The sequence below is a fragment of the Serratia sp. Nf2 genome, from assembly GCF_003028435.1.
In the GTDB taxonomy this organism is placed as follows: Bacteria; Pseudomonadota; Gammaproteobacteria; order Enterobacterales; family Enterobacteriaceae; genus Serratia; species Serratia marcescens_L.
On record NZ_PYTW01000003.1, the window covers coordinates 168932 to 282587 of the forward strand.

The 113656-nt window shown below is 60.0% G+C and carries 110 protein-coding genes and 1 other annotated feature (2 of these 111 cut by a window edge); of the genes, 51 read left to right on the plus strand and 59 right to left on the minus strand.

Annotated features, from left to right (window positions below):
- Nucleotides 1-2119 carry the 5' portion of a phosphoenolpyruvate synthase gene (ppsA, locus tag C9411_RS08595; RefSeq protein ID WP_107226875.1) on the minus strand. 260 nt of this gene lie to the left of the window's left edge, so the window shows 2119 of its 2379 coding nt (coding positions 1-2119); it begins with the start codon at nt 2117-2119; its stop codon lies off the left edge, out of view.
- A gap of 459 nt (nt 2120-2578) precedes the next feature.
- Here ppsA and C9411_RS08605 point away from each other — a divergent pair, with 459 nt between their 5' ends.
- The 9 genes from C9411_RS08605 (at nt 2579) to C9411_RS08645 (ending at nt 11517) form a co-directional block, all read left to right on the plus strand.
- Nucleotides 2579-3439, plus strand: a complete 861-nt coding sequence (locus C9411_RS08605; RefSeq protein ID WP_049239973.1) for a pyruvate, water dikinase regulatory protein — start codon at nt 2579-2581, stop codon at nt 3437-3439.
- Nucleotides 3440-3636: 197 nt separating this feature from the next.
- Nucleotides 3637-4683 carry a 3-deoxy-7-phosphoheptulonate synthase gene (locus C9411_RS08610; protein WP_107226876.1) on the plus strand — a complete coding sequence of 349 codons (1047 nt, stop codon included), beginning with the start codon at nt 3637-3639 and terminating at the stop codon, nt 4681-4683.
- A gap of 105 nt (nt 4684-4788) precedes the next feature.
- Nucleotides 4789-5274 (plus strand): glutathione peroxidase, encoded by a 486-nt coding sequence (locus tag C9411_RS08615; RefSeq protein WP_063989700.1) that lies wholly within the window; start codon nt 4789-4791, stop codon nt 5272-5274.
- A 171-nt stretch (nt 5275-5445) separates the two neighbouring features.
- On the plus strand, nt 5446-5628 hold the full coding sequence (gene hemP / locus C9411_RS08620) for a hemin uptake protein HemP (RefSeq protein WP_016927944.1): 183 nt from the start codon (nt 5446-5448) through the stop codon (nt 5626-5628).
- Between the two features lie 94 nt (nt 5629-5722).
- Nucleotides 5723-7804, plus strand: coding sequence for a TonB-dependent hemoglobin/transferrin/lactoferrin family receptor (locus tag C9411_RS08625; RefSeq protein ID WP_107226877.1), 2082 nt, complete (start codon nt 5723-5725; stop codon nt 7802-7804).
- Between the two features lie 66 nt (nt 7805-7870).
- The gene (locus C9411_RS08630; RefSeq protein ID WP_049271968.1) at nt 7871-8908 is read left to right on the plus strand and encodes a hemin-degrading factor; all 1038 of its coding nucleotides are present in this window, start codon (nt 7871-7873) and stop codon (nt 8906-8908) included.
- Nucleotides 8905-9735, plus strand: a complete 831-nt coding sequence (locus C9411_RS08635) for a hemin ABC transporter substrate-binding protein (protein WP_060429961.1) — start codon at nt 8905-8907, stop codon at nt 9733-9735. Before C9411_RS08630 ends, C9411_RS08635 begins: the two co-directional genes overlap by 4 nt.
- Complete coding sequence (locus C9411_RS08640) at nt 9735-10739, plus strand: iron ABC transporter permease (protein ID WP_033638351.1); 1005 nt, start codon at nt 9735-9737, stop codon at nt 10737-10739. The genes C9411_RS08635 and C9411_RS08640 overlap by 1 nt, the downstream gene beginning before the upstream one ends.
- Complete coding sequence (locus tag C9411_RS08645; RefSeq protein ID WP_063989697.1) at nt 10732-11517, plus strand: heme ABC transporter ATP-binding protein; 786 nt, start codon at nt 10732-10734, stop codon at nt 11515-11517. The genes C9411_RS08640 and C9411_RS08645 overlap by 8 nt, the downstream gene beginning before the upstream one ends.
- 34 nt (nt 11518-11551) lie before the next feature.
- On the opposite strand, the gene C9411_RS08650 is transcribed toward C9411_RS08645, so the two are convergent.
- From C9411_RS08650 to C9411_RS08720, 15 genes are all read right to left on the minus strand, one after another.
- A complete protein-coding gene (locus tag C9411_RS08650) occupies nt 11552-12994 on the minus strand; it encodes a YdiU family protein (RefSeq protein ID WP_107226878.1) in 1443 nt (480 codons plus the stop codon).
- Nucleotides 12995-13251: 257 nt separating this feature from the next.
- Nucleotides 13252-13983: an EAL domain-containing protein gene (locus tag C9411_RS08655; RefSeq protein WP_063989695.1), complete on the minus strand. Its 732-nt coding sequence runs from the start codon at nt 13981-13983 to the stop codon at nt 13252-13254.
- 510 nt (nt 13984-14493) lie between these two features.
- Nucleotides 14494-15507: a lipoate--protein ligase A gene (locus tag C9411_RS08660; protein ID WP_063989694.1), complete on the minus strand. Its 1014-nt coding sequence runs from the start codon at nt 15505-15507 to the stop codon at nt 14494-14496.
- 59 nt (nt 15508-15566) lie between these two features.
- The gene (locus tag C9411_RS08665) at nt 15567-16031 is read right to left on the minus strand and encodes an NlpC/P60 family protein (RefSeq protein WP_016927954.1); all 465 of its coding nucleotides are present in this window, start codon (nt 16029-16031) and stop codon (nt 15567-15569) included.
- Nucleotides 16032-16207: 176 nt separating this feature from the next.
- A complete protein-coding gene (gene arnF / locus C9411_RS08670) occupies nt 16208-16600 on the minus strand; it encodes a 4-amino-4-deoxy-L-arabinose-phosphoundecaprenol flippase subunit ArnF (RefSeq protein WP_107226879.1) in 393 nt (130 codons plus the stop codon).
- A complete protein-coding gene (arnE, locus tag C9411_RS08675) occupies nt 16597-16941 on the minus strand; it encodes a 4-amino-4-deoxy-L-arabinose-phosphoundecaprenol flippase subunit ArnE (RefSeq protein ID WP_033642887.1) in 345 nt (114 codons plus the stop codon). Before arnE ends, arnF begins: the two co-directional genes overlap by 4 nt.
- Nucleotides 16938-18602 (minus strand): lipid IV(A) 4-amino-4-deoxy-L-arabinosyltransferase, encoded by a 1665-nt coding sequence (arnT, locus tag C9411_RS08680; RefSeq protein ID WP_107226880.1) that lies wholly within the window; start codon nt 18600-18602, stop codon nt 16938-16940. Before arnT ends, arnE begins: the two co-directional genes overlap by 4 nt.
- A complete protein-coding gene (arnD, locus tag C9411_RS08685) occupies nt 18599-19504 on the minus strand; it encodes a 4-deoxy-4-formamido-L-arabinose-phosphoundecaprenol deformylase (RefSeq protein ID WP_107226881.1) in 906 nt (301 codons plus the stop codon). Before arnD ends, arnT begins: the two co-directional genes overlap by 4 nt.
- Nucleotides 19501-21483: a bifunctional UDP-4-amino-4-deoxy-L-arabinose formyltransferase/UDP-glucuronic acid oxidase ArnA gene (gene arnA / locus C9411_RS08690; RefSeq protein WP_063990339.1), complete on the minus strand. Its 1983-nt coding sequence runs from the start codon at nt 21481-21483 to the stop codon at nt 19501-19503. The genes arnD and arnA overlap by 4 nt, the downstream gene beginning before the upstream one ends.
- The gene (gene arnC, locus C9411_RS08695; RefSeq protein WP_063989690.1) at nt 21483-22463 is read right to left on the minus strand and encodes an undecaprenyl-phosphate 4-deoxy-4-formamido-L-arabinose transferase; all 981 of its coding nucleotides are present in this window, start codon (nt 22461-22463) and stop codon (nt 21483-21485) included. Before arnC ends, arnA begins: the two co-directional genes overlap by 1 nt.
- Nucleotides 22450-23604, minus strand: coding sequence for a UDP-4-amino-4-deoxy-L-arabinose aminotransferase (gene arnB / locus C9411_RS08700; RefSeq protein ID WP_107226882.1), 1155 nt, complete (start codon nt 23602-23604; stop codon nt 22450-22452). The genes arnC and arnB overlap by 14 nt, the downstream gene beginning before the upstream one ends.
- Nucleotides 23605-24001: 397 nt before the next feature.
- The gene (gene btuD / locus C9411_RS08705) at nt 24002-24757 is read right to left on the minus strand and encodes a vitamin B12 ABC transporter ATP-binding protein BtuD (protein ID WP_107226883.1); all 756 of its coding nucleotides are present in this window, start codon (nt 24755-24757) and stop codon (nt 24002-24004) included.
- A 5-nt stretch (nt 24758-24762) separates the two neighbouring features.
- Complete coding sequence (locus tag C9411_RS08710; protein ID WP_063989687.1) at nt 24763-25314, minus strand: glutathione peroxidase; 552 nt, start codon at nt 25312-25314, stop codon at nt 24763-24765.
- Nucleotides 25315-25359: 45 nt separating this feature from the next.
- Nucleotides 25360-26367: a vitamin B12 ABC transporter permease BtuC gene (btuC, locus tag C9411_RS08715; protein WP_107226884.1), complete on the minus strand. Its 1008-nt coding sequence runs from the start codon at nt 26365-26367 to the stop codon at nt 25360-25362.
- A 179-nt stretch (nt 26368-26546) separates the two neighbouring features.
- Nucleotides 26547-26963 carry a DUF2502 domain-containing protein gene (locus C9411_RS08720; protein WP_063989685.1) on the minus strand — a complete coding sequence of 139 codons (417 nt, stop codon included), beginning with the start codon at nt 26961-26963 and terminating at the stop codon, nt 26547-26549.
- Between the two features lie 232 nt (nt 26964-27195).
- Between C9411_RS08720 and C9411_RS26120 the strand changes: the two genes are divergently transcribed.
- Nucleotides 27196-27327, plus strand: a complete 132-nt coding sequence (locus C9411_RS26120) for a hypothetical protein (protein ID WP_255413738.1) — start codon at nt 27196-27198, stop codon at nt 27325-27327.
- A gap of 190 nt (nt 27328-27517) precedes the next feature.
- Here C9411_RS26120 and ihfA read toward each other — a convergent pair whose 3' ends face one another.
- From ihfA to C9411_RS08770, 10 genes are all read right to left on the minus strand, one after another.
- Complete coding sequence (gene ihfA, locus C9411_RS08725) at nt 27518-27814, minus strand: integration host factor subunit alpha (protein WP_004931414.1); 297 nt, start codon at nt 27812-27814, stop codon at nt 27518-27520.
- 4 nt (nt 27815-27818) lie between these two features.
- A complete protein-coding gene (gene pheT / locus C9411_RS08730; protein ID WP_063989684.1) occupies nt 27819-30206 on the minus strand; it encodes a phenylalanine--tRNA ligase subunit beta in 2388 nt (795 codons plus the stop codon).
- Nucleotides 30207-30220: 14 nt separating this feature from the next.
- Nucleotides 30221-31204, minus strand: a complete 984-nt coding sequence (gene pheS / locus C9411_RS08735; RefSeq protein WP_004931416.1) for a phenylalanine--tRNA ligase subunit alpha — start codon at nt 31202-31204, stop codon at nt 30221-30223.
- A gap of 187 nt (nt 31205-31391) precedes the next feature.
- Nucleotides 31392-31514 (minus strand) — a sequence feature (Phe leader region).
- Nucleotides 31466-31510 (minus strand): pheST operon leader peptide PheM, encoded by a 45-nt coding sequence (gene pheM / locus C9411_RS25810; RefSeq protein ID WP_121626058.1) that lies wholly within the window; start codon nt 31508-31510, stop codon nt 31466-31468. It overlaps the preceding feature by 45 nt.
- A gap of 113 nt (nt 31515-31627) precedes the next feature.
- Entirely contained in the window at nt 31628-31984 is a 357-nt protein-coding gene (gene rplT, locus C9411_RS08745; protein ID WP_004931417.1) for a 50S ribosomal protein L20, read from the minus strand.
- A gap of 43 nt (nt 31985-32027) precedes the next feature.
- On the minus strand, nt 32028-32225 hold the full coding sequence (rpmI, locus tag C9411_RS08750; protein WP_004931418.1) for a 50S ribosomal protein L35: 198 nt from the start codon (nt 32223-32225) through the stop codon (nt 32028-32030).
- A gap of 98 nt (nt 32226-32323) precedes the next feature.
- On the minus strand, nt 32324-32875 hold the full coding sequence (gene infC / locus C9411_RS08755) for a translation initiation factor IF-3 (RefSeq protein WP_048233542.1): 552 nt from the start codon (nt 32873-32875) through the stop codon (nt 32324-32326).
- Nucleotides 32876-32878: 3 nt separating this feature from the next.
- Nucleotides 32879-34807, minus strand: a complete 1929-nt coding sequence (gene thrS / locus C9411_RS08760; protein WP_025159696.1) for a threonine--tRNA ligase — start codon at nt 34805-34807, stop codon at nt 32879-32881.
- 218 nt (nt 34808-35025) lie between these two features.
- Nucleotides 35026-35649, minus strand: coding sequence for a hypothetical protein (locus C9411_RS08765; protein ID WP_107226886.1), 624 nt, complete (start codon nt 35647-35649; stop codon nt 35026-35028).
- 240 nt (nt 35650-35889) lie between these two features.
- Entirely contained in the window at nt 35890-36939 is a 1050-nt protein-coding gene (locus C9411_RS08770; protein ID WP_039566428.1) for a hypothetical protein, read from the minus strand.
- Between the two features lie 224 nt (nt 36940-37163).
- On the opposite strand from C9411_RS08770, the gene C9411_RS08775 reads away from it, so the two are divergent.
- Both C9411_RS08775 and C9411_RS08780 read left to right on the plus strand, forming a co-directional pair.
- Nucleotides 37164-37352, plus strand: coding sequence for a hypothetical protein (locus tag C9411_RS08775; protein WP_063989682.1), 189 nt, complete (start codon nt 37164-37166; stop codon nt 37350-37352).
- A 105-nt stretch (nt 37353-37457) separates the two neighbouring features.
- Nucleotides 37458-38147 (plus strand): MarC family NAAT transporter, encoded by a 690-nt coding sequence (locus C9411_RS08780; protein WP_063989681.1) that lies wholly within the window; start codon nt 37458-37460, stop codon nt 38145-38147.
- A gap of 36 nt (nt 38148-38183) precedes the next feature.
- Here C9411_RS08780 and C9411_RS08785 read toward each other — a convergent pair whose 3' ends face one another.
- The 6 genes from C9411_RS08785 to C9411_RS08810 form a co-directional block, all read right to left on the minus strand.
- Nucleotides 38184-39317, minus strand: coding sequence for an ABC transporter substrate-binding protein (locus C9411_RS08785; protein ID WP_063989680.1), 1134 nt, complete (start codon nt 39315-39317; stop codon nt 38184-38186).
- A 150-nt stretch (nt 39318-39467) separates the two neighbouring features.
- Complete coding sequence (locus tag C9411_RS08790; protein ID WP_063989679.1) at nt 39468-40751, minus strand: hypothetical protein; 1284 nt, start codon at nt 40749-40751, stop codon at nt 39468-39470.
- A 257-nt stretch (nt 40752-41008) separates the two neighbouring features.
- On the minus strand, nt 41009-42346 hold the full coding sequence (locus tag C9411_RS08795; protein WP_107226887.1) for a cytochrome c: 1338 nt from the start codon (nt 42344-42346) through the stop codon (nt 41009-41011).
- Between the two features lie 12 nt (nt 42347-42358).
- Nucleotides 42359-44140, minus strand: a complete 1782-nt coding sequence (locus tag C9411_RS08800) for a GMC family oxidoreductase (protein WP_025302609.1) — start codon at nt 44138-44140, stop codon at nt 42359-42361.
- A 2-nt stretch (nt 44141-44142) separates the two neighbouring features.
- Entirely contained in the window at nt 44143-44868 is a 726-nt protein-coding gene (locus C9411_RS08805; protein WP_049198584.1) for a gluconate 2-dehydrogenase subunit 3 family protein, read from the minus strand.
- Nucleotides 44869-45175: 307 nt separating this feature from the next.
- On the minus strand, nt 45176-45841 hold the full coding sequence (locus tag C9411_RS08810) for a transglycosylase SLT domain-containing protein (RefSeq protein ID WP_107226888.1): 666 nt from the start codon (nt 45839-45841) through the stop codon (nt 45176-45178).
- 109 nt (nt 45842-45950) lie between these two features.
- Between C9411_RS08810 and ghoS the strand changes: the two genes are divergently transcribed.
- The 6 genes from ghoS (at nt 45951) to C9411_RS08840 (ending at nt 51035) form a co-directional block, all read left to right on the plus strand.
- Nucleotides 45951-46250: a type V toxin-antitoxin system endoribonuclease antitoxin GhoS gene (gene ghoS, locus C9411_RS08815; protein ID WP_107226889.1), complete on the plus strand. Its 300-nt coding sequence runs from the start codon at nt 45951-45953 to the stop codon at nt 46248-46250.
- Nucleotides 46251-46381: 131 nt separating this feature from the next.
- Entirely contained in the window at nt 46382-47326 is a 945-nt protein-coding gene (locus C9411_RS08820) for a metal ABC transporter substrate-binding protein (protein WP_063989676.1), read from the plus strand.
- The gene (locus tag C9411_RS08825; protein ID WP_063989675.1) at nt 47323-48213 is read left to right on the plus strand and encodes a manganese/iron ABC transporter ATP-binding protein; all 891 of its coding nucleotides are present in this window, start codon (nt 47323-47325) and stop codon (nt 48211-48213) included. The genes C9411_RS08820 and C9411_RS08825 overlap by 4 nt, the downstream gene beginning before the upstream one ends.
- Nucleotides 48213-49073, plus strand: a complete 861-nt coding sequence (gene yfeC / locus C9411_RS08830; protein ID WP_063989674.1) for an iron/manganese ABC transporter permease subunit YfeC — start codon at nt 48213-48215, stop codon at nt 49071-49073. Before C9411_RS08825 ends, yfeC begins: the two co-directional genes overlap by 1 nt.
- The gene (locus tag C9411_RS08835) at nt 49073-49927 is read left to right on the plus strand and encodes a metal ABC transporter permease (protein WP_107226890.1); all 855 of its coding nucleotides are present in this window, start codon (nt 49073-49075) and stop codon (nt 49925-49927) included. The genes yfeC and C9411_RS08835 overlap by 1 nt, the downstream gene beginning before the upstream one ends.
- Nucleotides 49928-50165: 238 nt before the next feature.
- A complete protein-coding gene (locus C9411_RS08840; protein WP_004931452.1) occupies nt 50166-51035 on the plus strand; it encodes a fructosamine kinase family protein in 870 nt (289 codons plus the stop codon).
- Between the two features lie 35 nt (nt 51036-51070).
- On the opposite strand, the gene C9411_RS08845 is transcribed toward C9411_RS08840, so the two are convergent.
- The gene (locus tag C9411_RS08845; RefSeq protein WP_063989672.1) at nt 51071-51631 is read right to left on the minus strand and encodes a YniB family protein; all 561 of its coding nucleotides are present in this window, start codon (nt 51629-51631) and stop codon (nt 51071-51073) included.
- Nucleotides 51632-51816: 185 nt separating this feature from the next.
- Here C9411_RS08845 and C9411_RS08850 point away from each other — a divergent pair, with 185 nt between their 5' ends.
- The 4 genes from C9411_RS08850 to C9411_RS08865 all read left to right on the plus strand — a co-directional run bounded on the left by C9411_RS08850 (nt 51817) and on the right by C9411_RS08865 (nt 56374).
- Nucleotides 51817-53097, plus strand: a complete 1281-nt coding sequence (locus C9411_RS08850) for an HdeD family acid-resistance protein (protein WP_107226891.1) — start codon at nt 51817-51819, stop codon at nt 53095-53097.
- A 64-nt stretch (nt 53098-53161) separates the two neighbouring features.
- Nucleotides 53162-53827, plus strand: coding sequence for a hexitol phosphatase HxpB (hxpB, locus tag C9411_RS08855; protein ID WP_049198577.1), 666 nt, complete (start codon nt 53162-53164; stop codon nt 53825-53827).
- Between the two features lie 425 nt (nt 53828-54252).
- A complete protein-coding gene (locus C9411_RS08860; RefSeq protein ID WP_107226892.1) occupies nt 54253-54801 on the plus strand; it encodes a metal-dependent hydrolase in 549 nt (182 codons plus the stop codon).
- A gap of 181 nt (nt 54802-54982) precedes the next feature.
- On the plus strand, nt 54983-56374 hold the full coding sequence (locus C9411_RS08865; protein ID WP_063989670.1) for an L-cystine transporter: 1392 nt from the start codon (nt 54983-54985) through the stop codon (nt 56372-56374).
- Nucleotides 56375-56436: 62 nt separating this feature from the next.
- On the opposite strand, the gene phnX is transcribed toward C9411_RS08865, so the two are convergent.
- A complete protein-coding gene (phnX, locus tag C9411_RS08870) occupies nt 56437-57246 on the minus strand; it encodes a phosphonoacetaldehyde hydrolase (RefSeq protein WP_063989669.1) in 810 nt (269 codons plus the stop codon).
- A 9-nt stretch (nt 57247-57255) separates the two neighbouring features.
- Complete coding sequence (phnW, locus tag C9411_RS08875) at nt 57256-58359, minus strand: 2-aminoethylphosphonate--pyruvate transaminase (protein ID WP_063989668.1); 1104 nt, start codon at nt 58357-58359, stop codon at nt 57256-57258.
- 155 nt (nt 58360-58514) lie between these two features.
- On the opposite strand from phnW, the gene phnR reads away from it, so the two are divergent.
- From phnR to C9411_RS08900, 5 genes are all read left to right on the plus strand, one after another.
- On the plus strand, nt 58515-59234 hold the full coding sequence (gene phnR, locus C9411_RS08880) for a phosphonate utilization transcriptional regulator PhnR (protein WP_049198574.1): 720 nt from the start codon (nt 58515-58517) through the stop codon (nt 59232-59234).
- Between the two features lie 174 nt (nt 59235-59408).
- Nucleotides 59409-60419 carry a 2-aminoethylphosphonate ABC transporter substrate-binding protein gene (locus C9411_RS08885; RefSeq protein ID WP_107226894.1) on the plus strand — a complete coding sequence of 337 codons (1011 nt, stop codon included), beginning with the start codon at nt 59409-59411 and terminating at the stop codon, nt 60417-60419.
- Between the two features lie 8 nt (nt 60420-60427).
- Nucleotides 60428-61552 (plus strand): 2-aminoethylphosphonate ABC transport system ATP-binding subunit PhnT, encoded by a 1125-nt coding sequence (gene phnT, locus C9411_RS08890; protein ID WP_233221896.1) that lies wholly within the window; start codon nt 60428-60430, stop codon nt 61550-61552.
- A 1-nt stretch (nt 61553) separates the two neighbouring features.
- Nucleotides 61554-62417: a 2-aminoethylphosphonate ABC transporter permease subunit gene (gene phnU / locus C9411_RS08895; RefSeq protein ID WP_107226896.1), complete on the plus strand. Its 864-nt coding sequence runs from the start codon at nt 61554-61556 to the stop codon at nt 62415-62417.
- 2 nt (nt 62418-62419) lie between these two features.
- Complete coding sequence (locus tag C9411_RS08900; RefSeq protein WP_063989665.1) at nt 62420-63223, plus strand: ABC transporter permease; 804 nt, start codon at nt 62420-62422, stop codon at nt 63221-63223.
- Nucleotides 63224-63269: 46 nt separating this feature from the next.
- On the opposite strand, the gene kdgR is transcribed toward C9411_RS08900, so the two are convergent.
- Nucleotides 63270-64061: a DNA-binding transcriptional regulator KdgR gene (gene kdgR, locus C9411_RS08905; RefSeq protein WP_107226897.1), complete on the minus strand. Its 792-nt coding sequence runs from the start codon at nt 64059-64061 to the stop codon at nt 63270-63272.
- 231 nt (nt 64062-64292) lie between these two features.
- Here kdgR and C9411_RS08910 point away from each other — a divergent pair, with 231 nt between their 5' ends.
- Nucleotides 64293-65687: an MFS transporter gene (locus tag C9411_RS08910; RefSeq protein ID WP_107226898.1), complete on the plus strand. Its 1395-nt coding sequence runs from the start codon at nt 64293-64295 to the stop codon at nt 65685-65687.
- Between the two features lie 100 nt (nt 65688-65787).
- On the opposite strand, the gene C9411_RS08915 is transcribed toward C9411_RS08910, so the two are convergent.
- The 5 genes from C9411_RS08915 to C9411_RS08935 form a co-directional block, all read right to left on the minus strand.
- The gene (locus C9411_RS08915) at nt 65788-66495 is read right to left on the minus strand and encodes a hypothetical protein (RefSeq protein ID WP_063989662.1); all 708 of its coding nucleotides are present in this window, start codon (nt 66493-66495) and stop codon (nt 65788-65790) included.
- 237 nt (nt 66496-66732) lie between these two features.
- Nucleotides 66733-67611, minus strand: a complete 879-nt coding sequence (htpX, locus tag C9411_RS08920) for a protease HtpX (protein WP_033638291.1) — start codon at nt 67609-67611, stop codon at nt 66733-66735.
- 310 nt (nt 67612-67921) lie between these two features.
- Nucleotides 67922-69970 carry a carboxy terminal-processing peptidase gene (gene prc / locus C9411_RS08925; RefSeq protein WP_033642845.1) on the minus strand — a complete coding sequence of 683 codons (2049 nt, stop codon included), beginning with the start codon at nt 69968-69970 and terminating at the stop codon, nt 67922-67924.
- 19 nt (nt 69971-69989) lie between these two features.
- Nucleotides 69990-70700, minus strand: coding sequence for an RNA chaperone ProQ (proQ, locus tag C9411_RS08930; RefSeq protein ID WP_063989661.1), 711 nt, complete (start codon nt 70698-70700; stop codon nt 69990-69992).
- A 96-nt stretch (nt 70701-70796) separates the two neighbouring features.
- Nucleotides 70797-71294 (minus strand): GAF domain-containing protein, encoded by a 498-nt coding sequence (locus C9411_RS08935; protein ID WP_019454877.1) that lies wholly within the window; start codon nt 71292-71294, stop codon nt 70797-70799.
- A 255-nt stretch (nt 71295-71549) separates the two neighbouring features.
- On the opposite strand from C9411_RS08935, the gene yebS reads away from it, so the two are divergent.
- The 10 genes from yebS to C9411_RS08985 all read left to right on the plus strand — a co-directional run bounded on the left by yebS (nt 71550) and on the right by C9411_RS08985 (nt 83414).
- The gene (gene yebS / locus C9411_RS08940; RefSeq protein WP_063990337.1) at nt 71550-72797 is read left to right on the plus strand and encodes a membrane integrity lipid transport subunit YebS; all 1248 of its coding nucleotides are present in this window, start codon (nt 71550-71552) and stop codon (nt 72795-72797) included.
- The gene (locus C9411_RS08945; RefSeq protein ID WP_063989660.1) at nt 72766-75396 is read left to right on the plus strand and encodes a PqiB family protein; all 2631 of its coding nucleotides are present in this window, start codon (nt 72766-72768) and stop codon (nt 75394-75396) included. The genes yebS and C9411_RS08945 overlap by 32 nt, the downstream gene beginning before the upstream one ends.
- 102 nt (nt 75397-75498) lie before the next feature.
- Complete coding sequence (gene rsmF / locus C9411_RS08950; RefSeq protein WP_107226899.1) at nt 75499-76935, plus strand: 16S rRNA (cytosine(1407)-C(5))-methyltransferase RsmF; 1437 nt, start codon at nt 75499-75501, stop codon at nt 76933-76935.
- A 274-nt stretch (nt 76936-77209) separates the two neighbouring features.
- On the plus strand, nt 77210-77749 hold the full coding sequence (locus tag C9411_RS08955; protein WP_063989658.1) for a spore coat U domain-containing protein: 540 nt from the start codon (nt 77210-77212) through the stop codon (nt 77747-77749).
- Nucleotides 77750-77751: 2 nt separating this feature from the next.
- Nucleotides 77752-78255 carry a spore coat U domain-containing protein gene (locus C9411_RS08960; RefSeq protein WP_025302583.1) on the plus strand — a complete coding sequence of 168 codons (504 nt, stop codon included), beginning with the start codon at nt 77752-77754 and terminating at the stop codon, nt 78253-78255.
- On the plus strand, nt 78255-78809 hold the full coding sequence (locus C9411_RS08965; RefSeq protein ID WP_063989657.1) for a spore coat U domain-containing protein: 555 nt from the start codon (nt 78255-78257) through the stop codon (nt 78807-78809). The genes C9411_RS08960 and C9411_RS08965 overlap by 1 nt, the downstream gene beginning before the upstream one ends.
- 24 nt (nt 78810-78833) lie before the next feature.
- On the plus strand, nt 78834-79598 hold the full coding sequence (locus C9411_RS08970) for a molecular chaperone (protein ID WP_107226900.1): 765 nt from the start codon (nt 78834-78836) through the stop codon (nt 79596-79598).
- A gap of 67 nt (nt 79599-79665) precedes the next feature.
- Complete coding sequence (locus C9411_RS08975) at nt 79666-82086, plus strand: fimbria/pilus outer membrane usher protein (protein ID WP_199200122.1); 2421 nt, start codon at nt 79666-79668, stop codon at nt 82084-82086.
- A gap of 20 nt (nt 82087-82106) precedes the next feature.
- Nucleotides 82107-83039 (plus strand): spore coat protein U domain-containing protein, encoded by a 933-nt coding sequence (locus tag C9411_RS08980; RefSeq protein WP_063989655.1) that lies wholly within the window; start codon nt 82107-82109, stop codon nt 83037-83039.
- A 135-nt stretch (nt 83040-83174) separates the two neighbouring features.
- The gene (locus C9411_RS08985) at nt 83175-83414 is read left to right on the plus strand and encodes a DUF1480 family protein (RefSeq protein ID WP_063989654.1); all 240 of its coding nucleotides are present in this window, start codon (nt 83175-83177) and stop codon (nt 83412-83414) included.
- Nucleotides 83415-83469: 55 nt separating this feature from the next.
- Here the strand turns inward: C9411_RS08985 and C9411_RS08990 are convergent, their stop codons facing one another.
- Both C9411_RS08990 and C9411_RS08995 read right to left on the minus strand, forming a co-directional pair.
- Complete coding sequence (locus C9411_RS08990) at nt 83470-84069, minus strand: C39 family peptidase (RefSeq protein ID WP_107226901.1); 600 nt, start codon at nt 84067-84069, stop codon at nt 83470-83472.
- A 4-nt stretch (nt 84070-84073) separates the two neighbouring features.
- Nucleotides 84074-84466 carry an ASCH domain-containing protein gene (locus C9411_RS08995; protein WP_049295454.1) on the minus strand — a complete coding sequence of 131 codons (393 nt, stop codon included), beginning with the start codon at nt 84464-84466 and terminating at the stop codon, nt 84074-84076.
- Between the two features lie 335 nt (nt 84467-84801).
- Here C9411_RS08995 and yniD point away from each other — a divergent pair, with 335 nt between their 5' ends.
- Nucleotides 84802-84894 carry a small membrane protein YniD gene (gene yniD / locus C9411_RS25980; protein WP_016928013.1) on the plus strand — a complete coding sequence of 31 codons (93 nt, stop codon included), beginning with the start codon at nt 84802-84804 and terminating at the stop codon, nt 84892-84894.
- 38 nt (nt 84895-84932) lie between these two features.
- Here yniD and C9411_RS25815 read toward each other — a convergent pair whose 3' ends face one another.
- Entirely contained in the window at nt 84933-85085 is a 153-nt protein-coding gene (locus tag C9411_RS25815; RefSeq protein ID WP_164070495.1) for a hypothetical protein, read from the minus strand.
- A gap of 157 nt (nt 85086-85242) precedes the next feature.
- On the opposite strand from C9411_RS25815, the gene C9411_RS09000 reads away from it, so the two are divergent.
- The gene (locus tag C9411_RS09000; RefSeq protein WP_004931526.1) at nt 85243-85452 is read left to right on the plus strand and encodes a hypothetical protein; all 210 of its coding nucleotides are present in this window, start codon (nt 85243-85245) and stop codon (nt 85450-85452) included.
- Nucleotides 85453-85598: 146 nt separating this feature from the next.
- Here the strand turns inward: C9411_RS09000 and C9411_RS09005 are convergent, their stop codons facing one another.
- Both C9411_RS09005 and C9411_RS09015 read right to left on the minus strand, forming a co-directional pair.
- On the minus strand, nt 85599-87017 hold the full coding sequence (locus C9411_RS09005; protein WP_107226902.1) for a serralysin family metalloprotease: 1419 nt from the start codon (nt 87015-87017) through the stop codon (nt 85599-85601).
- 332 nt (nt 87018-87349) lie between these two features.
- Nucleotides 87350-88693, minus strand: a complete 1344-nt coding sequence (locus tag C9411_RS09015) for a 2-hydroxycarboxylate transporter family protein (RefSeq protein ID WP_107226904.1) — start codon at nt 88691-88693, stop codon at nt 87350-87352.
- Between the two features lie 432 nt (nt 88694-89125).
- Here C9411_RS09015 and pckA point away from each other — a divergent pair, with 432 nt between their 5' ends.
- Nucleotides 89126-90745: a phosphoenolpyruvate carboxykinase (ATP) gene (gene pckA, locus C9411_RS09020; RefSeq protein WP_107226905.1), complete on the plus strand. Its 1620-nt coding sequence runs from the start codon at nt 89126-89128 to the stop codon at nt 90743-90745.
- A 64-nt stretch (nt 90746-90809) separates the two neighbouring features.
- Here pckA and C9411_RS09025 read toward each other — a convergent pair whose 3' ends face one another.
- The 3 genes from C9411_RS09025 to C9411_RS09035 form a co-directional block, all read right to left on the minus strand.
- Complete coding sequence (locus C9411_RS09025; RefSeq protein ID WP_107226999.1) at nt 90810-91832, minus strand: alcohol dehydrogenase catalytic domain-containing protein; 1023 nt, start codon at nt 91830-91832, stop codon at nt 90810-90812.
- A gap of 167 nt (nt 91833-91999) precedes the next feature.
- On the minus strand, nt 92000-92911 hold the full coding sequence (locus tag C9411_RS09030; RefSeq protein ID WP_107226906.1) for a LysR family transcriptional regulator: 912 nt from the start codon (nt 92909-92911) through the stop codon (nt 92000-92002).
- A 60-nt stretch (nt 92912-92971) separates the two neighbouring features.
- Entirely contained in the window at nt 92972-93637 is a 666-nt protein-coding gene (locus C9411_RS09035; RefSeq protein ID WP_107226907.1) for a TetR/AcrR family transcriptional regulator, read from the minus strand.
- Between the two features lie 93 nt (nt 93638-93730).
- On the opposite strand from C9411_RS09035, the gene C9411_RS09040 reads away from it, so the two are divergent.
- From C9411_RS09040 to C9411_RS09060, 5 genes are all read left to right on the plus strand, one after another.
- Nucleotides 93731-94429, plus strand: coding sequence for a DAPG hydrolase family protein (locus tag C9411_RS09040; protein WP_063989646.1), 699 nt, complete (start codon nt 93731-93733; stop codon nt 94427-94429).
- Between the two features lie 82 nt (nt 94430-94511).
- The gene (locus C9411_RS09045) at nt 94512-94898 is read left to right on the plus strand and encodes a GFA family protein (protein ID WP_063989645.1); all 387 of its coding nucleotides are present in this window, start codon (nt 94512-94514) and stop codon (nt 94896-94898) included.
- Nucleotides 94899-94988: 90 nt separating this feature from the next.
- Nucleotides 94989-96293, plus strand: coding sequence for an MFS transporter (locus tag C9411_RS09050; RefSeq protein WP_063989644.1), 1305 nt, complete (start codon nt 94989-94991; stop codon nt 96291-96293).
- 168 nt (nt 96294-96461) lie between these two features.
- Nucleotides 96462-97721, plus strand: a complete 1260-nt coding sequence (locus tag C9411_RS09055; RefSeq protein ID WP_055312294.1) for an MFS transporter — start codon at nt 96462-96464, stop codon at nt 97719-97721.
- Nucleotides 97718-99160, plus strand: a complete 1443-nt coding sequence (locus C9411_RS09060; protein WP_107226908.1) for a glycoside hydrolase family 32 protein — start codon at nt 97718-97720, stop codon at nt 99158-99160. The genes C9411_RS09055 and C9411_RS09060 overlap by 4 nt, the downstream gene beginning before the upstream one ends.
- A 41-nt stretch (nt 99161-99201) precedes the next feature.
- Here the strand turns inward: C9411_RS09060 and C9411_RS09065 are convergent, their stop codons facing one another.
- The 3 genes from C9411_RS09065 to C9411_RS09075 form a co-directional block, all read right to left on the minus strand.
- The gene (locus C9411_RS09065) at nt 99202-100203 is read right to left on the minus strand and encodes a LacI family DNA-binding transcriptional regulator (protein WP_063989642.1); all 1002 of its coding nucleotides are present in this window, start codon (nt 100201-100203) and stop codon (nt 99202-99204) included.
- A gap of 69 nt (nt 100204-100272) precedes the next feature.
- Nucleotides 100273-100836: a HutD family protein gene (locus tag C9411_RS09070; RefSeq protein WP_107226909.1), complete on the minus strand. Its 564-nt coding sequence runs from the start codon at nt 100834-100836 to the stop codon at nt 100273-100275.
- On the minus strand, nt 100836-102206 hold the full coding sequence (locus tag C9411_RS09075) for a formimidoylglutamate deiminase (protein WP_063989640.1): 1371 nt from the start codon (nt 102204-102206) through the stop codon (nt 100836-100838). Before C9411_RS09075 ends, C9411_RS09070 begins: the two co-directional genes overlap by 1 nt.
- A 180-nt stretch (nt 102207-102386) precedes the next feature.
- Between C9411_RS09075 and hutC the strand changes: the two genes are divergently transcribed.
- The 4 genes from hutC (at nt 102387) to C9411_RS09095 (ending at nt 107104) form a co-directional block, all read left to right on the plus strand.
- Entirely contained in the window at nt 102387-103142 is a 756-nt protein-coding gene (gene hutC, locus C9411_RS09080; protein WP_063989639.1) for a histidine utilization repressor, read from the plus strand.
- A 157-nt stretch (nt 103143-103299) separates the two neighbouring features.
- Nucleotides 103300-104523 (plus strand): imidazolonepropionase, encoded by a 1224-nt coding sequence (gene hutI / locus C9411_RS09085; protein WP_107226910.1) that lies wholly within the window; start codon nt 103300-103302, stop codon nt 104521-104523.
- Entirely contained in the window at nt 104520-105323 is an 804-nt protein-coding gene (gene hutG, locus C9411_RS09090) for an N-formylglutamate deformylase (RefSeq protein WP_063989637.1), read from the plus strand. Before hutI ends, hutG begins: the two co-directional genes overlap by 4 nt.
- 245 nt (nt 105324-105568) lie before the next feature.
- Nucleotides 105569-107104 (plus strand): serine hydrolase, encoded by a 1536-nt coding sequence (locus C9411_RS09095; protein ID WP_107226911.1) that lies wholly within the window; start codon nt 105569-105571, stop codon nt 107102-107104.
- Nucleotides 107105-107107: 3 nt separating this feature from the next.
- Here the strand turns inward: C9411_RS09095 and C9411_RS09100 are convergent, their stop codons facing one another.
- Both C9411_RS09100 and C9411_RS09105 read right to left on the minus strand, forming a co-directional pair.
- The gene (locus C9411_RS09100) at nt 107108-107638 is read right to left on the minus strand and encodes a chorismate mutase (RefSeq protein ID WP_107226912.1); all 531 of its coding nucleotides are present in this window, start codon (nt 107636-107638) and stop codon (nt 107108-107110) included.
- A 114-nt stretch (nt 107639-107752) separates the two neighbouring features.
- Nucleotides 107753-108226, minus strand: a complete 474-nt coding sequence (locus tag C9411_RS09105; protein WP_107226913.1) for an anti-virulence regulator CigR family protein — start codon at nt 108224-108226, stop codon at nt 107753-107755.
- Nucleotides 108227-108667: 441 nt separating this feature from the next.
- On the opposite strand from C9411_RS09105, the gene C9411_RS09110 reads away from it, so the two are divergent.
- Nucleotides 108668-108847: a hypothetical protein gene (locus C9411_RS09110; RefSeq protein ID WP_025160261.1), complete on the plus strand. Its 180-nt coding sequence runs from the start codon at nt 108668-108670 to the stop codon at nt 108845-108847.
- Nucleotides 108848-108901: 54 nt separating this feature from the next.
- Here the strand turns inward: C9411_RS09110 and C9411_RS09115 are convergent, their stop codons facing one another.
- The 5 genes from C9411_RS09115 to C9411_RS09140 form a co-directional block, all read right to left on the minus strand.
- Complete coding sequence (locus tag C9411_RS09115; RefSeq protein WP_049272741.1) at nt 108902-109783, minus strand: nucleoside-specific channel-forming protein Tsx; 882 nt, start codon at nt 109781-109783, stop codon at nt 108902-108904.
- A gap of 373 nt (nt 109784-110156) precedes the next feature.
- Nucleotides 110157-110429 carry a hypothetical protein gene (locus tag C9411_RS09120; protein WP_004941292.1) on the minus strand — a complete coding sequence of 91 codons (273 nt, stop codon included), beginning with the start codon at nt 110427-110429 and terminating at the stop codon, nt 110157-110159.
- Nucleotides 110430-110502: 73 nt separating this feature from the next.
- A complete protein-coding gene (gene yddG, locus C9411_RS09125; protein ID WP_107226914.1) occupies nt 110503-111396 on the minus strand; it encodes an aromatic amino acid DMT transporter YddG in 894 nt (297 codons plus the stop codon).
- Between the two features lie 91 nt (nt 111397-111487).
- Nucleotides 111488-112858 (minus strand): APC family permease, encoded by a 1371-nt coding sequence (locus tag C9411_RS09130; protein ID WP_063989632.1) that lies wholly within the window; start codon nt 112856-112858, stop codon nt 111488-111490.
- 308 nt (nt 112859-113166) lie between these two features.
- On the minus strand, nt 113167-113656 hold the 3' portion of the coding sequence (locus tag C9411_RS09140; RefSeq protein WP_063989631.1) for a glutamine synthetase family protein. It continues 929 nt past the right edge of the window; the window shows 490 of its 1419 coding nt (coding positions 930-1419); its start codon lies off the right edge, out of view; it ends in the stop codon at nt 113167-113169.

Sequence of the window (113656 nt, forward strand, 5' to 3'; positions counted from 1 at the left end):
TCATGTCGTTGGAACCGATGGAGAAGCCGTCGAAGTGCTCGAGGAACTGATCCGCCAACAGCGCATTAGACGGGATCTCGCACATCATGATTACTTTCAGCCCATTTTCGCCGCGCTTCAGCCCCTGACGCGCCAGCTCGGCCACCACCGCTTCCGCCTGCGCCACGGTGCGCACGAACGGCACCATGATTTCGACGTTGGTCAGCCCCATTTCGTTACGCACGCGTTTCACCGCCTCGCACTCCAGCGCGAAGCAATCGCGGAAGCTGTCGGCCACGTAACGGCCGGCGCCGCGGAAGCCCAGCATCGGGTTCTCTTCGTGCGGTTCATACTTGTCACCGCCCACCAGGTTGGCGTACTCGTTGGATTTAAAGTCGGACAGGCGCACGATCACGCGCTTCGGCCAGAAGGCGGCGCCCAGCGTCGCGATACCCTCGGTCAGACGGCCGACGTAGAACTCGACCGGGTGATCGTAACCCTGCATCAACGCGCGAATTTCGTTTTGCAGCGCCGGCGTCTGCTGGTCGAACTCCAGCAGCGCGCGCGGGTGCACGCCGATCATGCGGTTAATGATAAATTCCAGCCGCGCCAGGCCCACGCCTTCGTTCGGCAAGCGTGCGAAGTCGAAGGCGCGATCCGGGTTGCCGACGTTCATCATGATCTTCAGCGGTAGATCCGGCAGCTCGGTCACTTCGGAGCTCTGCACGCTGAAGTCCAGCATATCGCTGTAAACGAAGCCGGTATCGCCTTCCGCGCAGGAGACGGTGACTTTCTGGCCATCTTTCAGCACGTCGGTGGCGTGGCCGCAGCCCACCACCGCCGGAATGCCCAGCTCACGGGCAATGATCGCCGCGTGACAGGTGCGCCCGCCGCGGTTGGTGACGATCGCGGCGGCTTTCTTCATGATCGGTTCCCAATCCGGGTCGGTCATGTCGGTCACCAGCACGTCGCCCGGCAGGATGCGATCCATTTCGCTGATGTCGTGGATCACTTTCACCGGACCGGCGCCGATACGGTGGCCGATGGCACGGCCTTCCACCAGCACCGGGCTGGTGCCGTTCAGCTGGTAGCGCTCCATGGTCTGCTCGTTGGAGCGCACGGTTTCCGGGCGCGCCTGCACGATCAGCAGCTTGCCGGTATGGCCGTCTTTCGCCCACTCGATATCCATCGGGCGGCCGTAATGTTTTTCGATCAGGATCGCCTGCTGCGCCAGCGCCTGCACTTCGTCATCCGTCAGCGAGAAACGGCTGCGCTGCGCTTCCGGCACGTCTTCGATGCGCACCTGCTTGCCGTGATCCTGCGACGGTGCGTACACCATGCGGATCTTTTTCGAGCCCAGGTTACGGCGCACGATCGCCGGCTTGCCGTTTTGCAGCGTCGGTTTGTGCACGTAGAACTCATCCGGGTTCACCGCGCCTTGCACCACCATTTCACCCAGGCCGAAGGCGGAGGTGATGAATACCACCTGATCAAAGCCGGACTCGGTGTCGATGGTGAACATCACGCCCGAGGAGGCCAGATCGGAGCGCACCATACGCTGTACGCCCGCCGACAGCGCCACGCCGCGGTGGTCGTAACCCTGGTGCACGCGATAAGAGATGGCGCGGTCGTTGAACAACGACGCGAACACGTGCTTGATCGCCACCATCACGGCGTCGATGCCCTGCACATTGAGGAAGGTTTCCTGCTGGCCGGCAAAGGACGCGTCCGGCATGTCTTCCGCCGTGGCGGAGGAGCGCACCGCAAAAGAGGCTTCCGGTTCGCCGTCGGCGAGCTGTTGGTAAGCCTGATGAATTTCACGTTCGAACTCGGCGTGGAACGGCGTGTCGATCACCCATTGGCGGATCTGGGCGCCGGCCTTGGCCAGTTGTGCAACGTCGTCAACGTCGGTCTGATCCAGTAGCTGATAGATGCGCTGGTTAACACCGCTTTGTTCGAGGAAATCGTTAAACGCCTGTGCGGTGGTGGCAAAACCGTTTGGCACGGCCACGCCCAAATCGGAAAGATTGGTGATCATTTCACCGAGGGAGGCGTTTTTGCCGCCGACACGGTCAACGTCGTGCATGCCAAGCTGGTTGTACCAAAGCACATTACGCAAGTCTGGGCCATTGTTGGACATCGAGACAATCCTTATTGCTATCAGTAGGGTAAAGACGGATTTAATTCGCTTGCTTTACGGCGCCGCTAACACGGAACCGAATCAGACTAGCACACTGATCTGGGGAAAATGGAAAGGTGAATCGATCAACCCACTGAAGAAAGTGGTTTTTAAGAGAATGTCCTAACCGGCTGATTTGCATGGGAACCGTTCCCAATCGCACGAAAAGCTTAGTTCTCAACAAATTACGTTCTTTTTAAACTTCTGTTTCAATGACCACGCAAACGCTACCGTTTTTGGTGAAAATAGCGGCAAGTTTGCGTTTCAGTTCGAAAAGCGTCGCTGCGCCACGATTTTTATCGCCGGCAAAGCGCGCTTTTCTTCACGCGCCGCCGCAACGCGCTTTACCGCCTCGCCGTCACAATTTTTCCCCTCGCCCCTTTACCGACGGATCGTCCGCGGCCCATGATATTGACAGTGATGACAGCAGGAACACCGTTTTCAGGTAAGGAGCCTCGGGTGGAAAGAAGCGTTTTTTATATTTCGGATGGTACGGCGATCACCGCCGAAGTGTTGGGGCACGCGGTGCTGTCGCAGTTCCCGGTCACGGCGACCACGTACACCTTGCCATTTGTCGAAACCGAGGCGCGCGCTCGCGCAGTACGCCAACAAATCGATGATATCTATAATGAAACAGGCGTGCGTCCGCTGGTGTTTTACTCCATCATCTCGCCGGAAGTGCGCGATGTGATCGTGCAGAGCCAGGGCTTCTGTCAGGATATCGTGCAGGCGCTGGTCGGCCCGCTGCAGGGTGAGCTGGAAGTGGAGCCGACGCCGGTGCCGAACCGTACCCACGGTCTGACCGCCAGCAACCTCGGCAAGTACGACGCGCGCATTGCCGCCATCGACTATACCCTGGCGCATGACGACGGCATTTCACTGCGCAACCTCGATCAGGCGCAGGTGATCCTGCTCGGCGTGTCGCGCTGCGGCAAAACCCCCACCAGCCTTTATTTGGCGATGCAGTTTGGCATCCGCGCCGCCAACTACCCGTTTATCGCCGACGATATGGACAATTTGCACCTGCCGGCCTCGCTGAAACCGTTTCAGCATAAATTATTCGGCCTGACCATCGATCCGGAGCGCCTGGCGGCGATCCGCGAAGAACGGCGTGAAAACAGCCGTTACGCTTCACTGCGCCAGTGCCGCATGGAGATCGCCGAGGTTGAGGCGCTGTTCCGCAAAAATCAGATCCGCTACCTCAATACCACCAACTATTCGGTCGAAGAAATCTCCACCAAAATCCTCGACATCCTCGGCATGAGCCGCCGCATGTTCTGATCCTTTCCTCGCGGGGCCGCCGTGCCCCGCCGCCTGCCGTTTATTTCAGCAACAGCTGATTTTTTTGTGCTTTTTTTCGCGGCTTTGATCAACAGAACACAATCTCTACGGTTGAATTCAGCGCTTTTTGCGTTATTGTGATCGCCATCACTTCCCGGCACTCCTGCCGCAGAGAAGAACAGTTTCCAGGGAACAACATGTACAAAACAGATGAACTGCGGACCGCGCGCATCGACAGCCTCGTCACGCCGCAAGCGTTGGCGGACACGCTGCCGATCTCGGCGGCCATCGCCGATAACGTGACGGCGTCACGTAAACGCATTGAAAAAATTCTCACCGGTGAAGACCGCCGCCTGCTGGTGGTGATCGGCCCTTGCTCCATCCACGATCTCGACGCCGCCGTCGATTACGCCGGCCGGCTGAACGCCCTGCGCGAACGCTACCAGGATCGCCTGGAGATCGTGATGCGCACCTATTTCGAAAAACCGCGTACCGTCGTCGGCTGGAAAGGCCTGATCTCCGATCCAGCGTTGGACGGCACCTTCCAGGTCAACCGCGGCATCGAAATGGCGCGCCGCCTGCTGCTGGAAGTGAACCAGCTCGGCCTGCCGACCGCCACCGAATTCCTGGACATGGTGGTCGGCCAATACATCGCCGATCTGATCAGCTGGGGCGCCATCGGCGCGCGCACCACCGAAAGCCAGATCCACCGTGAAATGGCCTCGGCGCTGTCCTGCCCGGTCGGATTCAAAAACGGCACCGACGGCAACACCCGCATCGCCATCGACGCCATTCGCGCGGCGCGCGCCGGGCACATGTTCCTGTCTCCGGACAAACATGGCCAGATGACCATCTACCAGACCAGCGGCAACCCGTACGGCCACATCATCATGCGCGGCGGCAAAACGCCGAACTACCACGCCAGCGACATCGCCGCCGCTTGCGACAGCCTGCGCGAGTTCGATCTGCCGGAGCACCTGGTGATCGACTTCAGCCACGGCAACTGCCAGAAGATGCACCGCCGACAGCTGGAAGTGGCCGACAACGTCTGCCAACAGATCCGCGCCGGCTCCACCGCCATCACCGGCGTGATGGCGGAAAGCTTCCTGGTGGAAGGCACGCAGAAAATCGTCGCCGGCCAGCCGCTGACCTATGGCCAGTCGATCACCGATCCTTGCCTGAGTTGGTCCGACAGTGAGCAGCTGCTGGCGATGCTGGCGGATGCGGTCGATAGCCGTTTCTGACGCACTAGAGGCCGGGGCCACGCCCCGGCTTTATCCCTCCCGCCCCGCTCATCTATACTGATTGCAACGTTTTAACACCCGCCGAAACGCACCTGGAGCCCCGGCATGATTCACTCTCTGTTATCCATTCCCTGCGTCACGCTGCAGGGCGAGCAAAAAACGCTGGGCGATTTCCCGGCGCGCGCTTATCTGGTGGTCAACACCGCCAGCAAGTGCGGCTTTACCCCGCAGTACCGCGGGCTGGAAAATTTGTGGCAATACTATCGCGAACGCGGCCTGGTGGTGCTCGGCTTCCCCTGCAACCAGTTCGGTTCTCAGGAGCCGGGCAGCCCGCTGGAGATCGCCAACTTTTGCAGCCTCAACTACGGCGTCAGTTTCCCGCTGTTCAGCAAGATAGACGTTAATGGCCCCGGCGCACACCCGCTATTCAATGAGCTGAAACACCTGGCACCCGGCATTCTGGGCAGCCGCCGCATCAAATGGAATTTCACCAAGTTCCTGCTCACCGCCGACGGCCAGCGCGTCACGCGCTTTGCGCCGATCACCAAACCCGAACGTCTGTTTGACCGCATCGAAACCCTGCTGAAGTAACGCCCCTTTTTTACGGGCCGAGTGCGCTCGGCCCGCCGCCGGATGTCCGTTCGACAAAAAGGTTCCATCGGTAAGAAAATTTTCCTTGATGTAACCTTTCCTTCACATGATAATGATTCTCAGTTTGATATTAATTACCATTTAATGGTCTGTTTTATAAGCACAATGATGATGGATACTGCCAACACGCCTACCCCCGCCGCCGCGGCCCCGACCGAGCACAGCGCAAACGCGCCGCCCAGCTACGACAGCGCACAGCTGCTCGGCGCCGACGGCATCGCGTTCATTACCCATCAGGGCCAGCGCTATCAGCTGCGGCAGACCAAAGCCGGGAAATTGATCCTGACCAAATAAACACAGAACCCTCAAACGCCAGCCACCCCGATCTTTTGATCCAGGCAGCCAGCAAATCTATTGATATGTTTTATTACATACGGAGAGTTGCACCATGCCTCTGACATTTTCCACCCGGCTGCGTTTTTCCGCTTTGAGTCTGGCGATTGCCTGCGCTCTGCCTACGGTGGCCTTGGCACAAAACACCAGCACAACATCCTCTTCCAACGCGGCGCCGGCTAAAAAAGCCAAAGCCGCCGACGAGACCATGACCGTGGTCGCCACCGGCAACCAGCGCAGCAGCTTTGAAGCGCCGATGATGGTCACGGTCATCGAAGGCAACTCGCCGGAAAGCCAAACTGCAGGCACCGCCGCCGATATGCTGCGCCGCGTGCCGGGCATTACCGTCACGGGTTCCGGGCGCAGCAATGGGCAGGATCTCATGATGCGCGGTTACGACCGACGCGGCGTGCTGACGCTGGTCGACGGCATCCGCCAGGGGACCGATACCGGCCATATTAACGGCACATTTTTGGATCCTGCGTTAGTGAAACGCATTGAAGTCGTGCGCGGCCCCTCCGCGTTGCTGTACGGGAGCGGCGCGTTGGGTGGTGTAGTGTCTTATGAGACCGTCGATGCCGCCGATCTGCTGCTGCCGGGCCACGATCGCGGGTTCCGCGTCTACGGCACCGCCGGCAGCGGCGATCACAGCCTGGGCATGGGCGCCAGCGCCTATGGCAAGACCGATAACCTCGACGGCCTGCTGTCTTTCGGCACCCGCGACGTCGGCAATCTGCGTCAGGGCAACGGCTTCGATGCGCCAAACGACGAAACCATCAGCAACGTGCTGGCCAAAGGCACCTGGAAAATCGACGACAATCAGTCGCTGAGTGGCAATCTTCGTTACTACAATAACAACGCGCAGGAGCCGAAAAACCCGCAAACGCCAGCCAGCTCCAGTGGAAACTTAATGACCGATCGTTCGACGATTCAACGCGACGCGGCACTGAGTTACAAACTGAAACCAGCCGGCCAAGATTGGCTGGATGCGGAAGCGAAAGTGTATTATTCAGACGTGAAAATTAACGCTCACGCCAATGGCAGTGAAGATGAAGCACGCAAACAAACCACGAAAGGCGCCAAACTCGAAAACCGAACGCGCCTGTTTGCGGATACTTTCGCCTCGCACCTACTGACCTACGGCACCGAGGCCTACAAACAGGAACAAACACCGGGCGGCGCTACCGAAAGTTTCCCACAAGCAAAAATCAATTTCGCTTCAGGCTGGCTGCAGGATGAAATCACGCTGCGCGATCTGCCTGTCACTCTGCTCGCCGGCACCCGGTATGACAATTACAAAGGCTCAAGCGACGGCTATGCCGATGTGGATGCGGACAAATGGTCCTCTCGCGGTGCGGTCAGTATTACGCCTACCGACTGGCTGATGCTGTTCGGCTCCTATTCTCAGGCGTTCCGCGCACCGACGATGGGTGAGATGTACAACGACGCCAAGCACTTCTCAATTCCAATGGGACCAACCACCATCACCAACTATTGGGTGCCTAACCCGAATTTGAAACCGGAAACCAACGAAACCCAAGAGTACGGGTTTGGTCTGCGTTTCGATGATTTGATGCTGGCCGATGATAGCCTGCAGTTCAAAGCCAGCTATTTCGATACCAAAGCCAAGGACTACATCACCACCGATGTCACTATGGAACTGGGTCGCGGTCCGCGGGGTCCTTATTGCATCAGTTGCACCACATTCTCGACCAATATCGATCGCGCCAAAATCTGGGGATGGGACGCTACGCTCAGCTATAAAACACCATGGTTCGGCTGGGATTTGGCTTATAACCGTACCCGTGGCAAAAATGAAGCGACCGGTGACTGGTTAAGCAGCATCAATCCAGACACCGTCACCAGCTCGCTGGACGTGCCGCTGGGCGAAACCGGTCTGTCTGCCGGCTGGGTCGCCACCTTTACCGAACGCGCGACGCGCGTAGAGACCGGCACGGCCGAACAAGCCGGCTATGGCGTCAACGACTTCTATCTGAGCTACAAGGGCCGCGATCGGCTGCAGGGCATGACCACCACCGTGGTGCTGGGCAACGCCTTCGACAAAGAATATTACTCGCCGCAGGGCGTCCCGCAGGATGGCCGCAACGCCAAACTGCTGGTCAGCTACCAGTGGTAATCATTTGACTATCTGGCGGACAACCCGGTTGTCCGCCGTTCGCATTACAGCGCAGGAGAATCCCGCATGAGCAATACCCTATACGAACGCTACCAACAGGCTAAAATCGATCACCCCGGCAAATACGCCCGCGATCTGGCGGCGATCCTCGGCGTCAGCGAAGCGGAGCTGACGCACGCCCGCGTCGGCCACGACACTCGCCGCCTGCAGGCCGACGCGCGCACCCTGCTGACCGAGCTTGAGCAGGTCGGCGTCACCAAGTCCATCACCCGCAACAGCTATGCGGTGCATGAGCAGATGGGCCGCTACCGCAACCAGCACCTCAACGGCCACGCCGGGCTGATCCTCAACCCGCGCGAGCTGGATCTGCGCCTGTTCCTCAACCACTGGACCAGCGTTTTCGCCATGAGCGAAACCAACAAGCGCGGCGTGCGCCACAGCATCCAGTTCTTCGACCAACAGGGCGATGCGCTGCACAAGGTCTACACCACCGAAGAAACCGATCTGCCGGCCTGGATGGCACTGGTGGAGCGCCACCTGAGCGAAGAAAACCCGGCGCTGGCGCTGCAGCCCGCCGAGGCGAGCACCGCGGATGAAACGACGCAGGATCATGCCAAAATCGACGGTGAGTGGCGCGCGATGACCGACGTTCACCAGTTCTTCCAGCTGCTGAGCCGCAACAAGCTGACCCGCCAGCAGGCCTTCCGCGCCGTCGGCGACGATCTGGCCTACCAGGTGGACAACAGCGCGCTGTCACAGCTGCTGGAAGCGGCGCAGCAGCAGCAAAACGAGATCATGATCTTCGTCGGCAACCGCGGTTGCGTGCAGATCTTCACCGGCCAGATCGAACGTTTGATGCCGCAGGAAGGCTGGATCAACGTGTTCAACCGTCGCTTCACGCTGCACCTGATCGAAGACGCCATCGCCGAAAGCTGGATCACCCGCAAACCGACCAAGGACGGCATCGTCACCAGCCTGGAGCTGTTCGCCGCCGACGGCACGCAGATCGCGCAGCTGTATGGCCAGCGTACCGAAGGCCAGCCGGAACAAACCCAGTGGCGCGAGCAGGTTGCCGCGCTCGCCGCCAAGGACATCGCCGCATGAAATCTTCCTTGATCCGCCGCCTGGCGTTGATGATGTCGCTGGCGCTGCCGCTCACCGCGGCGGCGGCGCAGCGCATCGTCTCGATCGGCGGCGACGTGACGGAAATCGCCTTCGCGCTCGGCGCCGGCGACGAGGTGATCGCCCGCGACAGCACCAGTCTGCATCCGGAAGCGGTGAAAAAGCTGCCGGACGTCGGCTATATGCGCCAGCTGAATGCCGAAGGCATTTTGGCGCTGAAGCCGACGCTGGTGCTGACGACCGAGCTGGCACAACCGGCGCTGGTGCTCAAACAGCTGGCGGACAGCGGCGTCAAAGTGGTCAGCGTGCCGGGTGACACCACCCTGCAGGCGGTGCCGCAGAAAATCGCTACGATCGCCGCCGCGTTGCAACGCGTTGAGCAAGGCAAACAGCTGAGCGAACGCTATCAACAACAGCTGGCGGCGGTCGATACCTCCCCGCTGCCGGTCAAGGTGTTGTTCGTGATGAGCCACGGCGGCATTACGCCGATGGCCGCCGGCCAACACACCGCCGCCGACGCAGTGATCGCCGCCGCCGGCCTGAAAAACGCCATGCAGGGCTTTGACCGCTACCGCCCGCTGTCGCAGGAAGGCGTCATCGCCAGCGCGCCGGATCTGTTGCTGGTCACCACCGACGGCGTACGCACCCTCGGCGGCGAACAGCAGCTGTGGACGCTGCCGGGCCTGGCGTTGACGCCGGCGGGCAAGCAGCGCCGCGTGCTGATCGTCGATGACATGGCGCTGCTGGGCTTCGGTCTGGAAACGCCGGCGGCGCTGGCCAAACTGCGCCACGCGGCGGAGCAAAAGTAATGCGCTGTCGCACCTCGCCTCAGTTGGCCATCATCGGTCTGCTGGTGCTGCTGACGCTGCTGGCGCTGGTCGCCGCCAACCTGGGCGCGCTGACGCTGTCGTTTCGCACCCTGTGGCGCGAACCTTTCAGCGACGCCGCCTGGCACATCTGGTTGAACATCCGCCTACCGCGCGTGCTGCTGGCGGTGGTGATCGGCTGCGCGCTGGCGGTGTCCGGCGCCGTGATGCAGGGGCTGTTCCGCAACCCGCTGGCGGATCCGAGCCTGCTGGGCATCAGCAGCGGCGGCGCGCTGTTTGTCGCGCTGTTCATCGTGATGCCGCTGGCGTTGCCGGTGACGATCGCGCTGTACGGCCATATGCTGGCGGCGTTCCTCGGCAGCCTGCTGGTGTCGCTATTGATCTACGGCATCAGCCGCAGCGGGCACGGCAATCTGTCGCGGCTGCTGCTGGCGGGCATCGCCATCAACGCCCTGTGCATGGCGGCCATCGGCGTGCTCTCCTACGTCAGCAGCGATCAACAGCTGCGCCAGTTCTCGCTGTGGATGATGGGCAGCCTCAGCCAGTCGCAGTGGCCGACGCTGGCGGTTTCCGCCTCGCTGATCCTGCCTGCGGCGCTGCTGACGCTGCTGCAGGCGCGCCGGCTGAACCTGTTGCAGCTGGGGGACGAAGAGGCCCACTACCTCGGGGTTAACGTCCAGCGCGCCAAACTGCAGCTGCTGTTGCTGAGTGCCCTGCTGATCGGTGCGGCGGTAGCGATGAGTGGCGTGATCGGCTTCGTCGGTCTGGTGGTGCCACATCTGGTGCGCATGCGTCTCGGCGGCGATCACCGCTGGCTGCTGCCCTGCTCCGCGCTGGGCGGCGCCTGCCTGTTGCTGGTCAGCGATACGCTGGCGCGCACGCTGGTGGCGCCGGCCGAAATGCCGGTGGGGTTGATGACCAGCCTGATCGGCGGTCCCTATTTCTTGTGGCTGGTGATGCGCCAGCGGGAGCGAGCCGGTGGATAACGCCGCCTGCCTGACAGCCCGGGAGCTGCGTTACAGCCTCGGTACGCGCCGGTTGATCAACGACGTTTCGCTCAGCCTTGCCGGCGGTGAAATGGTGGCGATTATCGGCCCTAACGGCGCCGGAAAATCGACGCTGCTGCGCTTGCTGACCGGCTATTTAACGCCGGACTGCGGCGAATGTCGGCTGCTGGACCGCCCGCTGGAACACTGGGCGCCGCAGCAGTTGGCCAAAGTCCGGGCCGTGATGCGTCAATACAGCGATCTGGCGTTTCCTTTCAGCGTGGAAGAAGTGGTCAGCATGGGGCGATCGCCGCACGGCAAACGCGACGAGCATCAGGCAATCCAACAGGTGATGGCGCAAACCGACTGCCTGGCGCTGGCGCAGCGCGACTACCGCCAACTGTCCGGCGGCGAACAGCAGCGGGTGCAGCTGGCGCGGGTGTTGGCGCAGCTGTGGCAACCGCAACCGTCTCCCGCCTGGCTGTTCCTCGATGAACCGACCTCGGCGCTGGATCTGTATCACCAGCAGCATACCCTGCGCCTGCTGCGCTCGCTGACGCGCCAACAGCCGCTGGGCGTCTGCTGCGTGTTGCACGACCTCAATCTGGCCGCGCTGTACGCCGATAGGATCCTGCTGCTGCATCAGGGGCGCCTGGTGGCGAGCGGCACGCCGCAGGACGTGTTGCAAACGGAGATCCTCACCCGCTGGTATCAGGCCGATCTCGGCGTGGTGCATCATCCCGAAGTGTCGCTGCCGCAGGTCTACCTGCGGCAATAACGTCAAGGGCGCCATTAAGCGCCCTTTTTTCATCTCAGCTGGAGCAGGAAATCTCCAGATGTTTGCCCCAGTCCGGCGGCAGCGCGGCGAGATCGTCATACTCCGGCGCCTCGTCGAACGGCCGCAGCAGGGCCTGATGCAACCGCTGCAAACGGCCCACGTCGTCTTTCTCCGCGTCCTCAATCGCCTGCTGCGCCAGATAGTTGCGCAGGATCAGCCGCGGGTTCACCGCCTTCATCGCCCGTTGCCGCTCCGCATCGCTCACCTGCTCCTGCTGCAAACGCTGACGATACTGCTGATACCAGGCGTCGAACGCCGCGCGGTCGATAAACTCGTCGCGCAGCGGCGACTGCGCCTGTTGCTGTTCGGTTTCGCTCAACAGGCGGAACGTGCGGGTATAGTCCCGCCCTTCCTGCGCCATCAGGCTCAACAGACCGGTGAGCACGTCATTATCCTGCGCCGTCGGCGTGAAGAAGCCGAGTTTGGCGCGCATCTGTTCGCCGTAGGCGCGCATCAGCGCCGGCTCATACGCCGCCAGCGCCTGCTGCAGCTGTTCGGTGGTCATCAGCCCAGACAGGGTTTGTGCCAGGCGATGCAGGTTCCACAGCGCCACCGCCGGCTGATTGTAAAAGGCGTAACGCCCCTGATGGTCGGAGTGGTTGCAGATATAGCCGGGCTGGTAGTCGTCAAGGAAGCCATAAGGGCCGTAATCGATGGTCACACCGAGAATCGACATGTTGTCGGTGTTCATCACGCCGTGGGCGAAACCGACGGTTTGCCAATGGGCGATCAGGCGCGCCGTGCGTTCGACCACGTCGGTAAACCACAACAGGTAGCGCTCGGTCTGATCCTGCAGTTGCGGCCAGTGACGGGCGATGACGAAATCCGCCAGTTGCCGCACCTGCTCCGGCTGTTTACGGTAATAAAAGTGTTCGAAGTGGCCGAAGCGCACATGGCTTTCCGCCACCCGCATCAGCATGGCGCCGCGCTCCGGCTGCTCGCGATATACCGGTTGTTGGCTAGTGACGATGGTCAACGCTCGGGTGGTGGGGATCCCCAGATGGTGCAGCGCCTCGGAGGCCAGAAACTCGCGGATCACCGAACGCAGCACCGCGCGGCCATCCCCCATGCGTGAATATGGCGTCAGCCCGGCGCCCTTCAGGTGCCAATCGCGGTGGCTGCCATCCGCCATGACCTGTTCGCCCAGTAAAATGCCGCGGCCATCGCCCAGTTGCCCTGCCCACACGCCAAACTGATGGCCACTGTACACTTGTGCCAGCGGCTGCATGCCCGGCAGCAGCGTTTCTCCCGCCCAAATCGGGGTCTTATCCTCGGTAAACCAGCTTTCGTCCAGCCCCAGTTCGCGCGCCAGCGGCTCGCTGTGGTACAGCAGGCGCGCATCCTTGAGCGGCGTCGGGTTCAAGGCGGTGTAGAAACCGGGTAATTGTTGGTAGTAAGCGTTATCGAATTGCGGCATAGGCCCTCCGTTTCAGCGTAGTGTAGAGCGTGCACGGGCGGATTAACACCGAAGGAATGCAGGGAGAACGCATCCGCCTGTCGTCAGGACGGATGCAGGGAGTTTGGCGTTTCCGCCTGGCGGTAGAAACGCGGTTTAACGTCGGCTGACAAACGCAGTTATCAGCATAAAACGATGGCGAATAACGGCGACGGAATCACGGTAACCTCACCCCGCGCATTATTTACCTCATTGTGTGTAGTTTTTTATATCACTTCTTAATTATTGAACTCGCTGGGCATCGTCAGCAAAGCTTGCAGATTATCCACACCAACGCTGGGCCATAAAAAACCTTGCAGGCCTAAAACACCGGCGTATCTGAGTTTATTAAAGTACTCTTTTTTCTCTATTCCTCCGACGATCACGCCTTTACATAACAGGTTGATATTCTTTAACAACGAGTCTATGACCACGTCATACCCCTGATGGGTAAACAGCTGCCAGTAAAAACGCTTGTCTATCTTTACGTAGTCAAACAAACCATCGTACAGCGCGGTCAACGTAGCCTTACCGGAACCGAAATCATCGAGCCACAGCGTAAACATTTCGCTTAATCGCCGCACGCTCGGGTTGTTCTTCCCGGCCGAAAGATTCGGAAAACTCTCACTCATTTCAAATGCAATAAAAGGATATTGCCCGATCCGTTGGCACAACGCCGAATCGGAAAGAATAAGCTCAACGATGGTTTCTTCGATATTGATGGTCAACTGCACGTTGTTACCGGTAAACCAAGCCGCATGCTGCTCCGCAAGTTTCAATTGCTCATTAAATAACTCAATCCTTTGTTCAGGCGTCAATAAATTAATCCCAATTTCGGCCGGCATGGCCAAATCACCATCGAGACTGTTGAAACGGCTCAACATTTCCACCGCCAGCAGCCCGCCCTCCATTGAGTAAACAGGTTGAAAAACATAGCTACTAATAAAGTCAGCTTCGAGTTGGATGTTCATTTTAATGCCACAGGATGAATGGCTAGCGTATCATCGTATATCAATATATTTTATCGATCAATCCCTCTGGGATTAATCGGAAATATCAATGTAAATACCCATGAAATATCATTTAATTGATAGATTAAAGCTATACGACAATCGTGAAAGGCGCAAAGAAAAGCAGCCTGACTTATGCCATAGCGGCCGCCAAACGCGTTATGTGAAAAGGTATTTGGCTTAAGTGGAATGGATTGGCCGCTAAATTTGACTTATCTCCTTTGTTTTATTTAAGAAAAATCTTAAATAAAGTAAAATAATCTTTCCTTCTTAACGCCGATTTTTCCCGCCGTTAACGACGACTGATTAAATTTAATAACGCATCAATTCCGCCCGTTATTCTCGGCATTGAAAACGTAAAAAAGTGCCCATCTTGATTTTCAGAAAATCTGCGCTACGCCCCTGCTAAACGCCGATTTCAGTGATAAAAAAAGGGATGAGCACGCTCATCCCTTCATCACCAGGCCTCCGCTAACGGATCGTTTCGCTCAGCCATTGCCGCAACTCGGCTAATTCGGCCGCCTGCTGAGGATACTCTTCCATCAGTCGGTCACAGCAGGCGGCGACGGGCTCACTGCGGTACGCGCAGCCCACCAGCATGTCCGCCAACCGCTGCAGCGGAGCGGGATTAAGGCTATCGGTGAACACCTGCGCGCGAACAATCGCCCCCTTCTCCACATCGAAGAACAGGTCTACGCCGCCCCAGACGAAACGCTCGTTAAGCAAGTGGCTGAACGCCGGCGCCTTGCCAAAATTCCATTCCCAACTGCTCTGTTTGGCAAACTGCGCGGCAAAATCGGGCAGATCGGGGAACACGTCCGGCGAAATGATCTCCGGCTCAGCCGTCTCGCCATAGTGGGCGAAGAAGGCCTGCACGATGGCATCGCATACCTGTTCATGGCTGATGCCTGGCAAAAACTCCGCCAGATTGGCGACGCGCGAACGCACTGAGGTAATCCCCTTGGCCTGCAGCTTTTTGGGATCCGGATTGAGGTAGTCCGCCAACCGTTCCAGATCGGCGTTCAGCAGCAGCGTGCCGTGATGGAAGCCGCGATCCTGCGTTTCTCGATAGGCCGAACCGGATATTTTGCGCGGCCCGTCGGCGGTTTCCATCACCAGATCGTTGCGCCCCGACGCGCCGGCCGTCACGCCCAGCTGGCGCAGCGCCTGCAGAATGATGTCGGTCGAGACGCTTTTGTCGTAACCCGGTTTGCCGGCCATAAAGGTGAAGCAGGTATTGCCCAGGTCGTGAAATACCGCCCCGCCGCCGCTGCTGCGCCGCGCCAGCCGAATGCCGTCCTGCTCCATGCGCCGGGTATTGCACTCTTTCCAGGGGTTCTGCGACTGGCCAATCACCACCGTTTCGGCATTGCGCCACAGGAAGAGAATTTTTTGCGTGGTCATTTCGCGGAAGATGCACTCTTCCACCGCCAGGTTGAACCAGGGATCGTAGGAGTCGGAGATCAGTAAACGCAGGCTGTTCATGGCAGGCACCGTTCAAAACACGAGATGCCGCCATGATACACCAAATCAACGGGTTAAGGCTAAATGCGTCGCGCCTGCCAGTACACCCGCTTCCAATAGACGTTATCGAGCGAGGAGCGGATCACCCCGCGGCTGGTCGACGCGTGGATAAATTGGTCGTTGGTGTCGTAAATGCCGACGTGCAGGCCGTTCTCACCGCCGCCGGTTTTGAAAAACACCAGATCGCCCGGCATCAGCTCATCGCGCGATACCTTGGTACCCAGTGAGGTTTGTTCTTCGGTCGAACGCGGCAGTTGCATGTCGAAGCGATCGCGGAACGTGCGGTAAACAAAGCCGGAGCAATCTACACCGCCGCGATCCAGGCCGCCGTAACGGTATGGCGTGCCGTACCACTGGCGCAGTTGTTCATTGAGTTGGGCCACCACCACGATAGAATCCGCCAGGCGGCCGCTGGGCGGCGGCGCATGGCTGCTGCAACCGGCGAGGATCAAACTGGCTAATAAAAACCACACACGCATCCGCATAATATCCCTTCATTGAACACGTTGCCGCATTATGCCATCCGGTACACCACCACACCGCCTGCGAGGCAAAGCCGGCACCACGTAAGGAGAGCGCTATTTGGCGTTAATTTATCTCCCGCACGGGGAAAAAGGCAAGCGCCATGAGGGAGATAATAGCAGGATCGCCGGTTTTGACCCTATTCCGGCGATTTTGTCTCGGATTTGCTGTTAATCAGCCACACGCCGAACAGAATAAACAGCGTGCCCAACGTTTTCAGCAGCGTAGCGGACTCGTTAAACCACGGCAGGATCACCGCCGCCAGATAGACCAGCGCGTAGCTGACGCTCAGCAGAGGATAAGCGCGGTTTAACGGCAGGTGGCGCAGCGCAAAGAACCAACACAGCATCGACAGCGCATAGCCAAAGATGCCGCCGCCCACCGCCAGCAGCGGTAGCCAGTCATTGCCGATCAACGTCAACGAGACATCGGCGAACGACATCAGCGGGATCTGCACCATGCCCCACTTCATCAGCAACTGCGCCAGCGTCACCAACAGGACGCTGGCGGCGCCCCAGGCATAGCCCTTCATGAATGCACGCTCATCAGCAGGATCCCCAGCATAATCGACGCCACGCCGCACCAGTGGCGAGCGGTCGTCGGCTCATGAAACAGCCAGCGCGCCGCCAGCGTCACCATCACGAAGTTCAGGCTGAGCATCGGGTAAGCCAGGCTGAGCGGCAGGCGTTGCAGCACATTGAGCCACACCGCCATGCCCAGCCCCAGCAGCAGCACCGCCAGCGCCAGCCAGCGCAGCGTCTGTTTCAGCCGCGCCTCGTCCGCCCGTTCCCAACAGTGCGCCGCCTGTTTCTGGCACAGCTGCCCACCACAGGTGAGCAGGCTGACCACTATCACCAACAGAAAACCGATCATGGTTGCTGTTTATACCACATCAGCACCAGGCGGTTCATGCGATCCACCTTGTCTGCGGCAGGTAGTTCCTGCGGCAGCGCTTCGCCACGGGACAGCTGCAGCACCAGCGACACGTTCCCCTGCTTGCGTGCCTGCGCCAGCCACTGCGGGAAGTCGGCGTCGCTGATCAGGTGGCCCTTGGCGTCCGGATACTCCAGACCATAGGCCACCTCGCCTTTCTGGCTGTACATCAGCACGTCGCTGCGCTTCAGCTCCCAGGCCAGGCCGGCCGCGAGCCCGACGCTGTCGCTCAACACATAGCGGCTGTCGCTCAGTTCGGCCATCGTGGCGCGGGCGAAGTTTTGCGGCAGCTTGGAATCGGTCACCTGTTGCGGGATGGCGTAACCGATCACCAGGCACAGCAGCACCGGACAAGCCGCCGCCCAGCGCCATTGGCGGCCGTTATCGCGCACGGAAACCAGTGCGAACAGCAGCCAGCCGCCGAAGGCGATCAGGCCGAGCACCACCTTCGGCCACTCCTGCGGAGTAAACAGATGCGCTTTCGGCAGCAGACCGGAGCTCAACACCACCAGCGCTACGATACCGATCCCCCCGAACAGGCCGTTCAGCCAGGCGTTGGCCTTGAACAGCCGAGCGCGCAGCGTGGCCGCGTAATCTTCCGCATAGGCGGTCATCAGCAGCGCCAACGGCGCCATGCACGGCAGAATGTAAGTCGGTAGCTTGCCTTTGGCGATGCTGAAGAAGATCAGCGGCATCAGCGCCCAGCTCAGCAGGAAGAACAGCTCCGGGCGCTGCACGCGTTCGCGCCAACCTTTAAGCAGCGCACCGGGCAGCAGCGCCAGCCACGGCAGCACCGCCGCCAGCAGGACCGGCAGGTAATACCAGAACGGTTCCTTGTGCTGGGCATTATCTTCGGCGAAACGCTGAATATGCTCGACCCAGAAGAAATAATTCCAGAAGTCGGGTTCTCGTTGCGCGATCGCCAGCGCCCACGGCAGGCTGAGCAGCGTAGCGGTCACGATCGCCACCGGGCCATAGCACAGCAGATCCTTGATGCGGCGTTGCTGAATGACGATCGGGATCACCGCGATCACCGGCACCGCCAGCGCCAGGAAGCCCTTGGTCATAAAGCCCATGCCGCAGGCCAGGCCCAGCAGCGCGTAGGCGCCCAGCTTGCCTTTGACCGAGGTGGCTTTCAGCGTCAGGTAGTAGCTGACCATCGCCGCCGCCAGCCACAGCGAGATCATCGGATCCAGCACGCTGTAGGTGCCGATGCTGAACACCAGCACCATCGACAGGAATATCAGCGCCGCCAGGCTGGCGCGGCGCGCATTGCGCCACATCAGCATCGCCAGCGCAAACACCAGCAGTGCGGTCATGCCGGTGCTGAACACCGAGCCGAAGCGCACCGCAAAGTTGTTTTCGCCGAACAGCCACTGGCTGATGTTATTGAACCAGTAACCCGCCACCGGCTTTTCGAAGTAGCGCAGCCCCAGCAGGTGCGGCACAACCCAATCGCCGCGCTGCAGCATTTCACGGCTGATCTCGGCATAACGCGTCTCATCCGGCTGCCACAGCAGGCGGCCGTTAAGCGGGATCAGGTAAACCAGAGCAAAAAAAACGGCCAGCAGAATGGCCCAGGATCCTTTTAGTGCCTTCATGTAACGTCCTTCACATCGGTTTGACAGCCCAGCCAACCTTCGCGGCCGGGGAAAGGAGCGCGCTTGATGCGGCCCAACGGCAGTGACGCCAAATCTTGCGGTAACAGCGCGCTCAGCGGACAGAATTCGATGCCCTGCCGCTGTGCGCGTTGCAATAACTGTTCGAACATCGCCGCCTGCGACATGCCTTCCACTTCGGTGTGAATGGTGTACACCGGCACGCCGCGATCGTTCTCGATGGCGCGCAGAATGTAGTCGTTGAAGTCGGCCATACTGACTTCGCTACCAATCACTTCGTCGAAGGTCGGCAACGTCACCGGGATCTGCACCGTACCGTGACGCCCGTCGCTCAGCACCGGACGGAACGGATGGGTGCCGCGGCAATCGCTGTTGTAATGGAAGCCGAAGCGTTGCTTGACCTCAAGCACGCGCGTATCGGCACGCCAGCCCGCCACGGCGGAGCATTTCACCGGCTGGCCGGTGCTGGCGCTCAGGGCGTCGACGCCCAGCTGTACCTGTTCGGTCAGCTGGGCGTCGCTCCACTTGCCGACCTTGGCCTGCCACCCCTGGTGATCCCAGGCGTGCAGCCCGACTTCATGGCCGGCTTCGGCGGTGCGCTTCATCAGCGGCCCCAACGCGCGTGAAATGTTGCGCCCCGGCCAGGCGGTGCCGGCCAGCAGAATATCCAGGCCGTACAGCGAAGCGGCGTTCGAACGCAGCATTTTCCACAGAAATTTCGGACGCAAAAGGCGCCAAAGATGGCGCCCCATGTTGTCCGGTCCCACGCTGAAGAAGAAGCTGGCCTGAATGTCGTACTTTTCGAACAGGTCCAGCAACTGCGGCACCCCTTCACGGGTGCCGCTGAAGGTATCTACATCAACCCGCAGACCGACTTTCTTCATGCACCGTTCCCTTCCTGAACGGTAGTGCGCAGGAAGTAGTCCAGCGTATCGGCGACGGTTTGCTTCATCTCGATGGTCGGCTGCCAGCCCAGCAGGCGATGAGCGTTCTTGATGCTCGGCGTGCGGTGCTCAACGTCCTGGTAACCTTTACCGTAGTAGCTGCTGCTCTCCACGTCCTTGAAACCGGCAAACGGCGGGAAGCGGTCGCGCAACGGGTGGTTGTTGAAGCTTTCCAGCAGCATTTCCGCCAGCTCGCGAATGCTCGCTTCGTTGGTCGGGTTGCCGATGTTGACGATCTGGCCATCGCACAGGCCGTCGCGGTTCTCGATGATGCGGAACAGCGCTTCGATGCCGTCGTTGATGTCGGTGAAGCAACGTTTCTGCGCGCCGCCGTCCATCAGTTTGATCGGTGAACCCTCCACCAGGTTGAGGATCAGCTGGGTGATGGCACGGGAAGAGCCGATACGCGCAGCGTCCAGGTTATCCAGGCGCGGCCCCATCCAGTTGAACGGACGGAACAGCGTGAACTTCAGGCCTTCTTTGGCGCCGTAAGCCCAGATCACCCGATCCAGCAGCTGTTTGGAGACCGAGTAGATCCAGCGCTGTTTGTTGATTGGCCCGACGATCAGGCGCGAATGGTCTTCGTCGAACTCTTTGTCGTCGCACATGCCGTACACTTCGGAAGTGGACGGGAAGATGATGCGCTTGTTGTATTTCACGCAGTCGCGAACGATCTTCAGGTTCTCTTCGAAGTCCAGCTCGAACACGCGCAGCGGGTTACGGGTGTATTCGATCGGCGTCGCGATCGCCACCAGCGGCAGCACCACATCGCATTTCTTGATGTGATACTCGATCCACTCGGAGTGGATGCTGATGTCACCTTCCACGAAGTGGAAACGCGGGTTATCGAGGAAGCGGCTGATGGCGTCGGAACCAATATCCAGGCCGTAGATGTCGTAGCGATCGTCGCGCAGCAGGCGTTCGGTCAGGTGGTTGCCGATGAAGCCGTTGACCCCGAGGATCAGCACGCGGGTGCGGCGCTTCATCACGGCATTCGGCTTGGCGGCCAGACGCACGTCGGTGACGATGCCCATTTCCTGCGCCAAGCGGCTGCCCTGCACGTACAGGCCGCTGTCGTTCTGACCGGCAACGATCTCCAGTGCGCCTTCGCCGCAGGCGATAACCAGCGGCGAGGTGCTCAGTACGGTGCCCGGCTGCTTATCGTGTTGGGTATCCAGCACGCGAGAGCGCCAGACGATCAGCTTGCGCTGGCCGAGGTAGCTGAAGGCACCCGGGTACGGCTCGGTGACGGCGCGCACCAGGTTGTTGATCTCTTTGGCGGATTTGTGCCACAGGATCTCGCCGTCCGCCGGGGTGCGGCGACCGAAGTAGCTGGCCTGAGACTCATCTTGCTTGGTGAAGGTGGCGGTGCCGTTTTTCAGCTTCGGCAGCTGCTCTTTCAACACGACCTGCGCGGCTTCCAACACTTTTTTGTGCAGCGTCAGCGCGGTGTCGTTGTCTGCGATGGTCACTTTCTGCTGACCCACGATGTCGCCGGCGTCCGGGCGTTTCACCATCTTGTGCAGCGTGGCGCCGGTTTCGGTTTCGCCGTTCACCAGCGCCCAGTTCACCGGGGCGCGGCCACGGTAGTGCGGCAGCAGCGAACCGTGCAGGTTGAAACCGCCCTGCGGCGCCAGCGACAGGATCTCGTCGCTCAGCATGTGACGGTAGTAGAACGAGAAGATCACGTCCGGCTGCAGTGCGCGGATGCGGTCAACCCACAGCGGGTGATTTACGTCTTCCGGCGCATAGACCGGCAGATCCAATTCGGCGCCCAAACGGGCCACGGAGGAGAAGAAGTTGTTCTCACCAGGGTCGTCGGTGTGCGTGAATACGGCCTGCACGTCATAACCCGCCTCAGTCAGCGCTTTCAGACCTGCGCAGCCAATATCATGGTAAGCAAATACAATAGCTTTCATCATTCTTCTTCCTGAGTATTGTGGTCCTGCTGTGCACCGACCACTTTCTGAACAAAATAGCGAGGACGCGCACGCACGTCGGTATAGATGCGGCCGATGTATTCACCCAGCAGCCCCATGCCGACAAACTGGGCGCCGATAAAGGTGAACAGGACGGCAAAAAGGGTGAACACGCCGCCGGCGGCCCATTCAGGGCCGAGCAGCAGACGTAGCGCAATCAGCACCAGCGCCAGCACAAACCCGGACAGCGCCACGATGCTGCCGACCACGCTGAGCAAACGCAGCGGCGTGGTGGTCAGGCAGGTGATCAAGTCGTACATCAGGTTGATCAGCTTCATCAGACTGTACTTGGAGTCGCCAAACTCGCGCTCGGCGTGACGCACGTCGATCTCAGTCGTGCGACGGGCGAAGGTGTTCGCCAGAATCGGGATAAAGGTGCTGCGCTCATGACAGTGCAGCATCGCTTCAACGATATGACGGCGGTAGGCGCGCAGCATGCAGCCGTAGTCCCCCATCGACTTGCCGGTGGCGCGTTGAATCATCATGTTGATCACGCGCGAGGCACTTTTGCGGAACCAGGAATCCTGACGGTTGGCGCGCACGGTGCCCACCACGTCATAACCCTCTTCCGCGACGCTGACCAACCGTGGGATCTCCTCCGGCGGGTTCTGCAGATCGGCGTCCAGCGTAATCACCAGATCGCCGGTCACCTGATTGAAACCGGCCATAATGGCCGAATGCTGGCCATAGTTGCGGTTCAGCAAGACGGCGATCACGTGGCTGCCCGGCTTTTCCGCCGCCGCGGTCAGCATGTCGGCGGAGTTGTCGCTGCTGCCATCGTCGACGAGGATGATTTCATAAGGTTGAGATAACTGCTTACAGGCGGCAGTAGTCCGCTCCAGCAACGCCGGCAGGCTTTCCTGCTCGTTGTATACCGGGATAACTACCGACACTTTTTTAATCGGTTCAACGCGAGACACGTAAAGACTCCACAACAGAAGACAAGGTATTGACCACGCGATCCACGTCGGCGTCGGTCATGTCAGGGAATAGCGGTAAGGTGCACAGCCGCGCCGAGTTCCATTCGGTATTCGGCAAAGAAAGCTGCGGATAACGCTCACGATAGAATTTCTGGGTGTGCGCGGCGCGGAAATGCAACCCGGTGCCGACGCCAACTTCTTTCAGGCGCTCCATCAGCTGGTCGCGATCGATGCCGCAACGCTCAGGATCGACACGGACCATAAACAGGTGCCAGGCGTGGTCATGCGGGTAATCCGGCACGCCCAACGGTTGGAACGGCGAGCCTTCCAACGCGTTCAGGTAGCGCTGTGCCAGTACCTTACGGCGCGCGTTCAGCTCAGCGAAGCGCGACAGCTGCACCACGGCGATCGCAGCGTGAATGTCGGACAGGTTGTACTTGTAACCCGGCTCCACCACTTCAGCCTGCGGTTTGCGGCCAAGCTGCTGGCGATCGAAGGCATCGACGGCCAGGCCGTGGAACTTCAGGCAACGCAGGCGATCCGCCAGCGCATCGTCGTCGGTGGCGATCAGGCCGCCTTCGGCGCAGGTCACGTTTTTAATCGCATGGAAAGAGAAAATCGCCGTGCCGCGTGCGCCGACCCATTCGCCGTTGTAGCGCGTGCCGACCGCGTGGGCGGCGTCTTCGATCAAAGGCAGACCATGGCTTTCGGCCACGGCGCGCAGCGCATCCATCTGCAGGGGAGCACCGGCGTAATGCACCGGAACAATCGCTTTGGTATTCGGGGTGATGGCAGCCTCGACATCGGCGGCGCTGACCATCAGCGTATCACGGTCAACGTCGATCATCACCGGCGTGGCGCCCAGCAGCTCGATCATGTTGAGGGTGGAGACCCAGGTTTGCGAAGGGGTGATGACTTCATCGCCGGGGCCGATGCCGAGCGCCATCAACGTGATGTGCATGCCCGCGGTGGCGGAACTGACGGCGATGGCGTGCTTGCAGCCGAAGGTGGAACAGAAGTCACTTTCCAGTTGCTGGTTTTGCGGCCCGGTGGTGATCCAACCGGAGCGCAACACTTTCTCTACCGCGGCGATTTCTTCATCGCCGATGGCCGGACGAGAGAAAGGCAAAAATTGATCCATAGTTAACCCCAAACGTATCGAGCTGCTTTTGATGACACTGTAAATCCCTTTCGTTTAACGAATATTAAACGCCAGAGAAGAATCATTTCCGTGGATTAACTAACAATGTAAGGCGGCAAGCTTAACTAAACCTTAAGACGAGACTTGCCATCAGTAGGAGAACTGATAGGTAGGTGCCGTCATCATCAATTTAAATTTATTATTAAAATCAAATAGTTATATTTATTAATAATTATTTACTTATTTTATTTTTTCCGAATCAAGCGTAGCACGCCATTGACGTTTTTCAAGAAAATCCACGAGAAAATGGGAGGCAGCACAATAATAGCCGATGATTACCCGGCTATTTATATTCACTACGTTTAGTTTTCGTTTACATTTATGCCGTCAGGGCGAATTAAGCCGTGCGGGTCATGATCCAACGCTGGTTCCCCACCCATTGCAGGTGGAAATCCACTTCATAGATCTGCGACAACAGCGCGGGCGCCATCACCTCACGGGTGATGCCCTGCGCGACCAGCTGCCCAGCATGCAGCAACCAAACCCGATCGGCCTGCTGCAGGGTATGATTCAGATCGTGCGCGCACACCAGCGCGCTACGTCCACTTTGGCAGAATTCGCGCAGCAGGCGATCCAGCGCGACCTTTTGCGCCACGTCCAGGCTATTGGTCGGTTCATCCAGCAACAACAATCGGCTGTGCGGATTGACGCTGGGCCACACCTGCAGCAATACCGCCGCCAGCCGCACCCGTTGCCATTCTCCACCGGAGAGCTGCGTCAGCATGCGTGACAGTTTATCCACCAACTTCAACCGCTGGCACAAATAGAGGATGGCGTGCTCCACCTCGGTTTGCGCCGCTGCCGCAGGCCGGTGCAACGCCAAATACTGAAACACCGGCATCAGCGACACCGGCGGCTGTTGCTGACTGAGATAACCGCGGCGGCGCGACAGCTCGTTCCCCGGATAATCGGCCAACGCGCGCCCGTCCAGGCGAACCTCGCCCAGCCCCGGCAGCATGCCCGCCGCCCGCGCCAGCAAGGTACTCTTCCCTGCGCCATTTGGGCCGATCAGGTGAACCTGCAACCCGCCGTCAATCTGTGCCGAAAAAGGCGCCAAGCGCCCCGCCACCCCAACCTCAACGAGTTGCAGCATCCGTATTAACCTGCCAGCGCTTGTTTCACCGCCGCCACCAGCGCCGGATCCTCTGGCGTGGTGTCAGGCGAGAAGCGCTGGATCACCGTACCGTCGCGCGCGACAAGGAATTTCTCGAAGTTCCACAGAATATCGCCGGGGTGCTTCGGTGCGCGCCCTTTGCTGGTCATCCGCGCCAGGAACTCGCTGCCTTCCGGTGCGACAGCTTCCGGCTGTGCGGCAATCAACGCCTGATACAGCGGATGACGGTGCTCGCCGTTCACCTCAATCTTGGCGAACATCGGGAATTGCACGCCGAAGGTGCCGCGGCAAAACGCCAGGATCTCTTCGTTGCTGCCCGGCTCCTGGCCCAGAAACTCATTGGACGGGAACCCCAGAACTTCCAGCCCACGTTCGCGATAGGTTTCGTACAGCGCTTCCAGCCCTTCGTACTGCTTGGTCAGGCCGCACTCCGAGGCCACGTTGACCACCAGCAGCACCTTGCCCTGATAGGCGCCCAGCGTGGTCGGCTGATTTTCAATGGTTTGTAACGGCAGGTTGTCGATTGGCTTGCTCATCGGTTGTCATCCTTTGGTTTTTTAATCGCGGGTGAATGAAGAAAACTACCTTACGCCTTTTGTCCGGGTCAGTAACCAGATAAATAGCGGCGCCCCCAGCGTGGCGGTCACCACGCCGATCGGCAGCTCGGCCGCCAGCAGCGCAGTGCGGGCGATCACATCGGCCACCAGCAACACTGCGGCCCCCGCCAGCGCGCAGGCCGGCAGCAGATAGCGCTGGTCGGTCAGACCGGTGAGCCGCAAAATATGCGGGATCACCAGCCCGACGAAGCCGATCACCCCGGCGAGCGCCACACTGACACCGACCAGCCAACCGATCGCCAGCACCAGCAGATTGCGCCACAGATGCAGCGACAGCCCAAGTTGGCGCGCCTGCACTTCGCCCAGCGCCATCAGGTTGAGCGCCCGCCCCTGGCCACACAGCCACAGCAGCACCGGCAGCAGCGCCAGCACCAGCCATTTTTGGCGCCAGTCGACGCCGCCGAAACCGCCCATCATCCAGTACATCAGCTGCCGCAGATCGAGACTGGTGCTGAAATAGACCGCCCAGGTCATCAGCGCGCTGCACACGATGCCCAGCGCCACACCGACCAGCAACAGTCGCGCATTGGTCAGACGTCGCCGGCGAGCGAAGCCCAACAACAAGAAAGTCATCGCCAGCGCACCGGCTATCGCGGCGGCGCTCATCAGCGCCACCGGCAACAAACCGTGCCCCAACAGCACCGTCAGCACCAGCGCAACGCCGGCGCCGTTAGCGACGCCCAGCAGACCGGGCTCCGCCAGCGGGTTTTCAAACAGCGCCTGCATCACTGCGCCCGCTACCGCCAGGGCGGCGCCGACCAGCATCACCGCCAGCGCGCGCGGCAAACGCAGTTGCCAAACGAACAGTTGTGCCCGATCGCTGAACCACTCTGACGGCCATATCCATTGATCGCCGGCGCAAAGGCTGAACAGCAACGCCACAACCACGCCCAGCGCCAACAGACTGAGCTGGCGTTTATCGCGGTAGCGTTGATGTTGCAACAGTAAGGTGAAGGTACGGCTGGTTGGCATGGCGCGGCGGTTCCCTGCCGGCCGCTGTCGTGGCCGGATAATTGACGTTTGAGTCGAATATTAGGGGGTTAACGCCGCAAGGGGAAGCCTTGCGTGGATGATGGCGCAGGAAAGCAGCGGCTGGCCTTGCCCGTCATCGCAACGGTGATGGCAAAACCAGCCGCCGATAAACTCAGGAATTAACGATGCGGGCCAGCGTTACCCGGTGGATAAGGCTGACCGCGGCCGTCATCACGGCGATCAGGGCCACCTCGATCGTCATGACGGTGGTCGTGGTCGCGATTATCGCGATCGCCGTGGAACGGATTGCCGCTGCGTTCCGACTCGCGATGCTCATAGCCACGCGGCGGCGAAGGTTGCCAACGTCCGCCGTCCCAGTACATGCCGCGCGCATTGCGCTCGCCCAGACCGCGGCCCTGGTGCGCATGCCACCACTGCGGTGGACGCCAGTCGTAGCCATCCCAGTAGTAGCCGCGACGGTCCTGATCCCCCAGATGCAGGGAAACACCCGGCACGTTGATATCGACGGACACATCGGCCTGCGCCGCCAGCGGCAGCAACAGCGGGAAACACACCAGCAATAGGATCTTTTTCATTTTACCTTCTCACTCTATTTTTCTTGCTGCAGTGGTTATATCAGCGTGCTTATTTAACGACTATCTCACCGATGCCTATTTTCAGATTGTTTTCGACGGCCTTACATAATCCATACACTGCTTACCGCCGCCTTTAATTATCATAACCACTGACAAGGTTTAACGAATAACTGACGTCACTCAAGCCGCATGACAATTATAATTAAATGGATTTCCACCGGAGGATAATAAGATGATTAAACGTATAGGTATGTTGCTGGCCGTTGTGGCCCTGACCTCGAGCCTCAGCGCCTGCTGCTGGGGCCCACACTGGGGCGGCGGCCATCGCGGCGACGGCCCTGGCCATTATTACGGCCGTTATTGAAATAGCAAATAAGACTACCCATCAAATAAAATAAGATATGAGAATATTCTGCAAATGAGATTAAATAAATTTTCGCCGTAGTACTTTAATGATTAATTTTAATTCTCATATTGCCCATTAGGAATAAACTGAATTTTCCAAAAAAAAAAGAAAAAGGCCGCACAAGCGGCCTTTTTTGATGTCACGTCACTCACCCTTTCGGGCTGGCGTTTTCTACCCGGCTTTTCAGCTTCTGCCCCGGACGGAAGGTCACCACGCGGCGCGCCGTAATCGGAATGTCTTCGCCGGTCTTCGGGTTACGCCCCGGACGTTGGTTCTTGTCACGCAGATCAAAGTTGCCAAAACCCGACAGTTTTACCTGTTCGCCATTCTCAAGGGCCCGACGGACCTCTTCAAAGAACAGTTCCACCAGGTCTTTGGCGTCCCGTTTGCTAAGCCCAAGCTTCTCAAACAGGTGTTCTGACATTTCAGCTTTAGTAAGCGCCATAGGTTCAATCCCTCAAGGATGCTTGGAATCGCTGTTTTAGAGCCTCTACGCATTTTGCAACGGTAGCGGCTATCTCCTCTTCTTCCAGTGTACGAGCGGTATCCTGCAATACCAGACTGATAGCCAGGCTCTTGTCACCTTCTGCCACGCCCTTGCCACGGTACACGTCAAACAAGTTTACGCCAACTACCTGATTTGCGCCAACTTTCTTACACTCGGCCAAAATATCTTCTGCGGGGACGTTTTCAGCCACCACAACGGCGATATCACGGCGGTTTGCCGGGAAGCGCGAAATCTCCCGCGCCTGAGGCACGGCGCGGCTCGCAAGCTTGTTCCACTCCAGTTCAAACACCACAGTGCGGCCGTTAAGATCCAGTTTACGTTCAAGTTCCGGGTGAACCACACCGATGAAACCTACGCGTTCGCCATGCAAATAAATCGCCGCACTTTGCCCTGGATGCAGGGCTGGATTGGCTTCCGCCCGGAACTGAATTTCGGATAATTTACCGGTCAGCTCGAGGACCGACTCCAGATCCCCTTTTAAATCATAGAAGTCGACAGGCTTGCGCGCCAGATCCCAATGCTCATCGTGCGTATGGCCGGCGATCACGCCTGCCAGCATGACGTCCTGACGAATACCCAGATCTGCCGCACTATCAGGCACAAAGCGCAAGCCGCTTTCGAACAGGCGCAGACGCGTCTGCTGACGGTTCTGGTTATACACCACCGCAGACAGCAAACCGGTCCACAGCGACAAACGCATCGCCGACATTTCGACCGAAATCGGGCTCGGCAGAATCAGCGCTTCTTCATTCGGGTGCAGCAGTGCCTGCACTTTCGGATCGACGAAGCTGTAAGTGATCGCTTCCTGATAACCGTGATCGACCAGCATGGTCTTCACGCGTTTCAGCGTCAGATCGGCTTCGCGATGCTGGGTCATCACCAGATCGGCACGAACCGGCACATCCGGGATATTGTCGTAGCCGTAAACGCGCGCCACTTCTTCCACCAGGTCCTCTTCGATCTCCATATCGAAACGCCAGCTCGGCGCGACCGCTTGCCAGTTGTCGCCCTGTTCGGTCACCTGGCAGCCCAGGCGGCGCAGAATGTCGCTAACCTGCTCGCTCGGCACCACGTGGCCGATCAGGCGATCCAGCTTCTCGCGGCGCAGCGTGATGGTAGCGCGCTTCGGCAGTTCGTTTTCATGGGTCACGTCAATAATCGGGCCGGCCTGACCGCCGCAGATATCGAGCAACAGACGCGTGGCGCGCTCCATCGCTTTGTACTGCAACGCCGGATCGACGCCGCGCTCATAGCGATGAGAAGCATCGGTGTGCAGGCCGTGACGGCGTGCGCGGCCGGTGATAGACAGCGGGCTGAAGAAGGCGCACTCCAGCAGCACGTCCTGAGTTTCCCCGTTGACGCCGGAATGCTCGCCGCCGAAGATACCGCCCATCGCCAATGCTTTTTGATGATCGGCGATCACTAAGGTGTCGGCGCTCAGTTTGGCTTCGTTGCCGTCCAGCAGCGTCAGGGTTTCCCCTTCTTCCGCCATACGTACCACGATGCCGCCGTCGATGCGGCTCAGATCGAAGGCGTGCATCGGCTGGCCAAGTTCCAACAGCACATAGTTGGTGACGTCTACCACGGCATCGATAGAACGGATACCGCAACGACGCAGTTTTTCACGCATCCACAGCGGGCTTGGTGCCTTGACGTTGATGCCTTTCACCACGCGGCCCAGATAACGCGGGCACGCCTGCGGCGCGTCAACGCGGATCGGCAGCGTAGCGTCGATGGTGGCGGCCACCGGGCTCATGTCCGGCTCGGTCAGCGCAACCTGGTTCAGTACGCCCACGTCTCGCGCAACGCCGATGATGCCCAGGCAGTCGGCGCGGTTCGGCGTGACGCTGATCTCGATGGTGTTGTCGTTCAGTTTCAGATAGTCGCGGATGTCGGTGCCGATCGGCGCATCCAGCGGCAGCTCAATGATACCGTCATGATCGTCGGAAATGCCCAGCTCGGAGAACGAGCACAGCATGCCTTCCGAAGGTTCGCCGCGTAGCTTGGCGGCCTTGATTTTGAAATCGCCTGGCAGCACCGCGCCCACGGTGGCGACCGCCACTTTCAGGCCGGTACGGCAGTTTGGCGCGCCACAGACGATGTCGAGCAGGCGTTCGCCGCCTACGTTAACCTTGGTGACGCGCAGTTTGTCGGCGTTCGGGTGCTGGCCGCACTCGACCACCTCGCCCACGACGACGCCGTTAAACGCGCCGGCAACCGGATCCACGCCGTCCACTTCCAGGCCAGCCATGGTGATTTGATCGGATAATGCTTCGCTGCTGATGGCCGGGTTTACCCACTCGCGCAACCAGAGTTCACTGAATTTCATGTGATATTCCCGCCTTACTTAAACTGTTTGAGGAAACGCAGATCGTTTTCGAAGAATGCGCGCAGGTCAGTGACGCCGTAACGCAGCATAGTCAGGCGCTCCATGCCCATACCGAAGGCGAAGCCGGAGTAAACTTCCGGATCGATGCCCACGTTGCGCAGCACGTTCGGATGCACCATGCCGCAGCCCAGCACTTCCAGCCACTTGCCGTTCTTGCCCATCACGTCCACTTCAGCGGACGGCTCGGTGAACGGGAAGTAGGACGGACGGAAACGAACCTGCAGGTCTTCTTCAAAGAAGTTGTTCAGGAAATCGTGCAGCGTGCCCTTCAGGTTGGTGAAGCTGATGTCTTTATCGACGATCAACCCTTCCATCTGGTGGAACATCGGGGTGTGAGTCTGATCGTAGTCGTTACGATAAACACGGCCCGGCGCAATGATGCGGATCGGCGGCTGCTGGTTCTTCATGGTGCGGATCTGCACGCCGGAAGTCTGGGTGCGCAGCAGGCGCGTGGCGTCGAACCAGAAAGTATCGTGGTCGGCGCGCGCCGGGTGATGCCCTGGAATGTTCAGCGCGTCGAAGTTATGGTAATCGTCTTCAATCTCCGGGCCGGTGGCAACGGAGAAGCCCAACTCGCCGAAGAAGGTTTCGATACGGTCGATGGTGCGGGTCACCGGGTGCAGGCCGCCGTTCTCCATGCGACGGCCCGGCAGGGACACGTCGATGGTTTCAGCCGCCAGGCGCGCGTTCAGCGCAGCGCTTTCCAGCGCGTTCTTACGCGCGTTCAGGGCGTCTTGCACCTCTTGCTTGGCCTGGTTGATCACCGCGCCGGCCGCCGGACGGTCTTCCGCCGGTACGTCACGCAGAGACTGCATCTGCAAGGTGAAATGACCTTTCTTGCCAAAATATTCGACGCGCACCAAATCTAACGCGGCAACATCCTGGGCATCTTCTACGGCTGCCTTGGCATTGGCAACCAGCTCTGCGAGATGTGGCATTGCTTTCCTCTTCCTCTGGCCGGGATGGCCCTAAGTAATTGTTATCTATTATTCGAACACGCCTTTGAGCAATCTTCAAAGACTTTTCAATGCGTTGTCGGCCAGGTGACTCACCTGCGCGGCACAGGGCCGGCTGAGCGTCTGCCACCCTCGCCGCAGCAATGTGCAAGGCGATACGATGGCCAAAAACAAAAAAGCCTCCACGAGGGAGGCTTAGGCGCTACTTTTCGTTTCTTTTCTTACGCGCAAAGCCTCCTGATATCAGGCGCTAAAGTAAAAAAAGAAACGAAAAATAGCTGCGTGCATGATTGCGGTACCTTGTCGATGATTGTCCACCAGTGATATAGCGGCGGGCAATGAAAGTCAATATTTGTCGCTGAAAACAAAGATTAAAAGAGGGAGCAAGCTCCCTCTTCTACTGACTTACGCCAGAGCTGCTTTCGCTTTCTCAACCAGTGCGCCGAAGGCCACTTTGTCGAAGACTGCGATGTCAGCCAGGATCTTACGGTCAATTTCGATCGACGCTTTTTTCAAGCCGTTGATGAACTTGCTGTAAGACAGACCGTTCTGACGAGCAGCTGCGTTGATACGTGCAATCCACAGCTGACGGAACTGACGCTTACGTTGACGACGGTCACGGTAAGCGTACTGGCCTGCTTTGATTACTGCCTGGAAGGCAACACGATATACGCGCGAACGGGCACCGTAGTAGCCTTTCGCCTGCTTCATAATTTTCTTGTGACGTGCGCGTGCAATTACACCACGTTTTACGCGAGCCATATGCTCTCTCCTAAAGTCTTATTCTAAATTCAAAAAAAATGGCTTATGCGTACGGCAGGCACGCGGTAACCAGGACCAGATCGTTTTTAGACACCATGCCTTTCGGACGCAGGTGACGTTTACGCTTGGTTGCTTTTTTGGTCAGAATATGACGCAGGTTGGCATGTTTACGCTTAAAACCACCGCTGCCGGTTTTTTTGAAGCGCTTGGCTGCACCGCGTACAGTTTTAATCTTTGGCATTTTAATTAAATCCACTTCGCATTGTTAAACAACGAATCAGTTGGGCGAATAAAACCCACACAGCGCAAGCGCCGCGCGGGTTCCATTACTTGTAAGCCTTACTGTTTCTTCTTAGGAGCGAGCACCATAATCATCTGGCGGCCTTCGATCTTCGTAGGGAAGGACTCGACCACTGCCAGATCCATATCTTCACACAGGTCTTTACGGACGCGGTTAAGCACTTCCATACCGATCTGCTGGTGCGCCATCTCACGCCCGCGGAAACGCAGGGTGATTTTGGCTTTATCGCCATCTTCCAGAAAGCGAATCAGGTTGCGTAGTTTGACCTGATAGTCGCCATCATCGGTGCCAGGACGGAATTTGATTTCCTTAACCTGGATAACTTTTTGCTTCTTCTTCTGTTCTTTCGTCGACTTGCTCTTCTCGTAGAGGAATTTGCCGTAATCCATGATTCGGCAAACTGGCGGTTCGGCATTTGGGCTGATTTCTACTAAATCAACGCCCGCTTCCTCAGCTTTTTCAAGAGCTTCATTCAGACTGACAATACCAATCTGCTCGCCATCGACGCCGGTTAGGCGAACTTCTTGCGCGCGAATTTCTCTGTTAATGCGATTAGGACGCGCCGGTTGAACTCGTTTTCCGCCTTTAATACTTTATTCCTCCAGTTGATGAAGACTACGGCTGCGAATCTCTTTCAGCAGCTTGTCTACGACTTCGTTTACGTCCAGGCTTCCCAGGTCTTTGCCACGGCGGGTACGAACGGCAACTTTGCCTGCTTCGACCTCTTTGTCGCCGCACACCAACATGTAAGGGACTCGACGTAAAGTATGTTCGCGAATTTTAAAGCCAATCTTCTCATTTCTCAAGTCCGCTTTCACGCGAATGCCTGCATCCTGCAGTTTTTTGGTCAATTGCTGGACATAATCAGACTGGCTGTCGGTGATATTCATCACCACCACCTGCACCGGAGCGATCCAGGTCGGGTAGAACCCGGCGTATTCTTCGGTAAGGATACCGATGAAACGTTCCATGGAGCCCAAAATGGCGCGGTGAATCATTACCGGCACGACGCGATCGTTGTTTTCGCCAACATACGAAGCGCCCAAACGGCCCGGCAAGAAGAAATCGAGCTGCACGGTACCACATTGCCATGCGCGATCCAAACAATCATGCAGGGTAAATTCAATTTTCGGTCCGTAGAAGGCGCCCTCACCCGGCTGATATTCAAACGGAATGCCGTTCTCGGTCAGCGCGGCGGCCAGGTCCTCTTCCGCACGGGTCCACATGTCGTCGGTGCCGATGCGTTTTTCCGGACGAGTCGACAACTTGACGGCAATCTTGTCGAAACCGAAAGTGCCGTACACGTCATACACCATGCGGATGCATTCGTTCACTTCGGCGCGCACCTGCTCTTCGGTACAGAAGATGTGGGCGTCATCTTGCGTGAAGCCGCGCACGCGCATCAGGCCATGCAGGGAACCCGATGGCTCGTTGCGGTGGCAGCTGCCGAATTCGCCCATGCGCAGCGGCAAATCGCGGTACGACTTCAGGCCCTGGTTGAAGATCTGCACGTGGCCCGGGCAGTTCATCGGCTTGATGCAGTATTCGCGGTTTTCCGACGCGGTGGTGAACATGGCGTCTTTGTAATTTTCCCAGTGGCCGGTTTTTTCCCACAGCACGCGGTCCATCATGAACGGACCTTTCACTTCCTGGTACTGATACTCTTTGAGCTTCATGCGCACGAAGGCTTCCAGCTCGCGGAAGATAGTCCAACCGTCGTTGTGCCAGAACACCATGCCCGGCGCTTCTTCCTGCATGTGATACAGGTCGAGCTGTTTGCCGATCTTGCGGTGATCGCGCTTGGCCGCTTCTTCCAGACGTTGCAGGTAGGCGTTCAACTGCTTCTTGTCTGCCCAGGCGGTACCGTAGATACGCTGCAGCATTTTGTTTTTGCTGTCGCCGCGCCAGTAAGCGCCGGAAGTTTTCTGCAGCTTGAAATGGTGGCAGAAACGCATGTTCGGCACGTGCGGACCGCGGCACATGTCGACGTATTCTTCGTGGTGATACAGGCCAGGACGATCGTCATGGCTGATGTTCTCATCCAGGATCGCCACTTTGTAGATTTCGCCGCGCTCAGCGAAGGTGTCGCGGGCTTCTTGCCAGCTGACCTTCTTCTTGATGACGTCGTAATCCTTATCGGCCAACTCGTGCATCCGCTTTTCCAGCAGATCCAGGTCTTCCTGCGTCAGGGTGCGGTCGATATCCACGTCATAATAGAAACCGTTGTCGATCACCGGACCGATCGCCATTTTGGTATCCGGCCACAGCTGCTTGATCGCATGACCCAGCAGGTGAGCGCAGGAGTGGCGCATGATTTCCAGACCGTCTTCATCTTTGATAGTGATGATGGCCAGCTGCGCATCCGATTCGATCAGATCGCCGGCATCAACCAGCTCGCCGTTGACGCGGCCGGCGATACAGGCTTTCGCCAGGCCAGGGCCGATATCGCGCGCGACATCCATCGGGGAAACGGGGTGGTCGAAATGACGCTGACTACCGTCAGGAAGAGTAATAACAGGCATTAATAATTCCTTATCTACAGTGGTGACCCACACGACAGATCACATGCAGTACGAAAATTGGATTTTGGGTTTGGTCAGCCAGGTTTCAGATCTCGCCCACAATTGCCAGATTGAAACCTCACTGGGTATACAGAATGGAACGCATACCTTCTCAGCCGCATTCGGCTAAGCGAATAGTATCACTAAAATTGTTCCGGATAAATAAAGTGCCGCCGCCCTCACACTTTCGCCTCATTCGGCGCAAAAACGGTTTTCATGTAGCTGAGGGTGGCCAGCAGGCACAGGCCGTAGCCCAGCAGTTCGCAGCCCTCTTCCACCATGTTTTTCACTACCCGGTTATAGCCGTCCAACATCAGCGTTTGCCACAACGCGCTCATGCCGAACAGGCGTGAAAACACCAGAATGCACAGCAGGCCCGCGCACATCATGCCGTAGCCGGGATGCGTCACGAAATCGGCCAGGCCGCGCACCGTCCCCGCAATGTGCCTGGCGGCATGCCACAGGCAGGCCAAGGCGACCGCCAGCGCGAACCACACCCAGGCGCCGTGCCACAGCGCATCGAAGGCGAAGTCCATCTCGCGGATCAACATGCAGAGAAAGAAGCCACCGACCAGCATCCAGGCGGAGCGGCGTTCGGCCTGTCGCCAGGCCGCGGCGAAAAAACCGCCGGCGATGGCGAGCAGCAACAGTTCCTGCGCCGCTTCGGTCAGCGAGGTTTCATGCACAAAATTATGCAGCCAGTGTACGTCGATAAACACCAGGCCGACCAAAGCCGCCAAAAAAGCGCCGTAGAACAGAAAGGCAACGGCCTTCCCCAGCAAAATATGCAGTTCTTGTTTCATAATCACACTCATTATTATTTACAGCGCATCTATGTTATCCACCTGTTCTCAGGGATCGTGGCAATTGATGCCTAATACCGTATACAGCGATAAAGGTGGTCATTAATCACGCCGCAAACAATAAAAACCCCGGCACATGGCCGGGGGGAAGCGCCAGTCTTTCCTGGCTGTCATTTCATCACCGTCAGTATTTCAGGCTCTCATCCCTCTATCATCGAGACGCGCAAACGAGCCTGGAAATTACGCCTGCGGAGATGATACGGTTACACGCCGGGCGTTGGTGTTAACGCCCCACAAGCCTGCCAATGCACTGACCACTGCGCCAATCAACAATGCAAAGAATGACCACAGGGCAGCCCGAGACAATTCGTCCGCAGCCGCGGCAGCCTGTTCGCGCGCCTTCTGTTTCAGCTCAGCATACTCCTGTTTTGCCTGATTGATTTTTGCTTCGGCTTCATCCAAACGCTGATTAACCAGCTGCGCAGTTTTATTTTTGGCGTCGACCAAATTCTTCACAGTCTGGTCTACTTCCTGCGGCGTCATATTGGTATTTTCAACCAGCGCTTTTTTCAGTGTGTCTTGATCCACATCTTGCGAGATGGCCTCACCATGTTTTTTAAGCTTGTCGACCAGTTGCTTAATAATTGCATCGCTATTGTCAGGCTGAAGTGCCAGGGCTTTTACTGCGTCTGCCAAATCAGTCTTGGCCGCATTCAACTGTTGCTGCATGAATTCAGGCTGCAATGACGGAATACCACTTTTTTTAAGCGCCGTAACCACATCACCATGCAGCTGTTCAGGTTCCAACGTGGTGTCTATACCCAACTTGTCAAACACCTTGCCACCCACGTCCGCTAACCCGGTTGCCCCTTTGCCAATCGCTGAACCGGCACCGGAGAGCAAGCTGCCAGAGGTCGAAGCGATAGCACCCAGCGCATTGCCGGTGGCCTTCACTGCAGACCCGACCAGCATCCCGCCCAGCACCGCCGCCACAATCAGTGACGTAGCCCATACCAGGAAGCCATGAATAAGGCCGTCATTAGCAGCCAAACGTCCGGCAATAAAAGCGCCGGCAGCCAAGCTAATAATGATTGAAACAGCGGACCAAATCACTACGGTGGTACCGGCTCCATTGATTGGATCGTCTGACGTCGGATCCACGATGGAAAATCCAAGGCTGGTGCCCAACGTCGACAGCAACAGTGAAACAGCCAATACGGTGATAACACCACCAATGACGCTGCCCCAGGAGATTTTTTTCGCCGCTACCCATTCTTTTGCCACTTCCATAGTAAAACTCCTTTTAAGCTTTTCGATTATAAAGAAATGCCACAAAGCCTTACCAGTATAGAAGTGTTTAATCTCTTAAGCGGTTAAATGGTAAAAACAGTTAAAAATAATTAATCATAATTGCAGCACGGGCGTGCCTACTCTCGGCGACAACACGCTGACAGAGCGTCTTGGCATCACTATCCTTACGTTATTCACGGGTGAACAGGTCTTGAGCTCATAATATGAACCGGTTACTCGCAGTCCTCGTCGTGCTATGCGCGGTATTAGCGACGCTGTATGGGCGGGTGCATTTTGGCGCGCGTTCAGTGCCGCGGGCGATTGCGGTCAATGAAGCGCCGCTGGGGTGTGAGGATGAACCGGAGCTCGCCGGCGAGTGCAACGGCGAAGATGAAACGCCGGCCGACGGTTAATTAACCTTACGAGCTATGCCCATTGCCGCCAGGCACGCGGCAGGCTAGGCTGTTCAGCTCATGGGCCGCCGCGTGGCGGCTTGAACGTTGCACAGGGAGTTTTTTATGACGGGTATTTTGCAGTTATTCCAGGCCATCGGACTGGGTTTGGTGCTGCTGTTGCCGCTGGCCAACCCGCTGACCACGGTGGCGTTGCTGCTCGGGTTGTCCGGTAATATGACGCGCGAAGAGCGCAACCAGCAGTCGCTGATGGCCTCGGTTTATGTGTTCTGCATCATGACGGTGGCGTTTTACGCCGGGCAGGTGGTGATGAACACCTTCGGCATTTCGATCCCCGGCCTGCGCATCGCCGGCGGCCTGATCGTCGCCTTCATCGGTTTCCGCATGTTATTCCCTCAGCAGAGCCCTGAAGAGGCGCCGGAGGTGGAGAGCAAGTCGCACGAGCTGCGGCACAAGACGTCGGCCAACATTGCCTTCGTGCCGCTGGCCATGCCGAGCACAGCCGGGCCGGGCACCATCGCGATGATCATCAGTTCGGCGTCGAGCGTCAAGGCGAACTCGCTGGGTTTTGAACCCTGGGTACTGGCGGTGGCACCGGTCGCCATCTTCCTGACGGTCGCGGTGATCCTGTGGGGCTGCCTGCTCAGTTCCGGCGCTATCATGCGGTTGGTGGGGAAAAGCGGCATCGAGGCGATCTCGCGCCTGATGGGCTTCCTGCTGGTGTGCATGGGCGTGCAGTTCATCATCAACGGCGTACTGGAGATCATCTCCACCTATACGCCGGCCGCCGCCTAAAGATCAAAAACGGGCGCGTCGTCGCGCCCGTTGCCGTTATTTCCCCGTCGGCGCCTGCGCGCCCAAAATGCCCTTGCCTTCCGGCACTTCGGTAAAACGGCTGAGGATCTCGCTGTAGGTCCTGGCCGGATCCAGATCCGGGAACTGTGCCGGATAGATAAACTTCGCCAGATACTCCAGCCCGACAATGTTGTACGGATGGTTGTAGAAGTTATGGTAGATGCCGTAGAAGCGCCCTTCTTTCACCGCCGACACCTGCGCGAAGCCCGGACGCTGTTTCATGCGGTTGAAAGCCTCATCCACCTGCTGCTGCGTGACGCCATAGCCAAACGGCACCGCGGCGTTGGTCTTGCTGGCCCACTGCGAGCCGGAAACGATGTAGGCATCCGGTTTCATGGCGATCACTTTTTCCAGCGCCACGTCGCCGGTCGCGCCCGGTAACAGCGCAGAGCCGATGTTGCGCGCGCCGACCGCCTCTACCAGAGCCCCCCAACCGACGTGAGCATGGGTGAAGCAGCAAGATTCCAGCCCGTTCAGGCCGGCCTTGGCTTCGAAGAATACCAGCGGCTTGGGTTCCACCGCCTGCGTCTTGGCCAGAATGGCCTGATAGTGCTGCTGATAATAATCGGTATATTGTTTGGCTTCACTTTCGCGGTTGAGGGTTTCCCCCAGCAGCGTCACGCTTTTCGGCGTGTTTTCCACCGGCTTGAGCATGGTGTCGATAAACAGCACCGGCACGTTCAACGCCTTCAGCTTATCCAGCACGCCGGTTTGGCTCAGGGAAGGTTTGGAGCGCAGCTGGGCGATCATCAGATCGGGCCGCTTGGCGATCACGCTCTCCAGATTCACTTCACCTTTGTCGCTAAAGCCCATATCGATGATATTTTTCGCCGCCGGCCATTTGCTCTGCAAGATAGTCCAGGTCGCCGCGTCACTTTTCTTCAGCAGGTTGTTCCAGGCTACCAGCCGGCCGAACGGGTTGGCACGATCGAGCAGCGCCAGCGTGAGAATGTCGCGCCCGTCCTGCACCACGATGCGTTTCGGTTCTTGCTGGAGGGTGAGCGTCTGGCCGGAGGTGTCGGTCAGGGTCAACGGATAGGTGGTGGCCATCGCCGGAGAGGCTAACACGGCGGCGCAAACCAGCGCCGGCAAAGTGATTCGACGGTGCACGAAAGACTCCTTAGTCATGAACACAATCAGGAAATACTAATGAGAATGGCTTGCATTATCAAAGATAACGCCCAGCAACCCGGCGATTAATTGCAAAGGGATGTGTAGAGAGAGGTTGAGAGGCGCGCCGGAAGCGGCGCGCCCAAGGGATCATACCAGGCCGTAGATCAGCGCCGACAGCGCAATCAGGCCCATCACCAGCACGAAGACGTTGCTCGCCGCGCGGTATTTACGCATCGCCGGCACCGCGCGCACCGCGTACATCGGCAGAATGAACAGGATGGCGGCAATCAGCGGGCCGCTGATGGTTTCGATGATGTGCAGCGCGCTGGGGTTCCACACCGTTGCCGCCCAGGTGAGCAGGAACAGCGCCACCGCCGAAATGCGGTGCGTCATACGCGAACTGAGCGGTTTGCCGACCGCGCGCGTGACGCCGTCGATCAGGCTGGTCGCCCCTTCCGTTACCCCCAGCGAGGTGCCGAGATAGGATTTAGCCATTGCCAGCATCGCCATCACCGGGCCGAGATAGGCAATCAGCGGGTTGGAAAACTTGTTGGCCAGGGTGGTCAGCACCGTGATGTTCTGATCTTTCGCCTGCTGCATGTCTTCATGGGACAGGCTCAGCACACAGCTGAACACGAAAAACAGCACGGTGACGCAGATCAGCACATAGCTGTAGCGCATAATGCGCGCGCAGCGGCGTTCCGCCTTATCGCCATACAGGCTCTTCTGGGTCGAGGCGAAGGAAGAGATGATCGGCGCATGGCTGAAGGAGAACACCATCACCGGCACCGCCAGCCACAGCGAATGCCACAGCCCCGGCGTGTCGAAGCGGGTGGCGGCCAGGCCATGAACGAAGTTGGCGGTATTCCAGCTCGGCATCAGGTACAGCGAAATGCCCATCAGGAACACCAGCAGCGGGAACACCAGCATGCCCATCGCCGCCACGATGCTGTCTTTGCCGCGCAGCAGCACCAGATTCAGCACCACCACCACCGCCAGGCTCAGCCAGATGCGCGGCAGCGGCGCCACGTGGAACTGGTGGATCAGGAAGCTGTCCAGCGCGTTGGTGATCGAAATGCTGTACACCAGCACGATCGGGAAGAACGCCATCAGATACAGCATCATGATGATTTTGCCGGCCAGCACGCCGAAGTGTTCCACCACCACATCGTGAATATTGCCGTCGCGGCTGGAGCCGGAAAGCACGAAGCGGCTGAGCGCACGGTGCGGCAAATAGGTCAGCGGAAAAGCGAACAGCGCCATCAACAGCAGTACCAGCGGGCCGTTCAAACCGGCGTTGATCGGCAAGAACAGCGTGCCGGCGCCCACCGCGGTGGCATAGAGACCGAACATCCAGACGGTGTCGGTTTTGTTCCATTTGGCAGGCTGAGCGGCCGTCAGCGTGCCTGAATCGGGAGAAATCGTACTCATGAGACAGTCTACCTTAATCTGCGGCGCCAACGATTGCGCCTAACGGGATATCCTTCTCCGCGAACTTTTTAATAGTAATCAGTGAATTAAAGCGATATTTCATACTTACGCCTGATGGAAGGACGGCAAAGGATAATGAAAAATACCCTGCGGGTCTATGTTTTATCGGCCGAACGGACGATTTGCGAACAGGAAATGCTGAAAAAACCGGCACAGGCAGGAAAAACTAAGGGCCCCTTGCGGAGCCCTTAAGCGGTTTACTTCTTCGCGTCCGGATGGTCCGGCACCTCGGCGCTGCCCATCTCCTTCTCGTCGCGGATCATCGAGCGGTCTTTACGCACGTCGGCCACGTCGGAGGCGCTCACCGGTTTGGCGCTGTTGCCCCAGCTGGTGCGAATGAAGTTCACCACGTCCGCCACCTGCTGATCGTTCAGACGCCAGCCAAACGGCGGCATGGTGATGTTGGACACCGCCCCCTGCACCGCCGGCGTAGTGTTGCCGGTCAGCACGATGTGGATCAGCGAGGTCGCGTCCTCGGTCTGCACCACCGGGTTGCCCTTCAGCGACGGGAAGGCGCGCTTGTAGCCCACGCCGTCGGTGCGGTGGCAGGCCGCGCAGTTATCGACATACAGCGCCGCGCCAGGCTTGCTGTCGTCGCCGCGCCACAGATCCTTGGCCACGCTGTCTTCCACCGGTGCCGCCTGCTGCTTGCCGTCTTTCGGCGGCAGCGATTTCAGGTAGCGCGCGATGGCGGTCAGATCGTCGTCGCTCAGGTATTGCAGGCTGTGCTCCACCACGTCGCTCATGCCGCCAAACACGATCGCCTTTTCGTTACGGCCGGTTTTCAGGAACTCGGTCAGCTCGGCTTCGCTCCAGCTGCCCAGGCCATCCTTGCGGTCGCTTCGCAGGCTGGAAGCCACCCAGCCGTCGATCGGCGCGTTGCTGCCGGACAGATAGTTGTCGCTTTCGCTGTTGCTCAGCGCTTTTTCCTGCATGGTGATGCTGCGCGGGGTATGGCAGGCACCGCAGTGGCCCAGGCCTTCCACCAGGTAGCGACCGCGCTCGATCACCGGATCGGCCTTGGCGTCAGCCACGAAGTCCGCCGGCGACGGTGCGAACATGCCGCGCCAGATGCTCAGCGGCCAGCGCATCGACAGCGGCCACGGGATGTCGGAGTCCTTGTTGGCCTGCTCCACCGGCTGCACGCCGTGCATGAAATAGGCATACATGGCGCGCATGTCGTCCTCTTTCACCAGCGCGAAAGACGGATACGGCATCGCCGGATACAGGGTGCTGCCATTTTTGGCTACGCCCTTACGCACCGCGTTGTCGAAATCCTCGAAGCTGTAATCGCCGATGCCGGTTTTCTTGTCCGGCGTGATGTTGGTGGAGTAAATGGTGCCGATCGGCGTCTCCATCGCCAGACCGCCGGCGAAGGTTTTACCGCTCTTGCCGTCGGTGTGGCAGGCCACGCAGTCGCCGGCGCGCGCCAAGTATTCACCGCGCTTGATAAGCTCGCTGCTGACGGTGGCGTCCTGCGCCCAAACGGAAAAACTCACTGCACTGAGAACCAGTGCCGGTACAAATGCTTTCATCGTTCGCCGTCCTTATGCCTGCACCAATGGGCCTGGGTTTTTCAGATACTGCTCGCGAATAGCGCGGGCAGACCAATAAGCCAATGCCGCCACGGTGCCGGTCGGGTTGTAGCCCAGCCCCTGCGGGAAGGCCGATGCACCGATCGAGAACACGTTGTGCACGTCCCAGCTCTGCAGATAGCGGTTGACCGCGCTGGTCTTCGGATCTTCCCCCATTACCGCGCCGCCGTTCATGTGGGTGGTCTGGTAACTGGTGGTGTCGAAGTGGCTGTTGGCGTTTTTCGGGCTGCCGGCGATCAGTTTCGGGTTCATCGCCTTGGCGATCGGCGCCATCTTGTCGTACATGAACTGCGCCATCTTGATGTCGTTTTCCTGCCAGTCGAACGTCATGCGCAGCAGCGGCTGGCCAAAGACGTTCTTGTAGTTGGGATCGAGATCCAGATAGTTGTTGCGGTACGACTGGTGCGCGCCGTGAGCGTCCATCGAAACGTGGTGGGTGTAGGCATCCGCCACCGCCGCTTTCCACTTGCTGCCCCAGGCCGGGGTGCCCGGAGGCGTCGGCAGGCCGGAGATCGGCTTGGTGCCCGCCTGGTTGACCCAGAACGGCGAACCGCCGACGAAGCCTTCTTTGGCGTGGTCGAAGTTATCGGCGTTGAAGTCGTCTACGCCCACGCCGTTGCCGCCGGCGCCGATGAACGGGTTGGTGAACACGTCTTTATCGAAGAACGCCTTGATGGTGGTCATGTTCTGGTAGGCGAAGTTGCGCCCGACCACGCCTTCGCCGGTCACCGGATCGTAAGGCTTGCCGATGCCGGACAGCAGCATCAGGTGCACGTTGTGGAACTGGAACGCGCCCAGGATCACCAGATCGGCCGGCTGTTCAATCTCGCGGCCCTGCGCATCGACGTAGTTCACGCCGGTAGCGCGGGACTTGTCGTCGGTCAGATTGACCTTCAGCACGTTGGCGTTGGTGCGCAGCTCGAAGCGTTTCTCCATGCGCAGCGCCGGCAAGATGTTGACGTTCGGCGAAGCTTTGGAATACATGTAGCAGGCGTAGCCGCTGCAGAAACCGCAGAAGTTGCACGGGCCCATCTGCGCGCCGTACGGGTTGGTGTAAGAGTCCGAGGTGTTGGCGGACGGCAGGTTGTAAGGGTGATAACCCACCTCCAGCGCCGCTTTCTCGAACAGTTGGGCGGAGTAGGTATTTTTCTGCGCCGGCAGCGGGAAGTCGCTGGAGCGATCCGCCGCAAAGCGGTTGCCGCCCTTCTGCGCCACTTTCTGCCCTTTGATGGTCCAGGCGGTGCCGGAGGTGCCGAACACTTTCTCCGCTTTGTCGAAGAACGGTTCCAGCTCGTCGTAGGTCACGCCGAAGTCCTGGATGGTCATGTCCTTCGGAATGAAGTTTTTGCCGTAGCGCTCTTCATAGTGGCTGCGCATGCGCAGTTCGATCGGATCGACGCGGAAATGCACGCCCGACCAGTGCAGGCCGGCGCCGCCGACGCCGGTGCCCGGCAGGAACGCCGCCAGCTGGCGGTAAGGCACCGCGGTCTGGCTGCTGTTATGCCGAATGGTGACGGTGCTTTTCGACAGATCTTGGAACAGCTTGCGGCGGATGTTATAGGTCAGCTCGTCGATCACCTGCGGATAAGACCCGTCTGGATAGGTGTCGCGCATCGGGCCACGCTCCAGCGCCACCACGTTGAGGCCGGCCTCGGTCAGCTCTTTGGCCATGATCGCGCCCACCCAGCCGAAGCCGACGATCACCGCGTCTACTTTTTTCATTACCGTTGCCATGGTTAGCCCCTCTCCCCACGAATCGAGACCGGCGGGAAGGGATAACGCTCCCCTCGCTCAACCCAGTCCATAAAATCGGCGCGCGCGCCCGGAAAATTAATCAGCTTCCAGCCCACCATGTCTTTGTTGCCGCCATGGATAGGATCACTGAAGAAACCTTCGCGGGTGTTTTGCAGCAGATAGGAGAAGAACAGTTTCGACGGCAGCTGCTGGAACTCCGCCTCGCCGGACTCGAACTTTTGCAGCATGGCGTCTTGCTGCGCGCCATCCAGTTCGGCGAAGGGCTTGCCGGCGGTTTTCTTGCTGTAGGCATCGGCGTCACTGATGCCGAGGTTGTAGATTTGCTTGGGCACCAGCGGCAACTGATAGCCCATCTCTTTCGGCACATCGGGGTTGAACGGCCCCTGCATGTACCAGATGGAGCCGGTGGCGTACGGGGTATTCATCTGACGATCGATAAACTCCGGCACGCCGGCTTCCAGTGCGCCGGGGCCGCGTTCGTCGGCCGGGATCAGGCGCGCGACAGCGGCCTTGATGAAGGCCCACTCTTCCGGGGTGAAAAAGGTCGGTTGATAATCGTTCTGCGTTGAGGTGTTCGAGGCCGCGACCGCCGGTGTCGGTGCCGTCAGCGCGCCAACGCCGCTGCCACCAATTACCGCCGCAGGAATTAAGGTCATCGATTTCAACAAGAAATCGCGCCGCGAATTGTTGGTTTTATGATTCGACATGTCACATTCCATCCAAAGATAGTCACAACTATTTAACCGCAACCTTGCGATCGATACGGGTTTTTAAAATAATTTGTTACTTATTTGTATATTTATTGAAGGTCACAATGCGTTCAAACGCAAAAATGTTACCGGTAACTTATTGAATGAACGTAAAGATTTATCCGCTAACGTAAATTTAACTTTTCGTGCGGTTTTTCCGATAAGCGGTGAGGAAATAACGAAAAATGAGAAGTAGGTCGCGCACTGGAACGGCGCCGGAAACAAAATCGGCCGCGTTCAGCGGCCGATTCGACAAGGAAGAGGGTTACTGCGACATCGCCTGGTAGGCGGTGGTCACCTTCCACAAATAGCGCGGCGCCTGCGGCGCCGGGTGCTTTTTCTGGATGTGCTGATAAAACTCGTCCGGGCTCATCTGATTGATGCGATTCACCGCCACGCGCTTGTCCGAGGAGAAGGTGCGCAACATGGCGCCCGCCCCGTTCACGTACGAAACGATGGTGGCGTAACGCAGGGTCTGTGGGTTGTTGATCCCGGCTAGCTGCTGGCTTTGAAGAATATTGATATAGGCCGTTCCCAGATCAATATTGACCGCCGGATCCTTCAGCTCACGCGAGCTGGGTTGCCCGTTTCGTCCTTTCATGCGATAGGCGTCGCGGCCGGCGGTAGAAGCCTTAAGCTGCATCAATCCCACTGCGTTCGAGGTGCTGACCACGTTCGGGTTAAACCCGGACTCCACCTGAATAATCGCTTTAATCAGCGTTTCGTCAACGCCGTAGTTGCTGGCGGCCTGACGAATGTAATCGTTATAAGCAACCGGGGTGCCTGTGCGGTTTACCGGTGCCTGCGGAGGGGTTTTTAACCAACCGCCGCGCGTTGTGCCACTGCCTGAAATATTGCTTGCCGTTTGCGGGTCTTTGGCGCACCCCGACAAAAGCAAAATTGCCGTAAGGCAACCTATTTTTGTTTTCACAGAATCCCTCACTCCTTTCAATGAGTTGCGTAGCATATACAACTTGTAAGGACACCTGCAGTAATTTTTTGGGCTAATCTCAAGGTATCCATATACCAAGAGGTGATTTATGAGTCAATCTGCAACAAACTGCTTTGTGGTGACTTTTCGCTATCAGGAAGAAGGATTAACCGACCTGGCGAAGCTGACCGGGCAATTGACGCGCGAAGGTTTTGTCACGTCGGTGACAGACGAAAATGGCGTTCACCATGAGCTCGGCAGCAACAGTTTTGCGTTCATAACCGTTCTGGATCAAGAGGATGTACAGCATCTGGCGCAGGGATTCGGGCAGTTGGCATTGGGAAAACAGCCGGAGGTGACGATATGCGCCTGTGAGGACTACCTTCAGCGGTTACATACTGATACATAAAATGCTATAACTCCCCGGACGGTATTATTTTTTCAGTTGGAGAAATACCCCGCCGGCGGTGGGCAAGTGACGCTTGACTTCGCTTCAATTGATATTGATAATCATTTTCATTTGAACCAGGAGACGTCATCATGCCATTGATAAGTTGTGCTTTTCGCCGCAGTCGTCCTTCCCGCGCTGCCGCACTGTTACGCCCTTTCACGCTCGCCTGCCTGCTGCTCGGCGCCGCCTTGGTCAGCCAAAACGCGCTGGCGGAAAAAAAGCTGCGCGTGGTGACGACCTTTACCATCATTCAGGACATTGCCCAGAACGTGGCGGGTGATGCCGCCGTGGTGGAATCCATCACCAAGCCGGGCGCCGAGATCCACGACTATCAACCGACTCCGCGCGACATCGTCAAAGCGCAGCACGCCGACCTGATCCTGTGGAACGGCATGAACCTGGAACGTTGGTTCCAGCGCTTCTTCGAGAACATCAAACAGGTGCCGGCGGCGGTCGTGACCGAAGGCATCACCCCGCTGCCGATCCGCGAAGGGCCGTATAACGGCAACCCGAACCCGCATGCCTGGATGTCGCCAAGCAACGCGCTGGTGTACATCGAGAACATTCGCAAAGCGCTGGTGGAGCACGATCCGGCCCATGCGGAAACTTATAACCGCAACGCCAAAGCCTACGCAGAGAAAATCGGCGCGCTGGACGCCCCGCTGCGCGAACGCCTGGCGCGCATTCCGGCCGCACAGCGTTGGCTGGTGACCAGCGAAGGCGCCTTCAGCTACCTGGCGCAGGACTATCAGCTGAAAGAGGTTTATCTGTGGCCGATCAACGCCGATGAGCAAGGTTCGCCGCAGCAGGTGCGCCGGGTGATCGACGCGGTGCGCGCCCACCATATTCCGGTGGTGTTCAGCGAGAGCACCATTTCCGACAAGCCGGCCAAGCAGGTGGCGAAAGAAACCGGCGCCAAATACGGCGGCGTGCTGTACGTGGATTCGCTGTCCACCCGCGACGGCCCGGTGCCGACCTATATCGACCTGCTTAACACCACCGTGCAAACCATCGCCAAAGGATTCGATCAATGACCCATGAACCGTTTGTCCGCCCTGAATTGAACGTGGACGACGTCACCGTGACCTACAACAACGGACACACTGCCATTCACAACGCCAGCTTTACCCTGGGCGGCGGTTCGATCTGCGCGCTGGTCGGCGTCAACGGCAGCGGTAAATCAACGTTGTTCAAAAGCATCATGGGCCTGGTCAGGCCCACCGCCGGCCGGGTGTCGCTCAGCGACAAACCGGTGGCGGACGCGCTGAAAAAGAACCTGATCGCCTACGTGCCACAGACCGAAGACGTCGATTGGAACTTCCCGGTGCTGGTGGAAGACGTGGTGATGATGGGCCGCTACGGCAAGATGAATTTCCTGCGCATTCCTTCGCGCGAGGATCGGTTGCGGGTCGACAAGGCGCTGGAACGCGTCGGCCTGAGCGAGCTGCGCAGCCGGCAGATCGGCGAGCTGTCCGGTGGCCAGAAGAAGCGCGTGTTCCTGGCGCGTGCGCTGGCGCAACAGGGCACCGTGCTGCTGCTGGATGAACCGTTCACCGGCGTGGATGTGAAAACTGAGAATGCCATTATCGAGCTGCTGCGCGCATTGCGCGACGAGGGGCATTTGATTCTGGTCTCCACCCACAACCTCGGCAGCGTGCCGGAGTTTTGCGATCGGGTGATCCTCATCAATCGCACAGTGCTGGCCGCCGGCCCGACCGAGACCACCTTCACCCAGAGCAACCTGGAGCAGGCATTCGGCGGCGTGCTGCGCCATATTAACCTCTCCGGTCCGGATCTGCACGACGACAACGATCCGCGCACCGTTACGGTGTTGACCGACGATGAGCGCCCGGCGGTGTTCTACGGCCATACCAAGAGCGATCCGCCGGCCAACAGCCAGGCCAGGGAGAAACAATCCTGATGCTGGACCTTCTGCTGCAACCTTTCAGTTACAACTATATGGTGAAGGCCATCTGGGTCAGCGCCATCGTCGGCGCCGCCTGCGCGTTCCTGTCCGCCTACCTGATGTTGAAAGGGTGGTCGCTGATGGGCGATGCGCTGTCGCACTCGGTGGTGCCCGGCGTGGCCGGCGCCTACGCCCTCGGCCTACCCTACGCCGCCGGTGCCTTCTTCACCGGTATGCTGGCGGCGCTGGCGATGACGCTGGTGCGCCATATCACCCGGCTGCGCGAAGACGCCATCATCGGCTTTATCTTCTCCACCTTCTTCGCCGTCGGCCTGCTGATCGTGTCGCTCAACCCCACCTCGGTCAACGTACAGTCGATCATCTTCGGCAATATCCTCGGCATCGCCGACGAAGACGTGCTGCAGGTGGAAATCATCATCGGCGTTTCGCTGCTGATCCTGTGCCTGGTATGGAAAGACCTGCTGGCGGTGTTCTTCGACGAAAGCCACGCGGTGTCGATCGGCCTGTCGCCGCTGCGGCTTAAGATCCTGTTCTTCACCCTGCTCAGCGCCTGCACCGTCGCCGCGCTGCAAACCGTCGGCGCCATTCTGGTGATCGCCATGGTGATCACCCCGGGCGCCACCGCCTACCTGCTGACCGACCGTTTCAGCCGGCTGGTGATCATCGCCATCATCATCGGCGCGTTGACCAGCGGCGTCGGCGCCTACCTGAGCTTCTTCCTCGACGGCGCCACCGGGGGCGTGATCGTCACCCTGCAAACGCTGGTGTTCCTGGCGGCGTTCTTCTTCGCGCCGAAACACGGCCTGCTGGCGGCAAAACGTCGCGTAGCACAGTCACAAACCGGAGGCCGCTGATGGACACGCTCTACCAACTGCTCAGCGAACCCTTCGCCTACCCGTTCATGCAGCGGGCGATCGTCGCCGCCATCGTCACCGGCGTAGTGTGTGCCGTGCTCTCCTGTTATCTGGTGCTCAAAGGGTGGTCGCTGATGGGCGACGCCATCTCGCACGCGGTGCTGCCCGGCATCGTGGTGGCGTTCGTGGTCGGCATCCCGCTGGCGATCGGCGCGTTCCTCTCCGGCATCTTTTGCGCGGTGGCCACCGGCTACCTGAAAGAGAACAGCCGGGTAAAAGAAGACACGGTGATGGGCATCGTCTTTTCCGGCATGTTCGCCTTCGGCCTGGTGCTGTTCTCGCGCATCGACACCGACCAGCACCTGAGCCACATTCTGTTCGGCAACATGCTGGGCATTACCGACGGCGAGCTGAAGCAAACCCTGCTGATCGCCAGCATCACCCTGGCGGTGGTGCTGCTCAAGCGCAAAGACTTCATGCTGTACTGCTTCGATCCGCATCATGCGCGGGTGATTGGCCTGCCGGTCAAGCTGCTGCACTACGGGCTGCTGTGCCTGCTGGCGATGACCATCGTCGCCTCGCTGCAGGCCGTGGGGGTGATCCTGGTGATCGCCATGCTGATCGCCCCTGGCATCATCGCCTTTATGCTGTGCCGCCGCTTCGATCGCATGCTGATGGTGGCGACGGTGGTGTCGGTGTTCTCTTGCGTGCTCGGCACCCTGATCAGTTTCCACATCGACGGCGCCACCGGGCCCTGCATCGTCATTGTGCAAGCCGTGCTGTTCGTTATCGCTTTGTTGTACAGTAAATTGCGTCCGTTACAGCGTAACCAAACCGCCCTGAGCGGCAGTTAAGCGCCCCTCTGATGCGGCGGTGATCCCCGCCGCATCCTGTTTCCCCTGCTCGCTTATCCGTTGTCATCAAGTTGCAACCGGTATTGCGCTTAAATTAATCAATAGGGTATATACTTTGAGCTGGCGAGGCGCTGAAAAAATCGCCACCTTTGACGCCGGCTGTGCGCCGCGTCGTGTTTTCACCACGGGAAAGACGCTAACCTAATGAATTATCAGGCAGCACAGAGGGGGAAATACCATGTGGCAAGCCGTTAGCCGTCTGTTAAGTGAACATCTTGGCAGCGCAGAGATACGCGAAAGGATTGAACTGCCCGGGGGCGACATTCACCCGGCGTGGCGCGTGAGTTACGGTGACAACGAGGTGTTCGTGAAATGCGACGCCCGTGAACAACTGCCGATATTCACCGCCGAGGCCGATCAGCTGGCGTTGCTGGCGCGCAGCAAAAGCGTGCGGGTGCCGGAAGTGTACGGCGTCGGCAGCGATCGCGACTACAGCTTCCTGCTGCTGGAGTATCAGCAGCTGAAACCCCTCGACGCCCACGGCGCCTACTGCCTGGGCCAGCAGCTGGCGCACCTGCACCAGTGGAGCGAGCAACCGCAGTTCGGTCTCGACTTCGACAGCGATCTGACCACCACCCCGCAACCCAATGCCTGGCAGCGCCGCTGGTCGGAATTCTTCGCTGAGCAGCGCATCGGCTGGCAGCTGCAGCTGGCGGCGGAGAAAGGCATGACCTTCGGTGACATCGACGACATCGTCGATCGGGTGTATCTGCGCTTGCAGCACCACCAGCCGCAGCCTTCCCTGCTGCACGGCAACCTGTGGCCGGGCAACTGCGCGATGACCGCCCACGGGCCGATTCTGTTCGACCCGGCCAGTTACTGGGGCGACCGAGAGTGCGATTTGGCGATGCTGCCGCTGTATCCGGAACTGCCGCCGCAGATCTACGACGGCTATCAGAGCGTGTGGCCGCTGGGTGCCGGGTTTATCGAGCGCCAGCCGCTGTATCAGCTGTACTACCTGCTCAACCGCAGCAACCTGTTCGGCGGCCAGCATCTGGTGGCTGCGCAACGCGCGGTGGAAGCGCTGTTGCAACCCGAGGCGTCGTAACGTTCCGGGGCGCCGCTCGGCGCCCCGTTCATGGCTCAGGCCGCGCCGGCCAATTGCCCCAACAGGCGGATCACGAACCAGGCGATCACCGCAATCACGATCGGCAGGATATACAGCGGGAAATACTGCAGGAAGATGGTGTGGTGTGGCAGCGTGATGCGCGCCTCCAGCTGCTGGCGCGTGTGTCCTTCGCTGCCCTTGGCCTGCTCCAGGATCATCTGGTCTTCCAACCCTTCGCGGATGAACTTGACCTGGCGCGACATGCGCGCGCCGGAAGCCTGCAGCGCCAGCCCGACGAAGATCAGTATGTAGATGATGATGAACATCAGATTGGCGCCGCTGAACAGGCTTTTATCCACATCAGGCACCGGCGAGTTGTACCAGAAAAGATTCAGGAACGGCGTATTGAAACGCACCATGTCCACCATCACATGGACAAAATCCAGCATCACCGCGTTGATGCCCTTGGTTTTTTCACTGTGTTGATAGACAAAGCCCAGCACGGAAATCAGCGTCGACAGCAACGCCGGAATAAAAACTACCCATCCCAGAATGCGTTTCAAAATGGCGATACGCCCGGCCTGTTGATACGTCATGTGTTCCCCTTGTTAGCGACGTAACCGAATCGGCTAAGTCTACCTGCAGTTGGCGAAACTCGCCCACCGTTTTCTTCATTCCCGCTGTGCTACAAGCTTAGCCGAATTCGCCGAAATCAACTGCTTAACGACGTTCGCGCACTATCATTGAAGAGATAACGTTATCCGTTAAGTCAGAGGCCGTCATGATTCGACTGATTATCTTATTGCTGGGCGCGCAGGCGCTGCACGGCCAGCGCCGCCTGCTGGTGCTGTTCGGTTGGCTGTGGATAGCCGCAGGGGCGCTGATGCTGTTCGACATCCTGCAGGATGGCCGGTCCGTACTGGCGCTGGATGCGCTGGCGATCATCCTGGCGCTGGAGGGGCTGGTGGCGATATCCGCCGCGCTGGTGATCGGCTCTTCGGCCAGCCGGCCGGTGCTGCTTAAGGGGCTGGGCTTCGTGTTTATGGCCTTTTTAATGTTGGACGTGCCCGCAGACGATAACATCGTCGCCACCGTGGTGTTTGGCAGCGCGCTGCTGCTCGACGGCGCCGTGCGCATCGCCTCCTCTACGGTGATTCAACACAGCCGATGGAAAACCGTGGCGCTGGCGGGCGGCGGCGAGATCCTGCTTTCGTTGATGATTTTTGTCGGCTGGCCGGCGCCGCATCGGATGACGGTGCCCTTTTGCCTCGGTGTAATGATGGTGCTTTCCGGCTGGGCTTTATTGCGTATCGCCCGGAGACTGACAAGCTTTTCTCTGAATCAGCACCCAACCCGGCAGCCTCCGCACCCGGCGGATGAGGCTGCGCCGCTCACGGTGTATGTCTGGACACCGATTGGTGCGGCTAAAGATCCGCGTCGGCGTTACATCGTCGACCGATACATCGCGGCGGTCGACGACGGTGGCAATATCTCCACCGGTCATGCCGCCCTGGCGCTTGCGCCGGATGTGTATATCAGTCACTACCCCCTCAACGACATCAGCCATTCCGTTCAGGATTTCCGCCAGTTGTTGCATGCCGGCGAACAGAACAACGTCGACGGACGTTTCCTGCCCGACCTGTCGGGCGAGATCGCCGCCTGGTGCCCCCCGGACAAGAAAATTCAGTTCTATCGCTATAACCCGGTGGCGCTGCGCGCATTCTGGTTGCGGTATCGGCAGGACGCAACTTACAACCTGACCCGGCGCAACTGTTCCACCACGGTCATCGGCGCGCTCGACAGTGCGCTGGAGGGCGTGCTGGGCGATAAACATCTGTGGCGCCGTTTTCTGTTACTGGTGCTGGATCCCAACCTGTGGATGCTGGCGGTACTGCGCAGCCGTGGCGAAAGCATGACCTGGACGCCGGGGTTGGTACTGGACTATGCGCGCATGTTGCAACAGGTCACCGAGCGTCAACACCAACGCTGGTGGCTAAAGTTGCGCGAGATGTGGAATATCCTTCGCTTTGGCAAAAGCCAAACGCGCAGGCAAAGATTTTAGTCTCGCCACCGGCGATGATAGAGTATCGGGCACATTCACCCGCGCCGGCAGGAGTTAACCGTTAATGGCTTATTCGCAACGCATTGAAACCGCAATTTTTGATATGGACGGCTTGTTGATCGATTCGGAACCGCTGTGGCTGCAGGCCGAGCTGGATATCTTCGGCGCGTTGGGTCTGGATCTGTCCGATCGCCACAAACTGCCGGACACCCTGGGGCTGCGCATCGATCTGGTGGTGAAGATGTGGTACCAGGCGATGCCCTGGCAAGGGGTTTCGCTCGATGAGGTGTCGGCGCGGATTATCGAGCGCGCCATCGAGCTGGTGCACGAGACACGCCCGCTGCTGCCGGGCGTCCGCCAGGCGCTGGAGCTATGCCGCGAGCAGGGGCTGAATATCGGCCTCGCCTCCGCCTCGCCGCTGCACATGCAACAGCAGGTGCTGAAGATGTTCGATCTTGAGGGCTACTTCGATCAGCTGGTTTCCGCCGAATACCTGCCGTACAGCAAACCGCACCCGGAGGTCTACCTGATCGCCGCCGAACGGCTGGGCAGCGATCCGCTGCGCTGCATCACGCTGGAAGACTCCTTTAACGGCATGATCGCCACCAAGGCCGCGCGCATGCGTTCCATCGTGATCCCGGCCGCCGAATACCGCCACGATCCGCGCTGGGCGTTGGCGGACCACCAGTTGGAGACCCTGGAACAGCTCACCCCCGCCCATTTTGCCTGACCTGCGGCGTCGGCCACCGGCGCCCTAGCTTTGCGGCTCTACGGCATAAAAGGGATCCGTGCTGCAAAACAAACGAAACAGTGTTTCATTATTATTGAATTGGCATGCTGTTGTTATTATGCTGGGCGGCAGGGAAAGCGACGGCCCGCGTAGCGTTGTCACTGCCACGCAGCGCTCTTCGCGGCCGCCGCTTCCTCCCGCCGCCGCACACTGAAAACCGCCTTCGTTTCTCTCCGTTCTGCACCGCCTATCGCCCGCTTTTTATTCTCACCCGTCAAAATCGATGATTTGTTACGCATTGCCGTAACAAGCCGTTGTAAAACCGGGAAAAATAAACAATTGGTTACAGGGTAACTGCTTCCACTACTGGGAATTTTCCCATATACTGGATAAATTAACAGTTTACCAGCCGGAATCGCAACAGCATGACCGCGGAAGGACATCTTATTTTCTCTGTCGCTTGCGCGATCTTCGCCAAGAAGGCGGAAGTCACGCCAGAGCTGGCTACCGGCGACTGGTGGCACATCATACCCGCCGCGCTGCTGACCTCGTTGCTGCCGGACATCGATCACCCTAAATCGCTGTTGGGTCAGCGTCTGCGCTGGATTGCCCTGCCCATCGCCCGCGCCTTCGGCCACCGCGGCTTCACCCATAGCCTGCTGGCGATCGCCGGCGGCATGGCGCTGTTCCAACTGGACGTGCCGCGCAGCTGGCCGATCCCGGCCGACGCGCTGCACGCCATGATCATCGGTTACTTCAGCCATCTGCTGGCCGATATGCTCACTCCCGCCGGCGTTCCGCTGCTGTGGCCATGCCGCTGGCGTTTTCGCCTGCCGCTGCTCAACTCGCAAAAAGGCAATCAGCTCGAGCGCGTGCTGTGCCTGTGCCTGGTGGCGTTTGCCATCTGTTGGCAAGGTGATTTCACCCTGCCGGTGCAATCCTATGTCGAGCAAATCAGAAATATTAGACTCTGATCACAAAAATCCGCTCAACTCATCACCTTCATGTATATAAAACGAACAAAAACACACAAAAAGCTATATCAAATTCCATTTGGATATAAGTAGGCCACTCGGCAAACTGTTACGATATTTACATCGCGACATACGTGATGCGTAGTCGTTTTTATAAGAAAGATTATTGGAGACATTGGGGATGAATCTTCCGCTCGTGATTAACGTGCTGGTGTTTGTCGCGCTCCTGTTGCTGTTGGCGCAAACCCGCCACAAGCAATGGAGCCTGGCGAAAAAAGTGCTGGTCGGCCTGGTGGTCGGCGTGGTGTTCGGCCTGGGCCTGCAGCTGGTGTACGGCGCCGACAACCCGGTACTGAAAGAATCCATCAGCTGGTTCAACATCGTCGGCAACGGCTATGTGCAACTGCTGCAAATGATCGTCATGCCGCTGGTGTTCGCCTCGATCCTGAGCGCGGTGGCCAAGCTGCACAACGCCTCTTCTCTGGGCAAAATCAGCGTCCTGACTATCGGTACGCTGCTGTTCACCACGCTGATCTCGGCGCTGGTGGGCGTGCTGGTCACCAACCTGTTCGGCCTGACCGCCGAAGGCCTGGTGCAGGGCGCGCAGGAAAGCGCGCGCCTGACGGCGATCCAGACCAACTACGTGGGTAAACTGGCCGACCTGACCGTGCCGCAGATGGTGCTGTCGTTCATTCCGAAAAACCCGTTCGCCGATCTGACCGGGGCCAGCCCGACGTCTATCATTAGCGTGGTGATTTTCGCCACCTTCCTCGGCGTGGCGTCGCTGCAGCTGCTGAAAGACGACAAGCCGAAAGGCGAGCGCGTGCTGGTCGCTATCGACACCCTGCAGGCCTGGGTGATGAAGCTGGTGCGCCTGGTCATGAAACTGACGCCGTACGGCGTGCTGGCGCTGATGACCAAAGTGGTCGCCGGTTCCAATATTCACGACATCGTCAAGCTCGGCAGCTTCGTGGTGGCCTCGTACATCGGCCTGGCCATCATGTTCGTGGTGCACGCTGTGCTGCTGGCCTTCACCGGCGTTAACCCGATGAAGTTCTTCCGCAAGGTGTGGCCGGTAATCACCTTCGCCTTCACCAGCCGCTCGAGCGCCGCCAGCATTCCATTGAACGTGGAAGCGCAGACCCGCCGCCTGGGCGTGCCGGAATCCATCGCCAGCTTCTCGGCGTCGTTCGGCGCCACCATCGGTCAGAACGGCTGTGCGGGCCTCTACCCGGCGATGCTGGCGGTGATGGTTGCGCCGACCGTCGGCATCAACCCGCTGGATCCGGTGTGGATCGCCACCCTGGTCGGCATCGTCACCATCAGCTCCGCCGGCGTAGCGGGCGTGGGCGGCGGCGCCACCTTCGCCGCACTGATCGTGCTGCCGGCGATGGGCCTACCGGTGACGCTGGTCGCGCTGCTGATCTCGGTCGAACCGCTGATCGACATGGGCCGTACCGCGCTGAACGTCAACGGCTCCATGGCGGCGGGCACCATCACCAGCCAGCTGATGAAACAAACCGACAAAGCCGTGATGGACAGCGAAGACGAAGTCGAATTGGCTCACCGTTAACGCCGTCTCAAAACGAAAAACCGGGGATTATCCCCGGTTTTTTTATGCCCCGTGTTCGGTCGTTACGGCCGCTCGCCGTTCGCCAGCCGCCGGTTGATGTCGGCGATCACGCCCGGCAATTGCGCCAGCGTGTCTATCACATAGTGCGCGCCCGCCGCGTACAGTTTATCGGTGGCCGCCGTGCGGCGCTGCTCGATCTCTGCCGCCGCCATCCGGCGATACTCCTGCCAGGTCGCGCCGAACTCGTTGCCGGACAGCGCCAATCCGACGCTCCACATTCCGGCGTTCAGCCCTTCATGAATGCCCGGCACCGCGTCATCCACCTTCACGCAGTGCGCCACCGCATCGATGCCCAGCGCGATCGCATTCTGCAGTGCCATCCACGGCCCTGGCCGCCCGCCGGCCGCGAGATCGTCAGTGGCAACCCAGTAATCCGGCGCGTAGCCGCGCTGCGCGGCGGCGGGCACCAGCACCTCCATCACCGCACGCGGATAACCGGAGCAGGAGCCGATTTTAATGCCCTGTTCGCGCAGCCCGGCAATCACCTGCGGCACGCCCTCGATGGGATCGGCGAAATCGATCACTTTGGCGATTTGCAGCGGCATAAACGCCTGATACAGCGCGTCGATGTCCTGATGGCTCATAGAGCGGCCCAGCTTCTGCCGCCAGCGCGCGTCGACCGCCGGCAGCTTGCCCAGCGCCTCGATGTGCTGCCATTTGCCCAGCCCCATCGGAATACGCGCTTCCGCCAGGCTGATGTCGATATCGAAGGTTTGCTTGAACGCCTCGACAAAAATCTGCGTTGGCGCAAAGGAACCGAAGTCCACCGTGGTGCCGGCCCAGTCGAGGATCACTGCGTTGATCTGTTTCATGGTCAATCCTTATTGATTCCAGTACATCGCCTGCCCGACGGCCGCCAGCAAACGTTCGATATCTTGCGGGTAAATTTCCCCGATGTTGCCGATACGGAAGCAATCGCTCTGCGACACTTTGCCGGGATAGATCACAAACCCTTGCTGCTTCAGGCGCTGATAAAATTCGGCGAAGCGATAAGTGTCGGCCTTAGGCGAATAGAACGCGGTGATGATCGGCGAATGCAACGCCTCATCGAGCAGAGTCTCAAAGCCCAGGTCGCGCATGCCCGCCACCAGCCGCCGCTGATTGGTTTGATATCGATGGTGGCGCGCGGCAATGCCGCCCTCTTGTTCCAGCTCTTTCAGCGCCTGCGCAAAGGCCAACACGGTGTGGGTCGGCGACGTGAAACGCCATTTGCCGGCCTGGTCTTCCATACAGCGCCACTGGGCATACAGATCCAGCGACAGCGAGCGTGAACGGCCGGCGCATTTCTCCAGCTCGCTGCGGCGGGCGATGACGAAAGCGAACCCCGGCACGCCCTGAATGCATTTGTTGGCGGAGCTGATCAGAAAATCGATGCCCAGCGCGTCCACATCCAGCGGGATGCCGCCGAAGCTGCTCATGGCATCGACGATAAAGGTCTTGCCGTTGCGCGCCGCCAGGCCGGCGACCTTCTGCAGCGGGTTGAGCATGCCGGTGGTGGTTTCGCAGTGCACCATGGCGATATGGCTGATACGCGCATCGCTTTTCAGCACCGCCTCCATCGCCGCCACGTCCGGCTCATTCACCTCACCGCAGTCGAAAGCGTGGTGGTCGATATCCATCAGCCGCGCCATTTCGATCATCCGCGCCCCGTAGGCGCCGTTGTTGACGATCAGCAGCTTGTCCTGCGGGCCGATGGCCGTGCCCAGCACGCCTTCCACCGCAAAACTGCCGCTGCCCTGCAGCAACACCGAGGTGTAGCCGGCGGACGGCGTCGCCAGCGCCACCAACTGCTGGCGGATGCTTTGCACCACGCCCAGGTTGTAATCTTCATCCCAGGTGCAGCTGTCGAACAGCATCGCCTGTTTTACCGTTTTCGACGTGGTCAACGGGCCGGGTGTCAACAGCAGGTAGTTACGATCGGACATGTTATTCACCTATTTGGTCTATACCAGATTGCGGGCATTGTGGCGGCAAATTCCTTCCCCGGTCAAACGACAAAGCGCGGTGAAACAAAAAATTCATCTGGCTATGTATAATAAGCGCGTGCCGGAATGTCGGGCCGATGCCATAGCGAGATGAAATGAAAGAACATCAGGGCGATATGCCCCACTACCTGCAGATCAAGGATCAGCTTCAGGCGCGCATCACCCGCGGCGCGCTGCAGGCGGGCGACAAGCTGCCTTCGGAGCGCGAGCTGTGCGCCATCTTCTCCACCACCCGCGTCACCATTCGCGAGAGCCTGGCGCAGCTGGAGGCCACCGGCGCCATCTACCGCGCCGATCGCCGCGGCTGGTTCGTCACGCCGGAACGGCTGTGGCTGGATCCGACGCAGAACACCAACTTCCACCGCCTCTGCCAGGAGCAGGGCCGCACGCCGCGCACCGCGCTGCTGTCCGGCGAAAAAACCACGGTGCCGCTCGACGTGATGCAGCCGCTGGCGCTCGAACCGTTCGATCAGGTGTATCTGCTACGCCGCGTGCGCTACGCCGACGGCCGCGCTATCTGCTATTGCGAAAACCACTGCCTGCCGCAGCGGGTGCCGGAACTGCTCAGCCACGATCTCAACGGCAGCCTGACCGAGGTCTATCAACAGCATTACGCGTTGATTTACAGCAACATGCATCTGTCGTTCTATCCGACGGCCCTGCCTTACCGCGCCGCCAACGCGCTCGGCGCCATGGTCGGCCTGCCCGCCTTGTTGCTGCGCCGGTTGAATTACGATCAGCACGGCCGCATTCTCGATTTCGATATCGAATACTGGCGCCACGACAGCCTGCGCATCGAAGTCGATACGCTTTAACCCCCAGCATGACGGGGCTGCACCTGCCGCCCCCTTTTCTCTCCCACGCCCAATCCTCGTTGCCGGCAAATATATTTTGCCGCTTTCATTTGTTTGTCATATTCGTCGATTAGCTTGACCGCATATCTGGTGTATACCAGTTTCGCATTAACCCGCAACAGTGAGGCTGAAGCTATGAAACTTTCTCGTCTGGTCGTGATGACTGCCATCGCACTCGGCGCCGCGCCGGCCTGGGCCGCCGACGCGGTGGTGACCGTCTACTCCGCCGATGGGCTGCACGACGGCGATCACAGCTGGTATCAAACCCAGTTCGACGCCTTCACTCAGGCAACCGGCATCAAGGTGCAGTACGTCGAAGGCGGTTCCGGCGCCATCGTCGAGCGGCTGTCGAAAGAGCGCAGCAACCCGCAGGCCGACGTGCTGGTGACGCTGCCGCCGTTCATCCAGCGCGCCGCCGCGGAAAAACTGCTGCAGGATTTCACCCCGCAGGATGCGGCGCAGATCGCCGACGCCCAGCCGCAGTTCGTGCCGCTGGTGAACAACTACCTGAGCTTCATCTATAACGCCAAGCTGTTGCCGCAGGCGCCCGCCAGCTATCAACAGCTGCTGGACGCGCAGTTCCGCAACAAGCTGCAGTACTCCACGCCGGGCCAGGCGGGTGACGGCACCGCAGTGATGCTGCAGGCGTTTCACAGCTTCGGCAGCAAAGACGCCGGTTTCGACTACCTCGGCAAGCTGCAAAGCAACAACGTCGGCCCTTCGGCCTCCACCGGCAAGCTGACCGCGCTGGTCAATAAAGGCGAGCTGCTGGTAGCCAACGGCGATCTGCAGATGAACCTGGCGCAGATGCGCAGCAACCCGAACGTGAAGGTGTTCTGGCCGGCCGGGCCGGACGGCAAGCGCAGCACGCTGGTGCTGCCTTACTATGTCGGCCTGGTGCAAGGCGCGCCGCAAAGCGCCAACGGCAAAAAGCTGATCGACTTCCTGTTGAGCAAAGAAGCGCAGAGCAGCGTCAGCGCCATTTCCTACGGCATGCCGGTGCGTAAGGACGTCACCCCGACCGACGATAACTTCACGCAGTCGCAGGCGGTGCTGAAAGGCGTGGACATCTGGGCGCCGGACTGGAATCAGGTGGTGAACAGCCTGTCCGCCGATATCTCCCGCTGGCACCAGGTGACCGAATGACGCTGACGATGCCTTCTACCCTCTCTTCCCGCGCCGAGGCGCGGGATAGCAGCCAGGACATCGCCGGGCCGTCGGGCATTCAGCTCGACCGCGTCAGCGTGTCGTACCGCGGCACCGAGGTGCTGAAACCCCTGACGCTCACCATCGCCCCCGGCGAAGTGCTGGCGCTGATCGGCCCCTCCGGTTCGGGCAAAACCACCGTGCTGCGGGCGATCGCCGGCTTCGTGCAGCCCTCCGCCGGGCGTATTGCCATCGGTGACGTCGATGTCACCGACGTGCCGCCTTATGAGCGCGGTCTGGGCATGGTGGTACAGAACTACGCGCTGTTTCCGCATATGCGCGTCGAAGACAATGTGGCGTTCGGCCTGCGCGCGCAGGGCAAGCCGCGCGGCCTCACCGCCGAACGCGTCGACGAGGCGTTGGCCATCGTCGGCATGTCCGCCTACGCCAAGCGCTATCCCAGCCAGCTCTCCGGTGGCCAACAGCAGCGCGTGGCGATCGCCCGCGCCATCGCGGTGCGCCCCAAAGTCTTGCTGCTGGATGAACCGCTGTCGGCGCTGGACGCGCAAATTCGCCACAGCATGGTGGAGGAGATCGCCCGCCTGCACCGCGAGCTGCCTGACCTGACCATCCTGTACGTCACCCACGATCAGGGCGAAGCGCTGACGCTGGCGGACAAGATTGGCATCATGCGCGACGGCCACCTGATCGCCCACGGCGAGACCCGCGCGCTGTACCATCATCCCACGAACCGCTTCGCCGCCGAGTTCCTCGGCCGCGCCAACCTGCTGCCGGCCACCGCGCTGGAGACCACTACCGGGCAAGGCATGACCACCGTCAGCTGCGCCGGCAAAGTGATCGGCTGCTTTACCTATGGCGCACAACGCGGTTTCGACAAACTGCTGTGTATTCGGCCGCAGCATATCGCGCTCGATGCCGACGCCCAGCGCAGCAACTGCCTCATCGGCACACTGCGCGATATTCACTGGCAGGGGGAATTGACGCACCTGCAGTTCGACGCGCAAGGCCATCCGCTGCGCGTGGTCACCACCCATCGCAACCGGATGCCGCAAATTGGCGAGCGTGTGCCGCTCTATTTCGCCCCCGATGACGCGGTACTGATCGAGGACTGACATGACTGACTCTACGCTTATTCGCCCAGCTCAGCGGCTGCGCTTGCCGCGCCGCCTGTGGGTCCTGCTGCCGCTGCTGGTGCTGGCGACGCTGTTTTTCTATCCGCTGGCGCTGATCGTCAAACAGGTGTTTACCGACGATCAGGGGCTGTTCAGCGCCGCCACGCTGCAACAGGTGTTCGAATCCCGACGCTTTGTCGGCGCCCTGCTCAACACGCTGCAGATTGCGCTGCTGGCGACGCTGGGCTGCCTGGTGCTCGGCACCCTGCTGTCCCTGCTGCTGGTGTTCACGCCGTTCCCCGGCAGCCGCCTGATCGCCCAGGTGATCGATACCTTTATCGCCATGCCGACCTTCCTGATCACGCTGGCCTTCACCTTTATCTACGGCTCCGCCGGCCTGCTGAACGGTACGCTGATGGCGGCCTTCGGTTTTACTCTGCCGCCGGTGGACTTTCTTTACTCCATCTGGGGCGTGATCCTGGCGGAAATCACCGTGTTTACGCCGCTGGTGATGCGCCCGCTGATGGCGGCGCTGTCGCAGATCGATCGCAGCCAGCTCGAAGCCGCCAGCATCCTCGGCGCCCGGCCGGGGCGCGTGGTGCGCCAGGTGATTTTGCCCGCCGCGCTGCCGGCCTTGCTGGCCGGCGGCAGCCTGTGTTTGCTGTTGACCACCAATGAATTCGGCATCGTGCTGTTTATCGGCGCCAAGGGGGTCGCCACGCTGCCGATGATGGTCTACGCCAAAGCGATTCTGGAATCGGATTACGCCGTCGCCTGCACGATCGCCGTCGTGAATATCGCGCTGTCGCTCGGGCTGTTCTCCCTTTACCGCTACGCCGCGGCGCGCGCCGGGCAGAGGAACTGACGATGTTGATTTGGTCTCGCACCGGCCGCACCCTGACCTGCACGCTGGCGGTCACGCTGTTCGCCCTGTTCTTCTGCCTGCCGTTGGCGGTGATCCTGATGTCCAGCCTGAGCGAACAGTGGAACGGCGTGCTGCCGAGCGGCTTCACCCTCAGCCATTTCCGTCAGGCCTTCAGCGGCGCCTCCTGGGACGCGCTGGTCGCCAGCCTGGCTATCGGTTTCAGCGCCAGCCTGTTCGCGTTATTGTGCGGTACCTGGGCGGCGCTGGCGCTGCGCCACTATCAGGGGCGCGGCCAACGGCTACTGAGCACGCTGTTTTTCATTCCCAGCGCGGTGCCTTCGGTCTCTATCGGTCTGGGGATGCTGGTGGCGTTCAGCCAGGGGACGCTGCAGATGAACGGCACCTTCCTGATCGTGCCCGTCGCCCACTTCGTGCTGATTTCTGCCTTCACCTTCGGCAACGTGATGGCCGGGCTGACCCGGCTGCCTGGCGATTACGAAAACGTCGCCGCCAGCCTGGGCGCTTCGCCGTTGTTTCGCCTGCGTCACGTCACCCTGCCGATGATCGCTCCCTATATGATCTCCGCCTTCGCTCTCAGCCTGTCGCTGTCAATGGGTGAACTGGGTGCGACCATGATGATCTACCCACCGAGCTGGGCGACGCTGCCGGTCACTATCTTCAGCCTGACCGATCGCGGCAGCATCGCCAACGGCGCGACGCTGACCATGATCCTGGTGGCGGCCACGTTGCTGCTGATGTTAGTGCTGGAGCGGATTGCGCAGCGGCTGACGCCGGGCGCAAAATAGCAAAAAGGCGCTGCCATGGCAGCGCCTTGTTCATCGAAGCGAAGGGTCAGAACGGGTAGTCGTGATAGCCCTGCTGTTCACTGATGCGCCGGGCGGCGACGTGCAGCAGCGCCACATACTCCTCCCGCGCCGCTTCGGAAAAGCGCAGCGTCGGGAAAGAAATGCTCAGCCCGGCGATCGCCACCCCGAACCGATCGAACACTGGCACCGCGATGCAGCGGATCCCCACTTCCTGTTCCTCGGCATCTTCGCCGTATCCCTGCTCACGCACCCGCTCCAGCACCGGCAGCAGTTCGGCGGCGCTGGTCAGGGTATGCTCGGTGCTGCGGGTAAATTCAATCTGCGACAGGATCTGCGCCACCTCATCCCGATCGCGCCAGGCCAGCAGCACTTTACCGATGGCGGTGCTGTGCAGCGGATTACGGCGACCGATACGCGAATACATGCGCAGGTTGTACATCGCGTCGATCTTGTGGATATAGACGATACCGTCCTCGTCCAAGGCGCCGAGGTGGATGGTTTCGCGGGTGCGGTTCGACAGCTCGCGCATCTGCACGTCAGCGCTGCGGATCAGATCGACGTTCTGCAGCGATTTGGCGCCCAGCTCGAACAGCTTGAGCGTCAGCGCGTATTTTTCCGTTTCGCCTTCCTGCGAGACGTATCCCAGCGCTTTCATGGTCTGCAAAAAGCGGTAAACGGTGCTTTTGGACATCATCACCCGCTGGGACAGTTCGGTAATGCCAATTTCGCGCTCATCGCCGAGCGCCTGCAAAATGCCGAACACTTTCATCACGGATGAGACGGCATCCGGTTGCTTGTCTGAATCTGCGTTAGCCATGGTGAATACCCTACTTAACGGTTTTGTTTCAGGAAATTTAAACAAGGGTTTCAGTATAATCGGAACAGATCGCGGCGCGCAACGCGGCCGAACGCTAAGCGATTGAAGCCAAATGGATAACCACAGCTCCGCTCACCGCCGTTTACAATTAAGCGGACACGAGGCATGCAATCACGGGCAAATATGATTAGCATGATAATACTCCCCTGAATAAATACCGCTGAGACCCACATGCGTCCTTGTTCCGACGGCCTCCCCGTCCCGCAACGCTATGGGGCGATCCTCGCCATCGCCCTTGGCATTACCGTATCCGTGCTCGATGGCGCGATAGCCAACGTGGCGCTGCCCACCATCGCGCGCGATCTCAACGCCAGCCCGGCCAGCTCCATTTGGGTGGTTAACGCCTATCAGTTGGCGATCACCGTGTCTCTGTTGTCGCTGGCGTCGCTCGGCGATCTGATCGGCTATCGCCGCATCTATCTGGCCGGGCTGCTGGTGTTCAGCATCACCTCGCTGTTCTGCGCCCTGTCCGACTCGCTGCTCACGCTGACCATCGCCCGCGTGCTGCAAGGCTTTGGCGCCGCCGCCATCATGAGCGTCAACACCGCGCTGATCCGCATCATCTACCCGCAGCGTTTTCTCGGCCGCGGCATGGGCATCAACTCGCTGATCGTCGCTTGCTCCTCAGCGGCCGGGCCAACGGTGGCGGCGGCGATCCTGTCGGTCGCATCCTGGCAATGGCTGTTCGCCATCAACCTGCCGATCGGTATCGTCGCACTGCTGCTGGGGATGAAATTCCTGCCGGCCAACGGCCAAAAAAGCGATAACCGCCGTTTCGATCCCACCAGCGCCGTGTTGAACGCGTTGACTTTCGGCCTGCTGATCACCGCCATCAGCGGCTTCGCTCAGGGCCAGAGCCTGACGCTGATCTTCAGCGAGATCGCCGCGCTGCTGGCGATTGGCGCGGTGTTCGTGCGCCGCCAGCTGCGTCAGGAATTTCCGCTGCTGCCGGTCGACCTGCTGCGTATCCCCATTTTCGCCCTGTCGATGGGCACCTCAATCTGCTCGTTCGCCGCGCAAATGCTGGCGATGGTGTCGCTACCGTTTTTCCTGCAAAGCGCATTGGGCCGCGACGAAGTGGCTACCGGGCTGCTGTTGACGCCGTGGCCGCTGGCGATCGTGGTGATGGCGCCGATCGCCGGCCTGCTGGTGGAACGCGTGCACGCCGGCCTGCTGGGCTGCATTGGGCTGGCGGTGTTCGCGCTCGGGCTGTTCTCGCTGGCGCTGCTGCCTGCAGATCCGTCAAATGGGGACATCATCTGGCGCATGGTGCTGTGCGGCGCCGGTTTCGGCCTGTTCCAGTCGCCCAACAATCACACCATCATCTCCGCCGCGCCACGCAACCGCAGCGGCGGCGCCAGCGGCATGCTGGGTACCGCCCGCCTGTTGGGGCAAACCTCGGGGGCTGCGCTGGTGGCGCTGATGTTCAACCTGTTCCCCACCTCCGGCACCCACGCTTCGCTGATCCTGGCCGGCGTGTTCGCCACCCTGGCGGCGGCGGTCAGCAGCCTGCGCATCACCCAATCGACGTCGCAAACGGCGCAGCCGAGCCGCGAGGTGAAATAGCGGCCATAGAAACAGCCGAAACCCCATCGATTCTAAAGCTGGCGGTTCCAGCAATGCGGCCGGCCTGAATCACGCTGCGCCAGGTGTGATACGCTTGGCGTCAGTCGCCGCTCCTCAAAGGGCTGCGGCCTTGTTGCAAACACGCTAAATAGGCATCGTCATCCGGATACCAGCCAACAATGTGTTGGCCGTCGTTATCCTCCCCCTCAAAGGCCTTCAGCAGGTATGAAGCGAACATGCGCGTGATCGGTTCAGCGGACTGCGCGCTGTCGATTCGACAGTCGCAGCGCGTCTCTCCGTCAACCTGAACGAAGTTCTGCAATGAGGCGAGACATCGCGCGTCGAGATCGCCATGTACATGGATAAATTCCCCCGTTTCTACCAGGGTGAGCACGGCCAGACTTCCCCCCACCACAAACGCGCCGTCGTTTCCAGAGCTGCAATAGGCATGGCGTATGCGGGCATCGTCACGCACGAGCAGCTCGCCCAAACAAATCAGCGTATCCGACTGCAGCCGCCCCAGCACAATGATGCCGCCATCCTCTCGCTGGGGTGACACCGCCATGCACCCCTCTACGATCAAATTTCCCTCTACGACCAGATAATCGTAATCGTGCCTATCGTCCTCGTCTGGGAAAAACGATGGGAGGTGCAGGTCGCCTGAATGCCAGCGTATAGCTGGCTGTTCAGAATCGTAACCATTCCGGTTTAACAACGCCGCAGACGCATCGGCGACGCCGCCCGCCAATATGGTAAGGCGCGCCAGCGCCTCATCACAGCCGAGCAAGGGAAGAGCGTTGATTTTCATAGGGCCTCAGGGACAGACGTTATGGTGCCAAAGCATATAGCATGAGCTTCCCAAACCAAGCAAGCGAAGGCGTCAGGCATGGTCGCCTGCAGCGGCTAGCGTACCGAGAGAGGCGGAAAGGCCGTATTCAAATCGCGAAATCTAACGATTGAATCAGCAACCTCCTCCTGAACAAGCGATTTCGTCATGCCGTAAAAAAACCCCGGCGAGCCGGGGTTTTTCATTTCATTCAGCCGATTACTTCAGGTACTGGCCGGAACGCAGCGCTTCGATACGCTTGTCGAGCGGCGGGTGCGACATGAACAGCTCGCTGAACGACTTGGATTTACCGTTGATGCAGAACGCCATCATGCTGCCCGCTTCCTGCGGTTCATAGCTGGTTTTCAGACGCTGCAAGGCGGCGATCATCTTCTCGCGGCCCACCAGTTTGGCGGAACCGGCGTCGGCGTAGAACTCGCGGTGACGCGAGAACCACATGGTGATGATGCTTGCCAGGATGCCGAACACCAGTTCCAGCACCATCGACACCGCAAAATAAATCATCGGGTTGCCGTTGCCTTCCCCTTCGCCGTCGCGGTTGCCCAGGAAGCCGGCGGCCACCTGCGCGATCAGGCGCGAAATGAAGATGACAAAGGTGTTCACGATGCCCTGAATCAGAGTCATGGTCACCATATCGCCGTTGGCGACGTGGCTGATTTCGTGCGCGATGACCGCTTCCGCTTCGTCGCGGCTCATGCTCTGCAGCAGGCCGGTGCTGACGGCGACCAGCGAGGCGTCGCGGCGTGCGCCGGTGGCGAAGGCGTTGATGTCCGGCGCGTGGTAGATAGCGACCTGCGGCATGGCGATGCCAGCCTGCTGCGACTGACGGCGCACCGTTTCCAGCAGCCAGTTTTCGGTTTCGTTACGCGGCTGTTCAATCACTTCCCCGCCGACGGAGCGCAGCGCCATCCACTTGGACATCAGCAACGACACGAAAGCGCCGCCGAAGCCGAACAGACCGGCCATGATCATCAGGCCCTGAACGCTACTGGATTGGATTCCTGTCAGGCTGAGCACCAGCCCGAAAACCAACATCACCGCCAGGTTGGTGAGCAGGAACAGAGCTATACGCATCATAAAATGTTTACTTCCTCATAAATGTTAACAAAACGCTGTCTAAGATACCCTAGATCGTATGGGCATTCGTCACAGTTTCAAGAGTCGCGCGTCATTAACCTACTAAAAATACGAAACTTTACAAAAACGACGCGCGACCGGGATTTGGCAAATTGTAAACGATTGTTGCGCAAGGCGGAGGGGTTTTTTACCCTAAATTTGTCAGGCGCTGCATAAGCCCACATCCCTTCACCCAGCAGAGAAGCCGGCCTTCGCATCGCCATAAAAAAACGCACCCTCGGGTGCGTTTTTCATTCTGCCGGACGCGGCCTTATTTGGCCGGCGTTGGCTGCTGAGCGGGCTGATCTTTTTCCAGATGAGCCAGGTCCAGCGCGATATGCACGGTTTCATCCAGGTACGGATCCGGCTCCTGGTAATCCTTCGGCAGATCGTCGAGCGATTTCAGCGGCTTCTTGCCCGCGCGCTCCAGGCGCTCGTTGATGCGTTTCAGACGGGTCGCATCATCATCGTGGTTCTCTTTCTCACGCACTGCCAGATTGAGGGACACGATGTTGCGTTTATCCTTCAGCGCCTTGTAATGCGCGATATCCTGCGCGATGTACTGGAACTCCGGATTCTGTGCGATGCGTTGCTGGTGATCTTTCAGCAGCTCCGGCTCGAACGGCGCCATATCGCCGGTCTTGCTGTAGGTCGCCGCATTGATGCTGTCCCACGGCATGGCGTTGTCTTCAAACGCTTCGCCGGTTTCCGCCGGATCGACGCCGGTCGGCATCAGAATGTCCGGGGTCACCCCTTTGCGCTGAGTGCTGCCGCCGTTGACGCGGTAGAACTTCTGAATGGTGTACTGCACCGACCCCAGCGCCGGCCACTCAGGGCGCAGCATCTGGTCGTAGATGCGGTTCAGCGAACGGTACTGCTGCACGGTGCCTTTACCGAAGGTCGGTTCGCCGACGATCAGCGCGCGACCGTAATCCTGCATCGCCGCCGCGAAGATCTCGGAGGCGGAGGCGCTGAAGCGATCGACCAGCACTACCAGCGGGCCTTTGTAGTAGGTCACGCCATCGGTGTCGGCGTCTTCACGTACTTTGCCGTTGTTGTCGCGCACCTGCACCACCGGGCCGCTCGGAATGAACAGGCCGGACAGCGACACCGCTTCGGTCAGCGCGCCGCCGCCGTTGGTGCGCAGATCGATGATCACGCTCTTGACGTTCTGCTTCGCCATCTTCTGCAGCTGCACTTTCACGTCATCGGTCAGACCGACGTAGAAGCCGGGGATATCGAACACCGCCACCTTCTCTTTGCCGACGGTCTTGATGGTCATTTTCACCGCGCGGTCTTCCAGGCGGATTCGCTCGCGAGTCAGGGTGACCACACGGGTTTTGGTACCCTTGCCGGCCGGCAGGATCTCCAGGCGCACCTTGCTGCCTTTCGGCCCTTTGATCAACGACACCACGTCGTCCAGGCGCCAGCCGATCACGTCCACCATCGGTTTGCCGGCCTGACCGACGCCGACGATGCGATCGCCCACGGTGATCGCCTTGCTCTTCGCCGCCGGGCCGCCCGGCACCATCGAGTTGATCAGGGTGTAGTCGTCATCCATCTGCAGCACTGCGCCGATGCCTTCCAGCGACAGGCTCATCTCGGTGTTGAACTGCTCGGTGTTGCGCGGAGACAGGTAGTTGGTATGCGGGTCGATTTCATGCGCAAAGGCATTCATCGCCAGCTGGAAGACGTCTTCGCTGTTGCTTTGCGTCAGACGCTTGATGGCGAACTGATAGCGCTTGGTCAGCGTGTCGCGGATTTCTTTGTCGGTCTTGCCGGTCAGCTTGAGGTTCAGCTCGTCATAGGTGACTTTCGCATCCCACAGGCTATCCAGCTCGGCCTTGTCTTTCGGCCACGGCGCTTTGCTGCGGTCGAGATCGATAGTGCCGTTGCCGGTGAAGTTCATCGGCTTGTCCAGCAACGACAACGCATAGGTGTAACGCTCAAAGCGGCGTTTCTGCGCCAGATTGAACAGCGCGTAGAAGGTGTCCAGCTTGCCGGTTTTCAGCTCTTCGCCAACCTGATTGCGTTTGCCGGCGAACTGCGCCACGTCGGAGGCCAGCAACACGTTATGGTTGTAGTCCAGCATGTTCAGGTAGCGATCGAAGATCTTGCCTGAGAACTCCGCGTCGAGGGCGAACTGGCGGTAATGAGAGCGAGTGAAGCGCGAGGTGACGCGCTCACTCACCGTAGCGTGCTGGGGTTCCTGTTGCAGTTGGGGCAGTTGACCGATGCGAATGTTGGCTGTTTCCGCGCCGTAACTGACACCCGCCCACAGCAGCCCTGCAATCGCTGTTAATCTGACGAATTTGTTCATGCCTGGGTTGGCCTCCGTATCAGAACTGCAAGTGTTCTGCGCGCACAATCATCGCCAGACCGGAAGAGAGCTGCACACGTACGCCATCTTTAGCGATTTCGAGTACGGTAGCATCCATCGCGCTCTTGCCTGCTCTGACTTTGATTTCCTGGCCAATTTGCAGTTTAGAGATATCCGTGACTGGCGCATAACGCGGCTGGCTTTCCTCTTTTGCTTCACGAGGTTGGCGAGCGGGCTGTGGGCGAGTTTGTGGGCGCGGCTTGCGGTTTTCCGGCGCGGCTCCGCCTTCGCGGCGTGCAGCAGGCTTTTTACCGGCTGGGCGCGGACGGCGCGGAGCGGCATCGGCGGATTCGCCGGCGGCTTCACGTTTTTTGGCGTTTTGTTCGGCACGCTGTGCCTGAACGCGCGCTTTGGCTTCTTCAAGCTGCTGGCGAGCATGATCGACATGCTGCTGCTCCAGTTCACCGCACGGATTGCCGTCCAGATCGACGCGCTGCGCGCCAACCTTGACGCCGTACAGGTAACGCCAGCTTGAGGTGTACAGGCGCAGGGCAGAACGCAATTGCGTTTTGCTGAGATTCTCTTCCCCCTGCACGCGCTCTACCAAATCCTGAAAAATACCGATTTTCAGCGGACGAGCTTCGCCTTCGGCGCTAAAGCAGAGCGGAAAACGCTCGGCAAGAAAAGCAATGACTTCTTTACTAGAGTTCAACTTAGGTTGATTTTCCATGAAATTTCCTGATTACAACGGTATTGCCAACAAGCCACAGGCATGAACAGGCGTCATTATAATGACGCCATCGGTAATTGCCACGTTAACCGTCGATCAACTTGCCGCCACAGTCACATATTTCGCACTGTCGCACTGTTCCAGTTGCTCACAAAGCCCCGCCACCACTGCTTTCAGGCCCGCTTCGTCCTGTTCGTCGAAGCGTTGATAAACCGTGCTGTCGATATCCAAAACGCCGATCGCTCGGCCGCCAACCGCCAGCGGCAGCACGATTTCCGCGTTGCTGGCCGCATCGCAGGCGATGTGACCCGGGAACGCATGCACGTCGCCGACGCGCTGCACGCGATTTTCCGCCACCGCCGTGCCGCACACGCCCTTGCCCACCGGGATGCGCACGCAGGCGATCTTGCCCTGGAACGGCCCCAGCACCAGTTGGTCGCCCTCCATCAGATAGAAACCGACCCAGTTGACGTCATCCAGACGCTCGTTGATCAACGCGCTGGCGTTGGACAGCGCCGCGATAAAGTTGGTCTCCCCGCCGAGCAACGCGCTCAGGTCACGTTTTAATTCCGCGTAGAATTGTTCTTTTGTCATGTGATAACCATTGAAACAGTGAAGATGGCCAGAAGCCCAAAGCTTAGGCCCTATAAAATAAGCATTAAATGCGTATAGCCACAAGGTTAATCATCTGTTGCTTCACAAAACCCTGTCGCTCGGGGTATGTTTGCCGCTCAGAATCCCGGTTTACCTCGTTTTACCGTCCGGCGCCCGATCGCCAGTGACGCGGCCGGTTTATTTTTCAGCTACGCTGACAGTTCCGGCGGGCTCAAGGGCAGCGACTTGTCAAAGATGAAAATACACGCGATCACCGCCCCCCTTTCCAAAGCGCGCCACCAGCGCTGCTGCGAATGCGACCTGCTGTTCGTGCTGCCGCCGCTCAGCGGCAACCAGGCTGCCTATTGCCCGCGTTGCAACGCCAAGGTGGTGAACGGCCGCGACTGGTCGATGACGCGCCTGACCGCCATGGCGATCGCCATGCTGCTGCTGATGCCGTTCGCTTTCACCGAACCGCTGATCAGCATCCGCCTGCTCGGCACGCGCATCGACGCCAGTTTGCTGGAAGGCATCTGGCAGATGAGCCGTCAGGGCGACCCGCTCACCGCCAGCATGGTGGCGTTCTGCACCCTCGGCGCTCCGCTGACGCTGGCGCTGTCGCTGCTCTACCTGCGCTTCGGCCACGCGCTCGGCATGAACCTGCGCCCGGTGCTGCTGATGCTGGAACGGCTGAAAGAGTGGGTGATGCTGGACATCTATCTGATCGGCATGGCGGTGGCGGCGATCAAGGTGCAGGATTACGCCGATATCCAGGCGGGCAGCGCGCTGATCGCCTACCTGTCGCTCACCCTGCTCAGCATCCTGACGCTGATCCATGTCAATCTGGAGCAGCTGTGGGAGCGTTACTATCCACAGGAGCAGCCGGAAGGCCCGCCGGCGGCGTTGCATATTTGCCTGTCCTGTCACTATACCGGCTATCCCGACGCGCGCGGCCGCTGCCCGCGCTGCCACGTGCCGATGTGCCACCGCCAGCCTTACAGCCTGCAGAAAACCTGGGCGGCACTGATCGCGGCGATGATCCTGCTGATACCGGCCAACCTGCTGCCGATTTCCATCATTTACGCCAACGGCGTGCGCCTCGAAGACACCATCTTCTCCGGCGTGGTCTCGCTGGCCACCTCCGGCAACGTGCCGATCGCCGCCATCGTGTTCATCGCCAGCGTGCTGGTGCCCTTTACCAAGGTGATCGTGCTGATCACGCTGCTGTTCAGCATTCACTTTAAAACCTCGCACAGCCTGAAGACGCGCATTCGTCTGCTGCGCCTGGTCACCTGGATCGGCCGCTGGTCGATGCTGGATCTGTTCGTTATCGCCTTGATGATGTCGCTGGTAAACCGCGACCAGCTGTTATCTTTTACTATGGGACCGGCCGCGTTTTACTTTGGCTCGGCGGTCATTTTGACTATTCTTGCCGTTGAGTGGCTGGATAGCCGATTGATTTGGGATGCACATGCAACAGGAAACGCCGACTACACCGACTGAAGCGCGGGTCAAGAACAAGCGCCGCATTTCACCGTTCTGGTTACTGCCGTTCATCGCCCTGCTGATCGCCGGGTGGCTGGTCTATAACAATTTCCAGGAGCGCGGCACCACCGTCACCATTGATTTCCAATCGGCGGCGGGTATCGTCGCCGGCCGCACGCCGGTGCGCTACCAGGGCGTTGAGGTCGGCACGGTGCAGAAGATCAGCCTGAGCAAAGATCTGCGCAGCATCGTGGTGGAAGCCAGCATCAAAAGCGATCTGGAAGACTCGCTGCGCGAAGGCACCCAGTTCTGGCTGGTGACGCCCAAGGCCTCGCTGGCCGGGGTCTCCGGGCTCGATGCGCTGGTCGGCGGCAACTATATCGGCATGATGCCCGGCAGCGGCAAAGCGCAAACCCACTTCACCGCGCTTGATACCCAGCCGAAATACCGCCTGAACACTGGCGAACTGATGATTCACCTGCACGCTGACGACCTGGGCTCGCTCAACAGCGGCTCACTGGTCTACTACCGTAAAATCCCGGTCGGCAAGGTGTACGACTACACCATCAGCGAAGGCAACAAGGGCGTGACCATCGACGTGCTGATCGATCGCCGCTTCGCCAACCTGGTGAAGAGCAACAGCCGCTTCTGGAACGTCTCCGGCTTCAAGGGCGACTTCAGCCTGTCCGGCGCGACGGTTCAGATGGAGAGCCTGGCGGCGCTGGTCAACGGCGCCATCGCCTTCGATTCGCCGGCCGATGGCCAGCAGGCCAAGGGCGATCAGAGCTATGCTCTGTACCCCGATCTGGCCCACAGCCAGCGCGGCGTCAATATCCTGCTGGATCTGCCGAGCGGCAACAGCCTGAGTGAAAACCGCACGCCGCTGATGTACCAGGGGCTGCAGGTCGGCACCCTGACCAAGCTGACGTTGCAGCAGGACAGCAAAGTGGTCGGTGAACTGACCATCGATCCTTCGGTGGTCGATCTGATGCGCAGCGGCACCCGCATCGTGATGCGCAGCCCGCGCATCAGCCTCAACGACGCCAAACTCAGCCAACTGCTGACCGGCACCACGCTGGAGTTGATTCCGGGCGAAGGCGAGCCGCAGCAGCGCTTCAACGTGCTGGACAGCAGTGAAACGCTGTTACAACAGCCGGGCGTGCTGACCGTCACGCTGAATGCGCCGCAAAGCTACGGCATCGACGTCGGGCAACCGCTGGTGGTGCACGGCGTGAAAGTCGGCCAGATCCTGAGCCGCACCCTGACCGCCGGCGGCGTAGTGTTCACCGCCGCCATCGACGCCCAATATCGCGGCCTGCTGCACAAAGACAGCAAATTCGTGGTCAACAGCCGCCTCGACGTCAAACTGGGCATCGACGGCATGGAAGTGCTCGGCGCCAGCGCCCAGGAGTGGGTCGACGGCGGTGTGCGCATTATTCCCGGCAGCAAGGGGGAGCCGGGCGGCCAATACCCGCTGTACGCCAACAGCGAAAAAGCCGAGGAAGGCATCGTCGGCAATGCCCCGGCCACCACCCTGACCCTCAGCGCCACCAGCCTGCCGGACGTGCAGGCCGGCTCGGTGGTGCTGTACCGCAAATTCCAGGTGGGCGAGATCGTCAATGTCCGGCCGAAAGCCAACGAGTTTGAGGTGGACGTCTACATCAGCCCGGAATACCGCAAGCTGCTGACGCGCGAAAGCATCTTCTGGGCCGAAGGCGGCGCCAAGGTGCAGCTCAACGGCAGCGGGCTGACGGTGCAGGCTTCGCCGCTTAACCGCGCGCTGAAAGGCGCCATCAGCTTCGACAACCTGCAGGGCGTGACACTGAACAAAGGCGCCAACCGCGTGCTGTACGCCAGCGAAACCGCCGCTCGCGCGGTGGGCAGCCAAATCACGCTGAAAACCTACGACGCCAGCAAGCTGTCGGCGGGCATGCCGCTGCGCTACCTCGGCATCGACGTCGGTCAGGTGGAGTCGCTGCAGCTGGCGCCGGAACGCAACGAAGTGTTGGCCAAAGCGGTGCTGTATCCGGAATACGTGCAGACCTTCGCGCGCCTGGGCAGCCGCTTCTCGATCGTTTCGCCGGAGATCTCCGCCGCCGGTGTCAGCAACCTCGATACCCTGCTCCAGCCTTATATCAACGTGGAGCCGGGGCGCGGGCGCGAGCTGCGCACCTTCGAGTTGCAGCAGGCCAGCATCACCGACTCGCGCTATCTCGACGGCCTGAGCGTAGTGCTCGACGCCGCCGAAACCGGCTCGCTGCAGATCGGCACGCCGGTGCTGTTCCGCGGTGTGGAGGTCGGCACCATCACCGGTTTCTACCTTGGCGCCATGTCCGACCGGGTGCACGTCGCGCTGCGCATCAGCAAGAAGTATCAGCATCTGGTACGCAATAACAGCGTGTTCTGGCTGGCTTCGGGGTACAACCTGCAGTTCGGCCTGACCGGCGGCGTGATCAAGAGCGGCACCTTCCAGCAGTTCATCCGCGGCGGTATCGCCTTCGCCACGCCGCCGACCATTCCGCTGGCGCCGAAAGCGACGCCGAACAAACACTTCCTGCTGAATCCGGAAGAGCCAAAGGACTGGAAAACCTGGGGCACCGCCATTCCGCGCGATTAAATTTCGCATTTTCCTCAGGGCCCGGCATTGCCGGGCCCTGTTTTTTTCCGCTTTGTGATAAACTCTCGCCCTTGTCTTTATTGCACCCTGAGAGTTCGCCCCGTGGCCAAATCCACCGCCGTTTTTCTGCCCCCCGCTTTCCTTGACGCCACCCGCGCCATCATGCCCGCCGAGCTGGCGATGGACGATTTTATCGCCGCTTGCCAGCGCCCGCTGCGCCGCAGCCTGCGCGTCAACACGCTGAAAATCAGCGTCGCCGACTTCCTGGCGCTGGTGCAGGATTACGACTGGCGACTGGAGCCCATTCCCTGGTGCGCGGAAGGGTTCTGGATCGAGCGCGACGATGAAGAACTGCGCCTGGGCAGCGCCGCCGAACACCTGAGCGGTCTGTTCTACATTCAGGAGGCCAGTTCGATGCTGCCGGTCAGTGCGCTGTTCGCGGGCAACGCAGCGCCGACTCGGGTGCTGGACGTGGCGGCGGCGCCGGGCTCCAAAACCACCCAGATCGCCGCGTTGATGGGCAACCAGGGCGGCATCGTCGCCAACGAATACTCCGCCAGCCGGGTGAAAGTGCTGCACGCCAATATCAGCCGCTGTGGCGTGAAGAACACCGCGCTGACCCACTTTGACGGCCGGGTGTTCGGCGCCGCGCTGCCGGAGAGCTTCGACGCCATTCTGCTCGACGCCCCCTGCTCCGGCGAAGGCGTGGTACGCAAGGATCCGGACGCCATGAACAACTGGTCGCCGGACAGCGTCGCCGAGATCGCCGCCACCCAGCGCGAGCTGATCGACAGCGCGTTTCATGCGCTGGCACCGGGCGGCGTGATGGTTTATTCCACCTGCACGCTCAATGCGCAGGAAAATCAGCAGGTGGTGCATTGGCTGCTGGATACCTATGGCGACGCGGTCAGCGTCGAGCCGCTGGCAGAGCTGTTCCCCGGCGCCGACAAGGCGTTGACCGCCGAAGGCTTTCTGCACGTCTTCCCACAGATTTACGACAGTGAAGGGTTTTTCGTCGCCCGCCTGCGCAAACAGCACGCCGTAGCGCCGTTGGCGAAGCCGACCTATAAAGTCGGGAAGTTCCCGTTCAGCCCGCTGTCGGGCAAAGAGGCGGCTCTGGTCGCCCAAGCCGCCGCCGCATCCGGCTTAACCTGGGGCGATGACAGCCGGCTGTGGGAGCGCGACAAGGAGATTTGGCTGTTTCCGGCCGAGCTGGAACCGCTGTTCGGCAAGGTGCGTTTCTCGCGTATCGGCCTCAAGCTGGCGGAACGTTTCCCGAAAGGTTTCCGCTGGCAGCACGAGGCGGCGATCGCGCTGGCCGGCACCGGCGGCAAACCGCATTTCGAGCTGGACGCCACGCTGGCACAGGAGTGGTATCACGGCCGCGATCTCTACCCGGAGCAGCCGCCGGCCGGCGATGAATGCATCGTCACCTACCAGGGCCAGCCGTTGGGCATCGCCAAGCGCATCGGCAGCCGCATCAAGAACAACCTGCCGCGCGAGCTGGTGCGCGATGGCGCGCTGGACTTCCACCTGTAAACAATATCGCGCCGGGGAATGACGCTCCCCGGCGATAAAATAACGCTAATAATATTCCCATCGCCGTTCGTTATTATTCTAATCATTTCACTTTATCGGTATACCTCGCCTACAAGCCCCGTCAGCCGTGGGGTGGGAATAAAAAGTTTCTCGCTTTCATCAAGACAATTCCCGATTCTTATTCTATTAATTAAAGTGCAGCTAAATGAATACGTTCAACCCACCTCTGGGTGGTGTCTTTGCGGGCTTTCTCTCATACGGCAAGGAATATAAGATGAAAAAAACTCTGATGGCATTGACCTCGGTAGCAACCCTGCTGTGCGCCAACGGCGCGGCTAACGCAGCAGGCACCATTCAAGGCACGTTAGGCGTGACGCTAACCATCGGCGCCGGTTGCGTCGTGGGGGGCGGCAACAGCAGCGGTTCCGTCAACGACTTCGGCTCCATCAGCTTCGGCACTTACTCTTCACTGGCCAACATTATCGACGCCAGCGCCACCGGCGCAGGAGGGGCCGGTACGCTGTCATTGACCTGCACCACCGGCACAGACTACACGGTGGCGCTGGACAACGGGCTCCACGTCACTTCAGGCACCCAACGCCGCATGGCCAGCACGGCAGGCGCATTCATCAGCTATAACCTTTACCAGGATGCCGCGCGCACCACCTCCTGGGGCAGTGGTGCCAACGCGCTGACCGGCACCGGCACCGGCGCCGCCGTTCCGCTGATCGTGTATGGCCGCGTACCGGCGGCCGGTTCCACCCCGGCGGCGGACACCTATAACGATACCGTCACGATGACGGTCACCTGGTAACGGTGCGGCGCGCGCTTTGCTGCTGCGGATTATGGGCGTGCAGCCTGTTGGCGCAGGCCGACAGCAAAACGGCGACCCTTGGCGTCAGCGCGACCTTGCTCAGCGCCTGTGAAGCCGGCAGCAGCTCAGGCGGCAACGTCAGCTTCGGCACGCTGAATTTCGGCACGCTGTATTTTCTCAGCACCGCAACCAGCGTCGCCGGGCAGCAAAACGCCGGCGCCATTCGGGTGAAATGCACCAACGGCACCAGCTACAGCGTTCTGCTTGGCGGCGGGCAAAGCGGCAATACCGCTGCCCGCTACCTGCAAAGCGCGGCCGGCCAACGGGTGAATTACAACCTGTACACCAACGCCGCCCACAGCACCATTTGGGATAATCTGACGGGCGTGTCACAAACCGCCAACGGTTCGGACAACTGGCTGCCGGTCTATGGCATGATTCCGGCGCAGTCCACGCCCCCGACAGGCAGCTACACCGATACGGTACAGGTCACGATCAATTGGTAATGACGATGCGCGCTCCAATTTGCGGTTTGCTGTTCTGCCTGCCGCTTTCCCCGGCCCAAAGCGATACCGGCGTCAACGACTTGACCAAAAGCCAGCCGTTCACCGTCAATGCAACCGTGGTAAAAGGCTGCGTATTGGGCAGCGGCGTCAGTGACGTGACCACCTTCGGCACCCTGAACTTCGGCCAACTGTCCTCGCTGAGCAACGCAGTCAGCGTCGTCTCCAGCAGCGGCGCCGGTTCGGTGCTGTTTCGCTGCAACCCGGGGCTGAGCGTTACGCTGGCCTTCGGCGTCGGCAATCATGTGACCGGATCTATCGCCGGCGGCAGAAAATTACAGAACGCCGTCACGTCGGAAACGCTGCTGTATCAACTTTATCAAGACAGCAACTACGCCACCCTTTGGGGAGATGGCGCCAACGGCGGCGCGGCGCAGACCGTCGCCGCCACCGGCAGCACGCAAGAAATCAAGGTTTACGCCCGTCTGTTTTCGACCAGTACCCTGCCCACCAGTGGCGTTTACAGCGATACGGTCTTGTTGACGGTCACTTATTAAGTTTTTTGCAATAAGGATTGAGTTATGCGCATACCCTTCCGTCTGCCGTTAACGGCAGCCTTGCTCCTGGCAAGCCAGCAGCACGCCCTGGCCGCGGCTTCCATTCTTATCTGGCCAATCGATCCGGTGATTGAAGATCAACAGCAGGCTACCGCGCTGTGGCTGGAAAATCGCGACAGCAAACCGGTCTATATGCAAATTCGCGTGTTGGGTTGGCAGCAAACCGCCGGCAAAGACGATTACAGCAACCAAAGCGACGTGATCGCCAGCCCGCCGGTGGCGTCGATCGCGCCAGGCAAACGCCAGCTGATACGCCTGATCAAACAGTCGGCCCCGCCGGCGGGACAGGAGCGCGCCTACCGCATTTTGGTCGATGAAGTGCCGGTGAAAGAACAATCCTCGGATGCCGCCCCCGGCGGTGCGGAGATGGGGCTGAAATTCCAGATGCGCTACTCGGTGCCGCTGTTCGTCAGCGGCAAGGGCATTTGGACCAAGCAGGACAGCGAAAAACCGCGCGATTACGCGACCGCCAGCCAACCCCGGCTCAGCTATCGTCTACAGCAGCAAAGCAGCGAACGCTGGCTGGAGGTGCGAAATCAAGGCGCAGTGCATGCCCGTATTTCGAAAGTGACGCTGCAAGGCCGCAGCCTGAATCCCGGCCTGATGGGATATGTGCTGCCCGGTTCGCAGATGCGCTTCGCCTTGCCGCCCGCCGGCGGTTTCAGCAGCGGCAAGCTGATGGCCACGGTCAATGACAACAAACAGCCCGTAGCCATTCCGTCTTATTGAGGCCCAGGTGCAGCCGACAGGGAGGCTATCGACGCGGCGCTTGAGCCTTAAGCCGCTGGCGTTTGCCATGCTGAGCATGGCGGCCGGCGGCTGGCTGCCGTTTGCGCTCGGCGACGATCTGCCGCCGCCCCCCCGCGCCGTCAGCATGCCGGACACCACGCTGTATCTGGAGCCGGTCGTCAACGGGCGCCAAACCGGCAACGTCGTGCCCGTCAACTACCGCGGCGGCCATTACTACATGACGCCCCAGCAACTGCTCGACGCCGGGCTGCCGGTAGCGGATAAACAGGCGAAAGAAATCGCCGTCGATCGGCTGGAGAAGGTGGATGTCAGCTACAGCGGCGAGAGCCAGCAGTTGCTGATCAACGTGCCCAACGACTGGTTGCCGCAGCAAACCATCGGTGCCCATTCACCGTTGCAGCGCTTGCCGGCGCAAAGCAGCCTGGGTTTGCTTTTCAACTACGACATCTATGCCAGCCAAAGCAACGGCAATGGCCGGCCGGGCTACCTGTCGGCGTGGAGCGAGCAACGGCTGTTCGACGGATTCGGCGTCATCGCCAACACCGGCATCTACCGCAGCGGGTTTAACGGCGGGCCAAACGACGATGGCGGCCGCTATATTCGGTACGACAGCTATTGGCGTTTCAACGATGACCAGCGGATGCTGAGTGTGATCGCCGGTGACCTTACCACCGGCTCGCTCCCCTGGAGCAGCGCCGTGCGCATCGGCGGCTTGCAATTGGCGCGCAATTTCGCGGTGCGCCCGGATCTTATCACCTACCCGCTGCCGCAGTTTTCCGGCCAGGCGGCATTGCCCAGTAGCGTCGATTTATACATCAACAGCTATAAAAACAGCACCACCAACATCAATCCCGGGCCATTCACCCTCAACAGCGTGCCCTACATTAACGGCGCGGGTCAGGCCACCGTCGTCACCACTGACGCCCTCGGCCGCCAGGTCAGCACCACGGTACCGTTCTACGTGGCCAGCAACCTGCTGCAGACTGGCATGAGCGATTTCAGCATTTCCACCGGCTTGCTGCGGCGCAACTACGGCTTGAATTCTGCCGATTACGGGCAATGGGTAGGCAGCGCCAGCTTACGTTACGGCGTCACTGATTGGTTAACCCTGGAAGGACGCGCCGAAGGCGCAGCCGAATTGGCAGTCGGCGGCGGCGGCGCCGACATTCGCGTCGGGCAATGGGGGGTTCTCAACGCGTCCTACAGCGTCAGCCAGGCGGGCGACGAGGCGTTTAACGGCGGCCGGCCGATACAATCCCCCACTTATTACGACCCGCTGACCGGCAGACCGTTGCAACAGCCGGATCCCCAGCCCGTCTATCGCTACACCGGCAATCACGGCGATCAGAGCAGTTTTGGCTACACCTACAGCAACCAACGTTTCAGCCTCAACGCGCAACGCATTCTGCGCAGCGCCGATTTTGGCGACATTTCCGTGTATAAAAGCGACTACCGTCTGAGCCGTCGCACCGATCAGTTAACCGGCAGCGTCAGCCTGGGCCGGCTCGGCAGCCTCGGCGCCGGTTATTTTGACGTTCGCGACGCCATCGCCCAACGAACCCGCCTTGTGAACCTGTCCTACAGTGTGTCGCTTTGGCGCAACAGCAGCCTGTACGCCTCGCTGAACCGGGAAATCGGCAGCAGCGGTTACAGCGCCCAACTGCAGCTCTCCATTCCGTTCGACAGTTGGGGCACCGCCAGCCTCAGTGCCGCGCGCGACAGCAACAACCGCTGGAGCGAACGCGTCAGCTACAGCCGCGCCGCGCCGACCGATGGCGGTTTCGGCTGGAATCTGGCCTACGCCAACAACCCGAGCGGCGGCGATTACCGCCAGGCGGATCTGACCTGGCGCACCCGCAGGCTCGAAGCTCGAGCTGGCATATACGGCACCCGCGATGAGACCAACCACTGGGGAGAAATCAGCGGTTCGCTGGTGGCGATGAACGGCGGCGTGTACGCCACCAACACCATCAACGACGCCTTTGCGTTGGTGTCCACGCAAGGATACGCCGACATTCCGGTGAGCTATGAGAACCAGCTGATCGGCAAGACCGATGCCCAGGGCTATTTGCTGGTGCCGACCGTCACCTCTTACTACCATGCGAAATTCCAGATTGATCCGCTCAGCCTGCCCGCCGACGTCGCGCTGCCGACGGTGGAGAAAACCGTCGCCATTCGCGATCACAGCGGTTTTCTGGTTGAGTTCCCTATTCAACCCATCTCCGCCGCCGACGTCGAACTGGTTGACGAGCAAGGCAAACCGTTGGCCAACGGCAGCCAGGTGGCGGTGGTTGGCGGCAATCAACAGAGCTATGTGGGTTGGGATGGCATGACCTATATCGACCCGGTGCAACAACACAATCGCCTGAGCGTGATCCCGGCCGACGGCGGCCCGCCGTGCCAGGCGGAATTCAGCCTGACTAAGCCTCAGGGCATCCAGCGCGTCGGCCCGGTTGTCTGCCGCTAATTCAACGACGGAGAGTCATTATGTTTCGGGGATTGAAAGCCTTATTGTTAACCCTCTTGCTGCTGATCTGTCAGCGCGCATTCGCTGACTGCGCCACCACCAACGGCACCGTCACCTTACCGGGGAGCAGCTCTTTCGTGGTCTACAACGGGCAGATTAACGCCCAGGGCACTGCCGGTCTCAACTGCACCGGCCTCGGGCTCAGTTTGCTCACGCAAAACACCGTTACGGTCAAGATCGCCTCCACCACCAACAATATGGCGGTCGCCAACACCGACGGTTCCGGCGATAAAATCGCTTACCTGATCTACCCCGACGCCAACTACCAATATCCCTACAGCATCGGCCAAACCATCGACTACAGCTCGCTGAACCTGCTGTCGCTGATCCTGATTTCCTCCAACGTCAACTTTCCGCTGTATATCAAAACCACCGCCGGCGCCAACGTGCGCGCAGGCACCTATACCGACAGCATCAACCTGATCTGGAACTACCATATCTGTGGCCTGGGTCTGATCGGGCTGTGCATCTGGTGGGACGGTGTCAACCAGGCCAGCACCGTCACCGTCACCGTGGCGATCACCAAAGACTGCCTGATCGGCACCGCCCCCAACGTCAACTTTGGCAGCATGGCGTTGGTCGGGCAGTTCAATCCTGTCAATCAGAGCATCACCCTGACCTGCACCAAAACCGAGGGATACAACACCTATTTCACCAACGGCAATAACCCCGTCACCGGGTGGCGGCGGATGAAAAGCGGCACCAGCAATTTCATGCAGTACCAGATTTACTTGCCTAATACGACGACCGTTTGGGATAGCACCAACAAACAGAGCGGCGCCGGCACCGGGCTGGCGCAAAGCATCCCGTATAAGGCGGCGGTCAATGCGGCGCAGACGGAAGTGGCGGTCGGCAGCTATCAAGACAACCTCAGTTTTGTGGTGGAGTACTAGGCGTTGTGTTTTGTCGCCGTGGAAATTGTTTCCAAAATGTAATTTTTATGTGGCATTTTTTGCTCATTTGGCTATGCTCATACCGATGACCTTACTGGTCTAACCTCCTACCACACCATTGAGCAAGGAGTTCCCATGAGCAAAACCGTCGTAAAAATTGGCAGCTTCGAGGTCGATGACGCGCATCTTCACGCCGGCGCCGATCGTGCCGGCACCCTGAGCATTCCCTGCAAGTCCGATCCGGATCTGTGCATGCAGCTGGACGGCTGGGATGAACACACCAGTATTCCGGCGATCCTCGACGGCAAGCAGTCGCTGCTGTACAAGCAGCACTACGACCGGCAGTCGGACGCCTGGGTGATGCGGCTGGCATGAAAATGCAACAGAACTGCTGACGACGCGCTGTTTTCATCGGAAACAGCGCGTTTTTTTATGCGATGGCGATACCGCGGCCGGCAAAGAAAGGGGCGAAGCGGCTGAGCGGCAACTGTACCCGTTCGCGCGTCGCAGGGCTGTCGCCCGAAGGGTTGTGGAAGGTCACGCTGTGCGCATCGGCGGCGGTGATCAGCACCAGATGCCCACCCCGCTGCGGCGGCAGGCTCTCGGGCCGGCGAATGGAGGGATGCACCGAGGCGATAAAGTAACGGTATTCGCTGAGCAGCGCCGGCACGTCAGCGGCCTCCAGCCCCACCTTCACCTCCGCTTGCAGCGCAAATTGTTCGCGCACGTACTCGACGAACGGCGCGTAAATCAGCCCTTTGATTCGCTCCCCCTCGCGCACATAGGCGCCGTAAGGCAGGCTGCGCCGCGCCAGCTCCAGCAGCGGCGGCGCTTCGCCGTCGCGGTGGCTCAGCACCATTTTCAGGCAGGCCATGCCGCACACGTGGTTGGCCCACTCGGCGTACTCCGCCCGATCGCGGGCGCCGCTGCGCGCCCAATTCTCGTCTTGCGCCAGCGTCGCGCGGCCGGCGATCAGATCGGCGGCCAGCTCCGGGCTTGCCCACTGGCATTCGTAGGGAACGGCGCGCATCCGTTTAGAACTTGTCGACGACGTTGAAATTCATCAGCACCAGCGTCATGTCCGGCGAAAACAGGTCATACTCTTCGAAGAAGCGCTGCAGCTCTTTGCGCCAATGCGCCAGCGAACGATCGCCTTCGCCTTCGGCAAAGGCGTGCGCTTCATCGACCTGATCGTAAGTTTTCATTTCCACCGCGGTCAGTTCAACCGCGCAGACCGGTTCACCTTTACCGTCCACCACCAGGAACAGATCGCCGGCCTGCGGGATCCCTTCGCCGTCCAGGTTGGAACAGGTGGCCGTTTTGGTGCCATTGAGGATCAATTGCACCACTTCATCGGCCTGCTGCTCGGTATCGCCGAACGCCCAGCGCTCAAGGTGTTCGTATTTCTGTGGAATTGCCGTCGCCATGATTATACCTTTAGGAAAAATGCATCAATGCAGACAGGATAGTACAACGTATTGCCGGCCGTCTGCATCCGTCGCAAGCGCGACTGCGCGTTTGGCCACCGCCGCCTTTACGCGTTTTTACCGTTCTTCGCTGTGCCGGCCGCGCTGCCGGGCGCATACTGTGGACATTATTCACCCAATGGCAACCGCCAGGCGGCAACATGCGGCAAAACGACATCGATGCTGACGATACCTTCAGCGATTTACTCAACGGCGTTGCCCTGGTGACGCTTTTCCTCATCGCCCTCGTCGGCGGGTGGTACTTCAGTTAAGGGGGCAACGTGGCAACAAAACGCATGGGCAACAAACTCAGTAAAATGGTGGTGGTGCTGCTGCTGATCTGCCTGGCGTTGCTGCTGTTGCGTTGGGCGGCGATCGCCTTCGGTTAATCTCGCGAAACGACGCCGGCCAAGCGCCGGCGCCCTGTTCACCGCCGCCGCGGCGCGGTCGGCTCCAACAACTCCCGCAAATAGGCCAAACGCGCCTCCCCCTGCGGTAACCAGCGGCGGCACAGCCAATGCTGCGTTTCACCCGTGCGGCTCAGGCGGTAGTACTCCGCCAAGGTTTCGACCCAGTTCATGATGTTTTCTCCTGCTTTTCGACACTGCAAGTATTGAGCGTAAAAACCAGAAGAAATACTGATGGCTTGTTTTTTATGCTTCCTGTTTTGGGCAGCCGGTAGCGAAGCCGCAGTTCAGCTGCTACATTGGGCAAAAATCAACCAGCCGAGGTAGGCCATGACGTTCTCGGAACAGGAGATTAAACCCGTATGGGATGAGGTCGCACGCCTGATCGGCGACGGCGTGATGCAGCTGCGCCATCGTGGCGAAGCGCTGTCTGTGGAAACGCTGGAAAAACATCTGGCGCGGCAGTTGGCGGACAGCAACGATATCGAACGGCGCATCCTGCTCGGCGCCGCCATCAACATGCTGAAAGGCGGAAAATGAATCGCCAACCGAAAAGGTTGGCGATCCGACAGAAGCCCGAGGTATGCAAGCCCGGCCTTCTGCGCGCTACTATGTCACGCTAATATGACGTAATTAATAGGAATTGTCGGGTTTTTACCCCAAACGCCCTATTTTTGTTGCCTGCATTACGCCAGCGCGAAATCGCCGGCATCCAGCGGCTGCCCCACCACTTTCACCAGAAAATCGCTGCCGCCAAAGGCGCCGCCCAGATTGATCGCCACGTCGCTCACGTGATTTTGCGCGTCATAGCTCAGCATCGCTTCACCCGCCTTGCCGCTGAACTGATCGACGAAGCGAATGCCGTCGGCGCTGCCGGTGTTGAACAGCGTCAGATCAATCTTGTCTTCACCGCGCACGAAGTCGCGGATCCAATCCGGCGCCGCCGCCGTCGACTCATCCGCCGCGAAATAGACGAAGGTGTCCTTGCCGGTGCCGCCCCACAGCTGATCCGCCCCTTTACCACCGTACAGCACATCATCGCCCGCGCCGCCCTTGAGCACGTTATCGGCGGCGTTGCCCACCAGCACATCGTTGCCCGATCCGCCGATGGCGTTTTCAATCGTCACGCCCGCGGCGATAGACACGTTGCCTTTCAGGCCGCCAACGTCCGAGAACGCTTTTTCATTCAGGTTGATGCGCTGATTCTGGCTGAAGCCGGAGAAGTCGAAGGTGTCGTTACCGCCGGCATCCCAGGCGGTGAAGACAATCTTGTCCTGCGCGCCGGTGGCGGTGAGGAAGTCGCGATCGGTATTGGAATTGAAACCGTAGATCGTATCGCCGGTGCGGGTATTCATGTTGGCGCCGTAGAAGTGCTGGATCGCCGTGATGTCGTTGAGCAGCGGCCCGGAAGAGTAAGCGCCTTTAAAGTCCTGCCCGGTGTTGCTTTCGCTGAAATAGCTCATCACGCTGTGGGCGCGGCTGTCCTCGAAATAGGTCGCATCCTTGCCGTAGGTGATACTGACGCCCGGCGCGGCGTTATAGTCGCCCGGATGCTGCAGCCCCAGCGCATGACCGATTTCATGGGTGAAGGTCTGGCGACCGTACTCATTCTCATGGATCTGGTTGTTGACGAAGGTGTGGTTCTTGGCGTTATACCAGGTTTGCCCGGCAACCGAAGGCGAGGTGTCCGGGTTATACGCAAAAGCATAGGAGCCGCGCGAGCTGTAGTCGAACAGGCCGAATTTGATATTGGCGGCGGCGGTGTTGCTGGTTTCGGTAAAGGTGATATTGGCCACGTCGGACCATGACTGTAACGACAGTTTGGCCTGCTCGCGCTGTTCGGCGTTAAAGCTGCTGAAGCCGCTGATGCCCATGCTCGACATGTTGCTCGGCGCCTGTTCCCAGAAGCTGAAGGTCAGGGAGACCGGCGTGTCGGTCACACCCTTATCGTGCCAACTGCGATCGCCGCGCACCAGCTCCAGGCCGGCGTTTTCGAACGTTTTCGACGGGTGAAGCACGGTAATGGTGTCGTCTTCATTGGGTTTATAAGCGCCCAGCAGGGCTAATACGCCTTCGGCCTTAACGGAAGCATTGCTTGATGACATAACCTTATCTCCATATTCGTCAATTCAATCGGGGGGATGCCCCAACTGGCGGATTGCCTGAACGGCAGCGGCCCGGTGTTGAATCAATACGGGGATATCGGTAATGCGGTGGCGCCTTCCCTCGGCACTCGGAATGAGAACGATAATCCCTTAAGAGAAAAGAATAGACACATTTTCGCCGAGTACAGAATTTTCTTAGATAAAGTACGACTATGCATTTGCGCCATACGAATGATTTTCAAGGTAATCATCAGCATTATCACGATAAGCGGAAAAAACGCATAAAAAAACCGGGGCAATCCAACCCCGGCTATCCATAAGAAATTCTGGACTCAGACTAACCAACCGAGCAGCAGCGTCGCGCCGATGACCGTGGAAGCGCCGCCGATGCGCGTGGCGATTTGGGCGAACGGCATCAGCCCCATGCGGTTCGACGCCGACAGGATCGCCACGTCACCGGTGCCGCCCAGGCCACTGTGACAACAGGTGACGATCGCCGCTTCCACCGGGAACATCTTCAGGTAAGGCGCAATCAGGAAACTGACCAGCCCCATCGACAGCACCACCGAGCCGCAGACCACCACATAACCGACCGAAAACACCGCCACCACGCTTTCCAGCGGCACGTACAGCATGCCCAGACCGATCATCAGCGGCCACACCAGCGCGGTGGAGACGAACTTGTAGAAACTGTGCGCGCCGGTTTCCATCGAGGCCGGGATCACCCGGCAGTACTTGCACAGAACCGCAAACAGGATCATCAGCACCGGGCCGGGAATATGCACGATGTGTTCGAACAGGCCGCCGACGATAAAGAAGGCGCAGATCACCAGCAGCCCGCCGCCCATCAGTTGGAAATCGACGTTGCCGCTTTGCTCCTTGATGGCGAACATCGCGTTCTCCTGCGCCGAGCGGATCAGCATGCCGTCGCCGCTCAGCGCCTTGCGCTGCATGCCGATGCGCGCCAGCACCCCGGCGGTCACGATGGCGAAGATATTGCCCAGCACCGCCGCCGGCGCCAGCTGCGCGACGTAGACGTCCGGCGTCGCTCCCAGGATCGCCGAATAGGCCAGCGACAGCGGTAAAATCCCCTCGCCGATGCCGCCGCCGATAATCGGCACGATGATGAAGAAGAAGGTGTGATAGAAGGTAAAACCGAACAGCTTGCCCACCAGCAACCCGGTGATCACCGCCGTCACCGTACCGACCACCAAGGGCACGAACATGCGAATCATCCCCTGGATCAGGATCACCCGGTTCATGCCGAGAATGCTGCCGACCACCAGACTGGCGATGACGAAATACAACAGGTTGGCGTCTTTCATCAGCAAATGAACCGTGCCCATGACGTTGGGCTGGAAGACATTGAAATAGACCAGCACCGACGGCACCATCAAACACAGAATGGCCGGCCCGCCGATATCGCACAGCACGGGAATGCTTTTTCCCAACTGCGCCAGCGCAAAGCCCAGCGTCATTATCACCGCCAGGCCGCCGATCATATTCTTCGGCAGGAAGTTGGCATAGGCGGAAATCGCCACGATCGCGCAAATCGTGATAAACAACGCGATCGGCACCGCACCGATATCTATTTGACGAAGTTGATTAATTAATCCTGAGGATTCGGACGATGCCGTATTTTTATCACAGGCCAGTTCTGCATTTATCTGTTTCATTATTCACCCTGCTGACAAGCGTACAGTACGGTTAGATTCACCTGGCGCAACAACCTTGCCATAGCCAAGCAAAAACAAATGATTACGAAAAATCCTATTGTGGATTTCGCTTTTTCTAATAAGAAATAAAACAGTAGACAGCCCTGACAATATGATAAAAAATAAAAATGCAAAACTAAATTACACCGGCGCAATTCAATATTGTGAGCCTCCGCCAAGGTTAGTTTTAATTAATTATCGTCAGCATTTTGTAATTAAAGTAATCGGGTTTAAATTCGCTGCTATGCTATAGGAGGGCGAAAAAGCCCCCTGTTTTATTAATAAAGAACCGGAAACGCATTAGCTGAATCCGGTCAGCTTGATCCGAACCTTAATCCTGCGCGCGGCACCGCACGGGAAAGAGGCATAATATGACTCATAAGGAAGTAGAATATGTCTTCACGCGCTGTTACCCCACAAACTCTCGCTCGCTACGGCATCCATCAGGCCGCCGATATCGTCTATAACCCCAGCTATGAATTGCTGTTCGCCGAAGAGACCCGCGCCGACCTGCCGCCGCTGGAACGCGGCACCCTCACCCAACTGGGCGCGGTCAACGTCGCGACCGGTGAATTCACCGGCCGTTCGCCGAAGGACAAATACATCGTGCGCGACGACACCACGCGCGATACCGTCTGGTGGTCGGACAACGGCACCGGCAAAAACGACAACCAGCCGCTCTCCCCGGAAGTCTGGCAGCATCTGAAAACGTTGGTGGGCAACCAGCTCTCCGGCAAACGTCTGTTCGTGGTGGACGCGTTCTGCGGCGCCAACGCCGACACGCGCCTGAAAGTGCGCTTCATCACCGAGGTGGCCTGGCAGGCGCACTTCGTGAAAAACATGTTTATTCGCCCGAGCGACGCCGAGCTGGCGGACTTTGAGCCGGACTTCGTGGTAATGAACGGCGCCAAATGCACCAACCCGGACTGGCAACAGCAAGGGCTGCATTCGGAGAACTTCGTCGCCTTCAACCTGACGGAACGCATGCAGCTGATCGGCGGCACCTGGTACGGCGGCGAGATGAAGAAAGGCCTGTTCTCGGTCATGAACTATCTGCTGCCGCTGAAGGGCATCGCCTCGATGCACTGCTCGGCCAACGTCGGCGAGCAAGGCGACGTGGCGGTGTTCTTCGGCCTGTCCGGCACCGGCAAAACCACCCTCTCCACCGATCCGAAGCGCCAGCTGATCGGCGATGACGAGCACGGCTGGGACGACGATGGCGTGTTCAACTTCGAAGGCGGCTGCTACGCCAAGACCATCAAGCTGTCGCCGCAGGCGGAGCCGGAAATCTATCAGGCAATCCGCCGCGATGCGCTGCTGGAAAACGTCACCGTGCTGGCCGACGGCAGCATCGACTTCGACGACGCCAGCAAAACCGAGAACACCCGCGTCTCCTACCCGATTTATCACATCGAGAACATCGTCAAACCGGTGTCCAAAGCCGGCCATGCGCGCAAGATCATCTTCCTGACCGCCGATGCCTTCGGCGTACTGCCGCCGGTATCGCGCCTGACGCCTGAGCAGACCCAGTACCACTTCCTGTCCGGCTTCACCGCCAAGCTGGCCGGCACCGAGCGCGGCATCACCGCGCCGACGCCGACCTTCTCCGCCTGCTTCGGCGCCGCGTTCCTGACGCTGCATCCGACGCAGTACGCCGAAGTGCTGGTGAAACGCATGGAGGCCGCCGGCGCCCAGGCTTACCTGGTCAACACCGGCTGGAACGGCAGCGGCAAACGTATTTCGATCAAGGATACGCGCGGCATTATCGATGCCATTCTGAATGGCGACATTGAGCAGGCCGAGACCTTCACGCTGCCAATCTTCGGGCTAGACGTGCCGACCGCGCTGCCGGGCGTCGATCCGTCGATTCTCGATCCGCGCAAAACTTACGCCGACGAATCGCTGTGGCAGGAGAAGGCGCAGGATCTGGCGCAGCGCTTTATCGATAACTTCGCCAAATATACCGTCACCCCGGCGGGTGAAAAACTGGTGAACGCCGGGCCTAAACTGTAAAACAATCAGGGCGCCGCGGCGCCCTTCATACCTCTCTGCAAGGGCCGAACCCTCGGCCCTTGCCTCACGCCGCCGACGGCACGAAAACGCCGCGAAAGCGCATGTTGCCAGAAGCGAGCCGCTCATAAGCCTCCGTGGCTTGATCCAGCGTGAAAGTCTCGACCATCGGCTTCACTTTGCCTTTCGCCGCCAGGTTCAGCACTTCACTCAGGTATTGCTGCCCGCCATGGGTGGAGCCGATCACCCGCTGACGCATCATATGGAACGGCACACCTTCGGAAGAGATCGCGAACGGTTTGCTGAAATCCAGCCCGCACAACACGACGCGACCATCGACCCGCAAGCCACTCATCGCCTCCTGTGCGGAGTCAAAGTCATTGGTGGTCACCAGCAGGATGTCCGCGCCGCCGCTCTCCCGAAGCGCCTGGCCGGAAACGAAGATGCGATCGGCGCCCAGTTGCTTCGCCAGCGCATGTTTGTCCGGTGAATGGGTGATCGCCACCGTGTCGAAACCACAGGCTTTGGAGAGCTGCAACGCGACATGTCCCAGCCCGCCGATGCCCAACACCGCGACCGTTTCATGCGGTTGTGGCGCAGCATCACGCAGCCCGCTCCAGGTGGTATAGCCTGCGCACATCATCGGTGCGGCATCGATGTAGGACAACCCATCCGGCAATAACACCGTGCCTTCGGCGGCGATGGCGATATATTCGGCGTGACCGCCCTGGGCAGAAAAACCGGTGGTGCGCGGTGCCGGGCAGTTCATCGCCGTTTGCCCGGTCAGCGGCCGGCTCTCGCGGCAATACGGGCAACGGCCGCAGGACGATTGTACCCAGGTGGTGCCGACGCGATCGCCAATCTGCCGCGTATGCACGCCGGCGCCCACCTCAACCACTTCCCCTACCACTTCATGACCGGGCGTTTGCGGGTAAATATCGCCGCCATATCCTTGCGTCGCCCATACGTCGGTATAGCACATGCCCGAGGCGTGCACTTTGACCAGAACCTGACCCGGCTCCGCACGGGGCATCGGCACCAGCTTAACTTCCCAGGGCCGGTTGGCGCCGGTCATAACCACCGCTTTCATCTTCTTTTCCATCATCAACGCCTCGCTGCATTGTGGCGCCCGGCGATTGCCCGGCGTCTCCTCATGAGCGTAAGGCAGGCTCTACGCCACAACAATGCAGGCAAACCTCACTGTAGAGATGAATACGGCTCACTAATAGGCGCAGCCAAAAGCAGAACGCGCACGCATCAGGACTGCGCCGCGCGCAAATACCCGATCAACGCCTTCAGCGCGCCCGAAACGTGGCGATGGCCGGAGTAGTAGAGGCACAATCCCGGATAAGCCGGACACCATGCGTCCAGCGCACGCTCCAGGCGCCCGTCGTGCAGCGCTTCAAGCGCCAAATGTTCAGGCACGAAAGCAATACCGATACCGTCAATGGCGGCGTCCACCATCAGAGGCTGATCGGTCAGCGTGAGCGAGCCGGTCACGCCGATCGACTCGCTCACACCATCGCGTTCGAATTCCCAGCGGTAAATCGTGCCGCTGTCGAAGCGAAAGCGGATGCAGTTATGGTGCAGCAGATCCTGTGGCGTTGCCGGGCGGCCGCGGGCAGCAAAATAGCCAGGCGCGGCAATGACGACGAAACGCACAGGCGGGCTGACGCGCATCGCGATCATGTCCTGAGGCACGGCTTCCGCCAGCCGGATGCCGGCATCAAACCCCTCGGCAACGATATCGCTCAGCTTCCCGTCGCAGACGATGTCCAGATGGATATGGGGGTGTTCGCGCAGGAAACCGGCCAGCAACGGACGCAACACCAGCCTGACCGCGCCTTCGCTGGCATTGATGCGCACCGTGCCGCTGGGCGTGGCGCGCCATTCATCCACTTCGTGCAACGCTTGCGAAATGGACGACAGCGCCGGACGCAGCTGTTCCGCCAGGCGCTTACCTGCTTCGGTCGGCGCCACGCTCCGCGTGGTGCGGTTGAGCAGCCTGACGCCGAGCCGTCGCTCCAGAGCCTTTATCGAGTGGCTGACCGCCGACGGCGTCACTTCCAGTTCCACCGCCGCCGCGTGAAAGCTGCGATGGGTGGCGACGGCCAGAAAAACGGTCAAGGCGAACAGATCGCCCTGTTTGAACGGGTAAGCAGCATTCATGGGGGCATCGCAAAATAGTGACATAAATTGAACAATCAACATGCCACAGATGAATGCGGCTCACAATGCGGCGCAATCCACGTTTTCCCCGAGCAGCAAACCCGGCATGACCAGCGCCACCGCCGCCGCGATGCGCTCGTCGATCGCGCTGCCCGGCGGCAACAGCCCCAGCGTCATCTGCCGCAGCGGTTCGGCGATGGTCATCGCCAACAAGAGATCGCTGGTTTGCGCCCAGTCTCGCTCACGCAGCCACCCGCACTGCCGCTGGCGCTGCAGCCAGTCCGCTACCGTCGCCCGGCCGCGCTGAATGCCGTTGCGCTGATAGCTGTCCAGCAGCCCCTCGCGCCCCGGAAACTCGCTTTGCAGCAGCCGAAACATGCCCACCGCTTCGGCGCTCAGTACCTGCTGCGCGATGGCCTTCAGCCCTTTTTCCAACAGTGGCGCCACCGCCGCCCGCTGCCCGGCATCCTGGGCGAAGGCCGGCTGAAACGCCTCGGTCCAGCCGCTTACCGCCTGCGCTACCAGCTCATCACGGTTGGCGGCAAAGCGATACAGGGTTTTTTTAGCCACCCCGGCGCGTTTCGCCACCGCATCCACCGTTGCTGCGGCATAGCCGCCGTCGAGCAGCAGCGCCAACGTCGCCTGGACCAGCGCCGCGCGCAGCGCCGTTTCCGGTGTGGCCGGCCGGCCGCGCGCGCGCAGCGGTTCTTCATTCGGGTTCGCCATATTTATTCCTCACAAGCGTTGACAGACTCAGCATAGCGGCATAGCCTTATTTTGGAAACAAAATTCGTTTCCAAAATTAAACAGGAACCCATTATGACACATCCTTCCCTGCTGGCGCCGTGGGGCGTCAACGATATCAACGAGTTGCTCAGGCCAGAACCGCTACGGCTGGAGATGGGGCTGAGCCGCAGCGCCGACGGCCTGCTGACCGTGGCGGTTCGTACCGATCTGCACGGCTGCAAAGGGCGCATGCTGGACTGGTGGTTCACCTTCTTCGAGACGACTCAGCACATCAACTGGTGGCACCCGCACGATCACGTCGAACACCGTGGCTGGGATCGCCACTGGAAAAAGGGGGAAAGCTACATCGGCGCCAGCATCGAAGCGGTCGAATGGCTGGCGGAGCTGCCGCCGGTCGCGGCGCGCCTCAAGTTTCACGCCGCCGAGGACTTCTTCGCGCCGCAGCCGCTGCGCCAGGCGCGCGACGCGCAGGCGCTCTCCGCCGCCGTTTGCGCGCGCATCGGCTTCGGCGACCAGGTGGCGCTGGATGACAACGGCGATCCCTGCGACGGCGAGATGCTGCACCTGGTGCGCGACACGCCCTATGGTTGCGTGCTGCGCAGCCGCTTCCTGCTGGGTAAAGCCTGCGCCAACGCCCACGACGAGCTGCCAGATGACATCGGCTTTAACCTGATGCGCCACTGCTACAACGAGTTCAGCTATCTGGCGCAGTTCCTGCCGTCGCTGTACTACGCCGAAAACGGTCGCGAACCTGCGCCGTTGCTCTGGTAAGCCGCCAGCGGGGCCTGTTATTTTTTCGCGATGCCGCTATAGTGATTTTCATCGCCATTCCCGCGTTTATGACGGAGAACTCATGGAAAACCCCTGCTATAGCGGCGGCTGCCTGTGCGGGCATATTCGCTTTCAGGCACGCGGCCTGCCTGGCAATCCGCACAGCTGTTCCTGCGATTTTTGCCGCCGCCACTCCGGCGCACCGACGCTCTGCTGGGTCGAATTTCCGCGTCAGGCCGTCGAGTGGAACGGTCTGGGCGGCATACCGGCCCTGTACCGCTCATCGCCCTATTCCAGCCGCGCCTTTTGTCCGCGCTGCGGCAGCACGCTGGGGGCGATCGACGACGAACCGACGGTGGCGCTGGCCACCGGCAGCTTCGATCGCGCCGACCTGCCGGAGCTGCGCCCGACCTCACATGCGTTCGCCGATGTTTGCCCCGAATGGTGGCGTATCGACGGCATGCGCTGAGCGCCTCACAGTTCCCGCTGAAATCAATTGATTGTTTTGTCGTATAAATTTAGAACTGACGGACAATAATTCAAAAGTATGGGAACGGGGATGAATCAACAGACTCTCGACGCGCGCCGCTCGCGTCAGGCGTTGCTGGCCGGCTCGGTTGGCAACTTTATCGAATGGTATGAGTTCGGGGTGTACGGGTTCTTGGCCACCGTTATCGCCGCCAATTTTTTCACGCTGCAGGGTGAAAACGAAATCACCAGCCTGATCCTCACCTACGCCGCCTTCGCGCTGGCGTTTTTCTGTCGTCCGATCGGTGCGGTGATCTTCGGCCGCATCGGCGATCGCATCGGCCGTCGCCCGACGCTGATTGCGGTTCTGCTATTGATGACGCTGGCCACCGCGCTGATCGGCGTTATGCCGACCTATGCCTCGATCGGCGTCGCCGCCCCGCTGCTGCTGACGCTGCTGCGCATGTTTCAGGGGCTGTTCGCTGGCGGCGAATTCGGCGGCGCCGTGTCGCTGATGACCGAGTTCGCTCCGAAGGGCAAGCGCGGGCTGTTCGGCGCCTGGCAATCGCTGACCGTCGCGCTCGGCCTGCTGGCCGGGGCTGGACTGGTGGCGCTGCTGGCCGCGCTGCTGAGCGCGCAGCAACTGCATGACTGGGGCTGGCGCATTCCCTTCCTGCTGGCGCTGCCGATGGGCGCCGTGGCGCTGTGGTTGCGGCTCAAACTCGAGGAAACGCCCACGTTTACCCAGGCGCAGCGCGTCGCGGAGCACAGCGCCATACCGCAGGAGGCGAGATTGAGCGGCGTGGCGAAAACCATTCTGATCGGCATCGGCCGCATGATGGGCTGGTCGGCCGCCGGCTATACCTTCCTGGTGGTGATGCCTTCCTATTTGCAAACCTCATTGCACGCCACCTTCCAGCAGGCGCTGGTGGCGACGGTGTTGGCCAACGTCGGCTTCGCCCTGACCATTCTGCCGGCGGGCATCATCAGCGACAAACTGGGGCGTAAAACGGTGATGCTGACGGCGGTGGCGGCGGTGATCCTGTTCACCTTCCCACTGCTGCACCTGTTGCAGGATGCGCAGAGTTCACTGTGGGCCAAAGGGCTGGCGGTCATGATCGCCGGTGCCGTGGTCGGCCTGCTGGCCGGTCCCGGCCCGGCGATGCTGGCGGAGATGTTCCCGACCCGGGTGCGCTATACCGGCTTGGGGCTGGCTTATTCGCTGTCCAATGCGGTATTTTCCGGCTCGGCCGGGCTGATTATCACCGGCCTCATCAAACAGACCGGTAATATCGACATTCCCGCCTACTACGTGGTCGCCACCTCGGTGGTCAGCCTGTTTGCGCTGATGACGCTGCGCCGCGACGACCATCTGCGCTCGCTGAACGAACGTTAATCCTCCGGGGGCGCATCGCCCCCTTACCAACGCGTGACTTTGATCACAAGGCACAAATGTTAACGTTAACTTTTGTGATTAACATCGCACGCGTGATATCTGCTAGCTTCACCCCCTCGTGAGTTAACGTTAACAATAGAACTAACTTCACTCACCGGGGCCCTACCCATGAACCGCGAAACTAAAAAATATTACGTGCTGCTCAGCGGCCTGCTGTTCTTCTTTTTCTTCACCTGGTCTTCCAGCTTTTCACTGATCTCGCTGTGGCTGAATCAGAAAATCGGCCTGAAAGGCGCCGAGACTGGCCTGATCTTCTCCGCTATCTCGTTGGTAGCGCTGTGCGCCCAGCCGCTGTACGGGTTTATTCAGGACAAACTTGGGCTGCGCAAGCACCTGCTGCAGTTTCTCGGCGTGATGCTGCTGCTGACCGGCCCGTTCTTTATCTACGTTTACGCCCCGCTGCTGGCGAGCAGCCTGCCGCTCGGTGCGCTGGTCGGCGGCGTATTTATCGGCGCCACCTTCTTCGCCGGCATCGGCGCGCTGGAATCTTATACCGAGCGAGTCAGCCGCATCAGCGGTTTCGAATTCGGCCGCGCCCGCATGTGGGGATCGCTCGGCTGGGCCAGCGCCACCTTTTTGGCCGGTTTTATCTTCAATATCGATCCGAACATCAATTTCTGGCTGGCCTCCGCCGCCGCCGTGGTATTCCTGTTGCTGCTCAGTCAGGTGCGCGAGCTGAAGCCGAACGCCATGGCCGGCCTGGCGTTCGGCAAACCGGAAAATCTGCGGCTGCAGGACGCGCTGGCGCTGCTGCGTATGCCAGGCTTTTGGGCGCTGGTGGTGTTTGTGCTCGGTATCAGCGTGTACAACGTGTTCGATCAGCAATTTTCGGTCTACTTCGCCTCGCAGTTCGCTTCTCGCGAACAGGGCAACGAGATGTACGGCTTCCTCAACTCGCTGCAGGTCTTCCTCGAAGCCGGCGGCATGTTCCTGGCACCGCTGCTGGTGAACCGCATCGGCGCCAAACAGGGGTTGCTGCTGGCCGGTGGCGTGATGGCGCTGCGCATGTTCGGCTCAGGCTTGGTCAGCGGCGCATTGATGATCTCCGCCATGAAACTGCTGCACGCCGTAGAGTTGCCGATCCTGCTGATCGCTATCTTCAAATACATCGCCAGCCGCTTCGACAGTCGCCTCTCCTCAACGCTTTACCTGGTGGGCTTTCAGTTCATCACCCAGGTGATGGCCAGCTTCCTGTCGCCGCTGGCGGGCTACGGTTATGACCGCATCGGCTTTGCCGACACCTATCTGCTGATGGGGTGCGCGGTCGCCGCCACGACGCTTGTCTCCTGTTTCCTGCTGCGCGGCGAACGTTCCGCCAGCGCAACCCCCTTTCAATCCGCCATTAAATCAAGTGAGTCTGTCCAATGAACACTGCCTTAGCTCGAGCCGACCATGCGGTCGAAGCCCTGCGCGCAGAGCGCCGAGACGATTACTACCCGCTGTTCCATCTCGCGCCGCCCGCCGGCTGGATCAACGATCCCAACGGCCTGATCTGTATTGACGGCGTCTATCATGCCTTCTTCCAGCATCACCCCTACAGCGAGCACTGGGGCCCCATGCACTGGGGACACGCGACCAGCCGCGATCTGATCCGCTGGCAGCACCAGCCCATCGCCCTGGCGCCCGATGCGCCCTATGACAAAGACGGTTGCTTTTCCGGCTGCGCCGTGGATGACAACGGCGTGCTGACGCTGATTTACACCGGCCACGTGTGGCTGGGCGAGCCCGGCGACGACAGCCAGGTGCGGGAAGTGCAATGTCTGGCCACCAGCGAAGACGGCATACGCTTCGTCAAGCACGGGCCGGTGCTGGCCGCGCCGGACGGCATTCAGCATTTCCGCGATCCGAAAGTCTGGCGCGAGAACGGCGAATGGTGGCTGGTGGTCGGTGCCAAAGAAAACGGCCTGGGCCAGGTGCGCCTGTACCGTTCTGCAGATCTGCGCGCCTGGCGCTTCGATCGGGTGCTGGCCGGCGCGCAGGCGGCGCATCAAGGGTATATGTGGGAATGCCCGGATTTCTTCCCGCTGGGGGAACAACACCTGTTGTTGTTCTCACCGCAGGGGCTGGCGGCACAGGGCTACCGCTACCGCAATCGCTTCCAGAGCGGCTATCTGCTCGGCCACTGGCGGCCTGACAGCGACTTTAGGGTGACCCAACCCTTCTGTGAGCTGGATGCCGGCCACGATTTCTATGCGCCGCAGACCTTCACCGCCGCCGACGGCCGTCGGCTGCTGTTTGCCTGGATGGATATGTGGGAATCCCCAATGCCCAGCAAAGCGCACCGCTGGGCCGGCGCCCTCACCCTGCCGCGTGAGCTGACGCTGGCCGCCGACGGCAGCGTCCGCATGAACCCGGCGCGTGAACTGACGGCGCTGCGCCGAGAATCGCACACCTTTTTGGCACAGACGCTGACCAATCAGCATCTGCCGCTGGCGGACGACGTGCAGGAACTCACCCTGACGTTGAGACCGGCCGACAACGACGCCGAGCGCTACGGGCTGGCCATCGGGAGTGCGGCGCGGCTGTTCGTCGACAATCAGGCGCACCGGCTGGTGCTGGAACGTTTTCATGAAAACCCCGCCCTGTGCACCTGCCGCAGCGTGCCGCTGCCAGAAGGTGACAGCCTGTCGCTACGGATCTTCATTGATCGCTCATCGCTGGAGATCTTCGTCAATCAGGGGCAGGCCTGCCTGACCAGCCGAATTTATCCGACGGAGGGCGATCGCCGCCTCAGCCTGTTCGCCGAAGGCGGCCGGTCACAGTTTGAGCCCATCACGGGATGGCGGTTGGCAAGCCTCTGGGGATAATGGGCATGAGCACCGGGCGCGCAGCAACGCACCCGGTGCGCTTACAGCGAACCACGCTCCAATAGCGGGCAAGGCACTTTCACCGTCTCACGCTGCTCCCGCTGCTCAATCACATGCAGCGCCGCAAGGCGGCCCAGCTCGTAATGCGGCAGCTGCACCGTCGTCAATGCCGGCAGGAACAGCTCACCGGTGCCGACCATATTGTCGTAACCCAGCACCGCCACCTGTTGCGGTATCCGCCATCCTTGCGCCAGCAAGACCTGATACACCAGAAAGGCTATCCGATCGTTTCCGCACACCACGACATCGCAATCACGCCGTCCTGCAGAGAAATGCCGCTCCAGCAGCGCGACGCAGTCGCGATAGCTTTGATCGCCGCCGCTCAGATCGAGATGATACTGCCGCAGTTGTTCAACATCGCGCCCCGCTTCACGCCAGGCGCGTTCCAGACCGCGACGGCGCAGGCCCGCCGCCAGCGTATCCGCCGGTAAATGAATGCACAGTGGCGCGCGATAGCCTTTGGCGATCAGCGTGCGCGTGGCGTCATACTGCCCTTGCTCGTCATCAGGAATGTAGCTGGCGATCGAATGTGCCGGACTGACGCAGTTGGCCAGCACCAGCTTTTTGTCCAGCAGTTTGGCCGGCAATGTCACCTCGCGCAGCCCCATCGTGGTGAAGATCACCCCATCCGGACGATGCGCCAGCAGCAGATCGACGGTCTGTTCGGCGTTGTCGTCGGCGAACAGGTTGACGACGAAGCTGTTCCAGCCTCGCTCGCGCGCGGTTTTCTCAATCGACAGGATCATTTCCACCGAGAACGGCGTCGTGGCAGTGTCCAGTGCCAGCACGCCGAGTGTCTGCACGCGGTTTCCGTCACCGCGAATACGCCGCGCCGACAGATCCGGCACGTAGTCCAACTGGTCGATAGCCTGTTTGACGCGGCGGTAGGTTTCCGGCCGCAGCTTGCCGGGTTCATTGATGGCGCGGGACACCGTCATCAACGAGACTCCGGCAAGTTTTGCGACGTCTTTCAGCGAAGCCATGCGCCCTTCTTTATGATTAATGGGGAAAAGTGAATAATCCCATAACCGGGCGCAGGACTCTACTCTGCATTAGCAGGCTGTGATGTTCGCCCACAGGAGAGCGCCGTCGGCCGTCAGCGGTGCCACTTCGCCGCCCGCCGCCTGCGCCGCCCACCAGACGCCCTCGCGCGCCTGCAGTTCGCCGCCCTCCGGCAGCGACCAAACTCCGCTCAGCACATACAGCACGCCTGCCCGATTGGGCAGCAGGGTGACGGGCGCCGTGCTGCACCGCACCTCGGCCGCCTGCCGGCCGCGGCGCGTCATGATATTGAAATCCTGACTGGCGCCGCCCAGCAGCGTCGCTTCCAGCGCCACGTCGCCGGAAAAGGCGAACGGTTCCCCGACGCGAGCCAATTGATGGTCGATATGCCCGGCGCTGAACAGCCGCACGCCGTCGCCTTCCAGCAGCGTGATCGAACGATCGATGCCCGCAAAGGCGGAAAACGGCCCGTCCTGCGCGATGGTGGCGATGCTGGCGCGCCAGTCAAAATCCTGCGCGCCCGGCGGCCAGCTGACGATTTCACGGGTTTCCCCACCGCCGTTGCGCCACGGGCTGACCGGAAGCGCGGCGAAGTCAAAACGGGTCAGGCTCATTACGCCTCCTGCTGGAAGGTTTTCAGCACCTGCAGGAACTCGGCGCTGCTCTGCTGCTGCAGCGCGTGCCGCCCCTGCTCAATCACCTGCCGCCCGCCGACGAACACATCGCGAATTTGCTCTTTGCCGCCGGCGAACAGCCAGCGGTTGAGGATCGAGGCGTCCGGCGCCGCCGCCAGATACGGGTCGTCGCCGTCCAGCACCAGCCAGTCGGCGCGATAGCCGCTCTGCAACCGGCCGATCGGCGCGCCACACGCCTGCGCACCGCCCTGCAGCGCCTGCAGGTACAGCACATCGCCCACCGCCGACTGTTCCGGCGTCGTCAGACGGTTGCGGCGCTGATCGCGCAGCCGCTGGCCGTATTCGAACCAGCGCAGCTCTTCCACCACGTTGAGCGAAACGTGGCTATCGGAACCGATGCCCCAGCGCCCCTGCTGCTGCAGGTAAGCGTCGCCGGGGAAAATGCCGTCGCCGAGGTTGGCTTCGGTGGTCAGGCACAGGCCGGCCACCGCGCGGCTGCGCGCCAGCGCTTCCAGCTCATCGCGATCCAGGTGGGTGGCATGCACCAGACACCAGCGCTGATCAACCGGCAGATGGTCATACAGCCAGGCCACCGGGCGCTGCCCGCTCCACGCCAGGCAGTCGTTCACCTCTTTTTGCTGCTCGGCGATATGAATATGCACCGGCAAGGTACGATCCGACGCGGCCAAAATCTGCTGCATCTGGCCCAGCTCCACCGCACGCAGCGAATGGAAGCACAGCCCCTGATTCTGCAACGGACGATCCGCCAGCTGGCGGGCAATCACCTGCTGCTGGTGCAGATAGCTTTCGGTATCCTGGATAAAACGCTTCTGCCCCGGCTGTGCCGGCTGTGCGCCGAAACCGGCGTAGCTGTACAGCACCGGCAACATCGTCATGCCGATGCCTGCCTGATGCGCGGCCTCGCTGAGGCGGCCGGTCATTTCACCGCGATCGGCGTAAGGTTTACCGTCGGTGTCGTGATGCAGGTAATGGAATTCGGCCACCTGGGTGTATCCGCCCTTGAGCATTTCGATATACAGTTGACGGGCGACCACCTCCACCTGCTCCGGCGTCAGACGCTGCACCAGGCGGTACATCAGATCGCGCCAGGTCCAGAAGCTGTCCTGCGGGTTGCCCGCCACTTCCGCCAGCCCGGCCATCGCGCGCTGGAAAGCGTGGGAATGCAGGTTCGGCATGCCCGGCACCGCGTCGCCGTGCAGCCGGATGCAGCCTTGCGGTTCAGCGTCGGCGGTAACTTGAGTCAGATAACCTTGCGCATCGACGTCCAGCCGGACGTTATGCGCCCAGCCCTCAGGGAGCAAAGCGCGTGGGGCAAAATAAGCAGGCATGGCAGTATTCCACTGTTGGTGTAACGGCGAATGAGGCGCGGCGATGGCGCGCATTCAGGAATTTTTGGCGGTCGCCGGCAAGTTTCTGGCGCGACGGCCACTAGTTGTATATACATATACATACGCCGACATCAACAGTAAACTGGTGTTATTATTTTTTTATTTGACGAGGTTAACGTCGTGGCTGAACAACAGACCGTGTTACAACTGGCGGCTGCAATGAGCGATGCCCCCGCCCCGATCTACCAACGGGTCAAACAGGCGATCGTGAATCAAATTCGTGCGGGGCACTGGCAACCGCACCAGCGCGTGCCCTCCGAAAGTGAACTGGTGGCGGAACTGGGCGTCAGCCGCATGACCATCAACCGCGCACTGCGCGAGCTGACCAGCGAAGGTTTTTTGATTCGCATGCAGGGCGTCGGCACCTTCGTCGCCGAAGCCAAAGCGCATACCGCGCTGCTGGAAGTGCACAATATCGCCGATGAGATCGCCGCGCGCGGTCATCGCCACAGCAGCAAGATCCTCGAGCTGAAGGCCCGCCCGGCCAGCGAGGAAGAGGCGACGGCGCTGGGCATTCACCCCGGCCAACGGCTGTTCTACTCGCAGATCGTGCATTACGAAAATGACGTGCCGGTGCAGGTGGAAGACCGCTGCGTCAATCCGCTGGTGGCGCCGGATTACCTGAAGCAGGATTTCGATCGCGTCACGCCATACACCTATCTGACGCAGGCTGCGCCGCTGACCGCCGGCGAACACATCGTCGAAGCGGTGATCCCCACTCGGCGCGAGCGCGAGCTGCTGCAGCTGGAAGACCACGAACCCGGTCTGCTGATCCATCGCCGCACCTGGTCCGGCAAAACCGTGGTGACCTCGGCCCGGCTGCTGTACCCCGGCAGCCGTTATCAACTGTTCGGCCGCTTCACCAGCGAAGTCTGATCCCCGGCGGGCGCGCCCTGCGCCCGCATCTCCGCTGTCGATCACATCCTGATAACAAAATCTCTCCCGCCTCTTGTGACATCCCGGTGAATGCGTTAGGTTGTTTTTAATTGTATATACAACCATGTGGGAGCTGCGGCTCCGGCGGAGGAAAGCAATGACGTCTGAGATTCACTGTGACAGCCTGTGGCACGGCGCCGATATCGTCACCATGCGCGACGGCAACTATCACACCCTGACCGACGGCGCGATCGCCGTGCGCGACGGCAAGATCGTCTGGATTGGCGAACATGCGGCGCTGCCGCCCGGCCTGATCGCGGACGAAACGGTGAAATTCGACGGCGGCATCATCACCCCCGGCTTTGTTGACTGCCACACGCACCTGGTGTTTGGCGGCAACCGCAGCGGCGAGTTCGAACAGCGGCTGAACGGCGTGAGCTACGCCGACATCGCCGCGCAGGGCGGCGGCATCATTTCCACCGTGAAAGCCACCCGCGAGGCCGACGAAGCGCTGCTGCTGGAGCAGGCGCTGTTCCGCCTGCGGCCGCTGCTGGCGGAAGGCGTCACCTGCGTGGAGATCAAATCCGGTTACGGCCTCAGCCCGGAGAGCGAACTGAAGATGCTGCGGGTGGCGCGCAAGTTGGGCGAGCTGCTGCCGGTCGAGGTGAAAACCACCTGTCTGGCGGCCCATGCGCTGCCGCCGGAATACGCCAACCGCGCCGACGACTACATCAATCTGGTCTGCGATACCATCATCCCGCAGGCGGCCTCCGCCGGCCTGGCGGATGCGGTTGACGCCTTCTGCGAACATCTGGCGTTCTCACCGGCGCAGGTGGAGCGAGTCTTCGCCGCCGCCGAAGCCGCCGGTTTGCCGGTCAAGCTGCACGCCGAGCAACTCTCCGCCCTCGGCGGCAGCACGCTGGCGGCGCGACATCACGCGCTTTCCGCCGACCATCTCGAATACGCCACCGAGCAAGATGCCCGCGCCATGGGCGACGCCGGCACCGTTGCGGTGCTGCTACCCGGCGCCTATTACCTGCTGCGCGAAACCCAGTGCCCGCCGGTGGAGCTGTTCCGCACGCACCGCGTGGCGATGGCGATCGCCAGCGACGCCAACCCCGGCACCTCGCCGGCGCTGTCGCTGCGCCTGATGATCAACATGGCCTGCACGCTGTTCCGCCTGACGCCGGAAGAAGCGTTGGCGGGCGTTACCACCCACGCCGCCAAAGCGCTGGGGCTGCAACACAGCCACGGCACGCTGGAAACCGGCAAGGTGGCGGACTTCGTTCACTGGCCGCTGTCGCGGCCGGCGGAACTGGCTTATTGGTTGGGCGGTCAGCTGCCCTGTACGGTGATTTTCCGAGGAGAAGTACGTCAATGACCATTCGCGATCCTTTTAGCTTCCAGAGCGGCAGCCTGCCGCTGTTGATCAGCATCCCGCACGCCGGCACGCAACTGACGCCGGCGGTCGAGGCCGGGCTGACCGACGACGCCCGCCCGCTGCCCGATACCGACTGGCATATTCCGCAGCTGTACGACTTCGCACGGGCGATGGGCGCCAGCGTGCTGGTCGGCAACTATTCGCGCTTCGTCATCGATCTGAACCGCCCGGCGGACGACAAGCCGCTGTACACCACCGCCACCACCGGCCTGTATCCCGACGTGCTGTTCGACGGCCGCCCAAGCTTCCTGCCGGGCAAAGCGCCGACGGACGCAGAACGCGCCGGCTATCTGCAGCAAATTTGGCAACCTTATCATCAGCAGTTGCAGGACGAGCTGGCGCGCCTCAAAGCGCGGCACGGCTATGCGCTGCTGTTCGACGCGCACTCCATCGCCTCGGTGATCCCGCGTCTGTTCGACGGCCAACTGCCGGATCTCAACCTCGGCACCAACGGTGGTGAAAGCTGCGCCCAGGCGCTGAGCGATCGGCTGGTCGCCTGCTGCGAGCAGCAACAGCAGTATACCCACGTGCTGAACGGCCGTTTCAAGGGCGGCTACATCACCCGCGCCTACGGGCAGCCGCAGCAGCAACAGCATGCGATCCAGCTTGAGCTGGCGCAGGTGAACTACATGTCCGAACAGTATCCTTACGCATTCGAACCGCAGCGCGCCGCCTCGCTGCAGCGCCTGCTCAAGCAGATGATTGAAGGCCTGTTGGACGGCGCCGCCAGACTCAACTGATCCCCTCTGCAGGCGCCGCCCGGCGCCTGTTTCTCTCCCTGCCTTTAACCGCAACGTCAGCCGCAATCTGCGCGCTATATCAAAGTTTCGTGTGATTCCTCACTGACTGGTCTAAACAGCGCACAAAACAGCGGCCGACGAAAAACGCACTGCGCCACAATCAGCCGAAAAGCCCGCGCTCATCGTCAGCGCCGGGCGGCGTGTGGCCGAGCTGGCCCGTTTCGAACCATCACTCTGGAGGCCCTATGTCTGTAACACCGTTAAACTGGCGCGCTGCCGGCGCCCTCGCCGAACAATTGCTGGCCGGCTGGCAACAGCGTGGCGAACCCGGCGGCGCCATCACCCTGTTTGACGCCGAACAACTCCGCGCCACCGCCTGCGCCGGCCTGGCCGATCTGGCGCAGAATACCCCCTTCACCGCCGACAGCGTGGTGCGCTACGCCTCCGTGACCAAACATATCTTCGCCGCGCTGGCGCTGAACGCCACCGGCCGCGCCATTCAGCTCGATCAGCGCCTGGGCGAACTGCTGCCCGCCCTGCAGCCTGCGCTGGCGGACGTCACCGTCGGCCAGGCGCTGGACATGACCGGCGGCCTGCCCGACGTGCGCGAGACGCTCGGTTTGCTCGGCATCTCGCTGCACGCCGTCAGCGAGGCGCAGCCGGTGATGCAGTTTATCGAAGGGCTGGAGAAGTTGAACTACGAAGCCGGCAGCGAGATCGCCTACAGCAATACCGGTTATCGGCTGCTGGAGGCCGCGCTGCACGGCAAAGGGTATGATTTCGACCAACTGGTGCAACGGCACATCGCCCGGCCGCTGCAGGTGCAGATGCAAGCGCCGGAAAGCTGGTTCGACGTGGTGCCGGGGTTGGTGCCGGGTTACTGGCGTGCGCCGCAGGGCTGGCAACACGCCAGCGCCGGCCTGCACCTTTCCGCCTCCGGCAGCCTGACCGGCAGCCTTCACGCCCTCACCCGCTGGCTGCAAACGCTGCTGGCCGACGAGGGCCCCGGCCAGGGCGTGCTGGCGCAACTCGGCGCCCCGCGCCGCCTCAATCAGGGCCAGCTCAGCGCTTATGGCCTGGGTCTGGCGCAAACCCCGCTGGGCCACCACCGCTTGCTCGGGCACGGCGGTTCCCACGCCGGTTACAAAACCTATTTCCTGCTGGCGCCCGATCGCCAGGTCGGCGTCGCGCTGGTGGCCAACCGCGAAGACTGCGACAGTTTCGGTATGGCTTTGCAGGTGATGGCGGCGCTGCTGGGCGAACCCCTGCCACAGCGCAGTGCGGCGATCCCAGACGGCCTTTACGCCACGCTGGCAGAGCCACACTGGCTGGAGGTCAAAGACGGTAACCTGGCTTATCTGGGCAGCGGTGAACCGCTGTATCAGGGCGAGGACGGCTACGCGGTGTCGCTGTCCGCCCATATGCCGATCAAATTGAAGTGGACCGGCGAAGCGGTCGAGGGCGAAGTCGGGCATGTGGCGCGCCGTTTTCTGCCGGTCGCGGCCAACGGCGACTGCCTGAAGCATGTGCAGGGGCTGTGGTATCACCCGCACTATCGCACCGCCTTTGAAATTCGCGGCAATCGGGTGCATATCGGCGTCGGCCCGGCGGCGCAGACCGGGACGCTCAGCCCGCTCGGCCAGGGCCGCATGCTGGTGGAGTGCCAGGACGGCCCGTGGTTAAAACGCTTTTGCCTCTATTTCCGCGGTTACAACGTGGATCTCATCGCCAACCGCAGCCGGATGCTGACCTTCCGCCGCAGCACCGTCGGCCGCGACTGACGCTCAGCCTGCGCTGCCGGTTTTGACCGCCAGCAGCGCATCCGCCAGCCGCCGTTTGTCGGCGGCGCTGAGATTCACCTGATCCACGGACGCCATAAACGCCGCCCGATCCGCCTCGCCAAGTGGGCCGGCACGCAGCCGCTCCGCCAGACGTTGCAATATCTGACTGCTCAACCGCGCAATCTGCGGGCGCACCTGCGCCAACGGGCGAGGCTGCCAACCGGTTTCCGGGCTCGCCAGCCAGTCAGCGCGATAGCGATACTGAATCGCCTTGGCGGCGTCCATCTGCGCGGCGATAAAAGGCCGCACTGACGCCGGCTCCAACCCCAAACGCCCCGCCTCCGCCTGCGCGCTGGCCAACACCTTCGCCTCCTGCGCCAGGTCTTCGATCGGCAAATGCTGCTGCGCCTTGTAACCGGCAACGTCTTTCATCAACGACAGCCGTTGGCTCACCAGTTCGCCGATGGCGGCGGCGCCGTCGGCCAACGCAGGAAAACTGGTCAAACAGCAGGCTATCAATAACGCCCTGAACATGGCGCCTCCCTTATGATGCAGTGAAAACGTAAGGCCCAAAGTTCACCACGTCCGCCCCGCGCTGGCAAATAAAAAGGCCCCGCCGCAGCGAGGCCCGATAACGCTCGACAAACCTTAGTCGAAAACGCCGTTGATGACGGAAGCAACAATTGCGGTGCTGAGCGCGACCAGCACCAGATCGTCGCCGGCGATACGCCACTCATAACCCGGGTACTGCGGCAGATCACGCAGCATCGAGTAAGGCACCACTTTTTTGGCGATGCCCGGTGGCAACGGCTTACCGCGCGCCAGATTCTTGGCGATGCCCGGTGGCAGCGAGCTGTAGCCGGTCAGGCCGTAGTTGCGCGCCAGCGAACGGGCGCGGTCGCGCGAGAGGCTGACGGAAACCAGATTATCGCCGTCTCTATATCCGCCTTTATCTTTATTGCCTTTGTTGCCGTTGTTGCCATGGTTACCGCTATTACCGTGATTGCCGCTGTTGCCATGGCCATTACCGTTGCCGCCCTTATCGGCCAGAGCCGGAGCGGATGACAACCCCAGCGACGCGATCAGCGCCAACACCGTGAGGGTCGTACGACGTTTGTTCATGTTGTGTATTCCTGCGTGGGTGACGCTATTGACTATAGCGGGCCATTTCCGGACAAAGTATAAGGAAACTCCGAGATAACGGCGCGGTTTGACGGCAGACGCGCCAAAATCTTGTTTTAACGCAAAACGCCTCGAAAATGCCGATACTTACCTCAGATTTTTCTTGAAGAAAAATAAGCCTTACGCTAGCGTGGGAAGGTAACAAAAAAGAGTTAGCATGCTCTTTTTCGTCGCACCTCAAATCTTATTCTTATCATCCATAATGATAATAGCGAACACTTCCCGCCTCTCCGTGCGGGATTCTTTTTCCCGCCGCCGTCGCCCCAATCTGGTGCTTTATGTTGAGATTTAGTTGCCGATAATTTACATTCGCTGTCTGAGAAACCTCAACCTCCCGCGGTGGCCAGGCTGGCAACGGGTGGGCGTTCAGGAGCAAAAGACGTGCAAATGACCCTCATGGAATACATCACTCGACACTTTAACGGCGATCTTCATCGGTACGCGCAGTCGGAAGGCGTCAGCCGTGAACAAATCATTAGTTGGATAAATAATGAATGTCACGTGATCAAAGGCAGGCTGTTTATGCCGGTGAAGCATCTCCCGGTCGAACAAGCCCAGTGATGACGAAAAAAAACCCCGCCAGGCGGGGTTTTCTGTTTCTGATAACACGGAAAATCAGAAGTTATAGCCGACCACGAGGTAATAACCCCAACCGGTAGACTTGATCGGGCCCTGCGGGGTGCCGATATCCGCGCCATCCTGCCACTGGCCGCCGTTATGGAAATAACGCGCCACGAAAGAATAGTGCCAGTGATCGTAGTTCAGCGCCAAAATATGGCTGGAGGCGATCGAGTTGCCGGTGCGCACCTGTTTGCCGGTGCCGTCAACCCAATGGCTGTCCTTGCCCAGATCGGAACCGAAGTCAAAGTTGGTGAAGCCGATGTAGCTCAGGTTGCCACCCCACACCTGGGTCAATGGCACGAAGTATTTCACCTTGAAGCGGTAACCGTCCCAGCTGTTCTCGTTGGCAGCCTGGTAGTTTTCCCACTGGTATTTGGCATAGATGTTCATCGACAGGCTCATCGGCAGGCCGGTGTCGATATCGGTGCCCAGACCCATGTACCAGGTGTTTTGACGGCCGTCGGCGTTGTGGCCCAGATCATAGATGTAGTTGTTGGCGAAGTACCACTCTTTGAACGGCCCGAAGCTCAGATCGGTGCCGGTCAGTTTGTCGATGGAGAAGCGCGGTTCAATCTCCATAAACAGCGGGGAACCTTTGTCCCAGATGCCGCGATCCGGGGTGTTGCCCACGCCGAAGAACTTCGGCACGTCAACGTAACCGTAGAAATCGAACCAGTCTTTCTTGGCGAAGGCTTCGTATTCGAGATACACGTCGTTATTCAGCTGCGGCCCGAAGCGAGTGTGGTAGCTGCCCACCACGTTGACGCTCTGGTGCCACCAGTCGGAGACATATTGACTGTCTTTGCTATCAGCCATTGATGATGCACTGTAAGACGCTGCGAGCAGTACACCTGCTGCGAGAGCTATTTTTTTCATTTTATTACCACATGCTTAAAGGGCCATTTCCTGCCCGTTTAGAAAAGATGACAATGAGTCTGCCGACACCTGGCGTTGTCTTCACACAGAAACTCGGATGACGCGCGCATTATAGAAACCACTGACTGTAAGAATCTGTGATCCAGTTACGCATTTCGCGAATAGGTAATCGATTGCGTTCACATTTGTCAAATTATGTTTCATTCAAATTCACATTCGCTGTGATTTTTGTCATGCACATCGATTTTTAGCGCAGTTTTTGAGCCCACTGTCATCAAGGCGTCACCTGCTCGCCATCGTGTTGTGGAAAAGAAAAAGCCGACGCATAAACGTCGGCCTTCATCAAAATCAGCAGAAAATACGCACAGCGAAATCAGTTCACCGCCGGCACTGCCTTGGCGATGTTTTCCTGGCGGAACGCCACCTCTTCACCGTTTTTGACCTCCCAGCTGGCGACCGGAATGTCGGTCTTGGGCGCCGCCGCAACGACCGAACCATAAATCAGCTTGTCGTCGCGGCGCAAAATATAAACGTCGAGCTGATATTCATGCCGCAGATTCGCCGTGGTCAGGCGCACGGTATCGCCGCGCTCATAGTGATGCACGTCGATTTCGGGTTGTTGAATAAATTGAATGTCGCTTCTCATCGTCGTCGTTCCTTCAGGCAACATGGCTAGTTAAATTCTAGTTCAACATTGCGCCGACGGCGGATAATTTCCGTTAATTTCCGCGAGTTGCCCGCCAGCAGATCAACGAGCCGAGGGTAACCATCGCCACGCCCTGCCAGAAATTGGCGGTCAGCGAGGTGTGCAACACCAGCGCGGCGAACACCGCAGACAGCACCGGAGTGAAATAAGAGACGGTCGCCAGCAGCGTCATATTGCCGTGCAGAATGCCGACGTTCCAGGCGGCATACCCTGCCCCCATCGCCACCCCGGCGCACAGCAGCGTCACGGTCACGCCGGCGCTGAACTGCATGCCGCTTTCCGCGCTGAAGGCATATTTAAGCCATAGCGCCAGCGCGGTCAGCACGATGAACAGCACCACACCGTTGCTGCCCTGGGCGATCCTCTTGGTCAAGTTGCAGTACAGCGCCCAGATCACCGCGCCGCTGAAGGCCAGCCCGTAGCTGAGCGGATTGCTGCGCACGTTGGCCAGCATCTGCGCCGGTGACCAGCCGCCCTCACCGCTCATGATCCAGCCGATGCCGAACAGCGACAGCAGCAGCCCCGGCACCAGCCACCATTTGGCCTTTTGGCCGTTGAGCGCCAGCGCCATCAGCACGGTGAAACAGGGCCATAAGTAGTTGATCATGCCCACTTCTATCGCCTGCAGGCGGGTGTTGGCGTAGCCGAGCGACAGCGACAGGCAGATCTCGTAGCTGACGAACAGCAGGCTGCCGACGATGAGATAAGGCCGCGGAAAGCTGCGCCATTTCGGCACGCCGAGCGCCACCAGCAAAAACACCGCGCTGACGCTGTAGATCATCGCCGCGCCGCCGATGGGCCCCAGCCCTTCGCTGACGCTGCGGATCAGGCCGACGACGCTGCTCCACAGCAAAATGGCCAACAAACCGAACAGCGTGGCGCGGGTACGCGAGGGCAAAGCGGGCATAAGGCGGGTCCAATGGGTTATTTTTTATCAGGTTTTTCACTCTACTGCCGCACGCGCCAAAAAGAAAGGCGGGAAACTCCCGCCTGTGAATTTATTGCTGCGGCTGCCGCTCGAGCTGCGGCGGCGGCTGGCGAAAACGCCGGGTCAGCCAAGCCAAATAGCCAAAGCCCAGCGTCGCCCAGATAAGCCCCATGGTCAACGAGCTCTTCTCCAGGTTCAGCCACAGCACCCCCACCGTCAGCGCCCCCACCAGCGGCAGGAGCAGGAAGTTGAAGCGATCCTTCCAGCTTTTGTTGCGCCCTTCGCGAATGAAGAAGTGGCTGATCACCGACAGGTTGACGAAGGTAAAGGCCACCAACGCGCCGAAGTTGATCAGCGCCGTGGCGGTCACCAGATCGAACGACAGCGCAGACAGTGCCACCAGCCCGACCATCAGCACGTTGAGCGCCGGCGTGCGCCATTTGGGGTGGATGTAACCGAAGAATTTCTCCGGGAACACGTTATCGCGCCCCATCACGTACAACAGGCGCGACACGCTGGCGTGCGACGCCAGGCCGGAGGCCAGCGTGTTGATGAAGGTCACGCACAGGAAGATCGACTGGAACAGCTTGCCGCCGACGTACAGCGCGATCTCCGGCAGCGCGGCATCGGGCTGGTGGAAGCGTTGAATGGACGGGAAAAACAGCTGAATGAAGAACGACACGCTGATAAAGATCACCCCGCCGTACAGCGCGGTCAGGAAGATGGCGCGCGGGATCACCTTGGCGGCGTCGGGCGTCTCTTCGCACAGCGTAGTCACCGCGTCAAAACCGAGGAACGAAAAGCACAGGATAGTCGCGCCGGTAATGATCGGCAGCAGGTGCGCATTCTCGCTGAGGAACGGCCGCAGGCTCCACACCGTGCCCATCCCCTCGCCGTTGTGCAGGCCGCGCACCACCAGATAGATGAACACCAGAATGATCGCCACCTGCGCCAATACGAACAGGGTATTGAAGTTGGCCACCAGATTGACGCTTTTCAGGTTGATAGCGGTGATCAGGATAACGAAGCCCACCACCCACACCCAGGGCGGCACTTCCGGGAACAGCGCGGTCAGGTAAATCTTCGCCAGCAGCGTGTTGATCATCGGCAGGAACAGATAATCGAGCAGCGATGACCACCCCACCAGAAAACCAACGTGCGGGTTGATCGCCTTCTGCGCATAGGTGTAGGCGGAGCCGGCGGTAGGAAACTGGCGCACCAGTTTGCCGTAGCTGATGGCAGTGAACAGCACGCCGGCCAGCGCCAGCAGATAGGAGGTCGGCACATGGCCGTCGGTGAGACCCGAGACGATGCCGAAGGTATCGAACACCGTCATCGGCGTCAGATAGGCCAGGCCCATCATCACCACCTGCCACAGCTTGAGGGATTTGCGCAGCTGCGGTTTGCCCGCCGGGCCGCCGTCGATGGCTTTAATCGTCATGGCATTTCCCCTCTTGGTCCTCTGCTGTCAACCGTGCAACGTCATTCAGAGAGGCCGCGGGGAAACTGCTGCTCAGGCGGCGGGAAAAACGGGTTGGGATCACTGTCGGGCGGCCGGCGACCGGCCCGTAGGCACTGCGGCACAGGCAAACGTCTGCGCAGGGGAATGACTGAGTCATGGTTATTTCCTCGTCGGCGTCCTGTACGCCGTGATAGAAGAAATTCAGTACCGCAGCGCGCAGCCTCACCGGCCACAGGAGAGCCGATGAAATGCGCCGGACGCGCGCGGTCGTCGCAGGGTGAGCGGGATCAGGCGTTTTTCAGCATCCACTCGATTTCGGTTTCGGTGATCAGGCGCTCGAACTGCACCAGCTCATCGGTTTTGCAGGCCAGATAGACGTGGCTGAAGCGTTCGCCCAGCAATGCATTGAGCACCGGCTGATGTTCGAACTCGTACAGCGCGTCGCTCTGGCGGATCGGGAACGGCAGCCCGTCCTGCTCCAGCCCGTTGCCGGTCACCGGCTCAGGCAGCGGCAGCGCGGTTTCCAGGCCGTAGACGATACCGGCCAGAATGGTCGCCATCACCAGATAAGGGTTGGCGTCGGCGCCCGCCACACGGTACTCCACGCGGTGGTTGTCGCGATCGCCGCAGGGAATGCGCAGCGCCACGGTGCGGTTGTTATGCCCCCAGGAGGCCTGGGTCGGCACATACATGCCGGGCTGGAAGCGGCGGTAGGCGTTGACGTTCGGCGCCAGCAGCGCCATCGAAGACGGCATCAGGGCGATCATGCCCGCCAGC

Excerpts from the sequence above, each read along its gene's own strand:
- C9411_RS08605 (WP_049239973.1), top strand. The coding sequence starts at position 2,579 with ATGACAGCAGGAACACCGTTTTCAGGTAAGGAGCCTCGGGTGGAAAGA.
- C9411_RS08610 (WP_107226876.1), top strand. The coding sequence starts at position 3,637 with ATGTACAAAACAGATGAACTGCGGACCGCGCGCATCGACAGCCTCGTC.
- C9411_RS08615 (WP_063989700.1), top strand. The coding sequence starts at position 4,789 with ATGATTCACTCTCTGTTATCCATTCCCTGCGTCACGCTGCAGGGCGAG.
- hemP (WP_016927944.1), top strand. The coding sequence starts at position 5,446 with ATGGATACTGCCAACACGCCTACCCCCGCCGCCGCGGCCCCGACCGAG.
- C9411_RS08625 (WP_107226877.1), top strand. The coding sequence starts at position 5,723 with ATGCCTCTGACATTTTCCACCCGGCTGCGTTTTTCCGCTTTGAGTCTG.
- C9411_RS08630 (WP_049271968.1), top strand. The coding sequence starts at position 7,871 with ATGAGCAATACCCTATACGAACGCTACCAACAGGCTAAAATCGATCAC.
- C9411_RS08635 (WP_060429961.1), top strand. The coding sequence starts at position 8,905 with ATGAAATCTTCCTTGATCCGCCGCCTGGCGTTGATGATGTCGCTGGCG.
- C9411_RS08640 (WP_033638351.1), top strand. The coding sequence starts at position 9,735 with ATGCGCTGTCGCACCTCGCCTCAGTTGGCCATCATCGGTCTGCTGGTG.
- C9411_RS08650 (WP_107226878.1), bottom strand. The coding sequence starts at position 12,994 with ATGCCGCAATTCGATAACGCTTACTACCAACAATTACCCGGTTTCTAC.
- C9411_RS08655 (WP_063989695.1), bottom strand. The coding sequence starts at position 13,983 with ATGAACATCCAACTCGAAGCTGACTTTATTAGTAGCTATGTTTTTCAA.
- C9411_RS08660 (WP_063989694.1), bottom strand. The coding sequence starts at position 15,507 with ATGAACAGCCTGCGTTTACTGATCTCCGACTCCTACGATCCCTGGTTC.
- C9411_RS08665 (WP_016927954.1), bottom strand. The coding sequence starts at position 16,031 with ATGCGGATGCGTGTGTGGTTTTTATTAGCCAGTTTGATCCTCGCCGGT.
- arnF (WP_107226879.1), bottom strand. The coding sequence starts at position 16,600 with ATGAAGGGCTATGCCTGGGGCGCCGCCAGCGTCCTGTTGGTGACGCTG.
- arnE (WP_033642887.1), bottom strand. The coding sequence starts at position 16,941 with ATGATCGGTTTTCTGTTGGTGATAGTGGTCAGCCTGCTCACCTGTGGT.
- arnT (WP_107226880.1), bottom strand. The coding sequence starts at position 18,602 with ATGAAGGCACTAAAAGGATCCTGGGCCATTCTGCTGGCCGTTTTTTTT.
- arnD (WP_107226881.1), bottom strand. The coding sequence starts at position 19,504 with ATGAAGAAAGTCGGTCTGCGGGTTGATGTAGATACCTTCAGCGGCACC.
- arnA (WP_063990339.1), bottom strand. The coding sequence starts at position 21,483 with ATGAAAGCTATTGTATTTGCTTACCATGATATTGGCTGCGCAGGTCTG.
- arnB (WP_107226882.1), bottom strand. The coding sequence starts at position 23,604 with ATGGATCAATTTTTGCCTTTCTCTCGTCCGGCCATCGGCGATGAAGAA.
- btuD (WP_107226883.1), bottom strand. The coding sequence starts at position 24,757 with ATGCTGCAACTCGTTGAGGTTGGGGTGGCGGGGCGCTTGGCGCCTTTT.
- C9411_RS08710 (WP_063989687.1), bottom strand. The coding sequence starts at position 25,314 with ATGAGCAAGCCAATCGACAACCTGCCGTTACAAACCATTGAAAATCAG.
- btuC (WP_107226884.1), bottom strand. The coding sequence starts at position 26,367 with ATGCCAACCAGCCGTACCTTCACCTTACTGTTGCAACATCAACGCTAC.
- C9411_RS08720 (WP_063989685.1), bottom strand. The coding sequence starts at position 26,963 with ATGAAAAAGATCCTATTGCTGGTGTGTTTCCCGCTGTTGCTGCCGCTG.
- C9411_RS26120 (WP_255413738.1), top strand. The coding sequence starts at position 27,196 with ATGATTAAACGTATAGGTATGTTGCTGGCCGTTGTGGCCCTGACCTCG.
- ihfA (WP_004931414.1), bottom strand. The coding sequence starts at position 27,814 with ATGGCGCTTACTAAAGCTGAAATGTCAGAACACCTGTTTGAGAAGCTT.
- pheT (WP_063989684.1), bottom strand. The coding sequence starts at position 30,206 with ATGAAATTCAGTGAACTCTGGTTGCGCGAGTGGGTAAACCCGGCCATC.
- pheS (WP_004931416.1), bottom strand. The coding sequence starts at position 31,204 with ATGCCACATCTCGCAGAGCTGGTTGCCAATGCCAAGGCAGCCGTAGAA.
- rplT (WP_004931417.1), bottom strand. The coding sequence starts at position 31,984 with ATGGCTCGCGTAAAACGTGGTGTAATTGCACGCGCACGTCACAAGAAA.
- rpmI (WP_004931418.1), bottom strand. The coding sequence starts at position 32,225 with ATGCCAAAGATTAAAACTGTACGCGGTGCAGCCAAGCGCTTCAAAAAA.
- thrS (WP_025159696.1), bottom strand. The coding sequence starts at position 34,807 with ATGCCTGTTATTACTCTTCCTGACGGTAGTCAGCGTCATTTCGACCAC.
- C9411_RS08765 (WP_107226886.1), bottom strand. The coding sequence starts at position 35,649 with ATGAAACAAGAACTGCATATTTTGCTGGGGAAGGCCGTTGCCTTTCTG.
- C9411_RS08770 (WP_039566428.1), bottom strand. The coding sequence starts at position 36,939 with ATGGAAGTGGCAAAAGAATGGGTAGCGGCGAAAAAAATCTCCTGGGGC.
- C9411_RS08775 (WP_063989682.1), top strand. The coding sequence starts at position 37,164 with ATGAACCGGTTACTCGCAGTCCTCGTCGTGCTATGCGCGGTATTAGCG.
- C9411_RS08780 (WP_063989681.1), top strand. The coding sequence starts at position 37,458 with ATGACGGGTATTTTGCAGTTATTCCAGGCCATCGGACTGGGTTTGGTG.
- C9411_RS08790 (WP_063989679.1), bottom strand. The coding sequence starts at position 40,751 with ATGAGTACGATTTCTCCCGATTCAGGCACGCTGACGGCCGCTCAGCCT.
- C9411_RS08795 (WP_107226887.1), bottom strand. The coding sequence starts at position 42,346 with ATGAAAGCATTTGTACCGGCACTGGTTCTCAGTGCAGTGAGTTTTTCC.
- C9411_RS08800 (WP_025302609.1), bottom strand. The coding sequence starts at position 44,140 with ATGGCAACGGTAATGAAAAAAGTAGACGCGGTGATCGTCGGCTTCGGC.
- C9411_RS08805 (WP_049198584.1), bottom strand. The coding sequence starts at position 44,868 with ATGTCGAATCATAAAACCAACAATTCGCGGCGCGATTTCTTGTTGAAA.
- ghoS (WP_107226889.1), top strand. The coding sequence starts at position 45,951 with ATGAGTCAATCTGCAACAAACTGCTTTGTGGTGACTTTTCGCTATCAG.
- C9411_RS08820 (WP_063989676.1), top strand. The coding sequence starts at position 46,382 with ATGCCATTGATAAGTTGTGCTTTTCGCCGCAGTCGTCCTTCCCGCGCT.
- C9411_RS08825 (WP_063989675.1), top strand. The coding sequence starts at position 47,323 with ATGACCCATGAACCGTTTGTCCGCCCTGAATTGAACGTGGACGACGTC.
- yfeC (WP_063989674.1), top strand. The coding sequence starts at position 48,213 with ATGCTGGACCTTCTGCTGCAACCTTTCAGTTACAACTATATGGTGAAG.
- C9411_RS08835 (WP_107226890.1), top strand. The coding sequence starts at position 49,073 with ATGGACACGCTCTACCAACTGCTCAGCGAACCCTTCGCCTACCCGTTC.
- C9411_RS08840 (WP_004931452.1), top strand. The coding sequence starts at position 50,166 with ATGTGGCAAGCCGTTAGCCGTCTGTTAAGTGAACATCTTGGCAGCGCA.
- C9411_RS08845 (WP_063989672.1), bottom strand. The coding sequence starts at position 51,631 with ATGACGTATCAACAGGCCGGGCGTATCGCCATTTTGAAACGCATTCTG.
- C9411_RS08850 (WP_107226891.1), top strand. The coding sequence starts at position 51,817 with ATGATTCGACTGATTATCTTATTGCTGGGCGCGCAGGCGCTGCACGGC.
- hxpB (WP_049198577.1), top strand. The coding sequence starts at position 53,162 with ATGGCTTATTCGCAACGCATTGAAACCGCAATTTTTGATATGGACGGC.
- C9411_RS08860 (WP_107226892.1), top strand. The coding sequence starts at position 54,253 with ATGACCGCGGAAGGACATCTTATTTTCTCTGTCGCTTGCGCGATCTTC.
- C9411_RS08865 (WP_063989670.1), top strand. The coding sequence starts at position 54,983 with ATGAATCTTCCGCTCGTGATTAACGTGCTGGTGTTTGTCGCGCTCCTG.
- phnX (WP_063989669.1), bottom strand. The coding sequence starts at position 57,246 with ATGAAACAGATCAACGCAGTGATCCTCGACTGGGCCGGCACCACGGTG.
- phnW (WP_063989668.1), bottom strand. The coding sequence starts at position 58,359 with ATGTCCGATCGTAACTACCTGCTGTTGACACCCGGCCCGTTGACCACG.
- phnR (WP_049198574.1), top strand. The coding sequence starts at position 58,515 with ATGAAAGAACATCAGGGCGATATGCCCCACTACCTGCAGATCAAGGAT.
- C9411_RS08885 (WP_107226894.1), top strand. The coding sequence starts at position 59,409 with ATGAAACTTTCTCGTCTGGTCGTGATGACTGCCATCGCACTCGGCGCC.
- phnT (WP_233221896.1), top strand. The coding sequence starts at position 60,428 with ATGCCTTCTACCCTCTCTTCCCGCGCCGAGGCGCGGGATAGCAGCCAG.
- phnU (WP_107226896.1), top strand. The coding sequence starts at position 61,554 with ATGACTGACTCTACGCTTATTCGCCCAGCTCAGCGGCTGCGCTTGCCG.
- C9411_RS08900 (WP_063989665.1), top strand. The coding sequence starts at position 62,420 with ATGTTGATTTGGTCTCGCACCGGCCGCACCCTGACCTGCACGCTGGCG.
- kdgR (WP_107226897.1), bottom strand. The coding sequence starts at position 64,061 with ATGGCTAACGCAGATTCAGACAAGCAACCGGATGCCGTCTCATCCGTG.
- C9411_RS08910 (WP_107226898.1), top strand. The coding sequence starts at position 64,293 with ATGCGTCCTTGTTCCGACGGCCTCCCCGTCCCGCAACGCTATGGGGCG.
- C9411_RS08915 (WP_063989662.1), bottom strand. The coding sequence starts at position 66,495 with ATGAAAATCAACGCTCTTCCCTTGCTCGGCTGTGATGAGGCGCTGGCG.
- htpX (WP_033638291.1), bottom strand. The coding sequence starts at position 67,611 with ATGATGCGTATAGCTCTGTTCCTGCTCACCAACCTGGCGGTGATGTTG.
- prc (WP_033642845.1), bottom strand. The coding sequence starts at position 69,970 with ATGAACAAATTCGTCAGATTAACAGCGATTGCAGGGCTGCTGTGGGCG.
- proQ (WP_063989661.1), bottom strand. The coding sequence starts at position 70,700 with ATGGAAAATCAACCTAAGTTGAACTCTAGTAAAGAAGTCATTGCTTTT.
- C9411_RS08935 (WP_019454877.1), bottom strand. The coding sequence starts at position 71,294 with ATGACAAAAGAACAATTCTACGCGGAATTAAAACGTGACCTGAGCGCG.
- yebS (WP_063990337.1), top strand. The coding sequence starts at position 71,550 with ATGAAAATACACGCGATCACCGCCCCCCTTTCCAAAGCGCGCCACCAG.
- C9411_RS08945 (WP_063989660.1), top strand. The coding sequence starts at position 72,766 with ATGCAACAGGAAACGCCGACTACACCGACTGAAGCGCGGGTCAAGAAC.
- C9411_RS08955 (WP_063989658.1), top strand. The coding sequence starts at position 77,210 with ATGAAAAAAACTCTGATGGCATTGACCTCGGTAGCAACCCTGCTGTGC.
- C9411_RS08965 (WP_063989657.1), top strand. The coding sequence starts at position 78,255 with ATGACGATGCGCGCTCCAATTTGCGGTTTGCTGTTCTGCCTGCCGCTT.
- C9411_RS08970 (WP_107226900.1), top strand. The coding sequence starts at position 78,834 with ATGCGCATACCCTTCCGTCTGCCGTTAACGGCAGCCTTGCTCCTGGCA.
- C9411_RS08975 (WP_199200122.1), top strand. The coding sequence starts at position 79,666 with ATGCTGAGCATGGCGGCCGGCGGCTGGCTGCCGTTTGCGCTCGGCGAC.
- C9411_RS08980 (WP_063989655.1), top strand. The coding sequence starts at position 82,107 with ATGTTTCGGGGATTGAAAGCCTTATTGTTAACCCTCTTGCTGCTGATC.
- C9411_RS08985 (WP_063989654.1), top strand. The coding sequence starts at position 83,175 with ATGAGCAAAACCGTCGTAAAAATTGGCAGCTTCGAGGTCGATGACGCG.
- C9411_RS08990 (WP_107226901.1), bottom strand. The coding sequence starts at position 84,069 with ATGCGCGCCGTTCCCTACGAATGCCAGTGGGCAAGCCCGGAGCTGGCC.
- C9411_RS08995 (WP_049295454.1), bottom strand. The coding sequence starts at position 84,466 with ATGGCGACGGCAATTCCACAGAAATACGAACACCTTGAGCGCTGGGCG.
- yniD (WP_016928013.1), top strand. The coding sequence starts at position 84,802 with ATGGGCAACAAACTCAGTAAAATGGTGGTGGTGCTGCTGCTGATCTGC.
- C9411_RS25815 (WP_164070495.1), bottom strand. The coding sequence starts at position 85,085 with ATGAACTGGGTCGAAACCTTGGCGGAGTACTACCGCCTGAGCCGCACG.
- C9411_RS09000 (WP_004931526.1), top strand. The coding sequence starts at position 85,243 with ATGACGTTCTCGGAACAGGAGATTAAACCCGTATGGGATGAGGTCGCA.
- C9411_RS09005 (WP_107226902.1), bottom strand. The coding sequence starts at position 87,017 with ATGTCATCAAGCAATGCTTCCGTTAAGGCCGAAGGCGTATTAGCCCTG.
- C9411_RS09015 (WP_107226904.1), bottom strand. The coding sequence starts at position 88,693 with ATGAAACAGATAAATGCAGAACTGGCCTGTGATAAAAATACGGCATCG.
- pckA (WP_107226905.1), top strand. The coding sequence starts at position 89,126 with ATGTCTTCACGCGCTGTTACCCCACAAACTCTCGCTCGCTACGGCATC.
- C9411_RS09025 (WP_107226999.1), bottom strand. The coding sequence starts at position 91,832 with ATGAAAGCGGTGGTTATGACCGGCGCCAACCGGCCCTGGGAAGTTAAG.
- C9411_RS09030 (WP_107226906.1), bottom strand. The coding sequence starts at position 92,911 with ATGAATGCTGCTTACCCGTTCAAACAGGGCGATCTGTTCGCCTTGACC.
- C9411_RS09035 (WP_107226907.1), bottom strand. The coding sequence starts at position 93,637 with ATGGCGAACCCGAATGAAGAACCGCTGCGCGCGCGCGGCCGGCCGGCC.
- C9411_RS09040 (WP_063989646.1), top strand. The coding sequence starts at position 93,731 with ATGACACATCCTTCCCTGCTGGCGCCGTGGGGCGTCAACGATATCAAC.
- C9411_RS09045 (WP_063989645.1), top strand. The coding sequence starts at position 94,512 with ATGGAAAACCCCTGCTATAGCGGCGGCTGCCTGTGCGGGCATATTCGC.
- C9411_RS09050 (WP_063989644.1), top strand. The coding sequence starts at position 94,989 with ATGAATCAACAGACTCTCGACGCGCGCCGCTCGCGTCAGGCGTTGCTG.
- C9411_RS09055 (WP_055312294.1), top strand. The coding sequence starts at position 96,462 with ATGAACCGCGAAACTAAAAAATATTACGTGCTGCTCAGCGGCCTGCTG.
- C9411_RS09060 (WP_107226908.1), top strand. The coding sequence starts at position 97,718 with ATGAACACTGCCTTAGCTCGAGCCGACCATGCGGTCGAAGCCCTGCGC.
- C9411_RS09065 (WP_063989642.1), bottom strand. The coding sequence starts at position 100,203 with ATGGCTTCGCTGAAAGACGTCGCAAAACTTGCCGGAGTCTCGTTGATG.
- C9411_RS09070 (WP_107226909.1), bottom strand. The coding sequence starts at position 100,836 with ATGAGCCTGACCCGTTTTGACTTCGCCGCGCTTCCGGTCAGCCCGTGG.
- C9411_RS09075 (WP_063989640.1), bottom strand. The coding sequence starts at position 102,206 with ATGCCTGCTTATTTTGCCCCACGCGCTTTGCTCCCTGAGGGCTGGGCG.
- hutI (WP_107226910.1), top strand. The coding sequence starts at position 103,300 with ATGACGTCTGAGATTCACTGTGACAGCCTGTGGCACGGCGCCGATATC.
- hutG (WP_063989637.1), top strand. The coding sequence starts at position 104,520 with ATGACCATTCGCGATCCTTTTAGCTTCCAGAGCGGCAGCCTGCCGCTG.
- C9411_RS09095 (WP_107226911.1), top strand. The coding sequence starts at position 105,569 with ATGTCTGTAACACCGTTAAACTGGCGCGCTGCCGGCGCCCTCGCCGAA.
- C9411_RS09100 (WP_107226912.1), bottom strand. The coding sequence starts at position 107,638 with ATGTTCAGGGCGTTATTGATAGCCTGCTGTTTGACCAGTTTTCCTGCG.
- C9411_RS09105 (WP_107226913.1), bottom strand. The coding sequence starts at position 108,226 with ATGAACAAACGTCGTACGACCCTCACGGTGTTGGCGCTGATCGCGTCG.
- C9411_RS09115 (WP_049272741.1), bottom strand. The coding sequence starts at position 109,783 with ATGAAAAAAATAGCTCTCGCAGCAGGTGTACTGCTCGCAGCGTCTTAC.
- C9411_RS09120 (WP_004941292.1), bottom strand. The coding sequence starts at position 110,429 with ATGAGAAGCGACATTCAATTTATTCAACAACCCGAAATCGACGTGCAT.
- yddG (WP_107226914.1), bottom strand. The coding sequence starts at position 111,396 with ATGCCCGCTTTGCCCTCGCGTACCCGCGCCACGCTGTTCGGTTTGTTG.
- C9411_RS09130 (WP_063989632.1), bottom strand. The coding sequence starts at position 112,858 with ATGACGATTAAAGCCATCGACGGCGGCCCGGCGGGCAAACCGCAGCTG.